Annotated in this window: 125 protein-coding genes, 2 pseudogenes, 1 riboswitch and 1 other annotated feature (1 of these 129 running past the window's edge); of the genes and pseudogenes, 11 read left to right on the top strand and 116 right to left on the bottom strand. The window is 48.0% G+C overall.

From position 1 onward, the window contains the following. From HII30_RS14495 to HII30_RS14380, 24 genes are all read right to left on the bottom strand, one after another. On the bottom strand, positions 1 to 489 hold the 5' portion of the coding sequence (locus HII30_RS14495; RefSeq protein ID WP_169505753.1) for a UbiA-like polyprenyltransferase. 384 nt of this gene lie to the left of the window's left edge; only the first 489 of its 873 coding nucleotides appear in the window; the start codon lies at positions 487 to 489; its stop codon lies off the left edge, out of view. Further along, on the bottom strand, positions 482 to 1,237 hold the full coding sequence (locus HII30_RS14490) for a demethylmenaquinone methyltransferase (protein WP_169505752.1): 756 nt from the start codon (positions 1,235 to 1,237) through the stop codon (positions 482 to 484). Before HII30_RS14490 ends, HII30_RS14495 begins: the two co-directional genes overlap by 8 nt. 11 nt (positions 1,238 to 1,248) lie before the next feature. Continuing rightward, entirely contained in the window at positions 1,249 to 2,121 is an 873-nt protein-coding gene (locus HII30_RS14485; protein ID WP_169505751.1) for a heptaprenyl diphosphate synthase component 1, read from the bottom strand. A gap of 100 nt (positions 2,122 to 2,221) precedes the next feature. Further along, positions 2,222 to 2,776, bottom strand: coding sequence for a hypothetical protein (locus HII30_RS14480; protein WP_169505750.1), 555 nt, complete (start codon positions 2,774 to 2,776; stop codon positions 2,222 to 2,224). Between the two features lie 87 nt (positions 2,777 to 2,863). Continuing rightward, the gene (gene mtrB / locus HII30_RS14475) at positions 2,864 to 3,088 is read right to left on the bottom strand and encodes a trp RNA-binding attenuation protein MtrB (protein ID WP_169505749.1); all 225 of its coding nucleotides are present in this window, start codon (positions 3,086 to 3,088) and stop codon (positions 2,864 to 2,866) included. An 84-nt stretch (positions 3,089 to 3,172) separates the two neighbouring features. Then, entirely contained in the window at positions 3,173 to 3,445 is a 273-nt protein-coding gene (locus HII30_RS14470; RefSeq protein WP_169505748.1) for an HU family DNA-binding protein, read from the bottom strand. A gap of 248 nt (positions 3,446 to 3,693) precedes the next feature. Then, a complete protein-coding gene (gene spoIVA, locus HII30_RS14465; RefSeq protein WP_169505747.1) occupies positions 3,694 to 5,172 on the bottom strand; it encodes a stage IV sporulation protein A in 1,479 nt (492 codons plus the stop codon). 389 nt (positions 5,173 to 5,561) lie between these two features. Continuing rightward, positions 5,562 to 6,317, bottom strand: a complete 756-nt coding sequence (locus HII30_RS14460) for a hypothetical protein (RefSeq protein ID WP_169505746.1) — start codon at positions 6,315 to 6,317, stop codon at positions 5,562 to 5,564. A 30-nt stretch (positions 6,318 to 6,347) separates the two neighbouring features. Further along, the gene (locus HII30_RS14455; protein ID WP_246246440.1) at positions 6,348 to 6,683 is read right to left on the bottom strand and encodes a 2Fe-2S iron-sulfur cluster-binding protein; all 336 of its coding nucleotides are present in this window, start codon (positions 6,681 to 6,683) and stop codon (positions 6,348 to 6,350) included. A 48-nt stretch (positions 6,684 to 6,731) separates the two neighbouring features. Then, positions 6,732 to 7,331 carry a hypothetical protein gene (locus HII30_RS14450; protein WP_246246438.1) on the bottom strand — a complete coding sequence of 200 codons (600 nt, stop codon included), beginning with the start codon at positions 7,329 to 7,331 and terminating at the stop codon, positions 6,732 to 6,734. 22 nt (positions 7,332 to 7,353) lie between these two features. Continuing rightward, complete coding sequence (locus HII30_RS14445) at positions 7,354 to 7,533, bottom strand: DUF2768 family protein (protein ID WP_169505745.1); 180 nt, start codon at positions 7,531 to 7,533, stop codon at positions 7,354 to 7,356. 136 nt (positions 7,534 to 7,669) lie between these two features. Further along, positions 7,670 to 7,945: a stage VI sporulation protein F gene (locus tag HII30_RS14440; RefSeq protein ID WP_169505744.1), complete on the bottom strand. Its 276-nt coding sequence runs from the start codon at positions 7,943 to 7,945 to the stop codon at positions 7,670 to 7,672. A 64-nt stretch (positions 7,946 to 8,009) separates the two neighbouring features. After that, positions 8,010 to 9,050: an NAD(P)H-dependent glycerol-3-phosphate dehydrogenase gene (locus HII30_RS14435; RefSeq protein ID WP_169505743.1), complete on the bottom strand. Its 1,041-nt coding sequence runs from the start codon at positions 9,048 to 9,050 to the stop codon at positions 8,010 to 8,012. Continuing rightward, the gene (gene plsY / locus HII30_RS14430; protein ID WP_169505742.1) at positions 9,043 to 9,666 is read right to left on the bottom strand and encodes a glycerol-3-phosphate 1-O-acyltransferase PlsY; all 624 of its coding nucleotides are present in this window, start codon (positions 9,664 to 9,666) and stop codon (positions 9,043 to 9,045) included. The genes HII30_RS14435 and plsY overlap by 8 nt, the downstream gene beginning before the upstream one ends. Before the next feature lie 11 nt (positions 9,667 to 9,677). Further along, positions 9,678 to 11,000, bottom strand: coding sequence for a ribosome biogenesis GTPase Der (gene der, locus HII30_RS14425; protein WP_169505741.1), 1,323 nt, complete (start codon positions 10,998 to 11,000; stop codon positions 9,678 to 9,680). A 199-nt stretch (positions 11,001 to 11,199) separates the two neighbouring features. Next, positions 11,200 to 12,420: a 30S ribosomal protein S1 gene (rpsA, locus tag HII30_RS14420; RefSeq protein ID WP_169505740.1), complete on the bottom strand. Its 1,221-nt coding sequence runs from the start codon at positions 12,418 to 12,420 to the stop codon at positions 11,200 to 11,202. Between the two features lie 118 nt (positions 12,421 to 12,538). Continuing rightward, the gene (locus HII30_RS14415; RefSeq protein WP_169505739.1) at positions 12,539 to 13,129 is read right to left on the bottom strand and encodes a lysophospholipid acyltransferase family protein; all 591 of its coding nucleotides are present in this window, start codon (positions 13,127 to 13,129) and stop codon (positions 12,539 to 12,541) included. A gap of 3 nt (positions 13,130 to 13,132) precedes the next feature. Beyond that, a complete protein-coding gene (gene cmk, locus HII30_RS14410; RefSeq protein ID WP_169505738.1) occupies positions 13,133 to 13,834 on the bottom strand; it encodes a (d)CMP kinase in 702 nt (233 codons plus the stop codon). A 152-nt stretch (positions 13,835 to 13,986) separates the two neighbouring features. Then, a complete protein-coding gene (locus HII30_RS14405) occupies positions 13,987 to 14,640 on the bottom strand; it encodes a flagellar brake protein (protein ID WP_169505737.1) in 654 nt (217 codons plus the stop codon). A gap of 139 nt (positions 14,641 to 14,779) precedes the next feature. After that, positions 14,780 to 16,132, bottom strand: coding sequence for a germination protein YpeB (ypeB, locus tag HII30_RS14400; RefSeq protein WP_169505736.1), 1,353 nt, complete (start codon positions 16,130 to 16,132; stop codon positions 14,780 to 14,782). A gap of 59 nt (positions 16,133 to 16,191) precedes the next feature. Beyond that, positions 16,192 to 16,341 carry a hypothetical protein gene (locus HII30_RS14395; RefSeq protein WP_169505638.1) on the bottom strand — a complete coding sequence of 50 codons (150 nt, stop codon included), beginning with the start codon at positions 16,339 to 16,341 and terminating at the stop codon, positions 16,192 to 16,194. Between the two features lie 73 nt (positions 16,342 to 16,414). Beyond that, on the bottom strand, positions 16,415 to 17,110 hold the full coding sequence (gene prsW, locus HII30_RS14390; protein ID WP_169505735.1) for a glutamic-type intramembrane protease PrsW: 696 nt from the start codon (positions 17,108 to 17,110) through the stop codon (positions 16,415 to 16,417). Between the two features lie 61 nt (positions 17,111 to 17,171). Beyond that, entirely contained in the window at positions 17,172 to 17,783 is a 612-nt protein-coding gene (locus tag HII30_RS14385) for a genetic competence negative regulator (protein ID WP_169505734.1), read from the bottom strand. 193 nt (positions 17,784 to 17,976) lie between these two features. Further along, complete coding sequence (locus tag HII30_RS14380; protein ID WP_169505733.1) at positions 17,977 to 18,354, bottom strand: hypothetical protein; 378 nt, start codon at positions 18,352 to 18,354, stop codon at positions 17,977 to 17,979. A gap of 94 nt (positions 18,355 to 18,448) precedes the next feature. On the opposite strand from HII30_RS14380, the gene HII30_RS14375 reads away from it, so the two are divergent. After that, the gene (locus tag HII30_RS14375) at positions 18,449 to 19,417 is read left to right on the top strand and encodes a polysaccharide deacetylase family protein (protein ID WP_169505732.1); all 969 of its coding nucleotides are present in this window, start codon (positions 18,449 to 18,451) and stop codon (positions 19,415 to 19,417) included. Positions 19,418 to 19,476: 59 nt separating this feature from the next. Here HII30_RS14375 and HII30_RS14370 read toward each other — a convergent pair whose 3' ends face one another. From HII30_RS14370 to HII30_RS14360, 3 genes are read right to left on the bottom strand one after another with little or no spacing between them, the layout of a single operon-like run. After that, positions 19,477 to 20,292 (bottom strand): metallophosphoesterase, encoded by an 816-nt coding sequence (locus tag HII30_RS14370; RefSeq protein WP_169505731.1) that lies wholly within the window; start codon positions 20,290 to 20,292, stop codon positions 19,477 to 19,479. After that, positions 20,292 to 20,672, bottom strand: coding sequence for a hypothetical protein (locus HII30_RS14365; protein ID WP_169505730.1), 381 nt, complete (start codon positions 20,670 to 20,672; stop codon positions 20,292 to 20,294). The genes HII30_RS14370 and HII30_RS14365 overlap by 1 nt, the downstream gene beginning before the upstream one ends. Before the next feature lie 2 nt (positions 20,673 to 20,674). After that, positions 20,675 to 21,259, bottom strand: coding sequence for a CPBP family intramembrane glutamic endopeptidase (locus tag HII30_RS14360; RefSeq protein WP_169505729.1), 585 nt, complete (start codon positions 21,257 to 21,259; stop codon positions 20,675 to 20,677). A 235-nt stretch (positions 21,260 to 21,494) separates the two neighbouring features. Next, positions 21,495 to 21,725 (top strand) — a binding site (T-box leader). 154 nt (positions 21,726 to 21,879) lie between these two features. On the opposite strand from HII30_RS14360, the gene serA reads away from it, so the two are divergent. After that, positions 21,880 to 23,472 carry a phosphoglycerate dehydrogenase gene (gene serA / locus HII30_RS14355; protein ID WP_169505728.1) on the top strand — a complete coding sequence of 531 codons (1,593 nt, stop codon included), beginning with the start codon at positions 21,880 to 21,882 and terminating at the stop codon, positions 23,470 to 23,472. Between the two features lie 74 nt (positions 23,473 to 23,546). Here serA and HII30_RS14350 read toward each other — a convergent pair whose 3' ends face one another. The 35 genes and pseudogenes from HII30_RS14350 to HII30_RS14180 all read right to left on the bottom strand — a co-directional run bounded on the left by HII30_RS14350 (position 23,547) and on the right by HII30_RS14180 (position 54,779). Continuing rightward, positions 23,547 to 24,971 carry an ATP-binding protein gene (locus HII30_RS14350; RefSeq protein ID WP_169505727.1) on the bottom strand — a complete coding sequence of 475 codons (1,425 nt, stop codon included), beginning with the start codon at positions 24,969 to 24,971 and terminating at the stop codon, positions 23,547 to 23,549. A gap of 1 nt (position 24,972) precedes the next feature. Further along, positions 24,973 to 25,689, bottom strand: a complete 717-nt coding sequence (locus HII30_RS14345; RefSeq protein WP_169505726.1) for a response regulator transcription factor — start codon at positions 25,687 to 25,689, stop codon at positions 24,973 to 24,975. Between the two features lie 104 nt (positions 25,690 to 25,793). Then, positions 25,794 to 27,047: a c-type cytochrome biogenesis protein CcsB gene (gene ccsB / locus HII30_RS14340; protein ID WP_169505725.1), complete on the bottom strand. Its 1,254-nt coding sequence runs from the start codon at positions 27,045 to 27,047 to the stop codon at positions 25,794 to 25,796. Next, the gene (gene resB / locus HII30_RS14335) at positions 27,044 to 28,735 is read right to left on the bottom strand and encodes a cytochrome c biogenesis protein ResB (protein WP_169505724.1); all 1,692 of its coding nucleotides are present in this window, start codon (positions 28,733 to 28,735) and stop codon (positions 27,044 to 27,046) included. The genes ccsB and resB overlap by 4 nt, the downstream gene beginning before the upstream one ends. Continuing rightward, a complete protein-coding gene (locus HII30_RS14330) occupies positions 28,732 to 29,262 on the bottom strand; it encodes a redoxin domain-containing protein (protein WP_169505723.1) in 531 nt (176 codons plus the stop codon). The genes resB and HII30_RS14330 overlap by 4 nt, the downstream gene beginning before the upstream one ends. A gap of 123 nt (positions 29,263 to 29,385) precedes the next feature. After that, entirely contained in the window at positions 29,386 to 30,150 is a 765-nt protein-coding gene (locus HII30_RS14325) for a pseudouridine synthase (RefSeq protein ID WP_169505722.1), read from the bottom strand. Positions 30,151 to 30,171: 21 nt separating this feature from the next. Further along, the gene (locus tag HII30_RS14320) at positions 30,172 to 30,519 is read right to left on the bottom strand and encodes an N-acetylmuramoyl-L-alanine amidase (protein ID WP_169505721.1); all 348 of its coding nucleotides are present in this window, start codon (positions 30,517 to 30,519) and stop codon (positions 30,172 to 30,174) included. A 98-nt stretch (positions 30,520 to 30,617) separates the two neighbouring features. After that, positions 30,618 to 31,151, bottom strand: a complete 534-nt coding sequence (locus tag HII30_RS14315; RefSeq protein ID WP_169505720.1) for a spore maturation protein — start codon at positions 31,149 to 31,151, stop codon at positions 30,618 to 30,620. After that, complete coding sequence (locus tag HII30_RS14310) at positions 31,145 to 31,801, bottom strand: nucleoside recognition domain-containing protein (protein WP_169505719.1); 657 nt, start codon at positions 31,799 to 31,801, stop codon at positions 31,145 to 31,147. The genes HII30_RS14315 and HII30_RS14310 overlap by 7 nt, the downstream gene beginning before the upstream one ends. Positions 31,802 to 31,861: 60 nt before the next feature. Continuing rightward, positions 31,862 to 33,091 (bottom strand): D-alanyl-D-alanine carboxypeptidase family protein, encoded by a 1,230-nt coding sequence (locus tag HII30_RS14305; protein WP_169505718.1) that lies wholly within the window; start codon positions 33,089 to 33,091, stop codon positions 31,862 to 31,864. Between the two features lie 147 nt (positions 33,092 to 33,238). After that, positions 33,239 to 33,703 carry a GerW family sporulation protein gene (gene ytfJ, locus HII30_RS14300; RefSeq protein ID WP_169505717.1) on the bottom strand — a complete coding sequence of 155 codons (465 nt, stop codon included), beginning with the start codon at positions 33,701 to 33,703 and terminating at the stop codon, positions 33,239 to 33,241. Between the two features lie 86 nt (positions 33,704 to 33,789). Next, positions 33,790 to 34,482 (bottom strand): DUF2953 domain-containing protein, encoded by a 693-nt coding sequence (locus tag HII30_RS14295; protein WP_169505716.1) that lies wholly within the window; start codon positions 34,480 to 34,482, stop codon positions 33,790 to 33,792. A gap of 124 nt (positions 34,483 to 34,606) precedes the next feature. Further along, a complete protein-coding gene (gene scpB / locus HII30_RS14290) occupies positions 34,607 to 35,212 on the bottom strand; it encodes an SMC-Scp complex subunit ScpB (protein WP_169505784.1) in 606 nt (201 codons plus the stop codon). Continuing rightward, entirely contained in the window at positions 35,181 to 35,972 is a 792-nt protein-coding gene (locus HII30_RS14285) for a segregation/condensation protein A (RefSeq protein ID WP_169505715.1), read from the bottom strand. Before HII30_RS14285 ends, scpB begins: the two co-directional genes overlap by 32 nt. 65 nt (positions 35,973 to 36,037) lie before the next feature. Then, the gene (ribH, locus tag HII30_RS14280) at positions 36,038 to 36,505 is read right to left on the bottom strand and encodes a 6,7-dimethyl-8-ribityllumazine synthase (RefSeq protein ID WP_169505714.1); all 468 of its coding nucleotides are present in this window, start codon (positions 36,503 to 36,505) and stop codon (positions 36,038 to 36,040) included. Between the two features lie 43 nt (positions 36,506 to 36,548). Continuing rightward, positions 36,549 to 37,790 carry a bifunctional 3,4-dihydroxy-2-butanone-4-phosphate synthase/GTP cyclohydrolase II gene (locus tag HII30_RS14275; protein ID WP_169505713.1) on the bottom strand — a complete coding sequence of 414 codons (1,242 nt, stop codon included), beginning with the start codon at positions 37,788 to 37,790 and terminating at the stop codon, positions 36,549 to 36,551. Positions 37,791 to 37,827: 37 nt separating this feature from the next. Beyond that, positions 37,828 to 38,481, bottom strand: a pseudogene (gene ribE / locus HII30_RS21660) (riboflavin synthase); the annotation flags it as partial. Positions 38,482 to 38,544: 63 nt separating this feature from the next. Next, a pseudogene (gene ribD / locus HII30_RS21655) lies at positions 38,545 to 39,639 on the bottom strand (bifunctional diaminohydroxyphosphoribosylaminopyrimidine deaminase/5-amino-6-(5-phosphoribosylamino)uracil reductase RibD); the annotation flags it as partial. 262 nt (positions 39,640 to 39,901) lie between these two features. Beyond that, a riboswitch (FMN riboswitch) is annotated at positions 39,902 to 40,061 on the bottom strand. A 23-nt stretch (positions 40,062 to 40,084) separates the two neighbouring features. Next, entirely contained in the window at positions 40,085 to 40,519 is a 435-nt protein-coding gene (locus HII30_RS14260; protein WP_169505712.1) for a peptidylprolyl isomerase, read from the bottom strand. 174 nt (positions 40,520 to 40,693) lie between these two features. After that, positions 40,694 to 42,025, bottom strand: coding sequence for a diaminopimelate decarboxylase (gene lysA / locus HII30_RS14255; RefSeq protein ID WP_169505711.1), 1,332 nt, complete (start codon positions 42,023 to 42,025; stop codon positions 40,694 to 40,696). A gap of 114 nt (positions 42,026 to 42,139) precedes the next feature. After that, a complete protein-coding gene (locus tag HII30_RS14250; RefSeq protein WP_169505710.1) occupies positions 42,140 to 43,777 on the bottom strand; it encodes a spore germination protein in 1,638 nt (545 codons plus the stop codon). A 30-nt stretch (positions 43,778 to 43,807) separates the two neighbouring features. Then, entirely contained in the window at positions 43,808 to 44,230 is a 423-nt protein-coding gene (locus HII30_RS14245) for a stage V sporulation protein AB (protein ID WP_169505709.1), read from the bottom strand. After that, positions 44,230 to 44,883, bottom strand: a complete 654-nt coding sequence (locus tag HII30_RS14240; RefSeq protein WP_169505708.1) for a stage V sporulation protein AA — start codon at positions 44,881 to 44,883, stop codon at positions 44,230 to 44,232. Before HII30_RS14240 ends, HII30_RS14245 begins: the two co-directional genes overlap by 1 nt. Positions 44,884 to 45,095: 212 nt before the next feature. Beyond that, positions 45,096 to 45,851, bottom strand: a complete 756-nt coding sequence (gene sigF, locus HII30_RS14235) for an RNA polymerase sporulation sigma factor SigF (protein ID WP_169505707.1) — start codon at positions 45,849 to 45,851, stop codon at positions 45,096 to 45,098. A gap of 11 nt (positions 45,852 to 45,862) precedes the next feature. Continuing rightward, positions 45,863 to 46,321, bottom strand: a complete 459-nt coding sequence (gene spoIIAB / locus HII30_RS14230; RefSeq protein ID WP_169505706.1) for an anti-sigma F factor — start codon at positions 46,319 to 46,321, stop codon at positions 45,863 to 45,865. Then, positions 46,318 to 46,671: an anti-sigma F factor antagonist gene (gene spoIIAA / locus HII30_RS14225; protein WP_169505705.1), complete on the bottom strand. Its 354-nt coding sequence runs from the start codon at positions 46,669 to 46,671 to the stop codon at positions 46,318 to 46,320. The genes spoIIAB and spoIIAA overlap by 4 nt, the downstream gene beginning before the upstream one ends. A gap of 88 nt (positions 46,672 to 46,759) precedes the next feature. Next, the gene (locus HII30_RS14220; RefSeq protein WP_169505704.1) at positions 46,760 to 47,941 is read right to left on the bottom strand and encodes a D-alanyl-D-alanine carboxypeptidase family protein; all 1,182 of its coding nucleotides are present in this window, start codon (positions 47,939 to 47,941) and stop codon (positions 46,760 to 46,762) included. A 194-nt stretch (positions 47,942 to 48,135) separates the two neighbouring features. Beyond that, positions 48,136 to 48,960 (bottom strand): purine-nucleoside phosphorylase, encoded by an 825-nt coding sequence (locus HII30_RS14215; protein ID WP_169505703.1) that lies wholly within the window; start codon positions 48,958 to 48,960, stop codon positions 48,136 to 48,138. A gap of 32 nt (positions 48,961 to 48,992) precedes the next feature. Beyond that, positions 48,993 to 50,174, bottom strand: a complete 1,182-nt coding sequence (gene deoB, locus HII30_RS14210; protein ID WP_169505702.1) for a phosphopentomutase — start codon at positions 50,172 to 50,174, stop codon at positions 48,993 to 48,995. 75 nt (positions 50,175 to 50,249) lie between these two features. Next, the gene (gene xerD / locus HII30_RS14205; protein ID WP_169505701.1) at positions 50,250 to 51,146 is read right to left on the bottom strand and encodes a site-specific tyrosine recombinase XerD; all 897 of its coding nucleotides are present in this window, start codon (positions 51,144 to 51,146) and stop codon (positions 50,250 to 50,252) included. 43 nt (positions 51,147 to 51,189) lie between these two features. Continuing rightward, positions 51,190 to 51,531, bottom strand: coding sequence for a DUF4227 family protein (locus HII30_RS14200; RefSeq protein ID WP_246246436.1), 342 nt, complete (start codon positions 51,529 to 51,531; stop codon positions 51,190 to 51,192). 158 nt (positions 51,532 to 51,689) lie between these two features. Beyond that, the gene (fur, locus tag HII30_RS14195) at positions 51,690 to 52,154 is read right to left on the bottom strand and encodes a ferric iron uptake transcriptional regulator (protein ID WP_169505700.1); all 465 of its coding nucleotides are present in this window, start codon (positions 52,152 to 52,154) and stop codon (positions 51,690 to 51,692) included. A gap of 92 nt (positions 52,155 to 52,246) precedes the next feature. Next, positions 52,247 to 52,885 (bottom strand): stage II sporulation protein M, encoded by a 639-nt coding sequence (gene spoIIM / locus HII30_RS14190; RefSeq protein ID WP_169505699.1) that lies wholly within the window; start codon positions 52,883 to 52,885, stop codon positions 52,247 to 52,249. 93 nt (positions 52,886 to 52,978) lie between these two features. Further along, a complete protein-coding gene (locus HII30_RS14185) occupies positions 52,979 to 54,199 on the bottom strand; it encodes an endonuclease Q family protein (protein WP_169505698.1) in 1,221 nt (406 codons plus the stop codon). A 1-nt stretch (position 54,200) separates the two neighbouring features. Next, positions 54,201 to 54,779 (bottom strand): NUDIX domain-containing protein, encoded by a 579-nt coding sequence (locus tag HII30_RS14180; RefSeq protein WP_169505697.1) that lies wholly within the window; start codon positions 54,777 to 54,779, stop codon positions 54,201 to 54,203. A 95-nt stretch (positions 54,780 to 54,874) separates the two neighbouring features. Here HII30_RS14180 and mciZ point away from each other — a divergent pair, with 95 nt between their 5' ends. Both mciZ and HII30_RS14170 read left to right on the top strand, forming a co-directional pair. After that, entirely contained in the window at positions 54,875 to 55,027 is a 153-nt protein-coding gene (mciZ, locus tag HII30_RS14175) for a Z-ring formation inhibitor MciZ (protein ID WP_169505696.1), read from the top strand. A 110-nt stretch (positions 55,028 to 55,137) separates the two neighbouring features. Further along, positions 55,138 to 56,328: a tetratricopeptide repeat protein gene (locus HII30_RS14170; RefSeq protein ID WP_169505695.1), complete on the top strand. Its 1,191-nt coding sequence runs from the start codon at positions 55,138 to 55,140 to the stop codon at positions 56,326 to 56,328. 67 nt (positions 56,329 to 56,395) lie between these two features. On the opposite strand, the gene HII30_RS14165 is transcribed toward HII30_RS14170, so the two are convergent. Continuing rightward, positions 56,396 to 57,532, bottom strand: a complete 1,137-nt coding sequence (locus HII30_RS14165; protein WP_169505694.1) for a M20/M25/M40 family metallo-hydrolase — start codon at positions 57,530 to 57,532, stop codon at positions 56,396 to 56,398. 105 nt (positions 57,533 to 57,637) lie between these two features. On the opposite strand from HII30_RS14165, the gene prli42 reads away from it, so the two are divergent. Beyond that, positions 57,638 to 57,739: a stressosome-associated protein Prli42 gene (prli42, locus tag HII30_RS14160; protein ID WP_169505693.1), complete on the top strand. Its 102-nt coding sequence runs from the start codon at positions 57,638 to 57,640 to the stop codon at positions 57,737 to 57,739. 16 nt (positions 57,740 to 57,755) lie between these two features. Here the strand turns inward: prli42 and lipB are convergent, their stop codons facing one another. The 5 genes from lipB to lpdA all read right to left on the bottom strand — a co-directional run bounded on the left by lipB (position 57,756) and on the right by lpdA (position 63,451). Continuing rightward, a complete protein-coding gene (gene lipB, locus HII30_RS14155) occupies positions 57,756 to 58,445 on the bottom strand; it encodes a lipoyl(octanoyl) transferase LipB (RefSeq protein WP_169505692.1) in 690 nt (229 codons plus the stop codon). Between the two features lie 38 nt (positions 58,446 to 58,483). Further along, positions 58,484 to 59,830, bottom strand: coding sequence for a dihydrolipoamide acetyltransferase family protein (locus HII30_RS14150; RefSeq protein ID WP_169505691.1), 1,347 nt, complete (start codon positions 59,828 to 59,830; stop codon positions 58,484 to 58,486). A 19-nt stretch (positions 59,831 to 59,849) separates the two neighbouring features. After that, positions 59,850 to 60,836 carry an alpha-ketoacid dehydrogenase subunit beta gene (locus tag HII30_RS14145; RefSeq protein WP_169505690.1) on the bottom strand — a complete coding sequence of 329 codons (987 nt, stop codon included), beginning with the start codon at positions 60,834 to 60,836 and terminating at the stop codon, positions 59,850 to 59,852. 2 nt (positions 60,837 to 60,838) lie between these two features. Beyond that, positions 60,839 to 61,864, bottom strand: coding sequence for a thiamine pyrophosphate-dependent dehydrogenase E1 component subunit alpha (locus HII30_RS14140; protein WP_169505689.1), 1,026 nt, complete (start codon positions 61,862 to 61,864; stop codon positions 60,839 to 60,841). A 165-nt stretch (positions 61,865 to 62,029) separates the two neighbouring features. Then, positions 62,030 to 63,451, bottom strand: a complete 1,422-nt coding sequence (lpdA, locus tag HII30_RS14135) for a dihydrolipoyl dehydrogenase (protein WP_169505688.1) — start codon at positions 63,449 to 63,451, stop codon at positions 62,030 to 62,032. A 157-nt stretch (positions 63,452 to 63,608) separates the two neighbouring features. On the opposite strand from lpdA, the gene HII30_RS14130 reads away from it, so the two are divergent. Next, positions 63,609 to 63,905, top strand: coding sequence for a DUF2627 family protein (locus HII30_RS14130; protein WP_169505687.1), 297 nt, complete (start codon positions 63,609 to 63,611; stop codon positions 63,903 to 63,905). 49 nt (positions 63,906 to 63,954) lie between these two features. Here HII30_RS14130 and HII30_RS14125 read toward each other — a convergent pair whose 3' ends face one another. The 32 genes from HII30_RS14125 to HII30_RS13970 form a co-directional block, all read right to left on the bottom strand. Next, entirely contained in the window at positions 63,955 to 64,164 is a 210-nt protein-coding gene (locus HII30_RS14125; RefSeq protein WP_169505686.1) for a hypothetical protein, read from the bottom strand. Between the two features lie 134 nt (positions 64,165 to 64,298). Continuing rightward, positions 64,299 to 65,105 carry a sporulation transcription factor Spo0A gene (spo0A, locus tag HII30_RS14120; RefSeq protein ID WP_169505685.1) on the bottom strand — a complete coding sequence of 269 codons (807 nt, stop codon included), beginning with the start codon at positions 65,103 to 65,105 and terminating at the stop codon, positions 64,299 to 64,301. A 196-nt stretch (positions 65,106 to 65,301) separates the two neighbouring features. Next, a complete protein-coding gene (gene spoIVB / locus HII30_RS14115; RefSeq protein WP_169505684.1) occupies positions 65,302 to 66,636 on the bottom strand; it encodes a SpoIVB peptidase in 1,335 nt (444 codons plus the stop codon). Between the two features lie 102 nt (positions 66,637 to 66,738). Further along, a complete protein-coding gene (gene recN / locus HII30_RS14110; RefSeq protein ID WP_169505683.1) occupies positions 66,739 to 68,478 on the bottom strand; it encodes a DNA repair protein RecN in 1,740 nt (579 codons plus the stop codon). Between the two features lie 30 nt (positions 68,479 to 68,508). Further along, the gene (gene ahrC / locus HII30_RS14105; protein ID WP_169505682.1) at positions 68,509 to 68,958 is read right to left on the bottom strand and encodes a transcriptional regulator AhrC/ArgR; all 450 of its coding nucleotides are present in this window, start codon (positions 68,956 to 68,958) and stop codon (positions 68,509 to 68,511) included. A 32-nt stretch (positions 68,959 to 68,990) separates the two neighbouring features. Continuing rightward, the gene (locus HII30_RS14100; RefSeq protein ID WP_169505681.1) at positions 68,991 to 69,470 is read right to left on the bottom strand and encodes a hypothetical protein; all 480 of its coding nucleotides are present in this window, start codon (positions 69,468 to 69,470) and stop codon (positions 68,991 to 68,993) included. 71 nt (positions 69,471 to 69,541) lie between these two features. Continuing rightward, positions 69,542 to 70,417, bottom strand: a complete 876-nt coding sequence (locus HII30_RS14095) for a TlyA family RNA methyltransferase (RefSeq protein ID WP_169505680.1) — start codon at positions 70,415 to 70,417, stop codon at positions 69,542 to 69,544. 21 nt (positions 70,418 to 70,438) lie between these two features. Then, positions 70,439 to 72,346: a 1-deoxy-D-xylulose-5-phosphate synthase gene (gene dxs / locus HII30_RS14090; RefSeq protein ID WP_169505679.1), complete on the bottom strand. Its 1,908-nt coding sequence runs from the start codon at positions 72,344 to 72,346 to the stop codon at positions 70,439 to 70,441. 128 nt (positions 72,347 to 72,474) lie between these two features. Beyond that, positions 72,475 to 73,398, bottom strand: coding sequence for a polyprenyl synthetase family protein (locus tag HII30_RS14085; RefSeq protein WP_211184597.1), 924 nt, complete (start codon positions 73,396 to 73,398; stop codon positions 72,475 to 72,477). Then, positions 73,373 to 73,630 (bottom strand): exodeoxyribonuclease VII small subunit, encoded by a 258-nt coding sequence (xseB, locus tag HII30_RS14080; RefSeq protein ID WP_169505678.1) that lies wholly within the window; start codon positions 73,628 to 73,630, stop codon positions 73,373 to 73,375. The genes HII30_RS14085 and xseB overlap by 26 nt, the downstream gene beginning before the upstream one ends. Further along, a complete protein-coding gene (gene xseA / locus HII30_RS14075) occupies positions 73,620 to 74,990 on the bottom strand; it encodes an exodeoxyribonuclease VII large subunit (protein WP_169505677.1) in 1,371 nt (456 codons plus the stop codon). The genes xseB and xseA overlap by 11 nt, the downstream gene beginning before the upstream one ends. 1 nt (position 74,991) lies before the next feature. Further along, positions 74,992 to 75,849, bottom strand: coding sequence for a bifunctional methylenetetrahydrofolate dehydrogenase/methenyltetrahydrofolate cyclohydrolase FolD (gene folD, locus HII30_RS14070; protein WP_169505676.1), 858 nt, complete (start codon positions 75,847 to 75,849; stop codon positions 74,992 to 74,994). A gap of 26 nt (positions 75,850 to 75,875) precedes the next feature. Beyond that, entirely contained in the window at positions 75,876 to 76,340 is a 465-nt protein-coding gene (nusB, locus tag HII30_RS14065) for a transcription antitermination factor NusB (protein WP_169505675.1), read from the bottom strand. A gap of 158 nt (positions 76,341 to 76,498) precedes the next feature. Continuing rightward, the gene (locus tag HII30_RS14060; protein WP_169505674.1) at positions 76,499 to 76,732 is read right to left on the bottom strand and encodes a DUF2273 domain-containing protein; all 234 of its coding nucleotides are present in this window, start codon (positions 76,730 to 76,732) and stop codon (positions 76,499 to 76,501) included. Between the two features lie 15 nt (positions 76,733 to 76,747). Next, positions 76,748 to 77,287, bottom strand: coding sequence for an alkaline shock response membrane anchor protein AmaP (gene amaP / locus HII30_RS14055; RefSeq protein ID WP_169505780.1), 540 nt, complete (start codon positions 77,285 to 77,287; stop codon positions 76,748 to 76,750). A gap of 67 nt (positions 77,288 to 77,354) precedes the next feature. After that, on the bottom strand, positions 77,355 to 77,774 hold the full coding sequence (locus HII30_RS14050) for an Asp23/Gls24 family envelope stress response protein (RefSeq protein WP_169505673.1): 420 nt from the start codon (positions 77,772 to 77,774) through the stop codon (positions 77,355 to 77,357). A 110-nt stretch (positions 77,775 to 77,884) separates the two neighbouring features. Then, the gene (gene accC, locus HII30_RS14045) at positions 77,885 to 79,228 is read right to left on the bottom strand and encodes an acetyl-CoA carboxylase biotin carboxylase subunit (protein ID WP_169505672.1); all 1,344 of its coding nucleotides are present in this window, start codon (positions 79,226 to 79,228) and stop codon (positions 77,885 to 77,887) included. Positions 79,229 to 79,281: 53 nt separating this feature from the next. Beyond that, positions 79,282 to 79,773, bottom strand: coding sequence for an acetyl-CoA carboxylase biotin carboxyl carrier protein (accB, locus tag HII30_RS14040; protein ID WP_169505671.1), 492 nt, complete (start codon positions 79,771 to 79,773; stop codon positions 79,282 to 79,284). A 174-nt stretch (positions 79,774 to 79,947) separates the two neighbouring features. Beyond that, positions 79,948 to 80,745, bottom strand: coding sequence for a SpoIIIAH-like family protein (locus tag HII30_RS14035; protein ID WP_169505670.1), 798 nt, complete (start codon positions 80,743 to 80,745; stop codon positions 79,948 to 79,950). 59 nt (positions 80,746 to 80,804) lie between these two features. Then, positions 80,805 to 81,443, bottom strand: a complete 639-nt coding sequence (gene spoIIIAG, locus HII30_RS14030; RefSeq protein WP_211184596.1) for a stage III sporulation protein AG — start codon at positions 81,441 to 81,443, stop codon at positions 80,805 to 80,807. A 29-nt stretch (positions 81,444 to 81,472) separates the two neighbouring features. After that, positions 81,473 to 82,198 (bottom strand): stage III sporulation protein AF, encoded by a 726-nt coding sequence (spoIIIAF, locus tag HII30_RS14025; RefSeq protein ID WP_169505668.1) that lies wholly within the window; start codon positions 82,196 to 82,198, stop codon positions 81,473 to 81,475. A gap of 27 nt (positions 82,199 to 82,225) precedes the next feature. Beyond that, on the bottom strand, positions 82,226 to 83,428 hold the full coding sequence (spoIIIAE, locus tag HII30_RS14020; RefSeq protein ID WP_169505667.1) for a stage III sporulation protein AE: 1,203 nt from the start codon (positions 83,426 to 83,428) through the stop codon (positions 82,226 to 82,228). 17 nt (positions 83,429 to 83,445) lie between these two features. Beyond that, the gene (gene spoIIIAD / locus HII30_RS14015; RefSeq protein WP_169505666.1) at positions 83,446 to 83,835 is read right to left on the bottom strand and encodes a stage III sporulation protein AD; all 390 of its coding nucleotides are present in this window, start codon (positions 83,833 to 83,835) and stop codon (positions 83,446 to 83,448) included. 10 nt (positions 83,836 to 83,845) lie between these two features. After that, positions 83,846 to 84,049: a stage III sporulation protein AC gene (gene spoIIIAC, locus HII30_RS14010; protein WP_169505665.1), complete on the bottom strand. Its 204-nt coding sequence runs from the start codon at positions 84,047 to 84,049 to the stop codon at positions 83,846 to 83,848. 14 nt (positions 84,050 to 84,063) lie between these two features. Continuing rightward, the gene (gene spoIIIAB / locus HII30_RS14005) at positions 84,064 to 84,582 is read right to left on the bottom strand and encodes a stage III sporulation protein SpoIIIAB (protein WP_169505664.1); all 519 of its coding nucleotides are present in this window, start codon (positions 84,580 to 84,582) and stop codon (positions 84,064 to 84,066) included. Continuing rightward, positions 84,583 to 85,569, bottom strand: a complete 987-nt coding sequence (gene spoIIIAA, locus HII30_RS14000; RefSeq protein ID WP_169505663.1) for a stage III sporulation protein AA — start codon at positions 85,567 to 85,569, stop codon at positions 84,583 to 84,585. An 86-nt stretch (positions 85,570 to 85,655) separates the two neighbouring features. Beyond that, positions 85,656 to 85,922: a YqhV family protein gene (locus tag HII30_RS13995; RefSeq protein WP_169505662.1), complete on the bottom strand. Its 267-nt coding sequence runs from the start codon at positions 85,920 to 85,922 to the stop codon at positions 85,656 to 85,658. A gap of 159 nt (positions 85,923 to 86,081) precedes the next feature. Then, positions 86,082 to 87,335, bottom strand: a complete 1,254-nt coding sequence (locus HII30_RS13990) for an aspartate kinase (protein ID WP_169505661.1) — start codon at positions 87,333 to 87,335, stop codon at positions 86,082 to 86,084. Positions 87,336 to 87,527: 192 nt separating this feature from the next. Then, positions 87,528 to 88,085, bottom strand: a complete 558-nt coding sequence (gene efp / locus HII30_RS13985; protein ID WP_169505660.1) for an elongation factor P — start codon at positions 88,083 to 88,085, stop codon at positions 87,528 to 87,530. 44 nt (positions 88,086 to 88,129) lie between these two features. Further along, complete coding sequence (locus HII30_RS13980; protein ID WP_169505659.1) at positions 88,130 to 89,200, bottom strand: M24 family metallopeptidase; 1,071 nt, start codon at positions 89,198 to 89,200, stop codon at positions 88,130 to 88,132. Between the two features lie 37 nt (positions 89,201 to 89,237). Then, positions 89,238 to 89,684 carry a type II 3-dehydroquinate dehydratase gene (aroQ, locus tag HII30_RS13975; RefSeq protein WP_169505658.1) on the bottom strand — a complete coding sequence of 149 codons (447 nt, stop codon included), beginning with the start codon at positions 89,682 to 89,684 and terminating at the stop codon, positions 89,238 to 89,240. Positions 89,685 to 89,761: 77 nt separating this feature from the next. Next, complete coding sequence (locus HII30_RS13970; RefSeq protein ID WP_169505657.1) at positions 89,762 to 90,259, bottom strand: YqhR family membrane protein; 498 nt, start codon at positions 90,257 to 90,259, stop codon at positions 89,762 to 89,764. Positions 90,260 to 90,452: 193 nt separating this feature from the next. Here HII30_RS13970 and HII30_RS13965 point away from each other — a divergent pair, with 193 nt between their 5' ends. Both HII30_RS13965 and HII30_RS13960 read left to right on the top strand, forming a co-directional pair. Then, the gene (locus HII30_RS13965; RefSeq protein WP_169505779.1) at positions 90,453 to 91,388 is read left to right on the top strand and encodes a DUF1385 domain-containing protein; all 936 of its coding nucleotides are present in this window, start codon (positions 90,453 to 90,455) and stop codon (positions 91,386 to 91,388) included. Positions 91,389 to 91,395: 7 nt separating this feature from the next. Continuing rightward, on the top strand, positions 91,396 to 91,731 hold the full coding sequence (locus HII30_RS13960; RefSeq protein WP_343045111.1) for a hypothetical protein: 336 nt from the start codon (positions 91,396 to 91,398) through the stop codon (positions 91,729 to 91,731). Between the two features lie 68 nt (positions 91,732 to 91,799). Here HII30_RS13960 and HII30_RS13955 read toward each other — a convergent pair whose 3' ends face one another. From HII30_RS13955 to mntR, 3 genes are all read right to left on the bottom strand, one after another. Continuing rightward, entirely contained in the window at positions 91,800 to 92,729 is a 930-nt protein-coding gene (locus tag HII30_RS13955) for a patatin-like phospholipase family protein (RefSeq protein ID WP_169505656.1), read from the bottom strand. Positions 92,730 to 92,806: 77 nt separating this feature from the next. Further along, positions 92,807 to 94,396: a family 10 glycosylhydrolase gene (locus HII30_RS13950; RefSeq protein ID WP_169505655.1), complete on the bottom strand. Its 1,590-nt coding sequence runs from the start codon at positions 94,394 to 94,396 to the stop codon at positions 92,807 to 92,809. 77 nt (positions 94,397 to 94,473) lie between these two features. Further along, complete coding sequence (gene mntR, locus HII30_RS13945; protein ID WP_169505654.1) at positions 94,474 to 94,899, bottom strand: transcriptional regulator MntR; 426 nt, start codon at positions 94,897 to 94,899, stop codon at positions 94,474 to 94,476. Positions 94,900 to 95,083: 184 nt separating this feature from the next. Here mntR and splB point away from each other — a divergent pair, with 184 nt between their 5' ends. Beyond that, the gene (gene splB / locus HII30_RS13940; protein ID WP_246246434.1) at positions 95,084 to 96,154 is read left to right on the top strand and encodes a spore photoproduct lyase; all 1,071 of its coding nucleotides are present in this window, start codon (positions 95,084 to 95,086) and stop codon (positions 96,152 to 96,154) included. Positions 96,155 to 96,163: 9 nt separating this feature from the next. Here splB and HII30_RS13935 read toward each other — a convergent pair whose 3' ends face one another. The 12 genes from HII30_RS13935 to adhE all read right to left on the bottom strand — a co-directional run bounded on the left by HII30_RS13935 (position 96,164) and on the right by adhE (position 113,416). Further along, a complete protein-coding gene (locus tag HII30_RS13935; protein WP_169505653.1) occupies positions 96,164 to 96,877 on the bottom strand; it encodes a cytochrome c biogenesis CcdA family protein in 714 nt (237 codons plus the stop codon). Between the two features lie 13 nt (positions 96,878 to 96,890). Next, the gene (locus HII30_RS13930) at positions 96,891 to 97,718 is read right to left on the bottom strand and encodes a metal ABC transporter permease (RefSeq protein ID WP_211184594.1); all 828 of its coding nucleotides are present in this window, start codon (positions 97,716 to 97,718) and stop codon (positions 96,891 to 96,893) included. After that, entirely contained in the window at positions 97,718 to 98,467 is a 750-nt protein-coding gene (locus tag HII30_RS13925) for a metal ABC transporter ATP-binding protein (RefSeq protein WP_169505651.1), read from the bottom strand. The genes HII30_RS13930 and HII30_RS13925 overlap by 1 nt, the downstream gene beginning before the upstream one ends. A 71-nt stretch (positions 98,468 to 98,538) precedes the next feature. Continuing rightward, a complete protein-coding gene (locus tag HII30_RS13920) occupies positions 98,539 to 99,717 on the bottom strand; it encodes a metal ABC transporter solute-binding protein, Zn/Mn family (RefSeq protein WP_169505650.1) in 1,179 nt (392 codons plus the stop codon). 201 nt (positions 99,718 to 99,918) lie between these two features. After that, the gene (metG, locus tag HII30_RS13915; protein ID WP_169505649.1) at positions 99,919 to 101,913 is read right to left on the bottom strand and encodes a methionine--tRNA ligase; all 1,995 of its coding nucleotides are present in this window, start codon (positions 101,911 to 101,913) and stop codon (positions 99,919 to 99,921) included. Between the two features lie 400 nt (positions 101,914 to 102,313). Beyond that, a complete protein-coding gene (gene yidD / locus HII30_RS13910) occupies positions 102,314 to 102,592 on the bottom strand; it encodes a membrane protein insertion efficiency factor YidD (RefSeq protein ID WP_169505648.1) in 279 nt (92 codons plus the stop codon). Beyond that, positions 102,589 to 103,017 (bottom strand): Fur family transcriptional regulator, encoded by a 429-nt coding sequence (locus tag HII30_RS13905; RefSeq protein ID WP_169505647.1) that lies wholly within the window; start codon positions 103,015 to 103,017, stop codon positions 102,589 to 102,591. The genes yidD and HII30_RS13905 overlap by 4 nt, the downstream gene beginning before the upstream one ends. 172 nt (positions 103,018 to 103,189) lie before the next feature. Next, positions 103,190 to 105,889 (bottom strand): copper amine oxidase N-terminal domain-containing protein, encoded by a 2,700-nt coding sequence (locus HII30_RS13900; RefSeq protein WP_169505646.1) that lies wholly within the window; start codon positions 105,887 to 105,889, stop codon positions 103,190 to 103,192. A gap of 185 nt (positions 105,890 to 106,074) precedes the next feature. Then, complete coding sequence (gene nagZ / locus HII30_RS13895) at positions 106,075 to 107,682, bottom strand: beta-N-acetylhexosaminidase (RefSeq protein ID WP_169505645.1); 1,608 nt, start codon at positions 107,680 to 107,682, stop codon at positions 106,075 to 106,077. Between the two features lie 59 nt (positions 107,683 to 107,741). After that, positions 107,742 to 108,491: a pyruvate formate-lyase-activating protein gene (gene pflA / locus HII30_RS13890; protein ID WP_169505644.1), complete on the bottom strand. Its 750-nt coding sequence runs from the start codon at positions 108,489 to 108,491 to the stop codon at positions 107,742 to 107,744. Between the two features lie 15 nt (positions 108,492 to 108,506). Beyond that, entirely contained in the window at positions 108,507 to 110,768 is a 2,262-nt protein-coding gene (pflB, locus tag HII30_RS13885; protein ID WP_169505643.1) for a formate C-acetyltransferase, read from the bottom strand. Positions 110,769 to 110,806: 38 nt separating this feature from the next. Then, entirely contained in the window at positions 110,807 to 113,416 is a 2,610-nt protein-coding gene (adhE, locus tag HII30_RS13880; protein WP_169505642.1) for a bifunctional acetaldehyde-CoA/alcohol dehydrogenase, read from the bottom strand. A gap of 203 nt (positions 113,417 to 113,619) precedes the next feature. On the opposite strand from adhE, the gene HII30_RS13875 reads away from it, so the two are divergent. Together HII30_RS13875 and HII30_RS13870 are read left to right on the top strand one after the other, a co-directional pair. Then, positions 113,620 to 114,339 carry a Crp/Fnr family transcriptional regulator gene (locus HII30_RS13875; RefSeq protein ID WP_169505641.1) on the top strand — a complete coding sequence of 240 codons (720 nt, stop codon included), beginning with the start codon at positions 113,620 to 113,622 and terminating at the stop codon, positions 114,337 to 114,339. A gap of 92 nt (positions 114,340 to 114,431) precedes the next feature. Then, positions 114,432 to 114,590, top strand: coding sequence for an asparagine synthase (locus HII30_RS13870; RefSeq protein ID WP_169505640.1), 159 nt, complete (start codon positions 114,432 to 114,434; stop codon positions 114,588 to 114,590). An 80-nt stretch (positions 114,591 to 114,670) separates the two neighbouring features. Here the strand turns inward: HII30_RS13870 and HII30_RS13865 are convergent, their stop codons facing one another. Continuing rightward, positions 114,671 to 115,201 carry a hypothetical protein gene (locus HII30_RS13865; RefSeq protein ID WP_169505639.1) on the bottom strand — a complete coding sequence of 177 codons (531 nt, stop codon included), beginning with the start codon at positions 115,199 to 115,201 and terminating at the stop codon, positions 114,671 to 114,673. Positions 115,202 to 115,343: the final 142 nt, after the last annotated feature.

Here is a 115,343-nt window from a genome sequence, read left to right as displayed (position 1 = left end):
CCAGTCCATCTGTCCGGTTACAGCGACCCAGCCTCCCAAAGGAGCCAGTGAGGTCGTTAAACCTAAAACGACATGACACAGCCAGGTAAACCGTTTAGTATACGAATATATAACTAGAAAAAAAACAGCGATCGGGAGCAACCGAAAGGCAAAAGGGTCTAATTCCGCCGCAGCCCAGAAAAACACGATAAAAGAAAGGATAACGAATATGATAACTTCACCTGGCTTTAGGAGCCCTGCTGGTATGGCACGTTTAGCTGTGCGAGGATTTCTGGCATCAATATATTGATCAGCAAGTCTGTTCAAACCAAATGCTGCACTTCGTGCGCCGAACATGGCAAGAAATATCCATGCGATTTCTGCCCAGGAAGGCAGCGCGCCGAAGACAACCGCTGAGCCCATCAAAGCGCCCATAACAGCGAAAGGCAGAGCAAACAGGGTATGCTCCACTTTAATCATTTCAAGATAAACGCCAATTTTCTTAAACATCATTCTTCTCCTTGATTCCAATATGTAAGGCAGCAATACCGCCAGTCAAGGGGAAAGCTTTGACGTTTGTTAATCCAATCTCACGAAAAACCCCAGCCAGTTCTTCCCTGCCCGGGAACAGCTTCAACGATTCCGGAAGCCACTTATACTGCTCGTATCGTTTCGCAACCAGTTTGCCCATAAGGGGAAGCATTTGCTGAAAGTAGAGATAGTACATCCCCTTGAAAGGCTGCCAGGTCGGTTTGGACAACTCCAGACATACAACCATGCCCCCTGGCTTCACTACACGCTTCATCTCTTGAAGAACCTGTGTGTAATCAGGAACGTTTCGCAAGCCGAAACCGATGGTAGCGTAATTAAATAGATTGCTATCATAAGGCAGGCTCATTGCATTTCCCTGCACCAGGGTGATCTGTTGGTGAAGCTTCTCCCTGTCCACTTTTTGCTGCCCTACCCCGAGCATATTCTCACTGAAATCCAGGCCGACTATGTGTCCAGTTTCACTTGCCTGCGCCATACTGATCGTCCAGTCGCAGGTTCCACAGCATAAGTCAATGGCCGTATCCCCTGGCTGCATGTTCATGGTCTTCATGGTGAACTTCCGCCATGCCTTGTGCTGCCTGAAGCTGAGCAGGTCATTCATCATGTCATACTTGCCTGCAATACTCTCAAACACCGAATGTACATATTGTTCCTTCGGTTCATTTCCGCCTTGTTCGACGGCTGGTTTGACTGTGTGATTTGGCACTTGTGTTCCCCCTATCCTTCTCTGACAGCCGGACGGCACTGATTTAAACGCTGAATAAATGGCTGTACCAGATGTCCAATGTGAGCGGCCCCCCCCTTGCCGCTCCAAGCTGTCACAGATGACTGTATACAATCAACCGATTGTCGAAGCTTGTCCAGCAGGCTCTCAACGGTTCTGTGTCTCCGGATTAAATCTTTCCAGTCTCTCGAATCCACAGTTTTTTTTGTCAGCATGCTTTTTTCTTCTTCCGATCCCTGCTCAAGAATACTCCAGTAACTGTAGCTCTCTGCTCCATGATTCGGTGTAGTTGATCGATCCAGTTCACGAAGAATCGTCTCGCAGCGTGTGAACTCCTGAAGCAGATGTTTCCATAGATCTCTTGAAGCTTCATCAATCATCGGAGTAAAAGAAAGAAACAGCTGCATGTTCAGCTGTACCATGTAACCCAGATATTCCTCGGACGGCAGGAGCATTTCCTTCATCCTGCTGTACAGTCGCATCTTCATTACATTGACTTCACTAACTGCCCTACTCAAGAGAGCGATGCTTTCGATATCACCGCTCCTTGCGAGCAGCTGGTAAAACCGGCTGCTGAAATAATCACCGGCCAATACTTTTAGCTGGCGGGAACGCATATGTTCCTCTTTTTGATGCTCTGCATTCGTATCAATACTCTCATGCGTGTCCAGCCCCATTTGGACCAAAGAAGCTGCCAGCGCGTATAGTTCCTCACGTTCCGGTTTGCTTCGTGCAGAGTGATACTGCATAAATATGTATAGTAAATGAACACGGGCATCCGGAAAATCAGGAAGCTCCGTATGGTTTTGAATCATATCATATTGAAAAAATTTCTGAGCCAGTTCGGGAACGCGGTACGGTTTCATTCTCAGCCTCCGTGCACTTGATGTTCTTCAGTCCAAATGTAGCTTAATCCAATATATTATAACACATCATATGGACGCGTACATGCCTGCGTATACTATTTTACCCTTGAACAGCATCCCTGAATTGTCTCTGCCACAGATTTGTCAGAGTCAGATGCAGACGACGAACCATTTCCTCACTGAATTGACCGGGTGCAAGCTCTGCAGCATCTCGTTGGAGTTCGGGTGACCATTCTCTTCGATGCATCGCTGCAGCAAGCAGAAGATGCTGCTGACCTGTCCACGCATCCTCCGCCATAAAACGGAGATAGAGCTGCTCCACATTAACCATTTTCTCAAAACTGAAGGAGAGCATTTCTGTCAACTGCCGATGCACCACATTTGGAGAGCCAGCAACATCAACAATTCTAACATCGACGGAGAGTACTCCCCGCCGGAGGTCCACCCGTTTTAGATCTTTATGGATCGGAAGGCGGCTCATTTCATCAACAATATTGGCCTCATTAAGAATGCCTCTGCTTTCCGGATTAAAGACCGCAGCTGAGAATGGTTCTGAAGCTCCATCTGTCGGGTAGGTCAGCACCAAACCCAAGCACAGCGTAAAAGATAGTAATCCAGGTAGTATTACACTTTTTAGCAGCCCGTGAACATTCATGGCCGTCCCTCCTTTTCCTTATTTTCATCCTGACAGTGACCACTCATACCTTAGTCTACAAATTAAAAAAGCAGGCTATGCCTGCTTTTAGATACCTGACTCCAAATTTCCGTGTTTGGTCATGACTTCGGCCTTCCCGCGTATCTTTACTGCAGAGGTATGATCTGTAAATTGAGCAATAATGATTTCACCCTTATCGAGCTTTTCGGTATGATGAAAGCGGGTATCCTGACCTCGGGTCAGCCCAATAACCTGAACCCCGTTCTCCAAAGCTTTAACGACAAAATAATCACCGTTGCGTGCATCTTCCATAGCTTCTACCTCCGTTCTTCTTGAAAAGAAAAGGCCGTGAACGAATTCACGGACCTTTGCTCTTTAGGTAATATGTAGAAATCTTTATTTGATTCCGTCTTTGAGCGCTTTACCAGGTTTAAATGCAGGAATTTTGCTCGAAGGGATTTCGATTTCTTCACCTGTCTGTGGATTGCGGCCTTTGCGTGCAGAACGCTCACGTACTTCAAAGTTACCAAAGCCAACGAGCTGGACTTTATCTCCGTTTTGCAGAGCTTCGGAAATCGCATCAAATACGGCATCAACCGCTTTGGTTGCATCCTTCTTGGAAAGCTCAGTGGACTCAGCTACTTGAGCAATCAGATCCGATTTATTCATTCTTTCACCTCCCTAAAGATATATATTTCCTTGCTATTCACTGTTTCCGTTTTACCGCAAAATATACGTACACCGGGCAGCTTCGCCCTTTGTTGCATTTAGGCGCGTGGCGCGGAACAAATTTATAGTAATACAGTCAAATCATAATTTCAAGCGTTTTGGCCTCATGATCCGGTGAAAACAGGAAAAACAACCGAAAACCGGGTGAATTGGACCGGTTTCGGCTGTCTTTAATGGTGTTAGAACGTCTATAGAATGATTGCAATCAATCCGCCAGATCCTTCATTAATGATCCGGCCCAGCGTTTCCTGGAGTTTATAGCGGGCATTATCTGGCATCATGGCTATTTTACCCTGAATGCCTTCACGCACAATGGAATGAAGGGATCTGCCAAAAATATCGGACTCCCAGATTTTAATCGGATCATTCTCAAAATCCTGCATGAGATAACGGACCAGCTCTTCGCTCTGCTTCTCTGTTCCGATGATCGGAGAGAATTCAGATTCAACATCCACACGAATCATATGAATGGATGGCGCCGTAGCTTTCAGACGGACACCGAATCTCGTTCCCTGGCGAATAAGCTCCGGCTCATCCAGTGCCATCTCAGCCAGTGATGGAGCAGCAATGCCATAGCCTGTGGTTTTGACCATTTCCAGTGCTTCCGCAAACCGGTCATACTCCCGTTTAGCATGTGAGAATTCCTGCATCAGCTGAAGAAGATGATCCTTTCCGCGGATCTCAACACCCACGACCTCCATCAAAATCCGGTCATACAGTTCATCCGGCGCGTACAAATCGATCTCCGCTACACCCTGCCCCATGTTCATACCACTTAATCCGGCACGATCGATGAAATCATAATCCATAAAGTGGCTGACTACCCGATCAACATCACGCAGTCTGCGAATATCTTTTACGGTATCTCGTACCGAATTTTCATAATTGCTGCGCAGCCAGTGATTCTCATTCAGAACCATAACCCAGCTGGGCAGATTCACATTCACTTCATGCACCGGGAATTCATATAATACTTCACGAAGCACACCGGTGACATCTTCCTCACTCATATTCGCTGCACTCAGCGTCATGACCGGGATATCGTATTTGGCTGCCAGCTCGCTGCGGAGCTGAAGTGCTTCCTCGCTTTTCGGCCGCGTAGAGTTGATGACCACCACAAAGGGTTTGCCAACCTCTTTCAGCTCTTCGATAACCCGTTCCTCGGCTTCTACATAAGAGCTTCTCGGTATTTCAGCAATCGACCCGTCTGTCGTCACAACGACTCCCAAGGTGGAATGCTCCTGGATTACTTTTCGGGTCCCGATCTCGGCCGCTTCCTGGAATGGAATAGGCTCCTCGAACCAAGGAGTGGAGATCATTCTCGGTCCATTTTCATCCTCGTACCCTTTGGCACCTTCCACAGCGTAGCCAACACAATCCACCAGCCGTACATTGACTTCCAGCCCTTCAGCAACCTTGATCTGCACCGCATTGTTTGGCACAAATTTAGGCTCGGTTGTCATAATTGTTTTGCCGGCGGCACTTTGAGGCAGCTCATCGACCGCCCGTACCCGGTCAGCTTCATTCGTTATATTCGGAAGCACGACCGTTTCCATGAACCGCTTGATGAAGGTTGATTTTCCTGTCCGGACCGCACCGACGACACCCAGGTATATGTCCCCTCCCGTTCGTTCAGCAATGTCCTTGAAAATGTCCACTTTTTCCAAAAGAGATCCCCTCCTCAAAATACTCCGAAGGAAAAATGCCTTTAAGAGCATCCGCTTCGTGTTCCATCTCACAGCCAAAGTCATTGCAGCAATTGAGCAGCCTTTACCATGCCGCCAGCCGTCCGCCGCCGGGTTCCGAGATTGACATGGAAACGGCAAAGCGGCGTAACTCGTACATGCATTTGGACTAGTATCATCATATGTACGGAGAAACAAAATATGCTGCAAAACCTCACCGTTTTTTAAGTTTTATTTATGTGTGTTCTCAAGGCGAGTGCCACCCAAGGTTTGCTTTGAGCCTCCTAGAACTATATGCTGGCCATGAAACCTTCATACCTCATTTCACAGCAAAAAAACCCGCTGCAGGAAGCGGGTCTGGCGGTTCAGCATTATTCACTTTGTTGAGCAACAGGCTGCTGATCCACCCACAGATAAGGTACGGATTTTACAGGCACAAAATAGGATTCTTCTTCCAGATAGGTTCTTAAATCCTGATCTGGCTTGGGATCTTCACCGTTTTTCTGTATTGCCTGCATAATGTCAAAGGCATAATCAACATATACCTTTCCGGTATCGTCCATCATAAGCGTGATTTCTTGTCCGGAGTAAAAACTTTTCAGCTGCAGTTTCTTCATATCTGTCTTCGCCACATCAACACTGAAAAATCCAGGGTGAAGCTCTACACCGGTTGGGAGCTCGCCGTCATGGTCGGATTTATAGCGGTTCACCGACAGCTGCACATCGTTCACTTTTTGGATCGTAAGCAAATCCATCACTTTGACGAGCGGATCTACTTCCTCATTGATAATTAAAAAATGTCCACTGCCGCCTTTTTCAAAGGCTGTCTTGGGAATCTCATCGATATACCCCATGTTTTTGAGCTTATCCAGATCCACTCTGTATTTCTCATAACGAGGAACTTCTTCCCCTGCAGTGATAATAGGAAGAATCGACTCTTCTTTATAAAAATCATTCACCGCATCCTGAATTCTCCGCACACTTTCTCTGTAGGAAACCTGATTTTCCTGCTGGTCCTCTTTCGGATACATACATCCGCTCAGGAAAAGCACAAGTATTAGAGACACCGTGAGTCCTTTATAAAATCGAAGTCTCCCTGCTGCTGATGAGGCTTGTCTATATTTCATAGGTATCAATCCTTTATCCTTTTTCATCGCTTAAATGAAATCCTCATTGTCGCGGTTTCTTGCCGCCTCAAGCTGCTTCCTAACAGCTGCCTTCAGCGGATCCTCTGGAATAAGCACAATTACATCATGTTGAACCATACTTTGACAAGATAACCGTGTACCCTTCTCCAGAAGAGACCCTAATTTACGTCTCTCGCCCTCTTTTGGAGGAAGAAGGTTCTTTTGCTGCTCCTCAGGCAAAGTAACTTTGCACATCAGACAGCCCATTTTCCCGCCGCAGCGTGTTGCAATATGAATTCCGGCTTTCCGTGCTGCCTCTAGTATACTAACACCGTGACGCACTGTAATTGTTTTGCCCTGCGGCATAAAAGTAACGTTGTGATTCAGGTGCAGTCCCTCCTTAACCATGTGGACTTAAGTGATTTCGTTCTCTATTCCGGTCAATCTCTTGATTTTAGCCTTATGTTCTTCACTCCATGTGAATAAGGAGAGCATATGCTTTAACAGTTCATGATGAGGTGCGGGATTCTGCCGTATGAGTTCAGCGATGGGTTCATACCGATCAGGTCGCCCCCGAAGTATATTAAATACGAACTCATGACTGAGCGGCATCAAGAAGATGGATGTTTTCTCAAGTTCATACTTTACAGCATGTCGGTACAGCAGTGATTTAATTTTCACCTCGTAATAACTTCCACCACTGGAAACCTTAAATCCGCCTACAAGCTCTGCTTCATATCCTTTCAGCTTATAGCGGCTTAGAAGCGAATCATACATTCCTTCTCGATCCCGCTGCGGGGAACGAATTACATCCACCGAAAGGCAGCTGTGCAGCAGCATCACATCTTCAGCATCCGCATATACGTCAATATCTCTCGGGAACCTGTCCAGTTTTACTCCCTGAAGCAGCAGCGAGCAGCTGCCGCCTAACAGCCAGGATGCTGAACCACGGTTCAAGCCGGCGGCTATTGTCTCTATAGCACTCGTCAAACCAGACATTTCATGATTATTCAAAGACCACACCTACTCTTCAGAGCTAAGTAATCGATGCAAGCCCGGCGATAAACCCGACAACCATCATCATAAATGCAACAAATGACAGCCCGAACCGGAGGGCTCCCTTCGTTTTACTACGGGCAAATGTTACGATAACGACGGACAGTGCCATAATCAGCAATGCGATCATGGAAAGCCACATCTTTTGCATGGGATCCAATTTGTGACTGCCCCCTATTCTTTCTTTAAATTTTCTGCTCTATTATATCATGTCTTCGGGATGACTCCTACTCTAACAAAGCAAAAGACCGAAGTTCTGAAGAACTTCGGCCTCCTGCTTAACAAGGATCACGTATTTACTTGTTCATCATCATTTTCATCAGCGCTTCCATATTACTTGGATTCATTCCGCTTTTTTTAACTGCGTTAACAATTTCCTTAATGGTCTCTTCGCTGACAGGTACATTTGCCATTGCAGATACTTGCTTGATCAGCTGACGGAGCTGGGCTTCATTCTGCAGCGTAGAAGGCTTGACCTGACCCGCCAGCTTTTTGACCGCTCCAGAAGAAATTTGCTTCCCGCTTTTTTTATTAATCGCACTCAGTACGTCTTTAGGAAAGTTATTGCTCATGTCCACCCCTCCTCCGGCAATCCTCATACCATCATATGAGAACACCTTTAAAAAGGTGATGGAGCTATGTATGCCACTGTTCCCAAGTTTGAAGAGGCATCGTTTCCATTTCTGTCTTCGGATTACGGCCCATTAGTGCCTCTACCGCATTCCGTGGATCACGCTGTTCAAACAGAACATGGTACAGTTGATTGGCGATCGGCATTTGCACACCGAATTTTTCAGAAAAAGCATAGGCAGCTTTTGTCGTGCGAATCCCTTCAACCACCATGCCCATCGAGGACAGTACTTCATCCAGCGGTTTACCTTCACCAAGCATAAAACCCGCCCGCCAGTTCCGACTGTGCTTGCTCGTTGCTGTTACGACAAGATCGCCTACACCGGCAAGACCGGCAAAAGTAAGGGGATTTGCACCCATTTCCACACCAATGCGCGAGATTTCTGCAAGCCCCCGGGTTAGCAGCGCAGCCTTCGCGTTGTCACCAAACCCAAGTCCATCTGACATCCCCGCACCCAAAGCGATGATGTTTTTCAAAGCACCTGCAAGCTCTACCCCAATCATATCCCGGTTTGTATATACTCTAAAATAAGCGTTCATGAACAAGTCCTGCGCTGTCTCTGCGGCCTTCTGATCTCCAGAAGCTACGACAACGGTCGTTGGACATTGCCTGATGACTTCTTCTGCATGACTAGGTCCCGATAAAACAACAATACTTGATTCATTTCTACTTATCTCTTCGGAAATAACAGTAGACATCCGTTTGAGTGACTCTGTCTCAAAACCCTTCGTGGCATGAATCACGATGCTGTCTTCTTCTATACAGGTTTTGAGTTGTCTGCATACCTCCCGCATTGCCGATGAGGGCGCTGCAATCAACACAGCTGCTGCTCCCGTAACCGCTTCCTTCATATCTGCCGTTGCTTTCAAGTGGGAGGACAATGCCATGCCGGGAAGATAGCGGCTGTTGGTATGCTGCTCATTGATTTCCAGTACCTGTTCCGGGCTGCGGCTCCAGATGTGAACATCCAGTTCATTAGCTGCAAGTACATTGGCGAGTGCGGTTCCCCAACTGCCGGCAACCAATACAGCGACCTTATCAGACAACGCGTTTCCCTCCTTTTTTACTTCCACCGGAACCCAGCTTATTCTCACGACCCTGAAGAATCTTGATAATATTGCTGCGGTGACGCCAGAATGCAAAAACTCCGATAATCAAGCTGGTCCAAAATACAGGCCATGCGTAACCCATAAAAATCAGAAACAGAGGTGTTAGAAACACAAAAATCAATGAGCCCAATGAAACATACCGGGTGAATACAATCGACAAAATCGCAATGATCCCGGCATACAACGCAGGCAGGAAGCACAGTGATGCAAGGACTCCAATCGCTGTCGCGATTCCTTTTCCACCGCGAAAACGGAAATACAATGGCCAATTGTGACCGACAATGGCAGCAATTCCACATAAGCCCGGAATCCATTCATTCCCGTCACTTACCCAGAATCCGATCCAGACGGCGGCAATACCTTTGATAACATCAAGTGCCAACACAAGAATGGCAGGACCGGTACCTAACACACGCAGGGTATTCGTAGCTCCGGCATTCCCGCTGCCGTGCTGCCTGATATCAATTCCTTTCAGCAGCTTAGCCAGCAGTACACTGAAACTTACCGAGCCCAGCAGGTAACATACAATGATAGCAACGATCTTCAGAATCAAGTCGTTCTCCCCTAACTCTCATCGGACTTTCTCCGTGTAAATATACGTATCGGAGTACCTTCAAAATTAAATGCTGCACGGATTTTATTTTCCAAGTAACGTTCATACGAGAAATGCATCAGCTCCGGGTCATTAACAAATACAACCATGGTCGGAGGTTTCACTGCCACTTGAGTTGCATAGTTGATGCGCAGTCTTCTTCCCTTGTCAGTTGGAGGCGGATTGATCGCTACCGCATCGGATACAACGTCGTTAAGAAGATGTGTTTGAATGCGAAGCGTGTGCTGTTCAGCCACATGTTTGACTACAGGCAGTAATTTCTGAAGACGCTGCTTCGTAAGCGCGGATAAAAAGACGATTGGAGCATAGGTCATAAACAAAAAGTGATCCCTGATCTTGTTCTGGAACTGCTGCATGGTCTTGTCGTCTTTTTCAACCATATCCCATTTATTCACTACAAAAAGCGAAGCCTTGCCTGCTTCATAAGCATAACCGGCAATGTGCTTGTCCTGCTCGATAATGCCTTCTTCACCATTAATCAGCACCAGCACAACATCAGCGCGTTCAATCGCTCGCATAGCCCGCATCACACTATATTTCTCTGTGTTCTCATACACTTTGCCGCGTTTGCGCATACCGGCTGTATCGATCAATACATACCGCTGTCCATCTTTCTCAAATGGTGTATCGATCGCATCGCGCGTCGTTCCAGCAACATCGCTGACAATAACACGTTCTTCTCCTAAAATCGCGTTTACAAGAGAAGATTTCCCGACATTAGGACGACCGATCAGAGCGACCCTGATGACATCTTCATCATACTCATCGTCTGTAAGCTCAGGCAGGCTCTCGACGACAGCATCCAGCAGATCTCCGACACCCGTTCCGTGGCTTCCCGATATCCCGATCGGATCACCAAACCCTAAGCTGTAGAACTCATAAATATCATCCGCTCTCTTCATATTATCCACCTTATTGATGGCTAAAATGACCGGTTTCCCGGAACGGAACAAGATTTGGGCAACCTCTTCGTCCGAATGGGTTACTCCGCTCTTCGCGTCACACATAAATACGATAACATCTGCTTCTTCAATGGCCAATTCTGCCTGCATACGGATGGATTTCAGTATCATATCATCACCGTCAATCTCAATACCCCCGGTATCGATAACACTGAACACCTTACCATTCCACTCTGCATTGCCGTAAATCCGGTCCCGGGTTATGCCCGGTTTATCTTCAACGATGGCCAGCCGGTCACCGATCAGCCGGTTAAAGATTGTTGATTTTCCGACATTCGGCCTCCCGACAATAGCCACAACGGGTCTTGCCATATTCTCTCCTCCTGTCACTTCTTCCGATAATCATCATAGCAAAAAACGTTACAATTGGCTAACCTTTCATATCCATTTCACCTGAATCTATTATACACGTTAAGACACTTCTCCATCCCGTACAAAAACAAACGGCGAACCCCGCAGGGTTCGCCGACGATGATGATCCTAATCGAATGGCCGTGTATAGTTCGTTAACTTACTTGAACTTGCTCAGCTTGTCACCGAAGCGCTCGCCAAGTGTAACGCTCATCCCTTGATTGTTCAGAGACACATTCGGGTTGTCCTTCAGGTCAATTTTAGGACCCTTGGATTGTCTTTCCGCTCTAGGAGAAGGTGAAGCTGGAGCTTCTTCAGTTTCTTTGATGCTCAAGCTTACACGCTTTTCTTCCAGATTCAGATCAAGAATTTTAACCTGAACTTCTTGACCTTCCTTCAGAACCTCCTGAGGCGTGCCGATGTGTTTATGTGAGATTTGGGAAATATGAACCAAACCTTCTACACCCGGAGCCAGTTCAACAAATGCACCGAAGTTTACGAGACGCTTAACTTCACCCGTTACGATATCTCCAGTGTTGAATTTGTCAGAAGCACTTTCCCAAGGACCTGGTTGAGCTGCTTTGATGCTCAGGCTGATTTTTCCTTTTTCAGGATCAACCTTCAGCACTTTCACTTTAACCTGCTCACCTTCAGATAGAGCATCAGCCGGTTTCTCAACATGGCTCCACGCAATTTCAGATACGTGAACCAGGCCGTCTACTCCGCCTACGTCCACGAATGCACCAAATTGAGTTAAACGCTGTACAGTACCCTCAAGAACTTGACCTTCTTGGAGTTCTGCCATCACTTTCAATTTGTTTTCTTCAAATTCTGCTTCCAGAACTTCTTTTTGGGAAAGAATAACTTTGTTATTCTCACGATCCAGTTCCTTCACTTTAACGCGAAGGGTGCGTCCCTTGTAGTCGCTGAAATCTTCTACGAAATGACGCTCTACCATGGAAGCCGGGATAAATCCGCGTGCACCCACGTCAGCAACCAGGCCGCCTTTAACGACGTCAGCTACTGTTACTTCGAACACATCCTGATCCTCAAAATGCTTTTCAAGCTCATCCCAAGAATTTTCTGTGTCGATTGCACGTTTGGACAGAACAAGGCTTTCTTTATCATCATTGATACTTACAACCTTGCATTCTACCTCCTGGCCAACCTGTACTGCATCACCAGCGTTGTCCAGCTGTACCGAGGAAAGCTCGCGAACAGGGATTACACCGTCATATTTATATCCAATGCTTACATAAGCTTGGTTATCCTCCAGTTTGACGATCGTCCCTGTCACAGTGTCCCCTTTTTTCAAGGATACGATTTGGTCCAGCTGATCCTGAGTTTCAGCTTGTTCTTGATTTCTTGTTTCTTCCGACATGTCAATAACCTCCTCAATTCAAAGCCCATTTATTTAAACCCGCAGATAGCGAAGTTCAAAACATCATTGTAGTATCTTTCCATTTAACATAAAAAAGTTATACATCATAGCCTTAAAGTCAGCTTAACGTGGGTTTGCCGGTCGCCTGCATCTCTTTGATGCGGCTCATAATGATGGCAGTAACCTGGTCAAGGGTTTCCGGAGCCTTGTTATCCTTAAATGCAGTCACATCAATAGGAGCACCATAAATAATTTTCGTCTTACGGAAAAGTTTATAATCTCCTACAATGGCCGCAGGCACCACAGCAGCATCACTCCGAAGAGCAAAGCTTGCAGCTCCCCTCTTTGCCGCCTCAGAATCAGAGTTCCGCGTACCTTCCGGGAAAATCCCCATGATTTCTCCGCCACGCAAAATTTTCAAGGAATTCTTGATGGAATCCTTGCTGACTCCTCCACGTTTTACAGGATAAGCTCCCAATTGAGTAATGAGCCACCCGAACAAAGGAATGGAAAACAACTCCGCCTTAGCCATGAATTTAACCTGACGTTTCACATGAATGCCAACAGAAATCGGATCTCTCAAGCTGATATGATTGGAACAGATCAGCACCCCGCCTTCTGAAGGAATATTCTGAACGCCGACAGATTCAAAGCGGTACAAAACCGTGAATAATGCTCGTACTACCGCTCTGCAAAACACATAAATCATACTTTACTTCTCCCCATCCATCTGAACTATACAATAAGCAGTAATATACTCGACAACCTCATCGATACTCATGTTCGTAGTATCCAAAGTCACAGCATCCTCCGCTTTCTTAAGCGGTGATACTTCCCGTTCTTCATCCAGCTTATCACGTCTGGCGATATCGGCTTCAAGCTGCTCGAGTGTAATTGGTTCTGCTTTGTCCAATTCATTAAATCGGCGGAGAGCACGTTCTCTTACACTGGCGGTCATGAAAATTTTAACCTCGGCATCAGGCAGTACGGTTGTCCCAATATCGCGTCCATCCATGACTACGCCTTTGGTCATTGCCATCTGGCGCTGCAAATGGACCAAATGCGTGCGCAGATCCTCAATTTGAGCATACCGAGAAACCTCAGCATTAACCTGCAAGGATCGAATGTACGGAGTGACATCTTCACCGTTAAGCATAACCATTTGACCGTTTTCATGGGGTTTTAATTCAATCACCATATTTTGCACCATTTGAAGCACTTTTACTGCATTTTCAGCAGAAATTCCTTCTTTTTGCATAAACCAGGTGACTGCACGGTACATGGCTCCGGTGTCGACATATATGTACTGGAGCCTGCTCGCAACTTTACGGGCTACTGTACTTTTTCCTGCCCCTGCGGGTCCGTCGATGGCAATATTTATTCTGTACTGTTCACCAGTCCCCTTCTTAAGCAACGGGGCATTCCTCCTCAAACATAAGCCTCAAGAAAAAAGCAGGCACAGCCTGCGACGTGAAAATTATACCACACTCCCGGAAGTGATGCAAAAAGGTTCGGTATTAAACGCCCTTCCAATCCTTTACATTCTATGAAGATCAGCTTTGTTTTCTAGCGGTTTCTGAAGTCAAACTGCCTTTCGAAGCAGTATCGAATAAGCTTTTGCCGTTCCATGTCTGAAATTTGACTGAGTTTAAGCATAATCATTGACCGTGTGCCATTTAATGCTTTCACTCTAACCACTTCCCCTTCAAAGGGTACATGTTCTAACGTTCCGTTCTTATAAGGAATCAACAGCCAGCAGGAAAGGGTTTCGCCTTCCGTTACCTCCTGATGCTCCTCTGCATAAAATGATACACCACCTCCGCCGACATCTTCCGTTTTCGTGACGAACTGACGGCCCGCTTTCGTCTGAACAGCTATTTCAAGATCTGCCTGCACACGAAGAAAGCTCCTGCGCTGAATTTTGGATATGGCTTCAGGCTCAGGCCTGCGAATTCGGATCTGGCGTATGACATCATCATGAAATCCGAGGACATAACTGTTGAAAAAGTTTTTCACTCCGCCTTCTGTAATAAAATGAAGGGACAGCTCATCACCCATGTGCAGCTTTTTCAAGCGGCCTGTGCCTTCTTCAAACGGCACCTCAATATACATAGCTTGTTCTTCCATTTCAGCAATTCTTGATTTATAAAGGACTTTCGACTCTTTTTCATCACCGCTGTCAATTTGAATGAATAAAACATCATTAATCTTAGGATACATGATCTTCCCTCCTGCTTATCAACTCTCCTATTATATCACGCCATTATAAGGCAATCTTTATAAATTTCCAATGCAAAAAAGAGGTGCCTTCCAGCAGTTAAGCCTGCTCGAAAAACACCCCGTATGTTAACGTTTTTTGTTAACTGACACCCGCTTGAGCATCTTTTACAACTTCAACCGTCTCCTCAAGCCCTGTATCTGCATTAATATACAGCTTGTACTGGGAGCCGTTAATTCTGCCTCCAATTTCATAACACAAGGTATCTTCATTGCGATCATTCTTAATTAAAGCCTTGCGGTTGTAGAGCTCTTTAAAATCCGGGTTCAGCGTCTTGCGGGCTTCCTCAATGCCGAGCTTGGCTTGTGGAATCTCGCGCTTATCCTGATGTTCATATACGAAGTCACTGGCTTGGAAACCAATCACATCACCATTGTCCAGAGCAGACCTTACCGTCATTTTTTCCGGATAGATCAGAACATCATCATGCTGGCGTACAAATGTGAAGTTCACCAGATTATTGTAAGGGTCGGCTGAGACAGCTGTCATATTCCGGTATCCCTTTTTCTCCAGGAAACGTTCAGCTTTCTCCATCGCTTGTTGTACCGTAACCTGCTTTCCTCCGACTTGGCGGGAGTCTGTGTAGGAGATAAGAAGCCCGCCTTTTCGCGTGAAATCCATGCTGATCGGTTCTTTGCCTTTGGCTTGAACGTTAGCGGTATACGATTCCCAATCGGTTCCTTGACCATTCGCGCTGACATCACACTTTGCATTTTGACCCAAATCCGCAAATTTCAAAGCTTTTCGAGAGATATCTTCCTCATTTACGGGCATGCCTGACAGCATCTTCACCGATCGTTTCTCATACATGCTGCTAACAGATGGACCCCAATCCAGTTCAGGGTAAGTCTCTACTCTTTTGTTCAGGGTTGAAAATCCATCCAGAATGGTCTGATCTGCAGGTTCCTGGCGATTAGCCATAGCCATATCTACATCCAGCCAGCGCAGTTTTTGAGTCAGCACGGCGTTCTGTACTTTTTTCAGATCCTCCGTAATCTCTCCTGAACTTTTATACAGCTGTTTCAAAGTCTTGAACTCTCCATCATTCAAAGGTTCCTTAGAAAGATCCCTGACCCCTGCCTTGTATGAAAAGTTGGCGATCCGGGAAAGAAACTCTTCTGTTTTCTCTGCAGGAAGCATGGAAAGCGGCAGCTGGTTGATTTCATTTTGTGCTTCACTTGTCATTCTCCACACATTCATCAGGCTTTTCCGGTGCATTCCTTGGGATGCTGCATTCACAGCCAGTGTATTCCCCAGCTCAGAATGGATGCGATCCATATGAAATGACAGGTCATGAAAAGCACGTTGATACTGATTTTCCGCATTAATCTGTACGGCATTTCGTTCTTGCTTGAGCTGGTTTCCCCACACGAGAGATCCAATCAAAAGGATTGAAACTACCGGGAAGAGGACCGCGGCGACACGTTTATACATCTGCAATCGATCTCCTTTCTTCTAATCACTGACGTTAGTTTGACTAGAAGAAAGTGGTCTTATACATCCTCTTCAATATCAAAGGAATTGCGGTTGTCACACACGCACTGCTTGAACCCGGTTTCTATAACCCCACGTTCTTTTCGGCCGCGGAGTACAAACCGTTCTCCACATTCCTTGCAGCGAATTTTCACCTTTACTCTCAGCATAAAAAAAGACACCTCCGCATGTCGTCTCCTGCAGCTCTGCAGGGTTCTATACCATGAAGTGTGTCCGGGTTATTTATGTTTTAACCTCTTCTTCCCGCTTAATCATACGAAAAGGAGAACGATTGTTGGCTCTTGTGATCTTTCCCATTCCCCCATACCAAAGCAGCACCATGAGCGGAATAATAAACCAGATCCACGAGTGGGTTAATACATTCAAGATTAAATCGTAGATTCCATGATACATCCAGGGCAGGAACAGGGACAGCAAAAGGAACTTCCTTCTGGTTTCATGTCCGCTAAATTTGGCCCGGCCGATATAATATCCCATAATCACTCCGAACATGGCATGACCGGATACCGGAAGCAGTGCACGAATCAGCATAGGACCGAACGCAGCCTGGCTGTACCATGCGTAGAGTATGTTTTCTACCGTAGCAAAGCCCAGCGAAATGGCCGTAGCATAGAGGATACTGTCATAGGGTTCGTCGAATTCAACATGATTATAAATAAGATGGTAAAGAACGAACCATTTCAGAACTTCTTCTACGCCTGCGGAGATGAGAAGAGACTCTACAACAGGTCCATCTCCCAGCCAAAGCATCATGCCCCTTTGCAGGATTAAAACTGGAATCACAATGAGAAAGCCCAGGAGGAACATTTTGATAACAACATGAAGCGGCTCCTGGTCATATTTATCTTTCAGATAAAAATAAGTCATGAGAGCAAGACCCGGCGCCAATGCTGACGCAATAACCGAAAACACCAGCACCGAATCCCCCCTCTTCTGTCAGGTCTCAAATCTGCTGCCTGATCATGCGAGATGCCGTCGATTATGAGTGAGCCGGAAAGTGATGACAAATCTGATTCACAGCCTCAGCAGCCATTACTTTGGTTCCGTACTCTTCCAATACTGCTTCACTGACCATAGCAGAATGCCCGAATTCCGCCATAACAGCGGCAATTGCATTCTGTTTCTCTGCCGTGAACTGTTCATGGTCAAACAACAGGTACCATTTATTCAAATAGCTGTAGAGAGTCCCGGCACCATCTGCCAACGACTTCAGCATGTGAGCGGCTTCCACTACAACTTCAAAATCATCAAAGGTATAAAGAATAGGTCCATTCTGCTCCAGCGTAACTTCCATTTCGTAAATTTCATCCGGCATCTCATCTTCCGTCAAACCGCCGAAATGATGTTCATATTTGCCTCGGGTCACAATGACAACCATTCCCTGGGATGGAAGAGCGAATACTTCAACCGCAAGCGGACCAGTCGCGTCAAAGCCAAGCTCGCTGTAAGCCTGGTCCATCATCTCTGTAAACAGGTCATACACTTTCGGTATTTCCTGCCACATCTCTTCCTTCTGGATTCCTCGATCACTCAGATCATCGAACGTGAGGAAAATCCGTATCTTATCTTGACTCAGGCGTTCTATTTTCATGACAGGATCCTCCTCTATATACAGGTAGTAATATTATGTTATGAAGGCAGAATTAAATCATTGATAAAAATGGTGTTATATATTGATTTTATCATTTAATACCCACAAATGCACGTAAATATGTACCTTCTCAAAAAAAGAATCATTCTCGGCTGACCGTCTCCGAAAATGATTCTAAAAGGTGTCAAATGGTTTACAAACCCGGTATGACTGTATGAGTTTCTTTAAGGATTTGTTCCACTTCGTTTTTAACATCCGGATTTTTGCGGATAAAGTCCTTCAGCATACTCAGGTCGGCAGCCTTCGAATGAGACGATGTCTGCATCCCATGCTGATTTCCCGAGGTATAACTGGCAGCACCTGTGACTGAACTGGGTGTGCCGCCACTCCGGCGGCTGCCTCCTTGTGCCGAATTCCCGGAAAGGTCTTTCACTTTTGCCTTAGCATTGCCGGCTAACTGGCTTAAATCCGTACTGCGCATCATGGACATCATGGATATGCCTCGTTTGGACATCATACGATATACAGCAGCTCCGACGATGGCCCCGTATATAAATGACGAAGTCTTCACCAAATCATTCCTCCTTATGTGGTAAACTCATGACTATTGTTCTCGAGCTGCCCTAAACTCATGCGGTATAAATACAGGAAAGTGAGATGGATTCATGGTTATTCGAAAAACAGCTGCCCTGCTATTGGCAGCAAGCCTTACACTGACAGCATGCAGTCAGAACGACAATCCTGCGCCATCTGAAGGTCAGTCTCCCGTACAAACAGACAGCAGCAGTGGTTCAGTCGACAAAGACGGAGAAAACGCAGCAGAGGCGCCTGGAGAGGATCAAGTGGAACCTGAAGTGAATACTTCAGATCCTGATCCAACAAAAGAAGAACCCTCCGAACCAATGGAGCAGAAACCTGAAGATGAAGAATCCAAGGACGATAAGACTCCTGCATCTACCAGCCCGCCTGATGATGATACGGCTCAAAACGAACCTGTGTACCGTTATTACATGAACAAGGTATACAATATCGTTCCAAGTGACAAGAATACGGACAACAAAGTGGTTCTCCTCACCTTTGATGATGGTCCCAAAGAAGAAGAAATGATTAATGAAATGATCGATATTTTAGACAAGCACGAAGCCAAGGCAATCTTTTTTGTGAATGGATACAGAGCAAAGCAAAATCCTGAACTGCTTAAACTGATTCACGAGCGGGATCAAATCATCGGCAATCACAGCTGGGACCATATTGATTTAAGAAAAGAGAATGAAGATGAAGTCAAGAAACAGATTCAAGATGTTCAGAACCTTGTGAAGGATATTACGGGCGAGACGCCTAGATTTTTCCGCCCACCGTTTGGTTCCGGTGGAGATACAGTGAAGCAAACGGCAGATGAACATGATTTGCTGTTTATGACATGGTCCAACGGCTCCCTGGATTGGGACGCCAGCACCAAGAACAAACCCGATGCGGTGATCAATAATGTGTTGGAGCAGCTGCATCCAGGCAGCAATATCCTGATGCATGAACTGCCTTGGACTGTTGATGCACTTGATCAACTGCTCACTCAATTGGAGAAAAAAGGCTATTCCTTTGTGAACCCGGAAGAAATCGAACCCGATATGAGATAATCGCAGCGCATCATGAGAACAATAAAAGACGTCTTGCAGCTTCCGTCTATGCGGAAGAATCAAGGCGTCTTTTTCAATGTAATCATATGCAGTTCGGCAGGACAACGATATCGTAATGGAATATGAGACGTTCCGAATCCACGGCTGATCAGAAGCTTGACTGGTTCATTCCGCCACCGGCTGCGAGGCAGGTCATACCATCCCGATCCGTATTTTTTATAAAACCCTTCCAGTTTAACTGCTCCCAATACAGGCAGGACAATCTGACCGCCATGGGTATGGCCGGTCAGGATCAGATCTGTAGGCAGCTTCTTTCTTCCCTGAATCCATATCGGATCGTGGACAAGGACAATATGAAAATCATGCTTTGAAGCACGCCCGGTAAAACGGCTGTACGGGTGAAATCTGGTCTGAGGCTGCATGTACCCTGTAAGTGCTATACTGCTGCGCCCGCGATTCAGAAATATGGTCTCATCGTTCAGAAGCCTTGCTCCAGTTTGATCCAGTATTGCCTTCACCTGAGAAGCGCCGGCTTTTAGATCATGATTTCCCAGCACAGCAAAGGTTGGCGTGTTTTTTGTCAAGAGAAGCAGGTTATGCTCTAACCGTTTTAGCGGAACTCCCTTTTCTGTAATATCCCCACCCAAGAAAACATAATCCGCTTCTTGGAGCAGCGGCCCGAGCTTTTTCTCGGTTAATTTTCGGCGATGAATATCCGTGAGCAGAAGGATGTTAACCCCTTCAAAAGCTTCAGGTATACTGCTCGATGAAACGATATCCCTGCTCACTTTGCAGCCTGTGGCTTCAACCCGCATCCATGCAAAGAATAGAAGCATAATGAATATTACCGCTAATCCCGAACCGATCCACAACATTAGAACATATCCTCCAAAGACGGTGCACCGATTAATCCCCACCACAATAAACCGGCCATCAGCATAATAAATAGAACAATTAATGAATTCACAAACCATTTACTCATTCTGACCCGCTGTGATGAATAGGTCCTGGATCTTGATGGTGTTGAGCGTTTGCTGCTTTCAGATGATGGAGCACGTGTTCCCTCTGATCCCCTTGTACGTGAACGGCTCATGCCGGATGACGCCGCAGGTTTCTTGGCTGGACGGGATGAGGTACTGCGTTTGGATTTTCCAGAAGATGGTGTTACAGCAGGTTCAGATGTTCTCTTCTGCTGTTTGCTCTTGCTGCCTTTGCGTCTTCGCTGATGTTTTTGTAATCTGCTTAATTCGCTCATTGTCATCCTTTCTTTCGAAAACGTATCACGAGACCGGAAATCAGATCAATAATAAAATGGCATAATATCGGCGCCCACAATGATCCTGATAGTATATAAATATAACCTAGACCATAACTGCTCAGGAAAACCCAGCCGGTAGGAACCCAGTGCCTTAGATACCGTATATGAATAAGTGCGAATAAAATACTGGTCCAATAAGGTCCGAAGGCAAACTGTATGGCACCTCTAAACAGAAGTTCCTCACAAACCGAAACGACAAGTGCAATGACAAATATATGCCAGACTGGCCTGTTGCTGAACAGCATTTCATTAATGCCGCCATCATCCATGCTATTCTCCGGTACAACACGGGAAATAACCAGATCCAGGACCAGCATAGTCAGTGCAAGCCCCAAACCCCAGAACACAAAATGATAATTTTCTGCGGGAGAGAGAAGGTCCAGCGGGTTCCGCTCCTGGAGAAAAATCCAAATCAATGCGATCAGCAGCGTCAACCCTTGCGTCAAATAGAGATTGATGAGTAGAAGCCGGTCTGTTAACTGATGAGCTTCTATTTTTTTGATTTTGATCTTGAATTTTTTCATGATAGCCTGCCTGTCTATTTTGGAATTAGAATAAAGAAAAGTATGAATGTAACAATACAGCATGTAACTTGATGACTGGGGTTTATTAGCACATGCGGGCATAAGCATCATAGCAAAAATCAGGTCTGCTGCACAAGGCGGCATCCATAACCATGGATGCCGCCTTGTGATTGTTTTCACGGTTAACCTATTGACACGCTGACAAGACCATGTTACATTATGAAAAAATTAAGAACCAAAACCGATGATGGAAACAAGGTGCTTGATACGCTCCTCAGAGAGCCGATGGTTGGTGAGAATCGGCGGGTGTTGGCTGCCTTGAGCGATCCTGAGATATTCCGCTGAAACATGAAGTAGGCGTAATCGGATGATATCCGTTACCAATCAAGGCCTTAATGAGGCCGCTTGAGGCTGCCTGAGACGGCAGTGAATAAGGGTGGTACCACGAATGACTCTCGTCCCTTACTACGGAAGTAGTATGGAGATCGGGAGTTTTTTAATATGGTTCATTCTTTGCTGCATTACCGCGTCGCCTTAACCAGGGTATAACGGACTGTGCTTACACGCAGCCCTTATTCTATATTGAATACAGTACAAGCGTTCAAGGAGGAAGAGAAACCATGTTTAAAGTTTTGGTATCGGATCCGATCAGCGATTTGGGTATTCAGCAGCTGATGGATGCAGCCGACGTGCAGGTAGACAAAAAGACGGGGCTCAGCGAAGATGAGCTCACTGCCATTATTGGGGAGTATGACGGACTTCTGGTCAGAAGCCAGACCCGGGTTACAGAAAAAATCATGAATGCTGGCTCCCGCTTAAAAGTTGTAGGACGTGCCGGCGTTGGTGTGGATAACATCGACCTGGAAGCAGCAACCAAACGAGGCGTTGTTGTTATTAATGCTCCTGATGGCAATACGATTACGACAGCAGAACACACTTTTGCCATGATGATCGCACTTGCCCGCCACATTCCGCAGGCATACGCCAAAACGGTCTCCGGTACATGGGACCGCAAGTCTTTTCTTGGAGTCGAACTCCGGAACAAAACCCTCGGCGTCATGGGTATGGGGCGTATCGGCAGCGAAGTAGCCAAACGTGCGAAGGCATTTGGTATGAGTATTCTAGCTTATGACCCTTTCCTTACCGAAGATCGTGCGGAGAAGCTGGAAGTTAAGCTCTCATCTGTTGATAACATTATCCGGAATGCTGATTTCATTACCGTTCATACACCTTTGACTCCGGAGACGAAGCATATGATTGCGAAGCCGCAGTTTGAAGTTATGAAAAAAGGAATGCGTATCGTGAACTGTGCGCGGGGCGGGATTATTGATGAGCTGGCTCTGGTTGAAGCGATTGATGAAGGCATTGTGGCAGGTGCAGCCTTTGACGTATTCGAACATGAACCTCCGGCAGCTGATCATCCATTCCTCACGCACCCGAAAGTGATTGTAACGCCTCACTTGGGAGCATCGACGGTGGAAGCCCAGGAGAATGTTGCAATTGACGTTTCGGAGCAGGTCCTTCATATCCTCCGGAACGAACCGTTCAAGAATGCGGTCAACTTCCCGCTTGTTGCTGCTAACGTAATGGGCAAGCTGCAGCCATACTTCCCGCTCGGTGAGAAGCTGGGCAGCGTGGCCGCTCAGATTACAGCACATGCTGTAAATGAAATTCATATCGACTATGCGGGCGAGCTTGCTGAAGTCGACACCCAGGCGCTGACACGTTACATTGTTAAAGGCGTGCTGGAACGTCACCTCGGCAATGAAGTCAACATTGTAAATGCCATGCACCTGGCAAAAATCCGGGATCTGCATGTCGTCGTATCGCAAACACCGAAAACCAAAGGGTTCACGAACCTGGTTACGGTAACGCTCAAAACCCAGAACGACGGCGAACATCTTGTGGCAGGTACTCTGCTTCATGGATATGGCGAGCGTATTGTACGCCTCGACAAGTTCCCTGTTGATATTGCACCACAGGGTCATCAGATTCTGATTTCGCACAATGATAAACCGGGTATTATCGGTCGTGTAGGTACACTACTGGGTGAGAACAATGTAAACATTGCATCCATGCAGGTAGGACGTAAAGTTGTAGGCGGTGAGGCCATTATGTTCCTTACGGTCGACAAGGATGTGCCGAAGGAAGTGCTTGTGAAGCTAACCGCTCTGAGCGATCTGAACACGGCTCAGGAAATTGTCCTCTCCTAATTTGTTCCACGTACAACAAGATTAAAAGATAGAATTCAACAAAAAACACCTCTGAGAAGAGGTGTTTTTTGTTATTATGCCGGAATTGCGAATATGAATGTCGTTCCTTCGCCTTCAACACTGCTCACTGTAATTTGGCCCTTATGGGACTCCACAATGTTCTTAACGATGGCCAGACCAATTCCCGTCCCTACGGTTTCTCCGCGAACCCGAGCTTTATCAGCCTTGTAGAACCGGTCAAAGACAAACGGAACATCATCAGGTGGAATGCCCGCCCCTTGATCCGAAACGGCAAACTGCACCGCTTCACTTGCACCCAGTGCAATCCGATCCACTGATATTTCAATTTGTTTACCTGAAGGAGTATGCCTGAAGGCATTATCGAGCAAGTTGGTCAGGACCTGTTCCAGCTTGTCTTCATCGGCAGCCTTTATGATCAGATCTGCATGGTTCCTTCGAAGCAGCAGCTCAATATCCTGTTCCTTTGCCCGAACCGAGAACTTGCGGTACACCCGATCACATAAATCACCAGCATCTACGCTCTGCAGAACCAGCTCGGCATGCCCGGCTTCCATCCGTGTCAGGTCCAGCAAGTCTTTAACCAGCCTTCCCATTCGGAGTGATTCCTCATGAATGACCTGAATCAGTTCACGGCTTTCTTCGGGAGAGGCCGCCATACCATCCAGCAGCGCCTCACTGTAACCCTGCATCATGGACAGCGGGGTGCGAATTTCATGAGAAACGTTTGCGATAAAATCCGTCCTCATCTTCTCAAGCTTTACCTGCTCCGTAATATCACGCAAAACCGCCACTGCACCACGATTAATATCATCCGAATACAAGGGAGCCATATGCGCTTCCCATACTCCGTGCTTGACATGCAGATCGGCCATCTGGTCCCTGCCGTCCTTCATCGTTTTATTAAAAAGTGCTGTCAGCGGTTCTGGTATCACTTCTGCAGCCCAGCCTCCGCCCTCCTGGCCGGTGTCCCATTTCAATCCCTGCCAGGTTTCCATCACTTGACGTCCAGGAGGATTGGCGAGAATGACATCCCCCTTGTTATCAAATGTAATCACCGCATCACTCATGCTGCGCAGAACGCTGGAGAGGTGCTCCTTTTCATGATTCAGGCTGCGAATCGTCGTCTCCAGCTCTGCAGCCATATGATTAAACGTATTCGCAAGCTCACCAATCTCGTCGCTGGTCACCAGATTAAGACGGGTATCGTATTTACCTTTTCGAATCGCATTGGCTGCTTCGATTAACTGCTGCATGGGCTGTGTAATTTTGGTAAGAAGAAACAAACCGAAAAATGTAGTCATGGCAAAACCAATAATGGAAACATACGTAAACAACCGTTTAATGTCTCCTGAATTGGAGCTGTTAAATACCGTATCAATATACGGAAGCAGAAACAGTCCCAGCGTCAGCAGGACACAGGCCACAAGCAGGGTGATGGTGATCCACAGCTTGCCGACAAGGCTTCTCCAAAAGTTCACGTTATTTCGGAACCTCCAGCTTATAGCCGACTCCCCACACCGTCATAATCATGGAGGCCGCCTCTGGCGACATTTTATTCAGCTTCTCACGCAGACGCTTTACGTGAGTATCCACAGTACGGAGATCACCAAAAAACTCATAGTTCCATACATCCTTTAAAAGTTCTTCTCTGGAAAAAACCTTGTCCGGAGAGGATGCCAAATAATGAAGGAGCTCGTATTCCTTCGGGGTAAGGTTGATCTCCTGACCGCCTGCCGTAACCCGGTGCGCATCATGCTCAATGACAAGATTCGGAAACACAATACTGTTGCTGGTATTGGTTTCTTTGGACAGGTATGCTGTGGCGGATGAGCGGCGCAGGATGGCCTTCACCCGGTAAATCACCTCACGAGGACTGAACGGTTTCACTACATAATCGTCTGCCCCAACTTCAAACCCCTGCACGCGGTTGATCTCTTCACCTTTTGCTGTAAGCATCAGGATTGGCGTCGACTTGACCTGACGCAGACGCGAACACACTTCCACGCCGTCCATTCCTGGGAGCATCACATCAAGCAGAATGAGTCCATAATCCTCGGTACTCGCTTTTCGAAGTGCCGTTTCACCATCCTCAGCCTCTTCGATTTCATAACCTTCCTTTTCCAAATACATTTTCAGCAACCGTCGAATACGTTCCTCATCATCCACTACCAGGATCCGGTTTCCATGATCACTCATCGGCAACAACCCCTTCATCTTCATATGGAAAATCAGAAGCAGTTCTTAAGCCTCAAGCTTAGAACCCTTCTGATTTGTTAACCACTTATTGTTTAAATGAACATTTAGTCCGTTCCTGCATAAGAATGCAGGCCGGCAATGATCAGATTGACACCCACCAGCGTAAACATCACGACGATGAAGCCAATCACGGTCAGCCAGGAAGAGTGTTTCCCCTGCCAGCCGCGGGACAAACGTAAATGCAGGTACACACTGTAAAACAGCCAGGTGATCAGTGCCCATATCTCTTTAGGGTCCCAGCCCCAGAAACGGCCCCAGGCAACCTCTGCCCAGATCATGGCAAATATTAATCCGCCCAGCGTAAAAATCGGAAATCCGATTGCAATGGCACGATAACTGATCTCATCCAGATCATCAGGATCCATTCTGCCTAATGCCGGCTGGATCATCTTGGCCAGTGGTCTGCGAATAATGGCTCTCAGCAGACCATAGAGGATCAATCCGCTGAATACAGACCAGAGTACAGTGTTCAGCTTGCGAGCAGCGTTGATTCCATGCATCCAGGAAGGGGCTTCAAAGAACGAATCCTGCATCCCAATGAAAGATTGTACGGATATCGCCTGACTGTCGTAAGGCGCCACAATTGGCGGCATGTCATAATCGACGGTGACCACTTGCTCCTGCTGTGTTTCTTCGTTCCACTTCATCTGGCTGAATTCAGCATGATACCCTCCGGCCCGGAAGCTGTACACAGAAACAATAAATCCAATCAGAACGACAATCATAAACATACAAAATTCCAGCCAGCGCTGTTCGCGCCGGGAGCTTTTGTCACTGCTGCCAAAGTTAACGGTCCGCAGCAAATGCATCAAACCCGCCACAAAACCGACGGCAAAGAAAGCATCACCCAAAGCGGCCATCGTTACATGAATACCAAGCCAGTATGATTTAAGCGACGGGATTAACGGCTGTACTTCCTGTGGAAATACGGCTGCATAGGCCATGATCAGAATGGCCAGCGGCAGTGCAAACAATCCCAACAAAGATTTCCGGTATAAGATATAAAGTACGATAAAGGCAATCATGATAGCCATGGATAAAAATGTCATGAACTCATACATATTGCTGACAGGCACATGGCCTGACCAAATCCATCTCGTAACAAAATAGGTTAACTGCGCAATCAATCCAATGACGGCTGTGTAAAAAGCGATTTTGCCCCACTTGGCCGTATGAGCCTCCGGTTCACGCTTTCGGAACCGCCTGCCCATGACAGCAACCCCGTAAAAAGTAAAGGCTAAACAGTATAAGAAAAAGGCAACGATAAAGGCGTCGCTGCTAAAATCAATTAAACTCATTCTTGGCTCCCCCCGTTATTGACCAGTGACTTCTCATCCACTTCCAGGTCCATCTGTTTGAGAATCGATGAAATTTCCTTCCGCAAACCGAACCAGTTCTTGTTCGTATGTGCGCCGAGCGTAAGCTTGCCATCGTCAACCCGGAGCCAAATACGGCGGTGCTGGAAATAGAAACCAAGAACCAGTCCAAGCATACCAATTCCCGCTCCGACCCACACAAACGGCATGGCTTTATCGATTCGGATATTGAGATATGTCGTGGATTGGGACAGTTCTACATCCTCCATGCTGCCTACTTCCAGATTAAAACGAAGTTCGCCTCCACCCAACTGCTTGTTCAGCGCATCCTGTTGAAAGCGCTCTTTATCAATTTGCTTAGGGAAATAGAAATACTGAACACCATCCTCAGGCAGATCCGGACCCTGGATCAAGAACAAAAATGCGGGAGCATTCTGACTGGAAGACATATTCGAAGGCTTGCCTTCAGCATTCAGTCCAAAATCGGAATATTTCTCTTTTAGAGTCATTGTGTATGGACCCACTTCATACGTTCTTTCCGGGTTTCTGATATTCAGTGTAAACTGGCCGAATTCTTCTCCGCTGTCAGCATGGACAAGGGTTGGAGAAACTGAAATAATGGTCGGCGTTAAATCATAGTCGAACTGATATGCCTTGAGCCCGTTATAGTTCAGCGGGTGGTTCACCTCGATCTGATGCCGCATCACTTCTTTGAGTTCTGGCTCCTGCCCCAGATCACAATTGGCTTCGCACTCATAAAGGATAGCCTGGGTTTCAAACTTCTCCGGCAGCACTTTCCCTTTGCCTTTAAATTCGTCTGGCAGATCCTCTTCACTATAGAACTGAACGGTAAAACCGTCATTTTCCAAATAGTAACTCGTGTCCGGAATCTGTTTAGGCTCTCCTTCCTGGAAACCCATATGGGTATCCATATGAAGTCCAGGCAGCCCTCTTGCCAGCACGGCCAGGAGAAACACGATCAGTCCAATGTGAAGGACATACGGTCCCCAGCGGCTAAAACGCTGCTTCTCAGCAAGCAGGGTGCCGCCATCCGTGCGGACACGGTAGCCTTTCTTCCGGATCAGTGGTGTGATCCGGTCAACCCACGCTGTGCCCTCATTGTTCACATCTGTTTGCAGTGTCACACGCTGGCGTGTCAGGAAAGACATATGCTTCGGCACACGCTGGCGGCTTAATGCTTTATAAAGCGGCAGCACACGATCCAGACTGCAGATCACCAATGATGCACCGATCATAACAAGCAGCAGTACGAACCACCAAGAGGTATATGTATGCGATAAGCCGAGCAGATAATAAATATGTCCCAGCTGCCCATACTCTTCCTTATAGTAAACCGATGGATCAATATTCAGAAATGTGCTTTCCTGTGGATATATGGAGCCCAGCATGGAGCCGATTGTAGTCATGATAATCAGATATATGGCCACCTTCACAGAAGAGAAGAAGTTCCATACCAGATCGATCACACCCGGGTTCTCTTTCTGAGAACGCCTTGCCACACCATCATATCGCATTTCCAAAATGTCCTGTGAAGCCGCTTCATCAGCCAGCGGCTTGCCACAGGCCTCACAGAGGACGGTGCCCACCGGATTTTGGTGTCCACATTCGCACTTGGTATTTACAATAAGTCCTTTTAACTCCTCACTCATGATCCGTTCACCAGCTGTTCAATTTGCTTATCCAAGGTTTCCAGATCAAGTTGACCAATGCGAATATGGTGTATCCTGCCGCTGCTGTCCACAAAAAACGTAGTCGGCATCGGTCCCACCCTGAAATCTGATACCGCGTCACGATTCGGATCCATCAACACCGGAAATTCCACGCCCATTTTCTGAGCAAAGTTCTCCACCGTCATTTTATCTTCACCGACATTAATGCCGATCACTTCTACGCCCTGATCTTTCCATTTTAGCCACTGTTCCTGCAGGGCTGGCATTTCACGGACACATGGCTCACAGTAGGTTCCCCAAAAATTAATTACCTTGGCCTGTCCGTCGAAATCATCCAGCGTGTGAACAGCTCCGTCCGAACCCAGAAGTTTGAACCCGGGAACCTGATCCCCTTCTTTCGGCACACCCTCTTTGCCCATGACGACGGTAACAATCGCATAGACACCCAGCATTAATATGGCCAGGAGGATAATAACTTGTACAGTTTTTCTAGATTTGCCCGTCATGATGCAGCATCCTTTCTATGACATCCCTCATAATGGTCCGCAGCAGGTGTGAACATCCTATGAACATTATAACGAAGTTTGTCATAAAATCGGGTACCCATTATGAAAATTATGTGTCAGGTTCTAGCGCTTTTTGCGGACTTGCCCTTCTGGTCTGGTGTTCTTTGCCGACAGCGCCATCATGCGCAGACCGTTGATTTCGTCAGGGGTCAGATGCCGGTAAACACCACGCTTCAGGTTCTGCAGCAGTAGATCACCATAGGAAATACGTTTCAACCGGATTACTGGATGAGAGATCGCATCAAACATTCTTCTCACTTGGCGGTTGCGTCCTTCATGAATCGTGATTGAAATGACTGCCTGCTTGTTGTCAGGATCCACATCCTTGTATTCTACCTCTGCCGGTGATGTCATTCCGTCATCCAGCATAACGCCCTGGCGCAGCTTGTCCAGTTCCGAACCATGCGGAACTCCCTTCACCGTAGCCAGATACGTTTTGGGTACATGGTACTTGGGATGGCTGAGCAGGTTGGCAAATTCACCATCGTTTGTAAGCAGCAAAAGCCCTTCCGTATCGTAATCCAGCCGCCCAATCGGATACACGCGTTCTTTGACGCCTTTTAAATAATCCGATACGATTTTGCGGCCTTCCGGATCGGAAGCGCTTGTAATGACACCCTTCGGTTTATTCAGCACAACATATACTTTCTTCTCATTCTTGATCGGCTTGCCCATGACGGTAATCATGTCTTCATCAGGATCCGCCTTCGTACCGAGCGCAGTTACGGTCTCTCCGTTCACCTGCACCTTTCCTCCCAGAATGAGTTCCTCGCACTTACGGCGGGATGCAATCCCGGCCTGTGCCATAATCTTCTGTAATCTTTCCATGTTCTTTAGGTCACCTCATCCCTAATGATACCCACCTGCAGGATAAATCACAAGCGCATTCCACGGGAAATTGGATCCAGGACATTGATCTCCATGCGGAAACAGATACAATGGCGAGATGGAGTACAGGCGGGAAAGCTCAATGATGATTTTGCTGGCTGCAAAAAGCTGTGTCTTTTGTTGAAGATCCATCAGTTCATAGCCCATATTAAAATCTCCTTCCAGACCTATAAAAATATACTCAGACTGGCGTAAAGTTGACAGCACCTCTACAGATCCGTCTTTTTTTATCATGAAATCCCAGTGCTCATGCTCATGCCCCTCTTCACTGCATGCCGTATGATGTATGACAAACCCTTCAAATTCCATGGAATCATCACTCCTGTTGATTTGGCATTGCATTAATGTATGACAAAGGAGCTTCCGAAGGTTTGGACTAATATCCCGCACAAAACAAAAAAGCCTGCTCATCCGAAGACAAACAGACATACGGCGATGGCCGCGACAAAACCGATCACATCGGAAAATAGTCCAACTTTGAGAGCATACCGCCCGTTGCGGATTCCTACAGCCCCAAAGTAAACGGTCAGAACATAAAGCGTTGTATCAGTACTTCCCTGAATGGTAGAGGCGATTCGTCCAATCATGGAATCCGGTCCGTACGTGTGGATCAGCTCTGTGGTATAAGCAAGGGAACCGGTTCCCGTTAGCGGCCTCAACATCCCTAAAGGCAAAATTTCACTTGGAACGCCAAGACCCTGCAAAAAAGGACCTGTCCATCCAACCAGAAATTCAAGCGCGCCTGATGCACGAAACACACTGATCGCCACCATCATACCTACAAGGTGAGGAATAATGGATATCGCAGTGGAAAATCCGTCTTTAGCACCATCCACAAACGATTCATACACCGGCACTCTTTTTGTATAGGCAAACAAAGGAATAAAGGCGATCAGCACCGGAATAGCCCATGTCGACAGGAGGTTTATCATTTCTAACAAGGAAGATCACCCTCTCCTCCGGTTTTGGTTTTTCCAAAAACGGATGACGGGCTCTGGGGCGGCTGTTTCGGTTTGACCGTAAACTTTCGGCACCACCTGTCAGCAGCAATGGCTGCCAAAGTTGCTACTGCCGTCGCAAGCAGCGTGGTTCCCACAATTTCTGCCGGATTGGATGAGTTATAATTCATCCGTATCGCAATAAGTGTCGTTGGAATCAGCGTAATGCTCGCCGTATTCAGCGCCAGCAGCGTACACATGGCCGGAGTGGCTGTCTCTTTATCCGGATTCAGTTTTTGCAGTTCCTGCATAGCCTTGATCCCCATCGGTGTGGCTGCATTGCCGAGTCCGAACAGATTTGCACTCATATTGGAAAGAATATAGCCCATGGCGGGGTGATTCTTCGGAACATCGGGAAACAAAAACCGAACGACAGGTCCCATCATCCTGGCCACTTTGGCGAGCAGGCCTGAATCTTCTGCCAGGCGCATTAACCCCAGCCAGAACACCAGCACACTGATCAAACCGAATGATACGGTGACACCGGTCTGCGCTCCGTCAAATGCTGCTTTTGTCACCTGATCGATATTTCCGTTTACTGCTGCGAATATAAACCCTGTTAATATCATTCCCATCCAGATGAAATTGATCATACCATCCCCCCGTTCTTGCAATTGCAATAGTGCTGTCTGCAGCCCGTAATCAAAGAGCCGTCAGGATGGGTCGCCAAACAATCGTTTCATTATCATTGCTGCGGCCTGCCCCAAGGAGAGTCTGTCTGCTGGCCTAGCTGCGGTCTCCCTGCTGTCTGCAGACGAATGTTCACCTCCGGGAAGAAGGCCTCCCTTGGCATATACAGGAACCCGGCCAAGAACACGATCGTTCAAGGTGATTTCAATGTATCCCCGCTTGCCAAAAGATAAATCCGGTACGGATATTTTGTGGAGCACCAGCTTTTTGACAACAGCAGCTTCTTCACTCGTATGCAGTGCGTACGAAAACTCTTTGCCAGTCATTAACGCCTGCCCCTGGATGCTTTGACCTTTTTGAATCATTGTCTTCAGCGGAAAATGTTCAAAACCATAATCCAAAAGATGAGCATGATCATTCCAGTCGTCACCGTCATTTAACGTTACTGCTGCAAGCTGCTGGCCATTACGGGTCGCTGAACTGACCAGACAGCGAAACGCTTTTTTGGTATAGCCGGTTTTCACACCATCTGCACCATCATATAAACGAAGCATTTTGTTTTTATTGCTCCATTTATAATCCCAGCTCTCATTCGGATTGGGTGCCGTTTTCTTTTCAGTCTTAACAATTTCACGAAATACGGGGTTCTGCAGCGCATATGCGGTAAGCCTGGCCATATCATTAGCCGTGGAATAATGGTCGTCATGATCCAAGCCGTGCGGATTCATAAAGTGGGAATGTTCCAGACCAAGCTCTTCCGCCTTTTTATTCATCAGCATGACAAATCCTTCTTCTGACCCTCCTACATGCTCAGCTATAGCAGAAGCCGCATCATTGCCGGAGCGGAGCATTAACCCGTACAGCAGATGCTCCAGCATCATTTCTTCGCCCAGCTTCAAAAACAGGGAAGAGCCCTCTTTTGCAAATGCATGTTTACTGACTTTCACCTGATCCTTCAATTTGCCGTGTTCGATCGCCACGATCGCCGTCATAATTTTTGTCAGGCTCGCAATTCGCATTCTTTTATCGCCTTCCTTGCTGTAAAGAAGCCGGCCTGAAGTAACGTCGATCAGTGCGGCCGCCTGGGCATGATTGGCTGGAGGTGCAGGCAAGGCAGCGTCAGGCGATGCCGCTGAAATCTGCGCTGCCGCATGTACGATATGGCTTTGTGGCACGATGGCTGTCCCTATACAGATCAGGGATGTCAATATGAGCAGGTACGGCCTCCAGGGCCGTTTGTTCAATCGCTTCATGGGTTTATCCTCCACTATCTGAAATCTTGTACAAGTATATGCAGCATTTGTCCGAGCTATGTCCGGGATTGATTCAGCAGTGTGCATAAAAAAACCCTCCGGATTTTAGCCGTGAGGGCAATTTTAGAAGATACACTTCTGAACAATTTAGTGGGAATTTTGATTTGTACTGCTGAAGTTGTCACTGCTGGTCTCGCGGCTGCCATTGTTTTGAAACATCGATTGAATTTGCTCCAGCAAATATGGAGTGGAGTCAATCAAGCGTTCGAACAGATGGGTCTGATTGTCCAGCGGCACGATGTGAACACCTTCTTTACCCACCACCAGAAAAGCGATCGGGCGAATCGAGACACCGCCGCCGCTGCCGCCGCCAAACGGCAGGCTGCGTTTGCTGCTTCCATGCTGGGCATCGTTTCCGCTGCTGCTGTAGTCGGAATTTGAATTGTAGTCGCTTCCGCCTGCAGCAAAGCCGAAGGCCACTTTACTGATTGGCAGGATAACTGTCCCATCCGGCGTGTTAACCGGATCACCCACAATGGTATTGACGTCAACCATGGCTTTGATGTTTTCCATGGCTGTTTGCATTAAGCCTTGAATCGGATGATCAGACATCGAGATTCCTCCTCTTTGGGTTATGAATGAAGACTTGCCACCGCTCTTGGTATTGTGTACGTAGACCCTGATTGATATGCATGGCACTAAACCTTGGACAGCATATGCTTCCATGTACGTAGTCCACCCTCAACTCTCCAAATACGGATCAACAGGCCGAATCCTGCGATCACAAGCCTCCAGACAGGCACACGGACAGTGCAATGAAAGGTGGTAGAAAAACTTGGCGGGCCGTTAAAATCCGGATAAATATGAATTTCCGGAGCACTTTTCAGTTTGAGATGAAAAGAAAGCCAGCCAAGAACGGTGTGCTTAAATCCCCAAAGTGTCCCTGAAGCTGTAGCGGTTTGAGCTGCATCATCCAGTGCAATATTGGATGACCACAAGACGGATGAGAGCTTGAATATTTTCATAGACTTCAGCAGCCATGTTTTGAAATCATCCGTTGCTTGAAGCAGTTTTTTGATGTCTTTCCATGAGAATCGACTGCCCTCCGATTCCTTGGTTTCCGATTCATCCCCTTCCGGCTGCCGGCGGCCAAAAAACGACTGTGGAAACTCCTCCTCCGAACTTCCATCCCCATCCTGTGCATCTCGAAACGGAACGGCAAAGCTCGGATTCCAAATTCCATACAAGGATTTGATATGAATCACGGCTTCCGTATTCCGGCCCGCCAGCATGATATGCGGGGTGATCGTGATGGTAGAGACTAATATCAGCACGCAAGCGATTAAAAGCAGCGCCAGCAAGGCGATTCCAATAATAATCCAGAATGTCATACCCAAACCTCCAAAGCATGTTAGGCAAGCTGTCTGGGTTAGTATGGCAATGTTGGCTTAAAGTGATACATTGCTGTTAAAACAAACAAAACCCGGGGTTATCCCCGGGCCTCATTCATCATAACTATTCATTTACATCATCAAAGGTCAGCTGCTGGTCATCCAGCTTGTTGAACAGAAGCTGGGTTTCCTCTTCAAGCGCATCTGCATCCGTCTCAAACTGGGAAGGTTCGGGCAGATCCTTGATGTGAGCCAATCCAAAATAGTCCAAAAAAGATTTCGTAGTACCGTACAGAATAGGTCTACCGATTGCTTCAGCACGCCCTACCTCGATGATCAGGCCTTTGTTGGTCAGCGTCTGTATCGCCCGCTCAGCCTTTACCCCCCGTATTTCCTCAATCTCTACACGAGTTATGGGCTGACGATAGGCAACAATGGCCAAGGTCTCCAGGGCAGCCTGTGAAAGCGATGATCTGGAGGGCGAATAAGCCAGCCTTTCAAAATAAGGAGCATGCTCTGCAAGCGTGGCGAGCTTGTAGCTGCCTGCGATCTGCATAATTTGTATCCCACGATGCTCGCTTTCGCAATCCCGTTTCATCTCATCCAGTGCATCCGAAATCAGCGCTGCAGGCTGCTCTGTAATTTCGGTCAGCTGCTTCATGGTCAGCCCTTCTTCTCCCGAAAGGAACAGCAGACCTTCAATAAGTGATTTCAGCCTCTGAAAATCCATCAAACTTGACTTCCCCTCTCCATTCCATCACGATGTCATCAAAAAGTTTCTCTTGAAAACACCAAATTTGTTTCATTTTCATCAATTCCAGGATCGCCAGGAACGTCACGACAATCTCATGCCTTACCATTTCTTCGTGCAGCAATTTCGAAAACAGCACTCTCCCGCCGGGACCTTCTGATTCCAAAATATGTACCACATCCCGGATCCGGTCTTTAACCGATATCTCATCCCGCTGAATCCGGGCATAAGAAGTCCTTTTGACGGCTTTGCTTAGCGCTTTATGAAAGGCAGCAATCAGATCAGCAGGCTGAAGTCCCTGCACAGGGTTTCCTTCCGCAACCGGCATATAAGGCGTGAGATCCTCCGGTTCTTTAGAATAAATCAGGCTCCGTTCCGATTCCCTCTCATGCAAATGCTCAGCAATCCCCTTATATTTACGATACTCGATCAAACGCTGAATAAGCTCCGCTCTCGGATCGACCTCATCATCCATATAAAAATCAAATTCATCCATCTCGATAACCGGAGGCTTGGGAAGCAGCAATTTGCTTTTGATCGACAGCAGCGTAGCTGCCATTACGAGAAATTCGCTGGTAATTTCAAGCTCAAGCTCTTTCATGTTCTGCAAATAAGCCATATACTGTTCGGTAATCTCACTGACGGGGATATCCTGGATATCAATTTCCGCTTGATCAATCAGATGCAGCAGCAGATCGAGCGGTCCTTCAAACGTCTCCAGCTTGTATAGTACGGTCACGCCAAATCCTCCCGCCGTAAAAATAAAATGCAGCGCCCGATAAAGGGCACTACATTAAATAAGCACTATTTTAGCTGTTTCGTCAAGTTCGCCATTTCAATTGCTGCCATCGCGGAATCCCAGCCTTTGTTCCCGGCCTTGGTTCCGGCACGCTCAATTGCCTGTTCGATGTTCTCTGTCGTTACGACACCGAAAATCGTCGGCACACCGGTTTTGAGGTTAATTGCCGACACGCCTTTGGCTACCTCATTGCACACATAGTCGTAATGTGTAGTTGAACCCCGGATGACGGTACCGAGTGTAATCACAGCATCGTATTTGCCGCTTTCCGCCATTTTTTGAGCAACTAGAGGAATTTCGAAAGCACCAGGCACCCAGGCAACATCGGTCTCATCATCTTTAACCCCGTGACGTTTCAACGCATCCAGAGCACCGCCCAGCAGTTTGGATGTAATAAATTCATTAAATCGTCCTACGACGATGCCGTAGCGAAGTCCTTCTGATACTAAGTTTCCTTCAAAATAATTAGCCATGATCATCAGCCTTCCTTTATATGGTTATATGGTTTCTTGGATATCAGCGATTCTGTTTCTCGTTCTGTTCAATATCATCAAAGGTCAGCAGATGTCCAAGCTTGCTCTGCTTCGTATGGAGATAACCACTGTTATCTTCATTTTCGGCCATTTGAATAGCCACTCTTTCCACAACCTCAAGTCCATAACCTTCCAACCCTTTAATTTTTCTGGGGTTGTTTGTCAATAAGCGAATTTTTGTGATTCCTAGATCCTTCAAGATCTGGGCACCAATCCCGTAATCCCGTAAATCAGGAGCAAAGCCGAGCTGTAGATTCGCATCTACTGTATCCAGCCCTTCCTCCTGCAGCTTGTATGCCTTCAGCTTGTTAATCAGACCGATCCCCCTGCCCTCTTGACGCATATACAGCAGCACACCATGGCCGGCTTCATGAATCTGACGAAGGGCCGCCTCGAACTGAGGTCCGCAGTCGCAGCGGTGTGAGTGAAATACATCGCCTGTCAAGCACTCGGAGTGCACGCGAACCAGAACGGGCTCATCACCATGTATTTCTCCTTTGACCAGGGCAACATGCTCTTTATTATCCACATCGTTGGTATAGGCGACAGCCTGGAACACGCCGAAGTCTGTGGGCATGCGTACAGACACTTCACGGTGAACAAGCTTCTCCTTGTCATTCCGATAATGGATCAAATCTTTGATACTGATCAGCTTGAGATTAAACTTGGTGGCAATTTCAGCAAGGTCGGGAAGCCGTGCCATGCTGCCATCTTCCTTGATCACTTCGCAGATGACGCCAGCGGGATATGAACCGCACATCCGGGCCAGGTCCACCGCTGCTTCTGTATGACCCGCTCTTCGGAGCACACCGCCGTCTTTGGCAATCAGAGGAAACATATGTCCCGGTCTGCGAAAATGAGCCGGTCCGCTTTCCGGATCCATAATTCCTTGAACCGTTACCGAACGTTCAAACGCCGAAATACCGGTCGTGGTTCTAACATGATCCACAGAAACCGTAAATGCCGTTCCATGATAGTCTGTATTCTGCACAACCATTGGCTTCAGATCCAGCTCTTCCGCTCTCTCGGCAGTAATGGGCAGACAGACTAGACCCCGGCCTTCTGTGATCATAAAGTTAATCACTTCAGGCGTTGCTTTTTCCGCCAGGGCAATAAAATCCCCTTCATTCTCGCGGTCTTCATCATCGACAACGATGATCACTTTGCCGTCTTTCAGATCCTGCAGTGCATCTTCAACACGACTGAACTCAAATTGCTCATCCACATCTGTCTCCTCCTTCTTTGATGGCCACAGCGGCTGTTTAAGAGAAACCGTGCTCAGCCAAGTACTCCATGCTAATGGAACTGCTTTTCGCTCTCTGACCGGCAGCCCGAGATCCGTATTGAAGCAGATGATCGACATATTTACCCAAAATATCATTTTCAATATTTACGGATTCCCCGGTCTTTTTTAAAGCCAGAACCGTTTCGGAAAGCGTATGTGGAATAATGGATACCGTAAAAGAAGCTTCCGTAGTACCAACCACCGTCAGGCTGATTCCATCCAGCGTCACCGAGCCCTGTGGAATGATATATTTAAACATTTCCGCATCATCAGGTGTAATTTCGTACACAATGGCATTTTGATCCGGGCGGATACGGGTGATGATTCCTGTCCCGTCCACGTGTCCCTGTACAATATGGCCGCCAAATCGCCCTCCGGCAGCCATTGCTCGTTCCAAATTCACCTTGCTTCCGGGCTGCAGTTCTTTCAAATTCGTATGCCTGTAGGTCTGAGGCATAACATCGACGGTAAACATGCCGTTCGCAATCGTTGTCGCTGTTAGACATACTCCGTTCACAGAGACACTGTCACCCAGCTTCAAATCGTCCATGATCCGGGAAGCGAGGATGCTCAGCACCATTGCTTCGCCTCTGCGTCCGATGACTCTCATTTCTCCGATTTCTTCAACCAGACCTGTAAACATGACCTCCCCCCCCTTGCACGAGTTTTCGTCAGACGGCCGCAGATCCTCCGTCCAAATCGGTTTACCCGAGATACAAATATTATCCTCCAGCTGCTCAATGGTAAGATCCTCCAGAAGAACAGCTTGGCTCATCTGCTCTACCCCGCTGAAGGTGAAACTGGAAGGAGCCCCTAGACCACCAACAATTTTAGGGGCAATAAAGAGAACAATCCGGTCCACGAGCCCGTTCTCCAGCATGGATCCGTTCAGGGTACCCCCACCTTCCAGAAGGATCGAACCGATTTCCCGTTCACCTAACTGAATCATGGCTTGATCAAGATCTACACGAGGGCCTGTTCCGCAGGTGAGGACTTCCACCCCTGATGCTTTTAAAGAGTCTGCTTTTTGTGAATCCCCCTGCTCCGTGGTCAAGATAATCACAGGCGAGAGTCCATCGTGAAGCAGGCGGCTCTCCAGCGGAATTCTGAGCTTGGAATCTACGATAATGCGTGTAGGATGAATGCCTTGTACAGGCAGGCGTGTCGTAAGCTGAGGATCATCAGCTATCAGTGTAGAAACGCCTACCATGATTCCTTGGTGACGATGCCTGAGCGTATGTACTCTTTCTCTGGCAGCTTCATTGGATATCCACTTGCTGTCACCGCTTTTAGAAGCGATTTTGCCATCCAGCGTACTGGCTGTTTTAAGCGTAATATAAGGTTTTCCTGTCGTGATGAACTTGATGAATGATTCATTTAAACGACGTGCACGATCTTCCATGAGGTGAACGTCCACTTGAATACCGGCTGCCCGCAGCATTTGTATTCCTTTGCCGGATACCTGTGGATTGGGATCCTCCATGGCCACAACCACACGCGCAACACGCTCGGCAATCAGCCTCTCACTGCATGGCGGCGTTTTACCGTAATGGCTGCACGGTTCCAGCGTAACGTAGACTGTACTTCCGGCGGCTTCTTCACCAGCCATGTTGAGCGCATGCACCTCAGCATGCGGTGTGCCCCGTTCCAAATGCGTGCCTACACCAGCAAGCTTCCCGTCTTTGACAATGACACAGCCGACCACAGGATTAATCCCGGTCTGTCCCTGTGCTCTTTCAGCCAAATCAAGGGCAAGCGACATATAGTATTCGTCATTAATAACCTTCAACCAGTAATCCCCCCGTCAAGTCTAGTATGATGCTCTGCCTCCTGTAGACGGCAAGCAAAAAGCCCTGTCTGGATACAGATCCAAACAGGGCATTAGGTACACGGGAGTGTGTTTATGAGATGACATATGATGCGTCAATTCAACATAAAGAAAAGCAGAGAAAGTGAAATACACTCTCAAAGCAAAACTTTGTGAAAATCAACACACATCAGAGTGGTTATCTCTGTAAGATGCGCAGGTCCCTTGCAGGTACCAGCACATTCTTCTCCTTCTCCCATCCAGACTATACTGTCGGTCCCGGATTTTCACCAGGTCCACCGGATCTACACGTGTAGTACCGGGTCACGGACTGAGTCATTCAGCCATTGACGGCTGATGACATCACCGCCGGTAGGGAATTTCACCCTGCCCCGAAGGAAATGTGCTATTTAATTGTATAGCGGACCTATTCTTCCCAGACTTTAACTTCTTTCATCTTGTCGCCTGGTTTCACATTGTTGACGAGCTCCATCCCGCTGGTGACTTTACCGAAAACGGTATGTACTCCGTCAAGATGCGGCTGTGGTGAGTACACGATGAAAAATTGGCTTCCACCCGTGTTACGGCCTGCGTGAGCCATCGACAATACGCCAGTCTCATGCTTTGTTGTGTTCGTTGCGGTCTCGCAGTCAATTGTGTATCCAGGACCGCCTGTTCCGTTCCCTGTCGGGCATCCGCCTTGAGCTACAAATCCCGGAATAACACGATGAAAGCTTAAACCGTTGTAAAAGCCGCTGTTCGCCAGTTTTTCAAAATTCGCAACGGTGTTAGGAGCTTCTTCGGGCAGAAATTGGATTTCTACAACCCCGCCGTTTTCCAGTTCAATGGTACCTTTTTTCATATTCCATTCACGTCCCTTTACTTTATATTTGCCGCAAGTGCGGCGAGTCAATATTCCCAAGTGTGGATCACGTAACCCATTGTATCTTATTATGAGATTCCTGTCCAAATGTCAAAGAAAAACAGGCCGCCGTCCTGTTGGTTCTGGCAGCCTGTTCCCTAAGCTTTATAGCTTTTACTTAAATACGGATTCCTTGGTGACCCGTTCAGGAACCACATCAAGGCGTACGATATCATTCAGGCTTTCACGACGGACAACCAGTTCGCTGCTGCCATCTTTAACAAACACAACCGCTGGCTTGCGAATCCGGTTATAGTTGCTGGCCATGGAATAGTTGTAAGCTCCTGTGCAGGATACAGCCAGCAGGTCTCCGGATTCAACCTTCGGCAGATCCAGATCCCAAATCAGCATATCGCCGCTCTCACAGCATTTACCTGCGATGGATACGGTCTCCTCGACCTTATCGTTAGCACGGTTTGCAAGGACCGCTTCATACTTGGATTCGTAAAGTGCAGGACGAGGATTGTCAGTCATTCCCCCATCTACTGCAACATACTTACGGACGCCAGGAATATTCTTGCTCGTTCCAACGGTGTATAACGTGGTTCCTGCATCCCCGACAATACTGCGGCCCGGCTCTACCCAAATCTCAGGAAGATTGTCACTGATTCCGGCAAAATGATTCTTCACGGCATCTGTAATGGCCTTCACGTACTGAGATACTTTCAAAGGAGTATCTCCCTCTGTATAACGGATACCAAATCCTCCGCCCAAATTCACAACTGTAAACGTAACACCCAGCTGCTCTTTAACCGAAGATGCAAATTCAGCAACCCGCTGAACCGCCATTTGGAAGCCTTCAACTTCGAAGATTTGGGAACCGATATGAGAATGCAGCCCAAGCAGCTGAAGATTAGCCTGCTCGGAAGCCAGTTTAATGGCGGTAAACGCAGATCCATTACCGATATCAAAGCCGAACTTGGAATCCGTCTGGCCTGTAGAAATATATTCATGGGTGTGTGCCTCTACTCCAGGGGTCACACGTAGCAGAATTTTCACATGAACCTGCTTCTCAGCTGCAATAGCCTGCAGAAGGTGAAGCTCGACTTCATTATCAACGACAAAGCAGCCGATTTTGGCATCAATCGCCATTTCAATCTCTTCAGGTGTCTTGTTGTTTCCATGGAAATGAATGCGCTCAGCCGGGAATCCTGCCTGCAGAGCGGTAAACAGCTCGCCATCAGAAACAACGTCAAGCGACATGCCTTCCTCTTCTGCGAGACGGCACATAGCCATCACACAAAATGCCTTACTGGCGTAAGCAACCTGGAAGTTAAGTTCAGAAGCTTTAAACGCTTCAATGTATTCACGGGCACGGTCTCTGACCGCCTGCTCGTCTACAATATAAAGAGGGGTTCCATACTGAGCTTTCAGCTCTGCTGTGTCACAGCCTCCGATTTCAAGATGACCCCGTTCATTGATTTTGCTAGTACCGTGTAAAAACATGCCTGCAATTCCTCCGATCAGTATTTAAAAAGTGATGTAATCGAATAATTGTACACAGTATAGCAGACAATGCCATCAAATAAAATGGATTTTTCGACACAACGTTTGTGTTAATCACGCTTCGTTTCCGTCCGGTTTCATCTCTGGTCCCATCTTGCTGTTATCTCTTGTTTTGTTTAGTGACGGTCTTTTTCTTGAGTACAGCAGCGGTTTGCGCAGAAGTACTTCACCCATAGACTTTGCACTAAATGGTATAAACGGCCACAGATAAGACGAGTTATAGGAACGGTGTGTAGCCAGCAGAAGAATAAGCAGCGTGGTCCCGATCACAAACCCCTTTACCCCAAACAGAGCGACCGCAATTAATAAAACCAGGCGGAAGGCCCGATTCGCCAGACCCAATTCATAACTCGGGGTTGCGAACATCCCGATCGCTGCAACAGCCATATAGAGCACGACCTCGTTCACGAAAAATCCGGTTTTTACCGCAATGTCTCCGATCAATATGGCTGCGATTAACCCCATTGCAGAGGACAAAGGGGTCGGTGTGTGAACCGCAGCAAGCCTCATTAAATCCACACCAAACTCGATGATCAGAAACTGCATAATAATGGGCAGCTTTGCATTTTCCTGAGGACCTAGAATCTCCAGCAGAGGCGGTTTAAGCTCCGGATGCACGACCAGCAGCATCCACAATGGCAGCAGAAACATGGATGCAAAAATGCCGCCGAAACGGATCCAGCGCAGATAGGTTCCCATAAACGGCGTCTGCCTGTTCTCCTCTGCATGCTGACACAGGTCAAAAAAAGTCGTCGGCATAATCATGACACTTGGTGATGTATCCACCATAACAACCACACGGCCTTCAAGGAGATGGGATGCCACAACGTCAGGCCGCTCTGAATATCGGACTAATGGATACGGATGCCATCCCCGATTGACAATGGCTTCCTCCAGCTGCTTGTCAGCGAGCGGCAGTCCTTCCAGGTCCAGCTTCTGTATTTTGTCCCGGATGGCTTCCACCTGAACTCTGTCGACAATATCGTCGATGAAAACAAGCCCGACATCGGTTTGTGTCCGGCGCCCCACCTTGATAATTTCGCAGTGCAAACCAGGGTCGCGCACTCTTCTTCGTACCAGATTAATATTCGTGAGCAGGGTTTCGGTAAACCCGTCTCGGGATCCGCGCACCACCCGTTCAATCTGTGGCTCATCCGGACTTCTTGAAGGATAGGTCCGTGTATCCAGAATGATGGCCCGGCCCTCTCCCTCAACGAATATTGCACTTTGTCCGGTCAACGATTCATTGATCGCCACACTCAGCTTGTTCGTCTCACTGACCTGTACATAAGGAATGTACTGGTTTTTGATGGCGTTTAAAGCGTGATTCTCTAAATCCTCTGGGCTAAGAAGTGTCAGGCGGTTTAATATCAGCGTGGTCACATCCGCATTGATCAGACCATTCACGAATAAAATGCCGGTTTCTTTACCTCCGATCACCATCTCCCGAAGAATGATATCGAACGACAGGTTCAGTCCCATAACCTCATCCAGCGTCTTTTTCAAATCTTTCATATTGGTCGGGATCTCATCTTTTCCCAGCCAATAGGCTACCGCTTCCGCTGTGTTGGCAGATGACTCTGCATATCTCTTCTTAAGATGTGCCTCTCGTTTTGCATCATTCATGACTTCGGTCGGCACAATCGGGATCTTTTCTCCATCGTTACCGGAATGATGTGTTTGGTCATCCATATGACTGCCCCCTCTTGTCCAGCATAATAATTATGGCCTGTAAATAAACCAGTCAAATAAAGAACCTGCCACTTTTCCTGCGACCATCGCCGTCAGCAGACCAAACAGATATCCTGTCAGCCTCAGGCGTTTTGCTAAAATTGGCAGTACATTCAGCACTTCGGTGAGTGCAGCTGCAAGCATACCGACAAAAATACCGCACAGCAGACCGATGAATGTGCTCACAACCCCGCCTAATGGCACTTTCCACATCCAGAAATCTGCCATCGTACCCATGAGTGAACCTGCAATCAGAGCCCCCTCGTACCAATGGACCCGATGATAAGTAAACGTTAACTGGGCAAGCCGGGGCACGATATCCAGCACGATAATAAGAGCTATAACACCGCCGCCTACGGCTATACCACCTGCCACCCCGAGCAGGATAGACAGCACATCCTGAAGCTGAAGCATTAACGTTTTTTTCCTGAAGGCAGTACGGGCTGAACCGGTGTTCCCAGCTTTCGGTATTCTTCGGCTACCACATACTGGTCCAGATTTTCTTGATAAAGAAACATTTCTACTTCCAGGGGTGTGGGTTCTTCATTCCATTTCTTTCGAAACAGGTGATTAAAAAACACAGTCATGCCAAAGCCGATCCCGAGCGAATACGCAATCTGGAACAGATACGGATGCTCATCACGCTCTCCAGTCACCATTTCAACGATGCGGATCTGAACTTCCAGCATATTCACATCGGCGTGAAAATTCATAATGGTCAGTGCAGATCCGAAAAACAGCAGCAGCCATACAAGCGGAAACCATATTAAAGACGGCTTGGTCGCACTGCTGGTCAACTCGACAAGAGTATGATGATGTCCCATGGGTTCAATATGGACCCCGGGAATCAGCTGGCGGATTCTAGGTATGATCTGAATGAGATCCAGCAGCAGGCGATTGCCATCCCGATCCTTCGGCTGAGCAAGCTGCAGGCTTTGAAGCGGTTTTTCCCATTCTGGATCACAAATAATAAACGCCACATCTCCTAGTAGAATGATCTTATCCCGGGGCAGCCGGATTCGGCTGCGGAGCTGCAGAAAGACCGTCGGAGCGGAATTCCTGTTCATCCGAAACACCCCTTTGCTGCTAAATTACTGTTAGTATGGGAAAAACATGAGGGTGTTACTCGAAAATAAATATCCATATACAGGAAGAGATTTTGAGGTATCAAGGCAATAGGGGCAATTCGTACGCGGAACGTTTCATTACATTAAATGGGGCCGTTCCCCAAGATCTAAGATCTTGGGGAACGGCCCCTGTGTGAAAAGATGCTTTAAACTTACTGGGCGATCTGATTACGGATATTCTGCAAAATTTTCTTCTCCAGCCTGGATACCTGCACCTGTGATATCCCGAGCCGGGTCGCGACCTCAGACTGGGTCTGGTCCCTGTAGTATCTGAGGTACACGATCAGACGTTCCCGCTCGGAAAGGCCTCCAATGGCTTCATTCAAAGCTAATTTGTCAAACCAACGCTCTTGGGACTCGTCTGCGATTTGATCCATCAAGGTGATCGGGTCTCCGTCATTCTCAAATACAGTCTCATGTATCGAGGTTGGCGGCTTGTTCGCTTCCTGGGCAAATACAACTTCCTCTGGCGTGACCCCAAGCTCTTCGGCCACTTCTTTAATAGTCGGGAGACGATCCAGGTATTTCGACAGCTCGTCCCTCTTCTTACGGACTTTATTAGCCATCTCTTTCAGAGAACGGCTTACTTTTAACGTACCATCATCACGTAGAAACCGCTGAATTTCACCGATAATCATCGGCACAGCATAGGTTGAGAATTTGACATCATAACTTAGATCGAACTTATCCACGGATTTCAAAAGCCCGATACAGCCGATCTGAAACAGATCCTCCGGCTCATATCCGCGATTCATAAACCGCTGTACAACCGACCATACCAGACGAATGTTACAATTCACCAGTGTATCTCTAGCTACATTATCACCGCTTTGGCTAAGTGCGATCAGACGTTTCACCTCAGCGTCATCCAAATAAGTCTGCGAAGCTTTCTTCACATCGGCATCCATGTGTCCAACCCCTAATTATACAAAGCTTTCTTGGATTCAATCCTTTTCTTCATTTTGATCGCGGTGCCGGTTCCCGGCTCACTGACGACATCAAATTCGTCCATGAAGTTTTCCATAATCGTAAAACCCATCCCCGAACGCTCCAGTTCAGGCTTGGACGTGTAAAGCGGCTGCTTGGCCATCTCCAGGTCCTCAATTCCGTGTCCTTTATCTTCAATGACAAGGGTAATGATGTCACCATCAATCGCAGCCTCAATACGGACAACGCCTGAGGGATCGCTGTCATAGCCGTGGATGATACTGTTGGTCACCGCTTCGGAGACGACAGTTTTCAAATCACTCAGCTCATCCATAGTCGGATCCAGCTGAGAGATAAAAGACGCCACAGCCACCCTGGCAAAGGATTCATTCTCCGACTTGGCGGCAAATTCCAGCATCATGAAATTATGCTGTGCTTGTCCCTGATTCATGACACAACCTCCAACCCCGAGAGTGCGGTGCCCTCGTTCTCATATATAGGCATAATTTTGAACAAACCTGACATTTCCAGAAGGCGGTATACAGCAGGTTTCACATCGCATACTGCCATTTTTCCGCCCTTTTGTTTTATGAACTTATAACGTCCCAGAATAACCCCGAGACCCGAACTGTCCATAAACTCCAGTTCTTTAAAACTTAAAATCAGATGCTCCGTCTGGCGCCGCTGGATGGCTTCATCCATCTGCATCCGAACGAGATCTGCGGTATGGTGATCCAGTTCACCGGACAATCTGACGATCAGCACATGGCGCTGATGCTCCATTTCAACATTCAGATTCATGCTTGTTCACTCTCCTCCCTGACTTGAACAAGAATTTCTACGTTGGGATTTCACTTTCCTGCTCCATGACAAAACTAGAAGAAAACTCCTAAGAATCTACATGAAACAGTTTTCCTGTCGTACGCTTGAATAATTTCCAGAACCCGGCCTTTGAGATGTCAGATGCCGATTTAAGTTCAAATTCTTTCACCAGGTGATCTCCTTGATAAACGGACAATTTGCCGATGACCTGACCTTGGGCAACAGGCGCCTTAATGCTCTCAGGCAGTGTAAGCTCATGTCTGAACTGGGACGAATCGCCGCCTTTTTTGACCAGAACGCGGTAATCCTGCTCTGCCTGCAGCTGCAGCTCCGGCTGAGAACCTTTTGAAATTTTCACCGTGCCCAGCATTTCACCCTTCTTGTAGACTGGATGCATGACGTATTGCGAAAAGGCGTAATCAAACATTTTCGAGATTTCTTCATTTCGGGTTTTCGTATCCGGTGCTCCCAGCACCACGGCTACAGTCCGGAGTCCGTCCCGCATGGCCGTTGCAGACAGGCAGAATTTCGCTTCCGAGGTATAGCCTGTTTTCAATCCATCGGCACCTGCATAGAAACGGACCAGTTTATTTGTATTGACCAGCCAGAACGGTTTCTCACTGTCTTTTCGCAAATAATCCTGATAAGCCCCTGTGTATTTTGTAATGCCATCATATTGAAGAAGTTCACGGCTCATCACAGCAATGTCATGCGCTGAGCTGTAATGGTTTTCTGCCGGAAGACCATTACAGTTCGCAAAATGGGTATCTTTCATGCCCAGCTCCTCCGCTTTGGCATTCATCATTTTTACAAAATCCTGTTCTGATCCTGCAATTTTCTCAGCCAGTGCCACGGAAGCATCATTTCCTGAGGCCATGGCAACACCTTTCAGCATTTCTTCGACTGTCATTTCCTCTCCGGGTTCCAGGAAAATTTGGGAGCCGCCCATGGACGCCGCATGCTCACTTGCTCTGACTTTATCACTCCATTTCAGCCTGCCATCCTTAATAGCCTCCATGGTCAGCAGCATGGTCATAATTTTCGTGATGCTGGCGGGAGGCAGCTTATCATGGCTATTCTTTTCATAAATGACAGTCCCGGTATCGGCATCCAGCAAAATGGCTGAACGTGCATTTGGAGCTAGCTCCGTATTATTCAATGCGCTCGATTTGGTTTCATCCGCATATCCGGCTGCAGCCGGCAGCAGCAAACAACATGCCAAAAATCCGGCTATTACTATTTTTTTCAATTCGTCCCCTCCTGACATTGGTTACAGCGAGACCGCAGGTTTGCGGCTTATGTTTCTCATTGTCGTCAGGATGGAACTAAATTATTCCAGATGATAGGGTTATCGTACAATAATTTTGCTAAAAGGTTATAAAAAAAGATCTGACCGGAAGCTTGGTAGCTCCAGCCAGATCCTATTGATTTATTTCAAATGGGTTACATTTCCGGTATGATTGCCATCACAAGTTCCAGGAACGTTTCACGTACCTTCTCGGCCGTTTCCATGACTTCTTCATGGGAAAGCGGCTGATCCAAAATGCCTGCTGCCATGTTGCTGATACAGGAAATGCCCAGCACTTCCAATCCGGCATGACGGGCCACAATTACCTCGGATACCGTAGACATGCCTACAGCATCTGCACCAAGTGTACGAAGCATGACGATTTCAGCTGGTGTTTCATACGTTGGGCCGAGCAGACCTGCATAAATGCCTTGCTGCAGAGAGATCCCTTTTTGCTTGGCCTTATCCAGTGCTAAACTCCGCAGTTTGCGGCTGTATGCCTGAGACATGTCCGGAAAGCGGACACCCAGCGATGAATCATTAGGACCGATCAGCGGATTTCGCCCTGTCATATTCAAATGATCTGTAATGAGCATCAGATTACCCGGCTCAAAGGAAGTGTTGACACCTCCGGCAGCGTTTGTTACGAGCAGACTCTTTACGCCGAGCTGTTTCATAACCCGGACCGGGAAAGCTGTCATTTCCGGACCATATCCTTCGTACATATGAAAACGGCCTTTCATCATGACAACCGGTCGTCCCTGTATGGACCCCAGCAGCAGTTCGCCTTCATGTCCTTCTACGGTCGAGACAGGAAAATGCGGGATATCGCTGTAAGGAATCGAAATGGTCTGCTCCATCAGTTCGGACAGCACACCCAAACCGGAACCCAGGATAAGACCTACTTCGGGCTTAACACCGCCTTTGTTTTCAATATAAGCTGCTGCTTCCTCAATCATTACTGCTTGTGTAGATATCATTTCAAGCATCTCTCCTTTAATTTGTAATCTATTTATTTGAGCTGTGACAAAAAGCTTTCTCCATGCTCAGGCGGCTTAGCACCGAAGTTATGGGCAATGGTAGCTCCTACATCTGCAAAAGTTTCTCTCAATCCCAAATGCCCGCTCTGCTGAAGTCCAGGACTGTACAGAAGCAGGGGAACATATTCGCGTGTATGATCAGTCCCTGTATGAACGGGATCATTGCCATGATCCGCAGAAATAATCAGCAAATCGTCCTCTTTCAAAGTCTCCATAATGCCCGGCAGCGCCCGGTCAAAATCAGCCAGTGCTTGTCCGTATCCTTCGGGATCCCGCCGATGGCCGTACAACGAATCAAAATCCACGAGATTTGTAAATAACAGTCCTTCAAAATCAGACTTCATCAGCCGTATCGTTTCCTGAATGCCATGTTCATTGCTTTTTGTCGGAAAGGACTGGGTCACACCTTCACCAGTGAAGATGTCATTAATTTTCCCCACGGCAATAACATCCAGATTATGATGCTCCAGCGCGTTCATCACCGTCGGTTCCGGAGGCTTAATCGCATAATCATGCCGGTTCGATGTGCGGACAAACTGTCCCGGGGCGCCGGTAAATGGCCGCGCAATGACCCGGCCCACGGAAAATTCCGGCTGAAGTGTCAGGCTGCGGGCCGTTTCACACGCTCTGTACAGCTCGTCCAGCGGGATGATATCCTCGTGTGCCGCGATCTGAAATACGCTGTCTGCTGAGGTGTATACAATCCATGCTCCGGTTTTCATCTGTTCTTCGCCAAATTCTTTAATAATCTCTGTCCCCGAAGCAGGCTTATTACCAAGCACTTTGCGGCCCGTAGCCTGCTCGAACTGTGCAATCAAAGCAGACGGAAAACCTTTCTCATAGGTGTTAAACGGTGTTTCCACTTTAAGGCCCATCAGTTCCCAGTGACCCGTCATCGTATCTTTGCCCACCGATACCTCCTGCATTTTGCCGTAATAGCCCCGCGGTGCATCTTCAGCCGGAACATTCGGCAGGGATTCTATATTTCCAAGTCCCAGCTTTTGCAGGTTCGGAAGGGAGAGCTCTGCATTGTGTTCCAAAATGTGACGCAAAGTATGAGCCCCGGTGTCACCGAATTGTGCTGCATCCGGAGCTTCGCCAATACCTACACTGTCAAGTACGATAAAGCAAATCCGACGATATGGTTGAGTCATTTCAATTCCCTCCTGAGCAGTTCTGTAATTACTGTGAATTAACGTCATTCCATAGCATGTCTATGCACGGACAGCTTACCTCTTATCCGCACGGGGATGGAAATTGTCGTACACGTCCTTCATACTCTTTTTGGCTGAATGGTACATCTGGGTCGTTGAGAGATCTGCATGACCAAGCATCTCCTGAACAGATCGCAGGTCAGCCCCGTTGTCCAGTAAATGAATAGCAAATGAATGACGCAGGGTGTGCGGTGTGAGGTCATCTTCAATCCCTGCCGTTTTGCCGTACTTTTTTATGATTTTCCAGAATCCCTGACGGGTGAGATGCTGTCCCCTGCTGTTGAGGAACAGCGATTTAACGGATACATCATCCTTCAGCAGCCGATCTCTCATATACTTGAGATAATGATCAACACTCTCGGCCGCCAAGCGGCTGATTGGCAGAATCCGCTCCCTGCCTGAACTTCCATTGCAGCGTATATAGCGCATATCCGTATTGACATCCTGGACCGTCAGATTGACAAGCTCAGATACCCGTATCCCTGCTGCATAGAGCAGCTCCAGCATTGCCTTATCTCTTGCCCCGTGCGGAGACCAGATATCGGGCGCAGCAAGAAGGGCTTCCACCTGTTCTACAGTAAGGGATTTCGGCGGTTTACGCTCCGGTTTGGGAGACTCCAGCATCACGGTAGGATCCTGGATGATGACTCCCTTTTGGACGAGGTACTGAAAAAACGACCGAAGAGAGACGATACATCTCATGATGGTAGATGATGCTCGCCCCTGCTGTTTCAGGTGTCCAATATACAAGCTCAGGACCGTGCGATTCACATCTTCCGGCGCTTTAAGACTTCGTTGTTCTGAAAATTCAATAAAACCCGCAATATCACTACGGTAGGACTCCAGTGTATTCCGGCTCCATGATTTCTCATCAGACATATGTGTTATATACGACTGCAAGTGTTCCTTCATAGGCTATTCTGCTCCTTACATCTGCTACCATATACAGTGTTGTTTATTCCCCGTACCAGTAGTAAAGCTTTAACCGCTCACCCGGTGAATACGGATTGTCCTGAAGGCCCTCCGGATAAAATGCTTTTACGGCATGGCCTGCCGGCACCCGGTACGGATCCGGAGGTGCAATCCAGCGTCCTGCCCATCCCAAAACTACATAAAAAACAAGTGTCAGAATGGCAAATACAACCGTGAACCTAAAAAATGCTGCAATATCCCGGATTGAAATAATCATATACTTCTTACCGCCTTTCGCTGCCGTCTTGTCCGTATAACAAGGTATGATCTGGCAGTATACGATATGACGGTGTAGAGACTTATCATTCTGTAAACGAAAAAGCATATTCTAAAACGCATCGGCTTTCATGATCAGCGTGACCTTGGTTCTGTTTACGACTTCTCACTTCTCAAAAAAAGCCCTCTCGGAAACTGCATTTCCGTAAGAGGGCTGTTCTAAGTGTGGTTGACCACTGTGCCAATCCTGCCGTACCAAAAATTCCATTAGGCTTCTGGATCATCCTGACTGCTTTTCTCCTTGCACCGGAAGCAAATCCCGTGAAAATCCAGCCGATGATCATGAACCGTAAAATTAAATTCTTGCTCCAGTCGTTCTTCAAGCGGTCCCAGCCAATCTTCCCGTATTTCATCCATGCTTCCGCATTGGGTACATATCAAATGATGATGATGATGCTTGGACGTATCTGTCCGTAAATCATAACGTGCGACACCGTCGCCAAAGTTAATCTTCTCCACCACATGCAGCTCGCTCAAGAGCTCCAGGGTACGGTACACGGTCGCCAGACCAATTTCCGGTGCTTTCTCTCTGACAAGCATAAACACGTCTTCCGCGCTGAGATGGTCATCCTCATTCTCTAACAATACGCTAACTGTGGCTTCCCTCTGGGGCGTTAATTTATAGCCATGGGATTGTAACTGCTGTTTGATTTTGTCGATCCGTGCTTCCATCGTTCCCCTCCCCCTTGGAAATCACTGCACGTAATTGTCACTTCCTTCATTATAGGGGGACTTTGCAAACAAAGTCAAACGCTTTTCAAGGTCTAAAATGATCCGTCAGGTAAAAGCATGGGCGCAACCCAGCGCATCAATTCCGGAGAAATCCAGGTTTCAAATGAAGCTACCACCAGCATCAGAACGGCCATGATACAGGTCGTTGTAAGATACGCAGTAAATGGCTGGGTTACCTTCCCCCCGCGCTGCGTTAACAGTCGATATCGAATGATGTACAGCGAGAATGCGATCCCTGCAACACTGCACATCATCAAAACCGGAATCCCCAGTACATTTTGAGGAGCCACGGAAACCAGAGCGAACAGCAATCCTTTCCACGAATACTGGCCGACCATATAGCCAACCGCGAATCCGATCAAGACCCCTTTCAGGAAATCCAGCACAAGAATGCCAGGGAGGCCGACAACAGACAATCCCAGCAGAAAAATCAATCCGATCCACTTTAGATGAAGGGAAGCCACGCTGCCAAAAGAGACAGGTGCCGCACCCTCACTGCCTTCGTGCAGATTCACAAAAAAATGATCCAGATAGCCTGCCAGATCCTGCTGCTGCTCCAGCGATAACGCGTTCACCATCAAAGCGCCGAACAAAACGCCAACGAGGAATAACACAGCGACAAAGACATACAAGGGCAGCTGATCTTTAAAGGTTTGTCGAAAAGGTAACATCGGGACAGGTTCTCCTTTCGGTGTCTCTATCCCTACTCTATGACGCTTCCCTATCTTTTTATGACAGAGACGAAGGTTTGCTGCCTTTCAACTTCATTCACTTTTCATCACTTTTCCATATGTTCCCCCGCCGCCGGATGACAGCTTTAGCGTACCGTTCCTCGCCAGCATGATGCTTCTTGCCAGCTTTTCACCCGCAATTTCGATTAACTGCTGCTCAGATGCTCTATGGAGAATCGCCATCTCCGTTCCAAATGCGTTCAGCAGCTTGTTCATCATCGCTTTACCCAGCCCCGGAATAAACTCCAGCGGAACCTGGTAGTGATAAGGTGGACGGTGGTCAGGTATAAACGGATCCTGACGATCAGATATTGAAATGATCCGGTCCAGTACACCTTGGACAGTCTTCAGACTTCCACAAAGTGGACACCGGTCAAGAGACGAAACCATAGTTTGCTCATCCAGAATTGTGCCGCAGCTGGAACAGAAGGTACGGTGGTACTTTCCAAGCCTTGGATTCAGTCCGAAATTGCCGGTCACACGCCGCCCTGCCTCCCTCTTCAAAGCCATAACAAACTCATCAAATGAAGGCTCCTTCATCAAAATCTGATTGTATTCCCGGCCTATCTTGCCCAGTGAGTGAGCATCCGAGTTCGTCAGAAAAGTGCAGTGATCCAGCTCGGACAAGAGACCAGCCATGGAAGAATCAGCACTCAGGCCCAGTTCCACAGCGTCGATCAGATCACGGTTCAAAACGTATTCCATCCGGTCAGTTACACTCCCGTACAATCCTTTGTGCGGAGTAAAAATATGCGCTGGTATCAGCACGCCGCCGCGGTCAGCAACCTCCCTCTGCAGCTCTTTCGGTTCGACATAAATGCGCTGCGAGCTAAGATTCACATTTTTCATATATCGTGACATCCAGGAGGTGAAATCCTGCATATCGCCCAGGGTCCGGAAATAAACGAGTACATGAGCCGCTCCCATTCCCTGTTCTTTAATTTCAATCTCGCTGCCGAGCAGAATGACTGTATTTTGATATGAGATGCCTCCGCCACTCACTTCCTGCATGGACCCCTGGTCCAGACATGACAAAATGTCTTGTTGAACCGAAGGAGAATGACAGTCGATGATGCCGATCATATCAATACCCTTTCTGAAAACAGCTTCCTTGGCAATATTCTCGAAAGTCAGATTACGGCTGCCGCTGATTTTAACAGGTTGTCCATCACCTGCCCGGCCAATATGAATATGCAGATCGCTATAAAATGAAAGCAAGTTGGTATCTGAACATAGTTCATCCCTGCTGCTCACGTTATATATTTCCCGTCAGCTTATAAATTTGCCATGCATAGACCGCCATAATGGTCTTGGCATCGCTAATACGCTCTTCATCCATCAGGCGATATGCTTCCTCCAGTGTGATCTCCGACATTTCCAGAAATTCATCTTCGTCCGGCTTCATGTCACCTACTGTAAGATCTTCCGCCAGATACAGATGAATCACTTCATCAGCAAATCCAGGAGAAGTATAGAAGGTCTGCAGCTTCCGGATTGAAGCGCACGTATATCCCGTTTCCTCCTCCAGCTCCCGCTTAGCTGCTTCCATCGGATCCTCGCCTTTTTCGAGCTTGCCTGCCGGAATTTCTACCTCGCAGCGTCCTAGGGGCTGTCTAAACTGGTCAACAACGAGCATTTTGTCTTGATGCAGAGCTAATACAGCAACCGCCCCCGGATGCCGGACGACTTCACGTGAAGCGGTTTTACCATCAGGTAACATAACGGTATCCAGCTGCAGGGAAATGATTTTCCCCTCAAAAATGGATTCTGAAGATATGGTGCTCTCATCAAGCAAAGGATTCACGCTGTGTCCGGAAATCGATTTATTATTCATGCCTTAAAGTCCTCCTTGGTATAAAAAAGTCATGCCTGTCCATGCTGTTGCATAGGGTGTATTATATCAAACTTTCGAAGAAAGAAGGAACGGACATGAAATGCTACCGTAACGAGAACTCCATACGTTGGGTCGGGCAGGCTTGGCAGATTAAAGCGATGCTGAAGCAGTGGCAGAAAGAGTGGGGGCCTGAAGTTTTAGTTCTGGATATTCTTCAAAAACAGAACAAGGATAAACACGAAAAATAAATCAAAAAAGTAGTACTTTAGACTTATTTTTCGACTTTTTTCTATTTTTTTCGTAATTTGACCATGACTAATACCCCGGTACGCGTGTTTTACATATGGGAGGTTGCCACATGAGAGAACTTATACAAATAAAACCCGAACATAATACGCCACCACCAACTCAGCCTTTCGAGCTCGGTCAATGGTATGAGAAGCGTGGCAGCTTTCATCAAGCGCTGTCCTGCTTCAAAGAAGCCGCACTTGATTGTATATCCACAGGATGCCTCAGTGTAGACCAAAACGCATCTGCCGAGAACTGGATTCATTACGGCCGGCTGCAGGGAAAGCTAAATCACTATGAAGAAGCATCCCAGGCATTCAGGCACGCTTTACAGTTCGACTCCAGTCTGGCTCAATTGGCGCTTCAGGAGTGGGCTTCACTGCTTCACCGAAGCGGGTGGTGTGATCATGATATTTTCCAGTATTTCACTGGGTCGAATATTATGCCTATGATTACATACGCTATGGCAGCTCAAGCTCTTTTTAGCATTGGGGCTTATAAGGAGTCTGCTTTGTGTTTTCATAATTCCGAGTATACCGATCCATGCATTAGGTTGATGCATGTTCGTTCTTTAATCTTCATTGAGCGCATGGACGAAGCATTTCTAATTCTAAGAGACTTGCATAAGCTTTCCGATGTTCCGTCCTGTGATATGAAATTTATCAAAAATGCGCTTTATCTTTGTGTATGGCGCAGGGATGGAAAAGCTCCTCTGCTTACTGATGGAATGCAGCATTCCTCAATTGCTGTGACAGCGATCGGTCTGGGCATGATTACTGAAGCAGAGCACCTGCTCTCCCAGGAAGGCAGAAGCGGTGAACTAGAATTAATCTCAATATTGTATCAGGAAGGCTATATTCAAACTGCACTGGATCGGTTGAAGCACATCCAATTATGCAGCTCGGAATTAACCTCTTCTGATGCAGCACGTCTACAAATGATGAAAGGCGAGAGCCTGTATGATCAGCATCGTTATCATGAAGCTGCTGAACATTTTAAAGTCCTCCGCCTGAAACGGCCTGATTTAATGGAAGCCCGTTATGGAGAAGCCGCATGCTGCCTGCAGCTTTCTCTGCTGTCGCTGTCCAGCCGGCTGGAAAAAATGTATCGTGTGGATAAAGTGAAAGAACAAATCACTGAATATATGAACTACGTTTACAGTGCGCTGCATATCGTTGAAAGCAGCGGATGGCACACTTCCTGGACCCCTGGCCAGCTTCGGCGGGATTCGGCGCCTCGGAGGCTTGCTCTGCTCAATTGAATCTTACAATGAACAAAACAGCAGCCTGTACCGACATCCGGCAGGCTGCTGTTTTGTTGTTCCCATGTTAATCTGTATCAGACTTCGTCCCTTGCTTTACGATTGCTACGACTATATTAGCGGCTTTAACCAGATTGTCGACATGGATGCGTTCCTTGGTGGTATGAATATTCTCATACCCTACGGCCAGGTTTACCGTTGGAACACCTAAACCGTTGAATACATTCGCATCGCTGCCTCCTCCTGAAGCAAACAGTTCGCTTTCCAAACCGAGTTCGGTAATGGCACGCTGTGCGAGTTGAACAACGGCGTCGTTTTCATTAAAACTGAATGCCGGATAAATAACTTCGCTCCGAAACTCGGATTGTGCCCCATATTCTCGGGTTGTCGTTTCTAAAGCTTCCCGCATATGACGAATTTGCTGTTCTACTTTTTCCTGAACGATGCTTCTGGCCTCTGCATCAATTTGAACATGGTCACAAACTACGTTTGTCGGCCCTCCGCCTTGAAATTTACCGATATTGGCTGTCGTTTCATGATCAATACGACCCAGCTTCATGTTGGAAATAGATTTGGCGGCAACTTGAATGGCACTGATTCCGTCTTCTGGATTTACGCCTGCATGTGCCGATTTTCCCTGGATCGTCATCGTGATTCTGGCTTGCGTGGGAGCTGCCACGGCAATGGAGCCTACCTTACCATTCGAATCCAGAGCAAATCCGAAATCTGCGTTCAACGCGTCCGGTTCAAGAGCTCTTGCTCCCATTAATCCGGATTCTTCACCTGCTGTAATGACAAACTGGATCTGTCCATGTGGAATCTTGTTTTCCTGAATGATTCGGATCGCTTCCAGTAACGCGGCGATGCCGGCTTTGTCATCAGATCCGAGTATCGTTGTACCATCACTGCGAATATAACCGTCATCACCAAGCTGTGGTTTGATACCTTTCCCTGGTGTCACCGTATCCATATGACAGGTAAAAAGAAGTTTAGCAGCTTTTTCTGCTCCTTCTGCATCCCATGTAATTATCAGATTACCAGCACCATGTCCGGTTTTTTCCTTGGAGTCATCTTCCAGGACCTGCAGTCCAAGGCTTCCGAATTTCTCTTTCAACACTCTGCTGATTTCCTCTTCATGCTTCGTTTCACTGTCCACCTGAACAAGTTCCATGAATTCAGCAACAATACGCTCTTGATTTACCACTGGACTTCCCTCCCCTTCACCAATAGGTTACAATGTTTTATAGAAGTTATAAAAACCTCTATCACTCCATTATCATCATTAAACCCAAATCAAAGGAGCAACACCATGCAGCGAAAAAAATGGTTCCGTGTCGTCATCTATCTCATGCTGGCAGCCATGATTGGCTCCACGCTGTTCATCGTTCTAGAACCGCTGCTTCTGCCTTAATTTTCAAACAGAATCATTACCACGCAGAAGGCAGTTCGGCTTCATAAGGAAAGACCCGGGTGAAGTAACTCAGAATCTCCCGGGCCGCTTCCTCGACTTCAATTTCTTTTTGCAAGCATTCTTCCAGTGTAGTGACACCATACTGCTGAATCCCACATGGCACAATCCCTGCAAATCCCTCATGCTTTACATTGTTCTTGATATTCAGTGCAAAACCGTGACTTGTGACAAAACCGCGGTGATGCCTGCATTTGTTAAATTTAACGCCGATTGCACATATTTTCAGATCCCCGACCCACACCCCGGTATATTCAGGTTTTCGTGTGCCTTGAATCCCGTAACTCCCCAGATAATCAATGATAACCTGTTCCAGACTGCGCAAATACCCATGCAGGTCCAGATTTTTACCGCCATCCAGCAGCAGAAGCGGGTACCCCACAAGCTGTCCTGGACCATGGTAGGTAATATCTCCTCCACGGTCAATCTGATACATCGTAATTCCCCGCTGCTTTAATTCTTCTTCACTGAGAAGCAGGTGTTCCGGATGACGCTGGGAGCCCATCGTATACGTAGGTGGGTGCTGGAGAAGCATCAGACTTTCCTGACGCTTCCCTGTATCAATATCAGACACCATTTCTTTTTGCAGATTCCACGCCTGATCATAGTCCATCGTCGGGAAGTACGAAACCTCCAGTGTGTTACTCATGTTAGCTTCCCACCTCATTCTTTTAAAGCTTTGCCATCTTAATACAACTTCGTATCCTGTGAATATCCTTCCAGATTGTCTTTCACACGCTGCAGAAAACGTCCGCAGATAACGCCGTCCAGGATCCGGTGATCCAGGGAGAGACAAAGATTGGCCATTGAACGAACTGCGATCATATCGTTAATGACGACAGGCTTTTTCACGATGGATTCAAATGTCAGGATAGCAGCCTGGGGATAATTAACGATCGGGTAAGAAAGAATAGATCCGAAAGATCCCGTATTATTGACGGTAAAGGTACCTCCCTGCATATCGTCAAGGGTAAGCTTGCCTTCACGGGTTTTGCGGGCCAGCTCTTCAATTTCGGTTGCCAGGCCGGCGATGTTCTTCTGGTCTGCTCTCTTGATCACCGGCGTCATGACGGAATCTTCTGTGCCGACGGCCAGTGAGATGTTGATATCCCTTTTAACGACAATTTTATCAACAGCCCAGAACGAATTCATAATTGGATAATCTTTAATCGCATTTACAACCGCCTTAAGCAGAAATGCCAGATAGGTCAGATTGACGCCTTCTTTGCGTTTAAAGTCCTCCTTAAGTTGGCTGCGGAGAAGCACCAGATTGGTTACATCGACCTCAATCATCGTCCAGGCATGCGGAATCTCAGTAACGCTCTGCCGCATATTTCGGGCAATCGTATTCCGGATCGGGGTGACATCGATATAATACTCAGATCTTCCTGTACCTGCACCTTCAACCTCAATCGTTGGAATTCTCGGCGACTCGGTTAGATGCAGTCCTGAATGGCGTACATTCGGGATCGACGTTCCCAGCGGCGGGCTCGGTTCGGAGGACACCTGCTGGTTTCTCCCTTCAAAAGGTGAAGCAGAAACGGCAGCTGGGCCAGCTTCTCCCCGCTGCTCCACGAACGCAAGAACATCCTTACGTGTTATTCTGCCTCCAAGTCCGGAACCTTTAATGTCGTTCAGATTCAAGTCATGCTGGGCAGCCAGCGACTGCACTGCTGGCGAGTATCGTGTTCTCATGGATACATCTTTTCCCGTTGTAGCTTGGGAGACAGATCCTATATCCTGAGCTTTCTCCACTGCAGGTGATAATTCCGCTTCATGAGATTCAGCATCAATAAGGCAGATGATATCACCGACACTTACGGTCACCCCTTCTGCAGCGAGAATTTCTCCCATTACTCCATCCAGTGTAGATGGAATCTCGGCATTGACTTTGTCTGTCAGCACTTCACAAATCGGTTCGTACTGCTCAATCCGGTCTCCCGGTTTTTTGAGCCATTTGCCAATCGTAGCGGATACCAGTGACTCAGCCAGCTGCGGCATCGCAACTTCCGTCCAATGATTATTACTAGGCATGCTCACAACTCCCTGTATCTTAATAAAGCGCCAATTGACGCATGGATTCTTTAACTTTGTCCTTGTTCAGCATATAAAATTTTTCCATAGGCGGACTGATCGGCATGGCTGGAACATCCGGCGCGCACAGACGCATGATAGGTGCATCAAGATCATATAAACATTCCTCTGCAATGATGGCCGATACCTCGGCGCCCACTCCACCTGTTTTGTTATCTTCATGTATAATCATCACTTTGCCTGTCGTTTTGACTGCTTCCAGAATGGCTTCCCGGTCCAGAGGCTGAAGGGTTCTTAAATCAAGCACATGTGCTGTAATCCCTTCTTCACGTTCCAGCTCCTCAGCGGCCTGAAGCACAAAATGCAGCGGCTGGCTGTAACCGATAACGGTAATATCCTGTCCTTCTCGAAGCAAATTGGCTACTCCAATAGGAACAGTATAGTCTTCTTCCGGCACTTCACCTTTAATGAGTTTATAGCATTTCTTATTCTCGAAAAACAGAACCGGATCAGGGTCCCGAACCGCCGCTTTCAGAAGTCCTTTTGCATCATAAGCTGTAAAAGGTGCGACAATTTTCAAGCCCGGTGTACCAAAAAAGATGGATTCGGGACATTGGGAGTGATACAACCCGCCAAAGATCCCTCCGCCGATCGGTGCACGAATGACGATGGGACAGCTCCAATCATTATTCGAACGGTAACGGATCTTGGCCGCCTCACTGATAATCTGGTTGGTTGCTGGCAGCATAAAATCGGAATATTGCATTTCCGCGATGGGCTTCATTCCGTGCATCGCTGCACCGATGGCAACACCGGCAATTGCAGACTCGGCCAAAGGTGTATCCATGACGCGCATTTCGCCGAATTCATCGATCAGTCCCTTGGTGGTCGTAAATACACCGCCTTTAACGCCAACATCTTCTCCAAGTACAAACACAGACTCATCACGCGCCAATTCTTCTTTCATCGCAAGCCGGATGGCATCAATATACTCCATTACGGGCATGTTCAGTTTCCCCCTTCGTTCTCGGCGTAGACATGCCGAAGCGTATCTTCCGGCTTCGGAAACGGAGCACGGTCAGCATACTCAGTTGCTTCTTTTATCTCGAGGTTCAATTGGGCAATTAAGTCCTCATCCTGCTGTTCATTCCATAAACCGCAATCGATAAGATATTGCTTAAATGTTATTAAACCGTCTTTCTTCCAGTTCTCTTCCACTTCTTCTTTACTGCGGTACGCCAAATCATTATCGGAAGTGGAATGCGGCGATAGGCGGTACATCATGGCCTCAATCAGAGTCGGCCCCTCACCGGAAACGGCCCGTTCACGAGCCTCTTTTACCGCAGCGTAAACAGCAAGTACATCATTGCCATCCACCCGGATACCCGGAAAACCGTAGCCCAGTGCCCGGTCGCTTACCTGTCCGGCAATCTGTTTGTGCAGCGGGACGGAAATCGCATACTGATTGTTCTCACACATCATAATAACCGGAAGTTTATGTACCCCGGCGAAGTTGGCTCCCTCGTGGAAATCTCCCTGATTGCTCGAACCTTCACCAAAGGTAACAAAGGAAACAAAATCTTTTTTCTGCATTTTGGCCGCAAGTGCAAAACCTACGGCATGGGGAACCTGTGTAGTCACCGGACTGGAGCCGGTCACAATGCGAAGCCGCTTGCTGCCAAAATGTCCAGGCATCTGACGTCCCCCGCTGTTAGGATCCTCTGCCTTAGCAAAAGCAGATAGCATCAGTTCTCGCGGTGTCATTCCTACAGCCATAACAAAAGCATAGTCCCGGTAATAGGGAAGAAAATAGTCTTGTTCCCGGTCCAGAGCGAAAGCTGCTCCAACTTGTGCGGCCTCCTGCCCGATGCCAGATACATGAAAATTAATTTTTCCGGCACGCTGCAGCAGCAGATTCCGCTCATCGTACTTTCGGGCGAGCATCATATATTTATACATGTCCAGCACTTGTCCGTCACTTAATCCCAGCTGCTCATGTCTGTTCTTCTGACTAATTATCTCTTGTTCCTGCATGGAGATTCCTCCTTTAGCTTCTAACCGAACCGTTAACGTTATCACTTACAGCGACAATGTTTTATCTAGTATTAAAACCTGGTACTAAGACTTGGTTAAGTTTATTATAATCCCTTTTGGGATAAAAGGAAATGAAGGATTAGGCCTGACACCGATTATGGAAAGCTAAATTCCAAGCGCCCGTGAGTCCAGAGCAAGCATAGCTTCACCTAAAACTTCTGATAAAGTAGGGTGGGCATAAACCATGGACCCTACTTCCCATGAAGCCGCATCAAGCACCTGGGCCAGAACGGCTTCCCCAATTAACTCAGTAACATGGGCACCGACCATATGTACACCCAGGATGTCATCCGTGTCCTTATCCGCGATCACCTTAACAAATCCTTCAGCCGCTCCTTGTACCAATGCTTTACCGTTGGCCTGGAAAGGAAATTTGCCGGTTTTGATATTAAACCCTTGTTCTTGGGCCTGATTCTCGGTCAAGCCTACACTTGCTGCCTCAGGGCGGGTATACACACATCTTGGAATCCACTCTTTTCGATATGCATGAAGTGTTTCCCCACATATATGATGAACAGCCGTTATGGCCTCATGAGCTGCAGCGTGAGCTAACTGATATCCTCCGACCACATCCCCGATTGCGTATATATGCGGCTCTGTCGTTTGCATGTGTCCGTTGATGACAATACTTTCATTTTGAACACGAACATCCGTATTTTCAAGACCGATATTGTCTGTGTTACCTGACCTTCCGACAGATACAAGGATTTTTTCTGCAGTCAGGATCTTCTGGCTGCCGCCCTGCTCGACGGTAATTTCAGGAACGCCACTGTCTGTTTTGTATGAGTCTGTCATGACATTCACACCCGTCATTACGACAACGCCCCTGGCGCTGAGGTGTTTCTTTAATTCCATTCCCGTGTCCTCATCTTCGGCCGGAAGCAGTCTGCCTGCCGTCTCCACAATTGTGACCGTGACCCCAAAATCGTTCAGCATCGATGCCCATTCGACACCAATTACCCCGCCGCCAATAATGATTACAGATTCGGGAAGCTTGTCCAATTGCAGAGCATGATCACTGTTCAGTACATAGGATCCGTCTGTTTCCAGGCCAGGCAGCATACGTGGACGAGATCCTGTTGCAATAATCAGGTTCGAAGGTACAACCGTCTCCATTTCTCCATCCGGCAGCTCCACAGCGACTGCTCCGCTCTGCGGTGAGAAGATGGAGGGACCAATTACTCGTCCTGTGCCATGAACGACTTTGATTTTATGTTTACGCATCAAATATTGAACACCCTGATGCAGCTTGGCCACGATATCATTTTTTCTATTGAGCACTTTGCTGAACGAAAGGCGGATGCCTTCGGTTTCAATTCCGTAAGCTTCACTATTCTTCATCTCGGCGAACATCTCGGCACTGCGCAGCAAAGACTTGCTCGGGATACAACCGCGATGAAGACAAGTCCCTCCAAGCTTGTCCTGCTCGATAAGTACAACATCCTTACCCAGCTGGGCAGCCCTGATGGCCGCCGTGTAACCGCCGGTTCCCCCTCCAAGTATTGCTATATCACATGTTATCGTCATGAACATTCACCCCTGTGTTATGTACTTACATCCCTCATTATTTTACTCCCTTTTAACCGAATTACAAATTCAGGACGGTTTCAAATGGACAGCCCTCCTGGAACAAGGTATGATAGTGTGGACTATATAGACCATACTAAGTAAGGCAGGTTATGTTATGAGATTGATGATTTCCCGCTTTATTGCCATTATCATCTTAATCATTCCAGGTTTTATGGCGATGAAGGGCTTCTTGATGATGAAGGATGCTGTTTTTCTATATATTGCTGTGCATGGTGACGACGAGGCTGTCAATAAAACCTTCCAGTGGCTCACTTTCGGCGGTGGTTTGCTTCTTTTCGTGCTCGGGGTCAGTTTTCTGGGCGGATGGGTTCTGTTCCGTGACCGGAAACGAAATTATGTCGGTCCCCGCTTTAAAGAGAAAAGACCGAAGAAAGATAACCTTTCAGTATAATAAAAAGAGGAAACACCGGCAGATTCATTCTCCGGTGTTTTTTTGTGACTCATTCATACAATGCATCTTTCAGTTTCGTGGACATCCGATCCTGTTTTGTGGATTTCAAAGCGGCTCTGCGAAGATTTTTGTTCTGAAGCGTCAGCCGTTCTACTTCATTCAGTAAATGCTGCATGATTTCCCTCGCTTCCGGAGTCAGTTTCTGATCTTGTTCCAGTTCTGCTATACGCTGCTTCCACTCTGATTCGTGCTCGCTCATGATGAATTCAACTTCCCTTCGGTCCCATAATGAAATACGCCACTTCTCAAGTGAGACAAGGTTGCAGGCCCCATCCAGACAAGAAGTGACGTACGTTTACTTTCTTTGATGCAAACTCAAAGCCCCTAACCCTTTCAAGAAACCTTGTGCTCGATTCTGAGCTTATCCGCTACCATAGCGATAAATTCGCTGTTCGTCGGTTTGGATTTACTGATGTTAATCGTATAACCGAACAGATGGCTGATGCTGTCAATGTTGCCGCGGGTCCAGGCTACCTCAATAGCATGACGGATCGCGCGTTCCACACGAGATGGTGTGGTTTTAAACTTTTCTGCAATGGCAGGGTACAGCGTTTTGGTAATCGCCCCTAAAATCTCGATATTGTTGTATACCATCGTAATCGCTTCACGAAGATATTGATAGCCTTTAATATGAGCGGGTACCCCAATCTCATGAATGATGGAAGTGATGTTAGCATCCAGATTTTTACCTTTACCCATCGGTACGACATTCGACTTGGAAGCGGCAAATGAAGAGGAACCGCTGGAGAGGCTGCCTGAAGTACCCACAAGCTGCCTGATGCGGCTCGCCAGCACTTCCATGTCGAACGGTTTCAAAATGTAATAGGAGGCTCCCAGCTGCACGGCACGCTGTGTTATATTTTCCTGACCAAAGGCAGTCAGCATGATGACTTTCGGCTGTGGTGACAAATTCATGTCCCGCAGACGCTCCAGAACACCCAGCCCGTCAAGATGAGGCATGATGATATCAAGTATGAGGACATCAGGAACTTTTCCTGTCTGCTCGATCATATTTAGAACTTCATCTCCATTATAAGCGATTCCGCTTACCACCATATCCGGTTGATCTGTAATATATTCTCCTAGCAAATTTGTGAACTCACGGTTGTCATCAGCCAGTAACACTTCGATTTTTTGCAATTGCTGCTCCTCCTTTATCTACAAAACGAATAATATGTTCACTCATTTTCTCTAGATAAAGTTTTCGACATACTGATTTAAAATCCTTCTGTCGAAATTTATTTTTCTTTATTTTTTTTCAATGATGATTTATAATGAATATTTTATTTCAAATTGCATTCTAATTCGCGATCAATCGACAAAAAATCTTAAGGCACTAACTCGCCTTAAGATTTTTCTGTGAATGAGTTCCTGCCGGCAGTACACCGGAATCCTGCAGCATCCATTCGATGAAGCAGCCATAGCCGGACTTGGGATCATTAACAAATACATGGGTCACAGCACCGATCAATTTTCCATTCTGTACAATCGGACTGCCGCTCATTCCTTGAACAATGCCGCCGGTTTTCTTAATCAGCCTTGGATCTGTAATTCGAATGACCATTCCTTTTGTGGCTGGTTCATCCTGTCTGGACACATGAATAATTTCAACCTTGAACCTTTCCACATCCTGACCTTCAACGACGGTAAGAATCTCAGCAGGCCCGGTTTTCACTTCGCCGGATAAACCGACAGGAATAGGCTCAGGATAAAGACTGAAATCAGGTTTATTTTCCATTTTGCCAAAGATCCCGAAATGCGTATTCTTTTCTACATTCCCTAAAATTCGGCTGTCTTTCAGAAAATGGGCTCTTTTCTCCCCAGGTTCTCCTTCTTCGCTGCGGGAAATGGACGTCACGTTGGACTGCAGAATCTGTCCGCTTCCCACTTCAATCGGAGTCTGTGTATTCATATCCGTGATGACATGACCGAGTGCACCATACACCTTTTGATGAGGCGCATAAAACGTCAGTGTTCCTACTCCAGCGGCCGAATCCCGGATATACAAACCAAGACGCCAGGTCTGATCCTGATCATCAAAAGCCGGAACGAGCTTCGTTTTCAGCATTTTCCCATCTCTTTTGAAGGTGATATCAAGCGGCTTGCCTGATGTTCCCGCCTTCTCTACAATGCTTGGTACATTTGTGATATCGTTGAGCGCTGCTCCATTCATGGATATCAGTAAATCACCAAGCTTTAAACCTGCAGCTTCACCAGGAGAAGATTTATCACCATCAGCTGCATGAACTAAATGGTGACCGACGACCAAAATTCCTGCGGATTTCACTTTTACACCGATGGTTTGTCCGCCTGGATAAACCTTAAGTTCCGGCATCACATCGACATGAACCTTCTTGAGAGGAATGGTACCGAATAATTTCAGTGTAACCTCAGCTTTGCCAGTCTGACGGGGAGTAAGCTGAATCGGCTGACGAAGTGAAACTTGCTGTGCCGTTTTCGAGGAACCATTCACCTGAACGATATCAGGGCGGTCCACAGAGGCCAGTGCCTCCGCCGGAATCGCAAGCTGAAGCTTCCCCTGTTGACCGCTGAACAGCCTAATTTGATTCGGCATGTGGGACAAAGATTGAACAGGTTCAGCAGTTGCAGCGAAGCAAAGAAAAAAAGCAAGAATAAAGCCGAGCATTTTTCTCCTGAGGTTAGGGTTCAATGGCTGTCACGCTCCCTTTTTCTTCTTTCGCTTGACGAAAAGGTTGGTCGCCAATTGCGTACCTTTAAGTTAACCCTGCCCCCATCCTTTTATAACTGTCAATCATTGACCCGAAGCTTGTCTTGAAGCTTTTTGCGCCTGTGCCAGATTCAGCATTTCCTGGGCATGATGCAGCGTTTTTTGCGTGATTTCAACCCCGCCCAGCATCCGTGCCAGTTCTTTCACCCGCCCGTTCTCACTGAGAGGCTCCACCTGTGTCATGGTTCTTCCTTCATCCAGCTTTTTCTCGATCAGGTACTGATGATCTGCCATACAGGCCACCTGGGGAAGATGAGTAATGGAGAAAACCTGACAGCTCTTTGCCAGAACAAACAGCTTCTCCGCAATGGATTGGGCGGCACGGCCGCTGACGCCGGTGTCCACTTCATCAAAGATAAGTACTGGTATCTGATCATGACGTGCAAAAATACTTTTCATGGCCAGCATAATTCTGGACATTTCGCCGCCTGAAGCGATTTTAGCTAACGGTCTTAAAGGTTCTCCCGGATTTGGCGAGATCATGAATTCCACAGCATCGATGCCTTGTTTACCAAGCCTTATACGCTTTCCCTTGTATTCCACCCCGGACGGGTCCTCAGTCAGCCCTACCTTGACCTCCATAGACGTCCGGTCCATTTGCAGATCCTTCAATTCCTGCTCCACCTGGACAGCAAGATCCCGTGCACACTGCTGTCTCGCCCCACTAAGCTCCTCTGCGGCGTGTATAAGATCCTGCAGCAGAAGATCACGCTCAACGCGCAGCTTCTCAATGTGCTCATCTTTATTTTCCAAAAGATCGGTTTCCTGCTCAATGGTTTTATAGTATTCCAGAATCTGCTCCACATTATCCCCATATTTTCGGCGAAGACTGGAGATGATCGTTAATCGCTGATCAATCTCATCCAGTCGATCCGGATTAAATTCGATGCCATCCCGGTAGTCCCTCAGTTGAAATACTGCATCCTCCAGCTGATAATATGCGGATTGCAGCTGCTCCACCAGCGGCTTAAGATCTTTCTCATCATAGGCCGATACATCATCCAGCCGAGTCAGAGCCCTGCTGATGGATTCAAGTCCTGATGCACCGAACAGAATATCGTAAGCGCCGCTGACGGAATCCATCATTTTCTCACTGTGCGCAAGCTTTAACCTCTCTTCAGCCAGCCCTTCGTCTTCCCCGGTTTTAAGACCTGCAGCAGCAATCTCCTCCAGCTGATAACGGTACATATCCAGCATCTGATAAGCCTTTTGGCTGGTTTCCAAAATGTCGTTCAGCTCTTTTTCGACCTTTACGAATCTGGCGTATTGCTCCTGATACTTTTGTTTTCTGGGCTGAATAGCAGAATAACCGTACGTATCCAAAAGATGAAGATGCCGATCAGGCCGCAGCAGGCTCTGATGTTCATGCTGGCCATGAATATTGATCAGCTGCTCGCCAACTTCTCTCAGCATACTCAAATTCACCAGCTGGCCATTAATCCGTGAGGTGCTTTTGCCTTGAGAATTGAGTTCTCTGCGAATGAGCAAATGCTCCTCCGGAGTGCCTTCAATTCCAAGCCTTTCAAGCGTTTCCCATACCGGATGATTATGATCTAAATCAAATAGCGCTTCAATTTCCGCTTTATCGCAGCCGTAACGAATTAAATCAGCGGAGCCTCTACCACCTGCTGTAAGACCCAGCGCATCAATAATAATGGATTTACCCGCACCGGTCTCCCCTGTCAGAACATGAAATCCTGGATAAAACTGAACGTCAACCGCTTCAACCACGGCCAAATTCCGGATAGATAATGTAACTAACATGCAACCGCACCTTTCGACACTGGACTTTATCTAAGATATATACCCCATGATTTGTGACACGACATGATCGCTGTCATCATCCGTCCGGCAGATCAGTAGAATCGTGTCATCTCCGCAGATTGTCCCCATAATCTGTGACCATTCCATGTTATCGAGCAGCACGGCCACCGAGTTGGCAGTTCCCGGCAGGCACTTCATAACGACGAGATTTCCGGTTTTATCGATATGCACGAAATTATCTACCAAGGCTCTTTTCAGCTTTTGTACAGGGTTATAACGCTGATCGGTCGGCATGGAGTATTTATACCGGCCGTCATCCATGGGCACCTTGATGAGAAGCAATTCCTTAATATCACGGGATACCGTTGCCTGGGTAACCTGATACCCTTCATTCCGCAGGGCCTCCACCAGCTCATCCTGGGTTTCGATCTCACGATGGGTGATAATATCCCGAATCTTGATATGGCGTTGTCCTTTCATGATTCAAAAGCCTCCTGATCTATCCGCTGTTATTAAATGTCGCTGTTCCATTCCTCATCACACCATTCCATCGAGATCCTCCGGACAGCATGCTCTTGCTGATCCACGTAAAGCAGTCCGGCGCAATCCGGGTACATGAGCAGGAATGGCATCAAACGGTCTCTCACTGTGCTGCCGTTCCAGTCCATAGGCATCCTGTCTCTAGACAGTTTGACCAAATACAGTTCACCATGATCGTTTGAAGCCACATAATCTACAAAAAGCCGGCTGTGTACGGAGCGTTCTCCGATATCGAAGGCCAGGTTTATTTTGACTTTCCCCCCTACCACTTCATACCCTTCCTGCTCTATTAATGCGATCGCTGGATGATCGGGGATGAGTTCATTGATGGGAACTGCCGGAAGTATCGATGTACCCGGAGACATCAGCCACCGGTTGATGCGCCAAACCAGCAATAACAGACCCATAATCCCGATAACAACCATGAGAACGGTGTCCAAGCGTTCATTCATACGGCTTCACCTCAACAGGATTTATTCGAGGATAGCGTATTTATCTCCTTTTTTTTAGCAAAAGAAACCCATCATTTCGATGAGTTTCCCGTAAATGTATGAGCCGCCTGCTTCACCGTGACGTCGATCAACTGGCCCAACAGATCGGGAGTGGATGCTTCGGTCGTCCCCGGTGCTTCCGGAAGAAGTTCCTGCTCATCTGGGATGACCTCCCAATGAGCCAAAAATTCAATATTTCCCTCTCCGCCGGTTATCGGTGAAAAGGTTAGTCCTTTCAGTCTGAAACCCAGTTCACGGGCAAAGGTCAGCACCTGATGCAGCACTTCACGGTGGACTTTGGGATCCCTCACCACACCCGACTTGCCTACTTTATCACGGCCTGCTTCAAACTGTGGTTTAATCAGCGCAGCCACATCGCCCGGTTTCGAGAGGAGCGGCTTCAATGCCGGAAGAATAATTCGCAAAGAGATAAAGGATACATCAATACTGGCAAAGTCAGGTGCAGGGCCTTTCAAATCATCCGTTGTCGTATATCTGAAGTTCGTACGTTCCATGACACAGACACGGCTGTCATTACGTAATGACCAGTCCAGCTGGTTGTATCCAACATCGATCGCATATACATATTCTGCTCCGTGCTGAAGTGCGCAATCCGTAAAACCGCCTGTGGATGAGCCGATGTCCAGCATCACGCGTCCGTTCAAATCAATACCGAAGGACTGAAGTGCTTTTTCCAGTTTCAAGCCTCCGCGGCTCACATAAGGATGAAGAGATCCCTTTACCCGGATTTCCGACGTGCGGGGGATTTTCATACCAGGCTTCTCAATCCGTTCTGTGCCGGCATACACGAGACCGGCCATAATTGCTGCCTTGGCCTTTTCCCGACTGTCGTAGTATCCCTGCTCTACGAGCAGGATGTCGATCCGTTCTTTTTGTATAGATTCCATTCTTGTCTCCTACGTCTCATTCTAGGACGGAAAGCTGCGCTTGCTCAAATTGCCCGAAGCAGGAGAGATCAAATCCCGCACTCGTGTGCATACCGCTTCGGCTGTCAACCCTACTTCCGCCCGCTGTTCCTTAATGCTGCCGTGCTCGATGAACCGGTCTTCGATACCCATCAGCGAAACGACGACATCATGAGTTCCCTGTTCTGCATAATATTCCAGTACGGCACTGCCCAAACTGCCGGCCTGGGAGGATTCTTCCAGTACAATCATGGCTGTACCGGATGAAGCCAGGTGATCCAGCATGGCGCTGTCCAGCGGCTTCAAGAATCTCGCATTCACAATCTGCACCTGTATTCCTTCACGCTTGAGCATGGCCTCCGCTTCTTCAGCTACCTCGACCATTGGCCCACATGCCAAAATTGCACAGCCTTCACCCGAGGTTAACTTCTCCCAGGTTCCGATTGGGATACATTCCAGTCTCTCATCCAACGCGACTCCGGTACCGTTAATTCTAGGGTAGCGGTATGCGATTGGTCCATCATTGTACTGGAGTGCCGTATACATCATGTGACGAAGCTCGTTTTCATCTTTGGGCATCATCAAGACGATGTTAGGGATATGGCGCATAAATGCGATATCATACACACCCTGATGTGTCTCACCGTCCGCACCGACAAACCCTGCACGGTCAATCGCAAACATAACATTGGCATTATGACGGCAGATATCATGCACAATCTGGTCATACGCTCGCTGCATAAATGTTGAATATACGGCGAATACCGGCTTCATGCCTTCCATAGCCAAAGCCGCACACATGGTGGCTGCATGCTGTTCGGCAATGCCGACATCAATCATGCGATGCGGGAACTCCTTGCTGAATGGAATCAGACCTGAACCACCGGGCATAGCTGGTGTAACGGCAACGATCCGATCATCCTGTTTCCCAAGGTCCACTAGGGTTTGACCGAACACTTCCGTATACATCGGATTACCTACAGATTTGAGCACCTGCCCCGATTCGATCTTGTACGGGGAAATGCCATGCCACTTATGGGAATCATTTTCCGCAGGGTGATATCCTTTGCCTTTGGTCGTCACGGCATGAATGAGCACCGGACCATCCACATTATCAGCTAATGTGAGGGTATCGATCAGTTTGTTCAGATCATGTCCGTCTACAGGACCCAGATACGTAAATCCAAGCTCTTCAAACAGAATACCCGGCACCATCATGTATTTGAGGCTGTCTTTCATCTTCTCTGCCGTCTTGGCGAGCCTGTCGCCAATTGCCGGTATTTTCTTCAGAAGACTCTCTACCTCATCCTTCGCGCGCAAATAATGGCGGTCTGAACGAATTTTGCTCAAATAATTATGCATGGCTCCCACATTCGGAGCGATGGACATTTCATTATCATTGAGGATGACCACAAGCTTCTTCTTCTCATGTCCGATATGATTAAGGGCTTCAAAAGCCATTCCGCCGGTCAGCGCACCATCACCAATCATGGCAATCACTCGGTTGTCTTCACCCTTCAAATCACGGGCCAGGGCCATTCCCATAGCTGCAGACAGCGAGGTGCTGCTGTGACCAGCTTCCCAGACATCATGCTCGCTTTCTGTTCGTTTAATGAATCCGCACAGCCCTTTATGCTTGCGGAGGGTGTCAAATTTATCCATACGACTGGTCAATATTTTATGCACATACGTCTGATGACCCACATCGTAAATCATTTTGTCACGGGGACTGTCGAAGCAGTAGTGCAAGGCCAGCGTGAGTTCAACCACTCCCAAATTGGATGCAAGATGTCCGCCGGTAACAGATAATTTTTCAATAAGAAACTGACGGATTTCCACCGCAAGTTCTTCGAGTTCCTGAACCGACAGATTTTTTAATTGTTCCGGTTGTTGTATTGTTGGAAGCAGCACGAAGAATCTCCCCGCTTTCCTTGTTTAAGTTTATGTTGTTCATGTTCAGTCACACCATGATCTAAACGCTGCTTTAGGTGGACATTAGACATTATATCACAAAAAAACCGCTTGCATGTAATTCAGGCTCAGTGATCTCTAGACATGAGGAAATCAGCAATTTCCAGAAGCCGTTTAGGATCTTTAAGGCCGGCAGCCATGATGGTCTCTTTTGCTTCCTCAGTCAGCTGCTGCACTTTTTCCCTGGAAGCCTCCAGGCCGATAAAATATGGATAAGTCACCTTTTGCTGCTTAATATCACTCTGCGTCTTTTTACCCAGCTTGGCTTCATCCCCGATAATATCAAGAATATCGTCCTGGATTTGGAAGGCCAGTCCCAGATGATGTCCGAAGGTTTCTAGTGCCTGGAGCTGGTTCTCATCCAGTCCGGCAATTCGGCCGCCAGCAACCAGAGAAAATATAATAAGGTCACTGGTCTTGTGAAGATGGATATACTCCAGCTGTTCCAGACTGGTGAGGCCTTGCTCCCCTTCCATATCTGCCGCCTGCCCGCCAACCATCCCCCTCGGCCCGGCATACATCGCCAGATCTTCAACGACAGCCAGAACCCGCTCGGCGGGAATGCCGTGGAGTCTGCTGGATTGAACCACTCTGAAGAACGAATGCGTCAGCAGGGCATCTCCTGCCAGAATCGCTGTGGCTTCTCCATACACTTTATGATTGGTCGGTTTACCACGGCGAAAATCATCATTGTCCATAGCGGGCAGATCATCATGAATTAAGGAATAGGTGTGGACCATCTCTACCGCACACGCTACTGGAAGCGCCGCCTCCAGAGATCCTCCCCCCGCTTCACAGGCTGCTGTAACCAACAGAGGGCGCAGCCTTTTGCCGCCGGCCATCAGCGAATAGTTCATGGATTCTCTTAACGTTTCGGGCACTTCCCATTCTTCTGGAAAAAGATCAGACAGCTGTTGTGTTAACCGGCTGCCGATTTCTTGCATATATAATTCCAGCGTGAGCCGGCTACTCAAGTGACTCACCCGTTTCATCCAGGGATGCTCCGAAAGGACGCCGCTTTAATTCTGCGCCTTCTTCGACGACCATTTCGATTTTTTGCTCCACCTGCTCCAGTTTTAGGCTGCACAGTTGAGAAAGTTTCATGCCCTTTTGAAATAAATCGATCGCTTTTTCGAGCGGCACATCGCCGTCTTCCAGCTGTCCTACGATCTGCTCAAGCTGTTCCATCGCTTCTTCAAAACTCATTTCCGGTTCATTCGACAATATCTTTCTCCTCCTTCATTCCCCATACCTGGCACTGTAATCGTCCGTCGCTGACTTTCACATGAATTAAATCACCTGGCTGTACATCACCCAAGCTCTTGATCAATTTCTGCTCCTGCTCATCATAGACCAGGCTGTAGCCGCGTGACATCACTTTGAGTGGGCTCAATGCATCCAGATGTCTCATTTCTGACTGAAGGTGATGCAGCTTGGAACGCATCATTGACTGCATGGCAGCTGTTAATTGACGATGGGCCGTTTCCCTGCGCTTGCCGGCTGCTTCTGCCTGCACCTTGGGATTATAGCGAACCAGGCCTTGCTTTAATCCAACCAAGCGTTCACGGCTCCATCTGGCCTTGCTCTGCAGATTCCCCTGCAGCCGCACTTTCAGCAGATCGAGACGCTCGGCATGCCGAAGCAGATATCTCCTCGGATATACTAGAACCGTTGAACGCTTTAGAGAGGCCAGTTTCTCCTGGCTCCGTCGAAGCCGCTGCTGAAGTCCTGTCTGTAGCTGACGTTCACGGTCAAGCAGCTTGCCCTTGATTTCGGAGCGGCTGGGAACGGCTTGTTCAGCCGCAGCCGTCGGTGTTGCAGCCCGGAGATCTGCTGTGAAATCTGCAATGGTGAAATCTGTTTCATGACCAACTGCTGAAATCACGGGAATATCCGATTCATAAATTGCCCTGGCAACCGGCTCCTCGTTAAACGCCCACAGCTCTTCCAGCGATCCGCCTCCCCTGCCCACAATAAGTACATCGGCTTCGTTTAGGCGGTTCATGGTTTTGATGCCTTTTACAATTGATGCAGCTGCACCTTTACCTTGAACGAGAACGGGATACAGCAGCACCTTCACCTGCGGGAAGCGGCGGCGGATCGTAATCAGGATATCCCGGACTGCCGCACCTGTAGGAGAGGTCACCACTCCTACGGTTGCAGGAAATAAAGGTATTGGGCGTTTGCGCTCACTGGCAAACAAACCTTCCATCTCCAGCTTTTTCTTTAACTGCTCAAAAGCCAGGTACAGACTGCCAATGCCGTCCGGCTGCATATGTGATGCATAGAATTGATATTGGCCGTCGCGTTCATACACCGAAACATTCCCTCTGGCGATGACCTTCGAGCCTTCTTTCGGCATGAAAGGAAGCTTCTGATTGTGAGCAGCAAACATAATGGATTTGATACGGCTGCCCTCATCTTTAAGCGTGAAATACATGTGACCGCTGGAATGGTGGGTGAAATTCGAAATCTCCCCGCGTATCCACACATCCGAAAGCCGCGGATCGCCATCCATTTTCATTCGGATATATCGGTTCAGATCCTTGACGGACAGAACTTTATCCTGCTCGGAAGGCTTCATCCTAGTGAAGTCCGTTCAAACGCTTGGCGGCCAGAAGCGTATTCTGCATCAGCATCGTAATGGTCATCGGTCCTACTCCGCCTGGTACCGGTGTAATATAGCCGGCCACTTCTTTTGCAAGATCATAGTCCACATCTCCCGCCAGCTTGCCGTTATCCAGTCGATTCATTCCGACATCAATTACGACTGCGCCCGGCTTGACATAAGTGTCGTCAATCATGTTGGCACGGCCGATGGCTACGATAAGAATATCTGCCTGTCTGGCCACTTCCGCCATATTTGAAGTACGGGAATGACACATGGTTACTGTCGCATGCTCACGCTGAAGAAGCAGGGAGACCGGTTTGCCCACAATATTGGATCTTCCGATCACGACAGCATGCTTGCCTGCAATCGTTAATCCGGACCGCTTAATCATCTCAATTACGCCAGCCGGTGTACACGGCAGCAGGCTGTCGTCCCCGATCACAAGATTCCCTACGTTTACAGGATGGAAACCGTCAACGTCTTTTTCTACAGCGATTGCATTGATGACGGATTTTTCATCGATATGTTTCGGAAGGGGAAGCTGAACGAGAATGCCGTGGATATTGCGGTCCTGGTTCAGCTTGTCCACTAAAGATAACAAATCAGCTTGACTGGTAGATCCCTGGAGACGGTGAACCTCTGAATAAAAACCCAGGGTCTGACAAGCTTTTTCCTTATTGCGCACATAAACCTGAGAAGCAGCATCGTCCCCGACCAGCACAACGGCAAGACCAGGCCGAACCCCTTTTGAAGCCAGCTCCTGTACTTCCTCTGAAATACTTGTCCGAATTTCTTCCGATATCAGCTTTCCGCTAATGACGCTTGCAGTCATGTCAACCTCTCCCTTATCTATTAAATTTATTCGACAGCGCTTTTCAGCTGGGATTTCACCGCATCCAGCTGCTGCAGCATTTTCCCGAGTACACCATTGACAAATTTTCCCGATTCATCGGTGCCAAAATGTTTGGCCAGCTCAATGGCTTCATTCACAGCTACCTTGCCCGGCACATCCTCACGATACGCCAGTTCATAAGCGGCCAGACGCAGAATCTGACGATCTACCCGCGACAGACGGCCTACCTGCCATCCTTTCAGGTAATCGGCAAGAACTGCATCAATTTTCCCACGCTCGGCCCAGCATCCATTCACGAGCTGAAGGACAATTTCCTGCACTTTGACCTCGTCACCGATGACCCGTTCCGTTTCATTCTCCTCTGCCGCTTCCGCAAGCAGCATCGTCACTGCTTCCCGGCTGTCTACATTGTTCATTTCCATCTGGTATAAACTCTGAACGGCAATTTCCCTTATGACTCTTCTTTTCATGTGTTTCCTCCTGCTTGGACCTGTTGAAATCCGATTTGGTGTATATCATAGTATATCCTCATAATAAAAAAACCCTTAGAGCTGCTTTAACTCCGCAAACGTGCGAGAGGACAGCAATAGTCTCGGCATTTTTCCGGAGAAAAGCATATCACAGGGTTTCATTTAAACGGCCGCCAGCGATCACTCAGCCAGCTTCCCCATTCCTGCCAATGGAACAGGGAACCCTGCCTGAGATCTCTTCGTTTTCCGAAGGTGTAGCCGATAAATACCACTAATGCAAAGAACAGCATATCCCAAAAACCGGATATTAAATAGATCAGACCGCAGACCAAGCCGCTGGTGACACCGAATATTCGTCCGCCGTGACTTTCCCATATCGCTTTCCAAGACATCCGGGAAGCTCACCTCTATTCTACGCGGCTCTTAAAGCTTGGCGCCTGAACCACGTTCGCTATATATACAGATACGCCGGAAACCGGAATGCCCGTTGTTTCTTCCACAAAGTCATGCACCTGCTTCTGTACCTCAGTGGTAAGACCGGGAATGGATTCTTCTCCATCTACAACTGCACGGATCGCAATGTCCAGCCCCGCTTGAGAAACCTTGATTCGCGATTTCAAATCACGAACACCGCGAACCCTTGAAGCAGCTTTGAGACACAGATTTTCAATCGTTTCGACTGAAATCTGAATATCACCGTATTCTGTACGCTGATCAATCGAATTCGTCGTCGCACGTTCACGCCGAATCGAAAGGTAAAAGAAGCGAAGGCTCAGCAGCAGGAGAATGGATGCCGCAATAATCCCCCCTAAAAAGAGAGCCTGTTCCTGCGCACTCGTCAAGTCGTATGGAATAGCGCCGCTCAGAAGGAGGATGGCAACGATACATATTACGCCGATGCTCAAGCTGTAAATAAAGAGCATAAGTCTGTCCAGGATTTTAGCCATCACCAACAAAGCCTCCTAAAAATTAGATGAAACCCTCGACAAATTTGTCGGGGGTTCATGTTCTTTCTTATTTCACACGCTGAACCAGATCCGGATCTTCATTCTTTTCCGTGGATTTCATGAAATGAACATCATGAATGTGAACGTTGACTTCCACTACATTCAGTCCCGTCATATTCTCAATCGAACGTTTGACATTACGCTGGATCTCGCTCGCCACTTCCGGCAAACGATGGCCATATTCCACGATGACCGAAACATCGACAGCCGCTTCACGCTGCCCGACTTCTACGGAAACGCCTTTAGATAAATTTTTGCGTCCCAGTAGTTCGGCAATACCTCCAGCGAAACCGCCGCTCATTCCTGCAACGCCCTTAACTTCGATCGTTGCCAGACCGGCAATGACCTCAATCACTTCTGGAGCGATCTGGATCTGTCCGATTTCAGTCCGCTCGAATTCCGTCGGCGTCTGCAAAGAATCTACCATTGTCCCAACACACCTTTCAAGATAAGTTTTCAGACCACATTAAGGCATGCGTTTTTTAATACACATATAATATCATCTGCCCAGATCAATGACAAACAATACCCCTCGGTCTATACCTCGTGTTCTTCTAAAAACTTGATATCAAAGTCTCCTTTAATAAAAACAGGGTGGTTCAGGAGCTTCTGGTGAAACGGAATGGTCGTATAAATGCCCTCAATATCAAACTCCAGCAGAGCCCGTTTCATTTTGGCAATCGCCTCTTCACGGGTCGGTGCCCATACGATCAGTTTTGCAATCATAGAATCATAAAAAGGTGAGATCGTATAGCCGGGATAAGCAGCACTGTCGACACGCACGCCAGGACCGCCCGGAGGCAGATAAAACTGGATCGTGCCGGGTGCCGGCATAAATCCTTTGTCGGGATTCTCTGCATTGATCCGGCATTCGATGGACCAGCCGTTGATGACCACATCCTCCTGAGAGAAGGAAAGCGGATTGCCTTCAGCTACCGAAACCATTTCCTTGATTAAATCCACACCGGTAACCATTTCGGTCACCGGATGCTCGACCTGAATCCGGGTATTCATTTCCATGAAATAAAACTGGTCGTCTGATCCCAGCAAGAATTCCAGCGTTCCGGCTCCGGAATACTGAACAGCCTTTGCTGCTCTGACTGCTGCAGCTCCCATGCGTTCCCGCACATCACTGGACAGTACTGGACAAGGCGCTTCTTCCACCAGTTTCTGTCTGCGGCGCTGCACGGAACAATCCCGCTCACCCAGATGAACGGCATTGCCAAACGTATCTGCAATGATCTGGATTTCCACATGCTTCATGCCAGTCAGATATTTCTCAAGATATACACCAGCATTGCCGAAGGCTTTCTGCGCCTCCTGCTGAGCTTGTGTAATTTGCTTCACAAGGGATTCCTCATCATCGGCAATACGAATACCTTTGCCTCCGCCGCCGGCAGTTGCCTTGATAATAACGGGATATCCGATATCACGGGCAATCATGATGGCTTCATTCATATCCTCTACCAGACCGTCAGAACCCGGGATCACGGGGACTCCGGCATCTTTCATCGTCTGTTTGGCGACTGCCTTGTCACCCATGCGGTTAATGGCATCCGCTGACGGACCGATAAACGTAATATTGCATGATTCACAAATTTCCGCAAAATCGGCATTCTCAGCCAGAAATCCATATCCCGGATGAATTGCGTCGCATTCTGTAAGAGAAGCCACGCTCATAATGTTAGTAATATTCAAGTAGCTGTCTTTGGACAATGTTGGACCGATGCAATACGCTTCATCCGCAAGTTTCACATGCAGGGAATCATGATCCGGCTCTGAATAGACAGCTACGGTAGAAATCCCCATCTCACGGCAGGCACGGATGATCCGTACAGCGATTTCGCCTCGGTTCGCGATCAGCACTTTTTGAAAACTCATGCAGTTTACCTCCTTCGGACTCATTGGCTTTACGTTCTCAGTGAACATGGATTTCAATCCGGTTTCACCAGGAACAGCGGTTGTCCGAATTCCACCAGCTGCCCGTTCTGGGCAAGCACTTCCACAATTTCGCCTTTGATTTCGGCTTCCAGTTCATTCATCAGCTTCATGGCTTCGATAATACATACGGTCGACTTCACATCCACCTTATCTCCCTTGCTGACATATGGAGCCGCTTCCGGAGACGGGGAACTGTAGAATGTTCCAACCATCGGTGAAACAATCTTATGTAATGAGCTTGTTGTATCCACTGCGGCAGGCTGATCCTGGCCTGGAGTACTCTGGGGCGGTGCCTGGGGTGCTGCCTGAACCACAGCTTGCGGCGGTGCGGCGTAAGCCTGCGGTGCTGCCTGATAGCTGATAACTTCAGGGTTTCCCGGCTTCTTAATAGACAAGCGGGTGCCTTCATTCTCGATTTCCAGTTCCTGTACGGATGTTTGATCCACAAGTTCAATCAATTCTTTAATTTCGTTTAAATTAAACATTCTCGACGCTCACTCCTTCAATATCTGGGAAGCTATGCTTATGACAGTCTGTCAATAACTTAGAGTATTATATCATAAACCAAAGAAATGGAAAGAGTCCAAGAGATTCCCCCGGACTCTTTCATCATTTTCGCTTAAGGAGCGGCCGTGTCCACGGATACGGTCTATTACGTATTAAGGAGCGACATACTGAACACTGACCTTGTCCTGGGAAACCTTGAGTTCTTTCATGATCATGCTGACAATACCTGCTGCATTTTTGGCATCCAGCTTTTCACTAAGTACAACCACATTGTAACGGTCGTTTTCTTCTTTTACCACAGCGTTCTCATACTGCTGCTGCAGCTGCTCCTCAATCGCGTACAGGATAGACTCCTTTTCTTCCAAGGTCTTCATCTGTTCGGTGACTTTGGCTGTTTCATCCGGAGTGGTTTCCTGGTTATCAAGTTTTGCCATCAGTTCTTCATAGAGCTTCATGTTCTTGTTCGCGCGATCCAGCTGGTAGGATTCAAGCTTTGCGGAGGCTGAGCCTGCCTGCACAGCTGCCACTTCCTCCAAAATTTCTTTCTCAGTTTTTGCCGTTTCTTTATCTGTATTAACTGCAGCTTCTGACTCGCTGACTTTCGGTTCCTCCACAGGCTTATCCGTAGCAGCAGCGCTGTTAGTTTTGGATTCCGGCTTCGAAGTGTCTGATCCGGCTGCATCGCCATCAGGACTGCTTTCATTGGCAGCCGGAGCTCCATTGGCCTCGCCTGCGTCACCATCTGTCCCTTCTTCAACCACTTCATCAATGATGATTTCATTGTTCGCAGTTTCTGTGCCGCTGTTAGACTGCTGTCCGATCGATGTCGTTCCCTCGGCAACCGGAGGTGCAGCAGGACCGGCGTCCTCTGTGAACAGATAATATGCTGAAAGAATGACCATAAGACTTAACATGGAAACCAACCAGATGGTTTGTCTTTTGTTATTCATACGAGATATTTCCTCCTTTAATTAGGCGGCTGTTCGCGATCGGTTCGCGGCCTCGGACTCTATTCCTGCTTGCGGGGCACGACGGAAATTTTGTAATTGGGTACATTCAACCCTTTTTGAACCGCATCGACAATCAGACCTTTAACCACCTCGTTCTCTGCTCCCTTGGCAACGACGAGAACGCCCCGAACCTGCGGTTTGATCCGCTTTGTAATAATTGGTTTCTGCTCACCTGCAGACTCATAGGTTACAATCTGCCCGTCACGCGTATAACTGGTCACATGACGTTTGCCCCCATTATTATCATTCTCTTCGGTGAGTTCCTGTGTATCCTTCATATTGCGCTGCACAATGATTTCTTCTGTTGATTCTACGGTGACCAGTACATCCACGGCTCCCACTCCAACAATTTGCTCCAGCATAACCTTTGTTCTGGCTTCAAACTCCTGTTCAATGCTGCCGAATTCACTCCCTCCGCCGACCGGAGCAGAGATAGCTGAAGACGTCTCTGTGCTGTCCGGCGGCTCCCTTCCAATATTCTCGTTATCCAGCTTTTTCACATGGACAAACGAGTTGAACAGCATAATGGCTACACCCAGCAGTCCCAAAATGATCAGCCAGCGCAGGGTCTGCACCTTCTTGGCTCCGCCGCTTCCGCCGCCCAGCCACTGCTCAAGCCGATTGATCCATTTTCCCATCATGACCACCCTTTCTATCCATTTTTGGTTCAGGTTTTAAATTGTTCTGCGGCGCTTACAGATATCTGCTCGTCTGTCAGTCGCCAGTTTGCTCCCAAAAGAGCCTTCACAGCTCTCGCTTGCTCCACAAATTCCGGGTCATCTTCTTCTGCCGGCTTTTCTTTCAGAACAGGTTCCTCCCCTGTCCTTGTCTCTGTGATGCTGACCTGGATTTTCTCGATCTGGACAGGATCCACGGGTTTGGCCCCGTCCTGATCCTCCGGGTCTGCCTTTTGGTGACCATCTGCAGCTGCCCGCGGCTTTAATTTCACCTTTACCGATTCAACAGCGGCTCCTCCCTGTCCGGAAGAAGCAGGGTCCCCCTGAAATTTCAAAGCAACGGTTACACTTTCGGGCTCCTCCCCTGTCTCTGCAGCAATCTGATGCTTCATCTCCAGAGCCGCTTGCTCTGCTGCCCACTGCAGGCTCTGCTTCTGCTGCATGTCATGAATGACCTCCGCTTGAGCCAAGATCTTCTCCAGGCTGCTGCCGGGTGGAATTCCTTTCTCGATCGCTTCCAGCCTCTCTGCCAGCTGCGGCTCAGGAGCTTCATAAAACAGCCCAATGATCGGCTTGAGCAGGGCGAGCAAAATGAGGAGACTTAACACTAGCCTGGCATAGCGTTCCATCGATTTGCCTGGCAGAAGCAGCTCTACGAAGGCTGCAAACATAACTACGACGATGACACTTTTGAGCCATTCGGTCAGCCATTCCATCGTCTTGTCCCCTCCCTCGGAGTGAAGTTATCGCATCATGACCGTGATGTTTGCGGCAGAGAGCAAAATCGTAATCGCCAGAAAGAACATCATGCTCACGGCTGCCAGTGCGGCAAATACATAGAGCATGGTTTTTCCGATGGCCTGAAGGCATGCTGCAATCGGACTGTCGCCAAGTGGCTGCATGACAGCCGCCGCGACATTATATATCAAGGCGAGGGACAAAATTTTGATCGCCGGGAATGCACATAGAAACAAAATGATGATGACGCCTGCAAGGCCAATCGAGTTTTTGACCAGCAGTGAGGCTGAAATCACCGTATCGGTCGCATCGGCAAACATTTTGCCTACCACCGGTACAAAATTGCCGGTTACGTATTTCGCTGTCCGAATGGCCACACCATCCGTGACCGAACTTGTCACACCCTGGACCGAAATGACACCCAGAAAAACGGTAAGCAGGACGCCCAGCACACCCATACCAATGCCCCTGAGCAGATTGCCAAGCTGTGTCAGCTTGTACTTTTCGGAGAGTGAACTGACCAGATGAAGCAGTGCTGAGAAGAACAGCAGTGGAAAGACGATTGTACTGATTAATGTTCCCACCGTATGAACCATGAAGATAATCAGCGGATGCGCAATCGACACGGTAACCACATTGCCCATGGATGCCAGAAGTGCGAAGAGCAGTGGCAGCATTGCCATCATGAAGTTAATCATTTGATCTATAGCGCCTTTGGCATAACCGATGGCAACATGAAAGCTGTTCACAGCAATGACAAGGATCACCATATAGCAGATCGTATAGGCTACCCGGCTGACTGTACTTTTTTCAAAAGCAGTATGCAGATTTTCCAGGATCAGACTCATAATGCTCAGCATCACAATCGTAACCAGCAGCTTGCCGTTAAAAAGCACCTCATGCCAGACGTAGCCTCCGATGCTTCCGAGTACATTTTTGAGGCTTAGTCCCTCACCTCCTGGCAGCAGCATATCCATAAAGGACGGTGTTTTACCATCCGGAAAAAAGCCCCCGTAATCCTTCATCAGCGCATTCCAGTACTGTTCGACCTGATCTACAGGCAGTTCCTTTGTCTGCTCCTCCACCCAGGCGTCGGATGGGGTTTCTGCCGAGGCCGCTGCTGCCGTGCCGGTAAAGAAGGTGAACAGCGGTGTGAGGATCAGCAGCAGCCGAAGCAAAGCGCCAAGGACTGCCCGTTGTCTCTTCATGTTCATTCCCCGCTTTCTCAGGCCGGCAGCAGCTTCAGTACGGTCTCGATGATAATGCCGATGATTGGAACCGCAAGAACCAGAATGAGAATTTTACCAGCCATTTCGATTTTGGAAGCGATCGATTCCTGGCCTGCATCTCTGACAATTTGGGCCCCCATTTCTGCAATGTAGGCGATCCCGATAATCTTTAACACGGTTTTCAAGTAGACCGTCTGCACACCGGAATTTTCGGCCAGATCCTCCAGCATCGTAATGACACTGCCTATTTTCCCGATGAGCATCATGAAGATCAGGACACTGGTTGTGAGGGCCAGCAGAAAAGCAAACAAGGGTTTCTGTTCTTTAATGATCAGGATGAGCACCGTTGCGATGAGACCGAGACCGACAATTTGTATAATCTCCATGAAGCTCTACCTACTGAAAGAGAAATATCGTTTTGATTTCCTGGAGCAGATCATCCAGCAGCCGAACCACCATAAACAGTACGACTACAAATCCGATCAACGTGACCCAGTGCGCCATATCTTCTTTTCCCATCTGCTTCAGTACCGTGTGGATCATGGCAACAATAATTCCGATCCCGGCAATCTGGAAAATGGCGTTCACTTCAATGTTCATTTGCTGGCACCTCGCTAAAAGATCAAAATGACGATCAATGCACTGATGAGCAGGCCCAGGCTTTTACTCATCTTTTCATATTTGGCCTGGTCTTCCCTGGCCGCCGCTTCCTCATGCTTCAGCTGACTGGCGGCGAGTGCAATATGCTTCATCTGGTCCTGCCTGTCGCTGGTGCCAAGCACAATACTCAACTGCCGTACCACTTCCCGCTCAGCTGATTTCATGCTTGTCTGTTTCCAATAGGAGTCAAGTGCATAGGCAAAACTTTCCTCTACACTCCAGCCCTGACCCGGTTTCATGCCATCAGCGGCACATTTCAGCAGGGATGACAGCGGATCTTTCATCGCTTTACCGATTCGCTCCAGTGCTTGAGGGAGCGGAGTAAAGCCATAACTGATCTCGGTTTCCAGCCGCTGCAGTGCCTGGATCAGCTCACGAATCTGCCGCGGTCTTGTAGCAAACTGCTGGGCCTGATACAGGCCTGCAAGTCCCCCGGACAGCAATATGATTGCTGCGCCTATCCAGTTAAGCAATCATGTCACCGCCCCTCCAGCCATGGATGTCTGCAGTGTGCGGTGGCTTCCATCATGAAGGCGGAACAAGCTGCCTTCCGAGGACCGGGAAAGAACCGCATACCGCTCAAACATCCTTTTTTCGATCAGCATATCGAGGCCCTGCCTCTCCTTGATATCCTGAAGCGAAGCGCCGTGAGCTGTAGCAATGACACTGATTCCGGCGTGGAGCGCTTCATATACAGCTTCCGCATCTTCACTCCGGCCAATCTCGTCCACAATCAGCACATCAGGGGACATGGAGCGAATCATCATCATCATGCCTTCAGCCTTGGGGCAGCCGTCCAGAATGTCTGTCCGCGGCCCAACCTCGAAGCTGGGTACACCTTGAATACAGCCGGCAATCTCAGACCTTTCATCAATGATTCCGACCTTCAGTCCCCTGCAGCTCTGTGATGATGACCCGGGCTCACCCTGACTGATCAGCCTTGCGAGATCACGAAGCATGGTTGTTTTGCCATGCTGAGGAGGGGATAAGATCAATGTGTGCAGAACCCTCTTGCGCTTATAGTCCATCAGAAACGGCAGCAGCTTGTCGGCAGCTCCGCGCACCTCTCTGGCGATGCGCAGATTAAATCCGCTGATGTCCCGTAGGTGCTCCACTTTACCCCCACTCAGTACGGTTCTTCCCGTCAAGCCGACCCGATGTCCTCCGGCTATGGTGATGAACCCTTTGCGCAGCTCTTCCTCCAGCGTGTAAAGGGAATGGTTGCTGATCATATCAAGCAGTCTCAGCGTATCTTCTCTAGCCGGCTTGTACGCATCATCTGGCACACAGGTGAAGCCTCCGCAAGGTTTCAGGAACTGAAATTGCCCCCCGTAATTAATCTCGAGCGGCCTTCCCTCCCGGATTCGGATTTCTTCCAACCTCTCTAATATGGGTCCTGGCACACGGAGCAGCAGCGATTTTAAATGATCCGGAAATAATTCCAGCAGGCGTTTGTTCATATGCGTTCCTCCAGATGATCCTGTTTTCGCTTCTTGGTCTTTATCCCATATGTATGCTTGTACTTTGTCTTTATGCCTGGAATCTATCATTTTTTTAAAATCCCGAATAAGAGAAAGGCCGCTCCACACATAATCCAGCCGATTTTTCCCCAGGACAGTTTATCTGCCATGCCGACGAGTCCGATCGTCGTGGTTAATATCAATACCATCGGTCCCACAAAAGCCAGAGCGGAATTGACAGCCAGGGCCTTGTCCACCTGGTTTAACCGCAGCATTATGATCGCCGCCAAAATTTCGACACTGCCGGAAAACAGCCTGAGGGAAGCCATACCGGTCACAAACTTGTCCAGCATGTATATCCTCCTTTTTACTTGATATCCTAAACTATGCGAAACCCTCTCTGTTTATCTCTATTTTTTTGAAAAGAACTTCATAGAACACAAAAAAGCAGACCCGGATTCTATCGAACCGGATCTGCTAGCTTGTTTGGTATACATTTCATTTTATGTTGATTAGCGGCGGACCTGAGGTCCCCCGACTGAAGCTTGCTGATTGGTATCCAGGCCATACGCCGTATGAAGCGCCTGAACAACACCCTCTAAATTGCTGCCTTCAATAACACAGGATACTTTGATTTCAGACGTACTGACCATTTTAATGCTGACATCCTGCTTGGAAATCACATCGAACATTTGAGCGGCCACGCCGGGATGGCTGACCATTCCTGCTCCAACGATCGATACTTTAACCAGATTCACTTCTGAAGTGACTTCGCGGAACGGCACCTCGGTACGGATCCCTTCAATAACGGACAGGGCACGCTGTGATTCGTGACGCGCAATAGTAAACGAGAAGTCTGCCTCCCCGTTCTGAACCCCGCTCTGTACGATAATATCTACATCGATACCCTCTTGTGCCAGCGCACCAAACACTCGTGCCAGAACACCCGGATAATCGGATACGCCTAAAATACTGATTCGGGCCACATTTTTATCAAAAGCGATCCCGCTTACTACTGCACCTTGTTCCATGCTGGCTTCCTCCTTAACCACTGTACCTTCGTTATAGTTAAAACTGGATCTTACGACGAGCTTGACGTTGTTATGCTTGGCATACTCAACAGCGCGCGGGTGCAGTACCGCTGCTCCCAGGTTCGCCAGTTCCAGCATTTCGTCATAAGAAATTTCATTCAGCTTGCGCGCACATTTCACCACACGCGGATCTGTCGAATAAATTCCGTCCACGTCGGTATAGATTTCGCAGACATCGGCCTGAATGGCGGCTGCCAACGCTACGGCTGTTGTATCTGAGCCGCCTCTGCCAAGGGTGGTGATTTCACCTTCTTCTGTCATCCCCTGAAATCCAGCAACAATAACAATTTTCCCCTCTTCAAGCGCCTTGTTCACACGAATCGGTGAAATGTCGTTAATTCTCGCTTTGCCATGAACGGCTTCCGTTCGGAAACCGGCCTGCCATCCAGTATAGGACACCGCCTCACGGCCCAGATTATGAATGCTCATAGCCAGCAGGGACATGGAAATCTGTTCTCCTGTTGTCATCAGCATATCCATCTCCCGTGCGGGCGGGTTTTCGTTCAACAATTTGGATTGATCTATTAAATCGTCGGTCGTATCTCCCATTGCGGAAACAACAACCACGCATTGGTGACCCTCATCCTGCTTCTCAACAACTCTTCGAGCGACACGCTGCATGCGCTCCGTATCTCCTACAGAACTGCCCCCGAATTTCATGACGTACAGTGACAACCTGCCTTCACTCCCTACTTTTTCAGTATGTATCGATGGTTTCTCACTTTAAATCAGTATAATACGAAAGTGCTCGGTTGCGTCAAGCAATTTCACTTCTGTAACCAAATGTTCAATCATCACTCTATCACAGAGCATGAAGAAGAGCCGCCTTCCGCGAAATTCGCAGAAAGACGGCTGATGAGCTAAAGACTATGCCCGCGAAATGTATTTTCCTTCACGGGTGTCGATCAGCAGTACATCGTCTTCGTTAATGAACAGAGGCACTTGTACACTTAGACCGGTTTCGACTTTTGCGCTCTTGGTCGCGCCTGTTGCCGTATTGCCTTTGATTCCGGGCTCGGTCTCAACGACTTTCAATTCCACACTGTTCGGCAGGTTGATACCCAGAATTTCACCCTGGTAGCTGATGATGTTTACATTCATGTTCTCTCTCAAGAAGTTCAGTTCCCATTCCAGTTGTTCGCTGGTCAGGCTGAATTGGTCGTAGGTTTCATTGTCCATGAATACATGTTCCTGGCCGCTGGCATACAGGTACTGCACACCGCGGTTCTCGATCATAGCACGGCCGATGGTTTCACCCGCACGGAACGTCTTCTCAACCGTGTTGCCGTTGCGGAGATTCTTCAGCTTGGAACGGACAAATGCAGCGCCTTTACCCGGCTTTACATGCTGAAATTCGATTACTGTAAAAATATCGCCATCTACCTCAACGGTCAGGCCTGTTTTAAAATCGTTAACTGAAATCACAAAAATCCCTCCTGGTATGAACTTCAACTCTATTCTATTGAGAACTACAGCACGGTATATTCTTTGGAAGAAGCCGTTAAGATATGAATACCCGTTTCTGTAATAACAATATCATCTTCGATGCGGACACCGCCAAGACCCGGCAAATATATGCCCGGTTCTACGGTAACTACCATGCCTGGCTGAAGAACATCATCACTCAGCTTGGATAATCTGGGAGATTCATGAACTTCCATGCCGAGACCATGCCCCGTGCTGTGTCCGAAATATTCACCGTACCCGTACCGGGTGATGATATCACGGGCCAAAGCGTCCGCTTGTCGTCCGGTCATGCCGGGTTTGATCTGATCCAGTGTGTGAAGCTGGGCTTCAAGCACAATGTCGTAAATCTCTTTAAGCTTCGGGTCTGGTGTACCAACGGCAACCGTTCTGGTCAAATCAGAGCAGTAGCCATTCAGGAGTGCCCCGAAATCAAAGGTAATCAGTTCGTTGATGCCGATGAGCTTGTCACTCGCTACGCCATGGGGCAGTGCAGATCTTTCCCCTGAAGCGACAATCGTCTCGAATGAGGATGAAGCAGCGCCTCGCTGGCGCATAAACATCTCCATCTGCAGATCGATGTCCCGCTCGGACTTGCCGCTTTCGATGATGCTTAAAACGAATTGAAACGTCTCGTCTGCCAGATCAGCAGCCTGCTGCATCTGTTTTAATTCTTCACTGTCTTTAATCATTCGCAGCTGCTCTACGATAGCTCCAGCCGGAACAAGTGTCACTGGCTTCAACTGCTCGCTGTAAGCTGAGTATACAGCGTATGTAACATGATCCTGCTCAAATCCGAGAGACGTTATGCCTTCGGATGACAACAGCTCTTTCACAGTATCCATTACTTTGGCACCGTGCTCGATCACGTTGAATCCGGCAGCCTGCTGGGGAGCCTGCGTCATATATCTGAAATCGGTCAGCAGGTACGAATGTTCAGAAGTAACAAGTACATATCCGGCGGACCCTGTGAATCCGGTCAAATACCGGCGATTGACGGGACTTGCCACCAGCAGGGCCTGCAAACCTTTTTGCTCCATTACGTTCCGAAGCCGTGTTACCCTATGATTAGCCATGATCGTACCACGCTCCTTCTTTTGTTTCTGTTACAAGCTATGAAGCACTGTTATCAACAATATCCAGTAAAGCGTCCAGACCAAGCTTGTAGCTGCCGGCCCCAAATCCGCAGATTTGTCCTGCACATACAGGTGCAATTACCGAAATATGGCGGAAAGCTTCTCTGGCATGAATATTGGATAAATGCACCTCGACAGTCGGAATGCTTACAGAACTGATGGCATCCCGCAGTGCATAGCTGTAATGCGTGAATGCGCCCGGATTGAGCAAAATTCCATCAGCCTGTCCCATGGCCTCATGAATCCGGTCGATCAGTGCTCCTTCATGATTCGATTGGAAGAAGGTAATGCCGATTCCTGCGCTTACTGCCTGACTGCGCAAAGAGCCTTCAATACTTTGCAGGGATACCGAGCCGTACACGCCTGGCTCGCGGGTTCCGAGCAGATTTAGATTAGGTCCGTTGATGACCCAGATAGACTTCATAAGGTTTCCCACCTTTTCGTCAAATAACCAAAAGCTATTTTACCATAGGCAGGCTCTACTTGAGAAGTTTTTTTAACTTAGCCCATTACTTCCTTCTTGTCCCTCAGCTTTTCATCCGTGTATTCTTCCGCGGTTGTATATCCGATAAATAACCCCCACAGCAAAAACAGGCAAAATTCAGAAATGTTCGTGTCCCAAGACATTTTTTTGACCGGAAGACTCCAGTGAAACATCGGGTTCAGCGCAATGAACAGCAGCGCCCACCATACAATACCATAGGCAATTCCCGGCCAGGGCCCTTTCACCTTGCGGAACAGCAGCACATAAATAAGAGAAGCAATAACAGAAAGTGCAATAAAAGAGAGCCATCCCGCCAGCTGTCCTGCCGTTGTCATCAGAAATGCATGCTTGAAAAAAGGCTCAAGCAAAAATCCGGGAAGCACAGTTGTAAAATGAAGCAGATAAAAGACCCACCGGATGCCTCCCCATATAAAGCCTGCATAAAATCCCAGCTCGAGTGCGAATGTAAACCGGTTGGTATAGATACGCTCTGACTTGCTTTGCAGCGGATTCATCAATACGCTCACCCCTTCATAAAACTTAAAAATTATTATGCTCATATTCTAAAAGCCTAATCCAACTAGAATTTAACTTCATTATTCGATACAATAGATTTATAAGAACGTATTTCAAGACAGGAAGGTGAATTGTTTGTCCCAAAAGCCCGCTCAGGTCAGCTACGGAGGCCAAGCCGTCATCGAAGGGGTCATGTTCGGAGGCAGGCATGTCAACGTAACAGCTGTCCGGAGAAAAAACAATGAAATCAAGTTTCTCGAAGTGCCGCGGGAGGATAAGTCTCTGGTTCTGAAGCTGCGTAAAATCCCGCTGCTCCGCGGCATCATTAGTCTCATAGATTCAACCATTAAAGGCTCCAAGCACCTGAATTTCTCTGCAGACAATTATGCAGACGATACGCTCGAACCCGAAGAACGGGAGAAGCAGAAAGAGAAAGAAGAGGACGGCTGGAGCCTCAGCATGATTATCGGTGTTGCCGCTGTGAGTGTGCTCTCCTTTATATTCGGCAAGCTGTTATTCACACTCGTTCCGGTATTTGTTGAAGATTTCCTGTTTGGCAATATCATTGATAATTATGTCATTCGGAATCTGATCGAAGGCGTTATCAAGTTGATTCTGCTGCTCATCTACCTCTGGGCGATCTCTCAGACTCCTGTGATCAAGCGCCTGTTTCAATATCATGGTGCCGAGCATAAAGTCATCAGCGCATTTGAAGCCGGAGAGGATCTGACCGTCAAGAACGTACAGAAATACACTCGACTTCATTACCGCTGCGGCAGCAGCTTTATGATGCTGACGATTGTTCTGGGGGTTGTCGTGTATTCAGTAGTCCCTTGGGACACCTTGACGGAGAGAGTCATTCAGCGTATTGTTCTTCTCCCTGTCGTGCTGGGTATTTCATTTGAGTTCCTGAAACTGACTAACTCCTTGAGAGATGTTCCGGTTCTTCGCTATATGGGTTACCCTGGTTTGTGGCTGCAGCTGCTGACCACGAAGGAACCTTCGGATGATCAAGTAGAGGTGTCTATTGCATCCTTTAACCGGATGCGGGAACTGGATGCTCAATATGAACAAGCAGCGGCAGCAAAGCCGTTAGCAGGAAGTGTACTTGACCCAGCGAAAGGATGAGTAATCCATGTACAGGCTGAGAACACAGATCATCATTTTTTGGACATTCGTTGCACTTGCAGCATTAGGAATCATCCTCAACTTATCGGATTCACGATTTTATATTCCTGTGATTATTGTGGCTGTCGTATTTCTGCTCTACAAGTTTCCGCCAGGGCGTCTGAAGCTTCGGCGCAAAATCAAACCATCCAAAAAAACGCAGGCCAAATGGAAGTCTATGCAGAGTAGTACAAGGAAATCCGCCAGTCCGAATTCACCTCGAAAGAAGCAGTATCCTTTCCAGGTTATTGAGGGCCAGAAGGGCAAGCATGATCCGTCCGATGATGTTCCCAAATATCATTGAGGTCATTCATAAACGCAATCATAAAAAAAGGTGGTATCGAGGGAAATTCCCGGGATACCACCTTCTTATTATTCATGTTTGTCAGGCCGCCAGTCCTGAAAAAAACGCTTCCCGGCAATCAGACCGGACTGATATAATTCCATACTCTCTGTGTCTGATAAATTAAAATGAGTGGTGCTGATGCCAAGTGTAGGTATTTTAATCGTCCGGTTCCGGTTCTCTTTCTCGATATAACGTTCGTCATGCGCAGACAGCATCGTCTCAAACATTGCCGTCAGCATACTGAAGGGCCCGTTGATCCGGTGCGATTCTCCGCTGTTCTTCCCCACCATTTGAAAACCGACGACAGGCAGCGCTTTCTCCTTGCCCTTCAGTTTGCGGTCAAACAGCCATAACGGAAAATTGCTTAGCAAACCTCCGTCGACAATGTATACAAATTGCTCTTGAAACGATTTGCCTCTGGCCTGTTCCCCCATTAACCGCAGAATAACGGGATCAAAGAAATATGGGATGCTGCAGCTCATTCGAACTGCTTTTGCTACGGGGAATGTAGATGGATTAATGCCGTAATTTTTCAGATCGTCCGGGAGCACAAGCAGTTTGCCGTTTGTAATATCCGAAGCGACAATGTACAGCTTACCGTCAGGCAGATCCGAGAACGTGAAAATCCCTTTTGCGAGCAAAAGCTTGCGGATCCAGTGCTCAAGAGCCTCTCCGGAATACAATCCTTTTTTCAGCAAAACTCTCAGCGGAGGGCCCACGAACCGGGTATTGAATATGGGCGCACGAACAAGCAGCCGCTGGAATGGGGTTTCCTCGATAATCCGTTTCATTTCATCCGCTTTGTATCCTGCAGCAAGAACCGCTGCCACAATGGATCCTGACGATGTGCCTGCCATTCGGTTAAAGCCGACACCTGCCAACTCTGCGGCTTTTACAGCCCCGGCCAGCGAAATTCCCTTCACACCCCCGCCTTCAAAAACCGCATTGATCTGCATAGAAAAACCCCCGCTCACATGGTCTATTGACTATGTATGAGAACGGGGGAATATTCATTCCTGAAGGACACGCACGTTTAGGAAGTATAATATAATTTCAACTGATTCAGCAGTCCTAAAGGATTTCCTGTCAAATGTTTGGCTCTAAAGAAAATACTGCCCTCGATATCCGGGTACTTTTCGTTGTATCGAAGCTGATTGATGATTTCCACAGCAGACTGCCAGTTTTTATCCTGATTCTTATCTCCGACCTTGTAGGCAGCATGGCCGATCAGAAGATCCACACCGGTTCCTCTGACTTCCTTCGCCCACCAGTCCACCAGCTTGTCATAATCTGCAGCACTGTAATCCATACTCCAGTAAATTTGAGGAACGATGTAATCAATCCAGCCGTTTTGAATCCAAGTGCGGGTATCGGCATACATGCTGTCATAGGCGGTTACGCCAGCTTTCGAATCCGATCCGGTAGGATCTGCTGACTGATTACGCCAAACACCGAAAGGACTAACGCCATAATAAATATTCGGCTTTGTCCGGTTGATGCTTTCCCCAAGCTCTTTTACAAAGGTGTTAATGTTGCCTCTGCGCCAGTCTCCTACGCTTTTGTATGAACCATCATTATAAAGTCGGTACGACGTTGTATCCGGTATGGATGTGTGGGATGGATAGAAATAGTCATCCAGATGGATACCGTCGACATCGTAACCATTCGCTACTTCCATAATGGTATCTATAATATGCTGCCTGGCGGCCGGATTACCTGGGTCGATCATCAGCTGTTTGTTCACGCTTAAGATCCAGTCCGGGTGGGCTCTGGCAACATGGTTCGGAGCAAGTGACGCGGTAGACAGTTCCGTGTTGGCACGGAACGGATTAAACCAGGCATGAAACTCCATCCCTCTGCGATGGGTTTCTTCCACCATAAATGCCGTAGGATCGTAACCCGGGTCTTTCCCCTGCGTTCCTGTCAGCACCTTGGACCATGGTACCAGTGCTGAGGTATACAGGGCATCGCCTGAAGGTCTCAGCTGTACGAATACCGCATTTATTCCTGCATCCTGCAGCTGATCCAGCATCGTGGTAAAGTCTGATTGCTGCCGGTCAATGCTGCTCTTGTTTGCAGGCCAGTCCAGGTTGTACACAGTAGAAATCCAGGCTCCGCGAACTTCATTGCGATCCGGCGCTGGCTGCTGCGGAGTTCCCGGTACAACAGGTCCCGGAATGATCCAGCCGCTGGTGAGATCAATCACTTTCTCGCGCTGATTCCATACGACGGTAAGGCCAAGATTTTCGCTGATGAATCGAAGCGGCACCATCACCCGGCCGTTCTTGATTTGTACCGAAGCACTTAAAGGCTGTGGTTTACCATTCACTAACGCCGTATTTTTACCCGACGTTAAAGACAGGGTGTATCCTGGCTGTGAAATCGTGGCCGTCTTTGATTGCTGATTCCACTGGATCGAGGCTCCAAGCCCCTGACTGATGACCCGGGTAGGCACCATCGTTACATTTACTTTGGGAAGTATGTAAGGCGAGACATCGCTGCTCAGCTTCCCTCCGTCCAGAAAAATCTGTATGGCAGCGCTTTGCGCTTTAGCGGCGGGGACGACGGACGGCAGGCAGAACAACGTTAACATCAGCACCAGCATCCATTTACGAAATCTCATGTTGAACCTCCGGCTTTCTTAGATTTGCAGGTAATTAAACTAAAAAAGCATCTGTCGACAGCGGACAGATGCACTTTCTACGATTCGCTGACCAATTCATTATGAATGTCGCGCAGTTCTTTCAATCGAATATCGTCTCTCTTGAAATATTCAACAAGGGTCTCAATACAGGTTATGGAATCCCAGCTTAAATGATGCTCAATTCCTTCAACATCGCCGTAGATGTTTTCTTCCTGCACACCAATCATACCCAGAAACTGCTCCAGCAGCTGGTGGCGAGCCATTAATCGTTTTCCCATCTTCTTGCCCTTGCTTGTCAGCACCAGTCCGCGGTACTTCTCATAAATCAGATATTCATCTTTATCAAGCTTCTGAATCATTTTCGTGACGGACGAGGGGTGAACCTCCAAGCCTTCGGCAATATCCGAAACGCGCGCATAGCCTTTTTCTTCGATCAGCTTGTAGATGCGCTCCAAATAATCCTCCATGCTGGGTGTCGGCATCTTTAATTCCCTCTTTTCTCATAATTGCGTAACACTTGTCTTCTGTTTTACCTGCAACTGTAATGATACATGTTATCAAGAGCAGTTGGCAAGTCCCGGTAAACCCTGCTGCGTGATATTAACAGGTGTTGCATTCATTGCAGTGGAGAACCTAAATACACTCAGGTGAAAGGAAGGTGCCATTTTGACGGAAAATACATTGGTGATTCCCAAGAAAACACTTAGAGCTACAAAACCGTTTATTCCCGACCTCGTTTATTTTGAGCCTGATGCCTTGGAATACCCCAAGGGCAGGAAGATCATGGAGTTTGTTAAGGCTAAGAACATTGAATACCGGATGACCACTTCCCATAATCGAATCACGAATCTGCCTGGTGAGACAGAACAGGAAAAATACCGGATGGCCAAAAGAACACTGGTTGTCGGATTGCGAAAAACACTGAAGTTCGATCAGTCCAAGCCTTCGGCTGATTATGCGATCCCGATCTCCACCGGCTGCATGGGGCATTGTCACTACTGTTATCTTCAGACTACGTTAGGTGCCAAGCCTTATATCCGGGTGTACGTAAATACAGAAGATATTTTCGGAGCCGCAAAGTCCTATATCGAGGAACGGGCCCCTGAAATCACTACATTTGAAGCAGCCTGTACTTCTGATCCCGTAGGTATTGAACATATTACGGGCTCCCTTCAGGATCTGATCACATTTATGGCTGGAGAAGAATTTGGCAGACTGCGGTTTGTCACCAAATTTCATCATGTCGACCCTTTGCTGGAACTGAAGCACAATAACCATACTCGTATCCGTTTCAGCATCAATGCCGATTATGTCATCCGCCAGTTTGAGCCTGCCACCTCCAGATTTGAGGAACGGATTGAAGCGGCTGCTAAAATCGCTCATGCCGGTTATCCGCTCGGTTTCATCATTGCCCCTATTATCTGGCATGACGGCTGGGAACAAGGTTATGCCGAGCTGCTGGAGCGTCTGTCTGCCGCCCTCCCCTCTTCAGCTGCAGAAGGACTGACCTTTGAGATGATCCAGCATCGTTTTACCAAAACAGCCAAGACCGTTATCGAGCAGCGATATCCGAAAACCAAACTGGAAATGGATATTGAGAAAAGAAAGCAGAAATGGGGACGCTGGGGACAATATAAGTATGTCTATCCCGACGAACAGCAAACCGCCCTGAGACAATTTATCACAGAGCGGATTTTCGAGCATTTTCCCAAGTCTTCTATAGATTATTTCACTTAGTCATTCATCTTAGAAACGAAGCCAGTCCGGCGTGATGCTCTGCAGCCAGATTGTAATCCGGAACATCTGATTGGTGAAGAGCAGAATGCCCATGATGATCATCAGAACCCCGCCAGTTTTCATCAGAACATTCGAATATTTCAAAATCCACCGAGTGGAGCCAATAAAGAACGCGAGAATGAAAAAGGGAACCGCAAAGCCAAGTGAATAAGAAGTGATCAGCGGAAACCATGTGCTTGGATCTGTAGCAGCCATAGCAATGATCGCCATCAGGATTGGACCTACACAAGGCGACCAGCCTGCAGCAAAACCAATACCAAACAAGAATGTACCTATGTATCCGGTTGGCTTGGATTTAAAATCAAATTTGCGGTCTTTCATTAAAAACTTCGGTTGAAACCATCCGACGAGCATCAGACCCATCAGGATAATCAGCAGTGCAGACAATTGACGGATAAGATCCTGATATTCAATAAAAAGTTCACCAAAAAGTCCTGCACCCCAGCCGAGCGAATAATAGACGGAGGAGAAGCCGAGAATGAACGCCAGTGTGTGCGTCATCGTACGCATGCGGACGTCCTTGCGGTTTTGCTCCGTCTTGAGCTCGTTTACCGACATCCCTGTAATAATGGACAAATATGAAGGATATAACGGAAGACAACAGGGTGAAATAAAAGACGCCAAACCGGCTGCAAAAGCTATGCCGACATTGATATCAGCCATGTACACATCCCCCTTAAGTCGTAAGGCCCTTCTTGCCGATGAGTGTCAGAATTAAAAATGAAATCAGCAGTAATACGATCGTAGCGCCCGGCGCGAGATTGAAGAAGCCTGCCATCATCAGACCCCCGACCACGGCGATTTCTGATAATACCACCGACAGCACAATGGCAGAACGGAAGCTCTTAGCCAGGAGCAGGCTGATGGCTACCGGTATTGTCAGCAGTGCGGATACAAGCAGAGCACCCACGATTTTGATCGCCGTACTGACGACAAGGGCTGTCAATACGGTAATGATCATATTCATCCATTTTACGGGCAGTCCGCTCACGCTGGCAGCATCTTCTTCAAAACTGAGCAGGAACAGCTCTTTAAAGAACAGGGAGATGACTGTAATAACGATGATCGTCACCCCGCCTACCATGTATAAGTCATTCACATCCAGGGTGTAAATACTCCCGAACAAATAGCTCATGACATCATTATTATAGCCCATGCCCAGTGTGAAGAAGAGCGATGCCAGGGCGACTCCGCCGGACATAATAATCGCAATCGACAGCTCGGCATAACTTTTATAGGCTTTCCGAAGCTTCTCAATTGCAAATGAGGCAAGCACAGCAAAAACCAGCCCTGCCGCCAGCGGATATACCTCGATCAGAAATCCAAGGGCGACCCCGGCAATCGTAACATGCGAAAGGGTATCCCCGATCATCGACAGCCGCCGCAGCACGAGGAAAATTCCGATCAGCGGAGCGGTAATGCCAATCAGCAAACCTCCCAGCAGTGCACGCTGAAAAAAGTCACTCGACAATATATCTAGCAATCCAAACGTCTCCTTCAACATTAAACAAGTGTATGCTGTAAATCCTGTTCTACGCAATCCTGAGCTTCATGAGAATGGCGCACAAAAAACTGAATTTTACCATTTTGATCCACCGGTTTCTGCCCCAGATAGCCCTGGACCATGTCCAGATCATGTGTCACCATCAAAAAGGTCATATCATGATGGGCGTGCATATGGGTGATGAGTTCGAAAAAGCTTGCCTGCGTCTCGGCATCAATCCCGATGGTCGGCTCGTCCAGTACGAGCAGGTCAGGACGGTTAATGAGCGCACGCGCCAAAAACACACGCTGCTGCTGACCGCCGGACAGCTGTCCGATCCGTTTGTCTGCAATGTTCTGAATGCGCATGACCTCCAGCGCGTCATCGCATTTCTGCTGCTGCTGTCTGGTAATTCGGCGAAAAAGGTTCTTTCGGTTGTACAAGCCGGACATGATGACCTCACGTACCGTAGCCGGAAACAGCGGGTTGAAGCTGTTCTTCTGAGGCACATAACCGATCCGCTCCCAGTCACGGAAGCGGCGAATGGGCTCTCCAAATAATTCAATACTTCCCTCTGCTGCCGGAAGAAGACCGACAATCAAGCGAAGAAGCGTTGTCTTTCCAGCTCCGTTTGACCCGACGATGCCTATAAAGTCCCGCTCTTTCGCCGTAAAATTTAATCCCTGTATGACCTGCTGGTCTCTGTAGGAAAATGAGATATTTTTAAGTTGTATTATCGGTTGATGGCAATCCTGTGCTGCCGGCATCATACCATGGCCGCCTTTCCTTAAATAACGTATAAAGCCGGGGATGAAGGAAATCTACCCCGGCAGTCCTCTTATTATTGTAATGCCTTCTGAAGATTTTGCAAATTTTTCTCCATGAGAGTGAAATAATTTTCTCCGCTTTGTTCCTGCTGTTTGGTAAGGCCTTCCACCGGGTTGAGTACGAGTGTTTCCACCCCGGTTTCGGAAGCCAAAGTTCTCGCTAATTGATCGGATACCAGCTCTTCAAAGAAAATATAGCGGATATTGTTCTCTTTTACCGTCTTCGCAAGTTTCACGATATCCTGTGCTCTGGGCTCGGCATCCGGGGACAATCCCATGATCGCATGCTGCTTCAGGTTGTAGTCTCTTGCGAGATATCCAAACGCCTGATGAGATACTACAATCTCGCGGTCTTTAATCCCGGATAGTCCGCTTTCGAATTGGTTATCCAGGTTTACTAGCTTCTCTTTTAATGCCTCATACCTTTGTTGATATCCGTCTGCATGTTCAGGATCGGCTTCTACCATGCTTTTATAAATATTGTCAGCCATAATGATCGCGGATTTTGGACTCACCCAAGTATGCGGGTCAACATATTTGCTGTCATTGGTCGCTGCTTGAGCAGGCTCTGTCTCCACAGGTTCCTCATTCGTCGCGGCTTCATCGCTGTGGTCATGATCGTGAGCCTCCTCCTCTGCCGCTTCTCCGCTGTGGTCATGGTCATGTTCCTCTTCGGCTGCAGCTTCTCCGCTATGGTCATGGTCGTGTTCCTTTTCGGCTGCAGTTTCTCCACTATGGTCATGGTCATGTTCCTCAGTCGATGGTGATTCTTCGGCGGGCTCCCCATGACTGTGACCATGTCCGTGACCGTCATCACCTTCAGCATTAATCAGCGAAACCCCTTTACTTAGCTCAACTGGTTTGACTTCACTGTTTTTGTCGAGCCCTTTTAAAAACCCGGGAACCCATCCTTCCATACCGGCTCCATTATACAGAAAAAGCTGGGCTTTCGAGGTTTGGACAATATCCTGGCTTTTCGGTGTCCAGTCGTGAGCCTCCACGCCAGTGGGCAGCAGATTAATGACATTGGCATCCTCTCCGCCGATCTCTTTTGCAAATTCATAGATTGGATAAAAGGTCGTAATGACATTTATTTTATCTTCTGCAATGGCTCCTTTACTGCTTCCACAAGCAGATAACACCAGCACCATTGAAATCAGCAGGGCGGCATACTTACTCTTTCTTAAGTTCATTTTCTCTCTCCACTCCATTCCCAATTAACAAATCGTAATCATTACTAATAGATATTTATTATAAGAGTGCCTTCTGATGTTGTCAACTAAATCGTAATGATTATTATTTGGTAGGTTCCAGGAACTACAAAGCCCCCCTAGGTCAGACACATTCATGAAAAGTGTCTGACCTAGGGGGGCCCGTTAGATCTTTTACTTGTGCTATTTCACAAGAGCTCCGTTTGGCATGGAATCCGGCACGGTTGCAAGGGTGAGCTGTTCTCCCTGGGAGGCTGCCAGAATCATGCCCTGAGACATTTCACCTCTCAGCTTCACAGGTTTCAAATTGGTGACACAGATCACTTTCTTGCCGACCAGCTCTTCGGGAGTGTAATGTTTCGCAATACCCGAGACGACCTGGCGTTGTTCGAAGCCGAGATCCAGCTGCAGCTTTAACAGCTTATCTGCCTTTTTCACCGGCTCGCATGAAAGAACCTGGGCGACACGAAGTTCCACTTTGGCAAAATCATCAATGCCGATTTCCTCTTTCAGCTCCACCGGCTCTTCTCCACCCGCTTCAGGGCCCGCTGCGGTTGGTTCTGAAACCGCCGTCTCTTCCCCGGGCTTCGTACCGCCAGTCATAGCCGCTGCGATGTAGGCGACCTCCTGCTCCACATCCAGACGTGGAAAGATCGGCTCCCCTTTCTGAAGCTTGGTGCCTGCCGGAATGCTGCCCAGCAGTCTTCCGCTGTCCCAATTGGTCAAGGAAACCTGACCCTGTAAACCAAGTTGTTCCCAGATTTTCTGCGGAGTACGGGTCAGGAATGGCTGGAGCAGAATCGAGGCAATACGAAGACTTTCAACCAGGTGGCTCATCACCGAAGCCAGCTCTCTTCTTCTGCTCTCATCCTTAGCCAGTGTCCATGGCTGAGTTTCATCAATGTACTTGTTGCTGCGGCTGACAAACTGTCCGATGGCTGTCAACGCCACAGAAAACTCCAGCTGCTCCATAGCTTCTTCCACGCGTTCATAAACAGCTGCAGCGGCCTCTTCCAGTGTTTCATCAAATGGAGTAACGCCTTTTTCATACCCGGGAACCTCGCCGTCAAAATATTTATCTACCATCGCGACGGTGCGGTTAAGCAGATTTCCGAGATCATTAGCCAGATCAGAGTTCACACGCTCCACAAAGCTTTCCGGTGTAAATGTACCGTCTGCACCAAATGGAACTTCACGCAGCAAATAATAGCGCAAAGCATCCAGCCCATAGCGGTCGATCATCGTGATCGGATCCACGACATTGCCCTTGGATTTGGACATTTTGCCGTCTTTCATGAGCAGCCAACCGTGTGCAAAAACCTTCTTCGGCAGCGGCAGATCCAGTGCCATGAGAACGATAGGCCAGTATATGGTATGGAAACGTACAATCTCTTTGCTCATCAAATGCACGTCTGCCGGCCAATACTTGTCGAACAGGGATGAATCGTCAGACCCGTATCCAAGAGCTGTAATATAGTTGAGCAGCGCATCGATCCATACATAAATGACATGTTTCGGATCGCTTTTCACCTTAACTCCCCACTCATAAGTGGTACGGGATACAGCCAGGTCTTCCAATCCTGGTTTAATAAAGTTGTTGATCATTTCATTTTTACGGGATACCGGCTGGATAAAATCAGGGTTCTCCTCGTAATACTGAAGCAGTCGATCGACATACTTGCTCATCCGGAAGAAATAACTTTCCTCCTTGACGAGCTCTACAGGACGCCCGCAGTCTGGACATTTCCCGTCTGTAAGCTGCCGCTCCAGGAAGAAGGATTCACAAGGTGTACAGTACCATCCTTCGTATTCCCCCTTATAAATATCACCCTGCTTAAGAAGCCGTTCAAATACTTCCTGGACTACTGTGGTATGACGAACTTCGGTCGTCCGAATAAAATCTTCATTTGAGATATCCAGCTTCTTCCACAAATCTTTAATACCGGCAACGATGTCATCTACGAACTGCTGTGGTGATTTCCCGGCTTCTGCAGCTTTTCGTTCGATTTTCTGTCCGTGCTCATCGGTTCCTGTCAAATACCGCACATCATATCCGCGAAGCCGCTTGTAGCGGGCAATGGCATCTCCAGCTACCGTTGTATAGGCATGGCCAATGTGCAGCTTGTCGCTGGGATAATATATCGGTGTAGTCAAGTAAAAGGTTTTTTTGTCAGACATATCAGGATCTCCGTCCTTTTCTAAATGTATTGTACTGCATGGCTGAATCCGATAGACAAAACAGCGGCAGACGTCAAAAAACCCCCGTCCCTATGGGACGAGAGCTGATATCTCACGTGTTACCACCCAAATTCCCCGGACTCTTCACAGAGTCAGGCTCATCGACCTGCTTCCAGGCCTCCATTAACGCTGGAATCACGCCATCCCCTTACGATTGCCGATCTAGCTTAGCACCCGCTCGGAAACAGTTCCTCCAAGACCATCTTCCGCAAGTCACTCAGACCGGTTCTCAGCTGCCCCGGCTCTCTGAACAGAGTGTTCATACGTACTTATCTTTTCCTCGGAAATAACAGTTATGAATACTATCTTCTCCCAATATAATCAACGATCATACAGGATGTCAAGAATCTCCGGATGTTCGTGCTGTTTCATTCATCGTACCAGGATCATTACGGGGCGGGACAAGATCGACCCCCCCTGGATTAAATGGATGGCATCTTGCAATACGCCTTGCGGCTAGCCATGATCCCTTTAGCGCACCATGTACTTCTATGGCCTCAAGGGCATATGCAGAACAGGTGGGATAGAAGCGGCAGGTTGCCGGTTTCAATGGAGATATGACTTTACGATATACATGGATGGGTGCATTAAGTACCCTGGATGGCAAGGACTTGGTCATGAAGAGCTGTCTTCCTTGGCGCAGTCTCTGCAGTAACCAAACACCTCGAATTTGTGCTGCACCACCTGAAAATCTTCTGGCGCATCCGTCAGGTTCATGGGACAAAAGGTTATGGGATACGTCTTCTGGCATTGCAGACAAATCATATGGTGATGATGATGTTCTTCACTGCACCGGGCCCGAAATTTGATTCCCTCTTCAAATACTACTTGTTCTAATGCTCCGAGCTCATACAACACCCTCAGATTGCGGTATACCGTATCAAAACTCAATCCGCTGTATTTCTTGCCCATATGATCATAGACATCCTTAGCAGTGAGATATCCGTTATGTTCCCCAAACAATTTGGCGAGCGTTTTGCGCTGATCGGTGATGCGCAGTCCATGTTCGGACATCGTGCCGATGATCTCTTCCGTCGTCAGCATACGCAGCAGCCTCCTGAAGTTCAATTGATGTTCACTTCTTTTATAATGCCTGAAAAAAAACACTTCGTCAACGAAGCACACCGGGTATAAAGAAACCCCTATCCCTCTTCCAGTACAGGAATAAGGATAGGGGCAGCCGATACGTGGATAACTGTGTCTGTACTTGGATCTGTTACTGTCTCTCTTCAGGCATTGGGCTCAGCACAATACTTACAGGTAAGCTGCTTCCTGGTGCAGCCGTAAACCACATGTCCACGGATTGTTCATAATCGCCGGTGCGGAACAACACGCTGCTCTCGTGTGGTGCAGAAACCCAGGAGGAGGATGGCACTCCAATGATATTGCCGTTAACCATCATGGATCCCATAAATCTTCCACCCCTCGGGTTAAAGGTGATGAGCGTGTTGGGAGCTACCCGATTCAATTGAATGCGATATACCATACCGAAGTTGCCGGAGTTGGAAATCGGGTAACCCGTAATACCATCATGTCCTGTCAAGTACGGATCCAGGTTTTTGTCTCCGAGTGCAATTCGGGCAGGGGTAAGGCCTACCAGCTCATTGGACTCCAAAATCCGGGTCGAGTTGTTATACGTACCGCGGTTGTGAATGCCGTCCGCCGGAAGCAGCGGTAATGACGGAAGCTTTGCGATTGGATCTTCATGCTCGCCAACCATGACGATATCATACCGGATCGGCGAATCAGTATACAAATCTGCAAACAAGGATACGCTCTGGCGCTCTTTCACGGGCAGGGCGCTGATTTCGGTCAGGATCAAGCGGCTTTCGCCGGGACGGAGTGTGATCGTATGATCACTGCTGCTGCTCTGCATGGATCTCATATAACGCTCCACGGATAATTTACCTGCTGCATTCGGAAATTCACTTGGACCGCCCATGCCGACATACTCGGTCGTGAGCGCTGCAGTCGTACTGTTAATATTCGTAGCTACAACATACATTTTCACTCGTTTACCTGTACCATTCAGATGATGGATCATAAAGCGCGTGGCTCCAACACCTGTCTCCTGATAGACAACCCCTTCTCGGTTGACGGTCTCCGGACTATTGCTGCGGATCAGGGTCCGCGGCTCGGATGTTGTCGTAAGCGGTACGATTGGCATTGCTGGCACTTTGGAGCCATCGATGAAGAACTTTTCTCCAACTTCCGCATAGAGTTGATAGAATTCTTCACGCGTGTACAAGGTTTCACCGGTAATAATGACGGTTTTTTCAAACGTGTCGGTTGCTCCGTGCTTATCTGTAACGGTTAATGTTATTGTAGCAGGCCCTGGAGTAAAGAATGCTTTTGCATTGTTGCTCCAGTCTCTGTCCACAATGGCATTCTCATCGTCCGTACTTTGGTCGGTATACGTGATGATCTCGCCCATTTTGTATTGTTCCTTATTGGTAGTGAATTGAGCTGTTGGTGGATCATTCGGTGTTACCACTTCAATATTCAGAATGAATGGATCACTCCATTCTCCGCTGGAATCCTGTACGGAGTAAGAAACGGTATGAATGCCTGTCTCAAAGAACACATCTTCGCGGCCTTCCCAATATTCATTCACAATAGGCAGCCCTGCAGGAGAATATGCGTTGGTCTTGTAGTTCACCACCGTTTGACCGGCAAAAACCTCGCTATTAGTCACCGTAAAAGAGGCCACTGGCTTGGTGCTTAAAGAAAGGATAACTCTCTTGTTCAGCTGGTCTACCCGGTATGGAATACCTAGTGCCTGGGTGATCGATGTCAAAGGTACCATAAACGTTCCTGTATCTTGATACGCAGGACCTTTCATGGTAGTACGTGCACCGTTTACAGTGTATATACTGCTGCCTGTTTTAAAACGGATTTCGTCATTTCCTCGTGTAATAACGGTTTCTTTTGTGCTGCTGTCATATCTCAGATTAAAACCGACCCGATCGACTAGCGAACGGATAGCCACATAGGAAACCCCCTGTTTGACCGCCATCGGCTTGGCAGCTGTATAGGGCTTGCCATTATGAATCATTTGTGCGCTGTTCATCATCAGAACGAGACCAGGTTCCACAGGGATTGGTGCGGGAGGCTGAACAGGCTCACTGCCGCCAGAGCCGCCGCTGTTACCTCCTCCGGCATTTTCCATTGCGGCCAGATTCAAAATGACTTTTTTCTCCGGCTGATTGACTTGATACGGAATGCCCAGAGCCGCCGTGATGGACGTAAGCGGAACCATGAACGTTCCCTTGTATGTATATGCAGGGCCCTTCATGGATCGGGATTCACCATTAACCTTGTATGCACTGCTGTTCATCGTAAATCGCAGTTCATTCCCGTCTTTGAGAATGATCGTTTCTTTTGTGGCGTTGTCATACCGCAGGGTTAGTCCTGCGCGCTCCACCATGGCACGAATAGAAATATAGGAAACGCCGCTCTTGACCGCCATCGGCTGTGCAGCTTTATATAAATCGCCGTTATGATACATATCGGCACTGTTCATGAGCAGAACCAGTTCATTGGGTTCGGTTGAGTATACCTCTGAAGACGCGCTTTCCTGAGCTGACGGCGCTGTCTGTGCTGACGGTGTCTGCGTTTGTGGCTCCGTCGTTTCTTCCTGCTGTATTTGGACATCATCATTCTGTTCGTTGTTTTGCTCTTCCGGCTGAACCGGTTCCTCAGCAGTTGTGTCAGCTTGTGCAGCCTCTGGTGTTGAATTAAGGCTCTCGGGAGCCGCTTCGACAGCTTCCACAGCTTCCACAGCTTCGCTTTCAACGGACCGCTGATTAACTTCTTCCTGTTCCAAGACAGCAGAAGACTGGGCACTTACAGGAATCATGGTAAAAACCTGAGCCGCAGCAAGTACTGTAACGATCGATATTCTTTTAAATTTCATGTTTTACTCCTTCACTCCTGATGTTTTTTATCTCTATTGATACGACCAATCTACCAACTTCACACAGTCTATTAGACGTCAATCCCTTAGAAAAGTTGCTCTTTTGCTGTCGAAAAGCAAAAAACCCCCGGTTTCCTGTTAAATTACAAGGAATAACCGAGAGGTTTCTTTCAATTAAATTCAGCCTATTTTTCAGAAATATTAAGTGTGACCGGAAGCTTGCCTTCAGCAGCAGCCGCCCCGATGAGAACATCGGCTAACACATCCATAAATACAGGGGTATTTTCATAGCAGCACAGATAGGCAGGCACTTCTGGCACTTCGTTTAGATCATATGGATTTCTGGTAGAAACTACGATCAGCTTCTCCGGGGATTGACTGTTCAGACCCTGGACAAGTCTGCGCTGGCCTTCACTTAACCGGCTTTCGGATGTATAAGTAACCGCAATAACCTGAGAAAATGAGCGAGCTTTCTGTATCGCAGACTGCAGCCCTTCATCTGATAGCGATGTACTTACGACCAGTTCCTCCGTTTGGGGCATTCTTTTCTTCAATGAATCTCCCAGTGTGTACATATGACTCCATGCCTCATCTACCTGAGTTGTGATTCCCGTTTCCGGCCAGATGACCAGCAGATCTTTGGTGGAATCCAAAGGAAGCTGTCCTTTGTTTTTCACCAATGTGATGGCTTTGCCTGCGATCTCTTTCAGCAGTGTTTCTTTTTCTGTTGCTGTGGTGACAGTTTCGAGTTGACCGCGGCCGGCTCCTTCCGACAACCTGCGCTGCTTAAGTTCCAGAATACGCTTCAGCGATTCTTCAATCCGCGCTTCTGTAATTCTTCCCGATCTCACAGCCTGGACAACCGCTTCGATGGCAGCAATCTGCTCGTCCCTGGTGTGACTGATCAGGATGCAGTCTGCTCCAGCCAGCACCGCCCGCACTGCTCCCTCGGCAACCCCATATTCTTTGGCAATGGCGTGCATCTCGAGACAATCGGTCAGGATCAAGCCTTCAAAACCAAGCTCTTCCCTTAACAGCCCGCTTAGAACCGCTCGGGACAGGGTAGCTGGCGTTCCATCCGGTTCAATGGCCGGAAAGCCGACATGGGCGGTCATAATGGCATCTACACCTTCTCGGATGGCCTCCTTGAAAGGGACAAGTTCAATCCCTTCCAGTCGTTCACGACCATGCGGTACAGAAGCCAGACCCAGATGGGAGTCCACACTCGTATCTCCATGCCCCGGAAAATGTTTAGCTGCAGCCGAAACCCCTGCTTGTTGATAACCGCGAATGGCAGCTGTCCCCAGCTCTGCTACTGCAGCAGGGTCTTCTCCAAAAGACCTAACGCCGATGACTGGATTAAACGGGTTGTTGTTCACGTCAAGGCATGGGGCCAGGTTCAGGTTAATCCCAAGACTCCGCAGCTCCTCACCGCTGATTTTAGCAGCTTGATAGCAGTATTCGGGACTTCCGGCAGCACCGAGTGCCATATTTCCAGGGATGCGGCTCATGCCCTGCTGATCGATCCTGGCGACCATACCGCCCTCCTGGTCAATCGATATGAGAAGCGGCGGCTGGCCCGCTGATCCAGCCAGGGATTGAAGGGAAGATGACAAAGCAGCAACCTGCTCTAAATCACGTACATTACGCCGGAAATAAACGATGCCGCCGATATGATATTCACGGACCAGAGCTTCCGCGTGCTCATTCACCGTAAGTGCATCAAAACCGCACATAAATAATTGCCCTACCTTTTGTTCCAGTGATGCATGGTCCCAAGTCTTTGATGTCATGAAGTGATAACCTGCCTTTACATTGAAGTTTGGTTCTGATTCCATTCTCCACCAGAACCTTACCAAACGTCAATTGGCTTTAAGGACAACCGGCTGCCTTTATGGATCAGGCTATAGGCACGCTGTATTTCTTCTTCTGACGGAGAGTCCACATCTTTTAAAGGATAAGCTCTGCCCAGCGCCTCCCACTTGTGTATGCCCAACTGATGAAAGGGAAGAATCTCGAATTTTTCGACACAAGCAAGAGTACAAACATACTGACCGAGAGCTACAAGATCATCTTCCTCATGATGAATGCCTGGCACGTATACATGCCTGATCCAGACAGGACGCTGATGGTCAGACAGCCAGCGGGCTAATCTCAAGGTTCGTTCATTGGATTTGCCTGTCAGCAAAATATGCTTTTTCTCATCAATATGCTTTAGATCCAGCAGAACGAGATCACTGTTCAGCAGCAGTTCCCTGATTTTATCCGGGTCATTAAAGCCGTTTGTATCCAGCGCGGTATGAAGATTCCAGCGGCGTTTAACTTCTTGAAACAGGCGTGTAACAAAAGCATGCTGAAGCGTCGGTTCGCCGCCGGACACCGTCAGCCCTCCTCCGGATGAGCGGTAGTAAGGCAGGTACGGCTCGATCTCGGCCAGAACATCTTCGACACTCATCTCTATTCCTTCATTCAGTCCCCAGGTATCCGGATTGTGGCAGTACTTACATTTCAGCAGACATCCCTGCATGAACAGGACAAAGCGGATTCCCGGACCATCTACCGTTCCGAAGGTTTCCATGGAATGCACATGACCTTTTAGCATAAGAAGTCACCCTTTCTACATCGAACCATGAAACGTGCGGTTCATAACGTCAAGCTGCTGTTCCCGGGTCAGCTTAATGAAGTTTACGGCATAACCTGATACACGGATCGTAAGCTGCGGATATTTCTCGGGATGCTCCATCGCGTCCATTAGCTGTTCCCGGTGAAACACATTGACATTCAAATGATGTCCTCGGCTGCCAAAGTACCCGTCCAGCATCGATACCAGATTACGGATTCGTGCTGGCTCCTCCTTGCCTAAAGCTTTCGGTACGATAGAAAAGGTGTTGGAAATGCCGTCCAGGCTATGCTCATAAGGAAGTTTTGCCACCGAGGTCAAGGATGCCAAGGCTCCTTTCTGATCCCGTCCGTGCATCGGGTTAGCGCCTGGAGCGAACGGCTCGCCGGCTTTGCGGCCATCTGGTGTGGTTCCGGTTTTCTTGCCGTAAACGACGTTTGACGTAATCGTCAGTACGGATTGTGTCGGCACAGCACCTCGATAAGCTTTATGCTTTCGAAGCATGCCCATGAACGTTTCCACAAGCTCCACAGCAATCTGGTCAACACGATCATCGTTGTTGCCATAGCAGGGATAATCGCCATCGATCTCGAAATCAACCGCAATACCGCTCTTTGTGCGAACCGGCTTTACCCTTGCATATTTGATAGCGCTGAGCGAGTCTGCCGCCACGGACAAACCGGCAATGCCGCAGGCCATAGTACGAATGACATCCCGGTCATGAAGAGCCATCTCCAGGCGTTCATAGGCGTATTTGTCATGCATGTAGTGAATGACGTTCAGTGTATTCATATACAGCTTCGCCAGCCACTCCATCATTGGACTGAAGCGATGCATAACCTCATCATAGTTCAGTTCATCGTCTGTAATAGCCGGATATTCAGGACCGACCTGATCGCCGGAAACTTCATCCCTGCCGCCGTTAATAGCATACAGCAAGGCTTTCGCCAGATTGGCGCGTGCCCCGAAAAACTGCATCTGCTTGCCGATTTTCATAGCGGATACACAGCAGGCAATCCCGTAATCCTCCCCGTAGATTGGTCGCATCAGATCATCATTTTCATATTGAATGGAGCTCGTTTCGATGGAAACCTTGGCACAATACTGCTTGAAGTTTTCCGGCAGCTTTTCGGACCAAAGCACCGTCAGGTTCGGCTCCGGCGCAGGTCCGAGATTGTAGAGCGTGTGCAGAAATCGGAAGCTGTTCTTCGTCACCCTTGTCTTTCCGTCCAGCGACATCCCGCCGATGGATTCTGTCACCCAGGTCGGATCACCGCTGAACAGCTCGTTATAATCCGGCGTGCGCAGAAATTTGACAATCCGAAGTTTCATAACAAAATGGTCGACCAACTCCTGTGCCGCTTCTTCCGTCAAGGTCCCTTCCTTCAGATCCCGCTGGATATAGATGTCCAGGAAGGAGGATACCCGGCCAAGGGACATGGCTGCTCCGTTCTGTTCTTTGATCGCTGCAAGGTAAGCAAAGTACAGCCACTGAAAGGCTTCCTTCGCGTTATCAGCAGGTTTTGAGATATCATATCCATGCTCAGCTGCCATCGTCTTCAGCTCACGGAGTGCAGCAATCTGTTCTGCGATTTCTTCCCGAAGACGAATGATTTCCTCATCCATGTTATCCACTTCCAGGCTGGACAGTTCCCTCTCTTTGTCCTGTATTAGAAAATCCACACCATACAGAGCCGCACGCCGGTAATCTCCGATGATTCGGCCCCTGCCGTAAGCATCCGGCAGGCCTGTAATAATACCAGCTCGCCGGGCTGCCTTCATCTCAGACGTATAAACATCAAACACGCCCTGGTTATGCGTTTTCCGGATATGAGTAAACATATCAATCACGCTCTGCGGAATCTGAAATCCATAAGCCTGACAAGCATCGACCATCATCCGGATCCCGCCAAAAGGCTGAATGGAGCGCTTGAACGGCTCATCAGTCTGCACCCCGACAATCTGCTCCAGTTCCTGTTTCAGATAACCCGGCCTGTGGGACAGGATACTCGACGGGGTTTTGACATCTACGTCCAGCACCCCGCCCGCTTCCCTCTCCTTCCGGGTCAGATCTGACACGATATCCCACAGTTTCTGTGTAGACGCTGTCGGTGGTGAAAGGAACGCAGCCGTTCCTTCATATGGTGTCATGTTCAATGCAATGAAGTGATTCACATCTACCGATCGGGACCATTTTCCCGGCTTGAAGCTTCTCCAGCCCGGGTTCTGATTTTGAACATCTGTCTTCATAAGTGACATTTCTCATCCCTCCAAGTGTTCGCTTATTGATGGCTCTGTTAAAAACGGCCATAAAATGCGTTTCGGTACACCTCTGCAAGCTCGGTTACGAGAGGAAGCTTTGGATTCGCCGTCGTGCACTGATCCTCAAACGCCCGGTCGGCCAGTTCATCAACCCGTTGTTCGAAGTCGGCAGGGTCGACCCCAAGCTGCTGAAAAGATTCTTCAATGCCGAGTTTTTGGTTCAGCTCACGAATACCCTGGATAAGGCTGTTGACACCTTCCTCTGTATTACGTGCCGGCAGTCCGAGAATACGGGCGATTTCCGCATATTTTTGGTCTGCCACGAAGTGAGTATATTTCGGCCAGGCGGCATATTTGGTCGGTTTCTTGGCATTGTAACGGATGACATGCGGCATCAGGATGGCATTGGTGCGCCCGTGAGCGGTATGGTATTGTCCGCCCCACTTATGTGCAAGACTATGATTGATGCCCAGAAACGCATTCGCGAAAGCCATCCCGGCAAGTGTGGAGGCATTGTGCATTTTCTCACGGGCCAGTGGATCCCCGGTCAGCGCCGATTGCTCCAGATACTGGAACACAAGCTGAATCGCCTTGATGGCCAAGCCATCGGTATAAACGCTTGCCATCACCGAGACATAGGCCTCGATGGCATGGGTCAATACGTCCATTCCGGTATCGGCCACAGCGGTTTTCGGCAGACTGTATACAAATTCCGGATCAATAATGGCGACATCCGGAGTGAGCTCATAATCCGCCAGCGGGTATTTGGTATGGCCCTGCAGCTTGTCGGTAATAACCGCAAAAGAGGTCACTTCCGAACCTGTACCCGAGGTTGTGGGGATCGCTACAAACTTCGCTTTTTGGCCCAGTTTAGGGTATTTGTATATCCGTTTCCGAATGTCCATGAATTTCTGCTTCAAATGGTTAAAGTCCGTGTCCGGGTATTCATAGAACAGCCACATCGCTTTGGCCGCATCCATGGGGGAGCCTCCGCCCAGTGCGATAATGCAGTCAGGCTGGAACCTTCTCATCATCTCTGCGCCGCGGTCCACCGTGGTAGTCGACGGGTCCGGTTCCACCTCGGAGAACACTTCTATCGCTACCGGTGTCTGGCGTTGACGGAGATAGTGCATCACCCGCTCCACATAGCCGAGTTTGACCATCATTGGGTCGGTAACAATGGCCACACGTGCGATGTCCGGCATTTTGGCCAAGTACTGTGTTGACCCTTTTTCAAAATAAATCTTGTTCGGCACCTTAAACCACTGCATATTCACGGTTCGGCGATTCACCCTTTTCACATTGATCAGGTTCACAGCAGTTACGTTAGACGATGTCGCATTACGGCCATAAGAACCGCAGCCCAGTGTCAGTGACGGCAGATTCGTGTTATAAATATCCCCAATTCCGCCCTGCGAGGATGGCTGGTTCACCAGAATACGGCAGGTCTGCATGACTTCCGAAAATTTATTGATGATATCCTCATTATGAGAATGGATGACGGACGAATGCCCCATCCCCCCGAACTGAACCACTTCGGCAGCCCGCTGAATGCCCTGCTCCGGATTTTTGACAACATAGCAGGCCAGGATCGGGCTCAGCTTTTCTGCAGATAATGGATATTTAGGACCCACACCGTCCAGCTGGGCAACTAATATTTTCGTACCATCCGGCACCTCAATGCCGCAATCCTTGGCAATCTTCATCGCAGGCTGACCTACAATCGCGGGATTCACTGCACAGGTATCCAGGGATATCGCACCTGCAGACAGTCGCCCAGCTTCTTCCTCGTTCAGGAAATAGCAGCCGCCTGCTATCATTTTTTTCTTCACCTTGTCGAAAATAGCTTCTTCAATAATCACTGCCTGCTCGGAAGCACAGATCATCCCGTGATCAAACGTCTTGGAGAGAATGAGATCATGGACTGCCTGATCCACATCAGCTGTTTTCTCTATAAAACAGGGTACATTGCCTGGACCCACACCCAACGCAGGCTTGCCGCAGCTGTATGCAGCCTTGACCATAGCTGAACCGCCGGTGGCCAGTATACAAGCGATGTCCGAATGGTTCATCAGCGCCTTGGTTTTATCCATAGCCGGTTCTTCAATCCACTGAATGCAGTACTTTGGCGCGCCATGGGCTGCAGCTGCTTCGAGCAGGATCTTCGCCGCCTCCCTGCTGCAGGATTGTGCGGACGGATGAAATCCGAATATGATCGGATTTTTCGTCTTAATTGCAATAAGTGCCTTGAAAATTGTAGTGGACGTCGGATTCGTAACCGGAGTTATTCCCATAATGATGCCTACGGGTTCGGCTATTTTTTGATAATTGTCATACGGGTTGTCTTCGATGACCCCTACGGTTTTGTCATATTTAATGCTGTTGTGAATGTATTCAGTGGCAAACATGTTTTTGATGATTTTGTCCTCATACACCCCCCGTCCAGTCTCCTGAACGGCCAGCTTGGCCAGCGCCATGTGGTTTTCCAGCCCGGCTAAAGCCATAGCCTGCACAATCTTGTCTATAGTGTTCTGATCCAGAGATTGAAACTCTTTAACCGCTGTATTCGCCCTGTCCATCAGGGTCTGCACATATTCTTCCGCTGTTTGCCGTTTCACCTGAGCGGCTTCATGTTTGATCGCCATCTCTCTCATCCTCCTGCAAACTGTGATTATTTCTCTTTACAAGTTGAGGATAGCACAGGAGAGTCATTATTATTGTGAAATAAGTCACAATTATGAAAAATTCCGATTTTCACCAATTTTCCATGGATCATCCTCTTTGCCTGCTGACAAGTGAAATTTTTCACTATATAATAAAATCAAAGTTATCTTATGGAGGGATCGGCATGATCAAGGCAGAGCAGCCCACTTTTGTCCCAGGTAATACCCGGTGTTTTACAGAATTGAATCGGAATCGTTTGCTGGGAACCACGGTTTACCGGGTCGCTCCGAAAGGCTCCCTCCTGTTCTGGGAAGGAGATCTGTCCGACAAGCTCTTCTATATCAAGAACGGCCGGGTAAAGTTGACTAAATCTACGGAGGAAGGCAAGGAATTGGTGCTGTACATGTATCAAGCAGGTGATCTTATTGGTCATGCCGATCTGTTTACCCGGACGAGACACAGCTTTTCCGCCGAGGTTCTGGAGAAAAGCGAGATCGGTGTCATTGATTACAAAAGCCTTGAAGAACTCATCTGCCAGCATGGTGATTTCGCCATTGACTTTATGAAATGGATGGGTGTCCATCACCGTATTACCCAGACCAAATTCAGGGATTTGATGATGTATGGCAAACCGGGGGCTTTAAGCTCAACGCTGATTCGTTTGGCGAATACTTATGGGGAAGTCCAGGAAAACGGATGGATTTTGATTACCAAAAAAATGACTCACACCGACTTGGCCAACATGATTGGCGCAACCCGGGAAAGCGTGAACCGGATGCTGCGTGATTTGCGCAAACAGGATGTGCTGGACATGACGGCAGGCAAAATGATGATCAAGGATCTTTCCCATCTGCAGCACATGTGCCGCTGCGAGCTTTGTCCGGTTGAAATTTGCCGCATTTGAGGATGCACCTATTTCGTAAGCCGCTGTATAAAAAAATTGAAAACGACCACAATAGACTTGTCTTGCCAAACCATACTAAGGGAGTGTTCTGCATGCGTGAAGGTTTGATTCCTGCTGTTCTCGGAACCGTAGTATCTGCTTCCGGCGCCGCTATGCTGTACAGCAAGTATAAGCTTGCTGCCACCGGTATTTTGGGCTTCGGACTCGCCCATATCGTGCTGGGTGCGATTGACCTTGTGGAACACCGGTAGGTGTGTTTGGAGGATGTAAAGAAGGGACTGACCTCAAGATCTCAGATCTTAAGGGCAGTCCCTTTTGCTGTTGGCTGTAGTCAGTTGGTTACATGTCCATTATATTTCCACATGTCATCCACTTTGATAAAATCTATGTAGATCGCGATATTTCCTTCTTTATAAACTCTAGCCAAGAAGACCTGGAATTTATCTTCTGCTTCTTCTTGTTGAACATATCCCCTATATTGAAGTTCATTCATTCTGATACTTATAAAATTCATTTCTCCATATTTAGCGGTTATTATTTTATCGCTATCTTCAGAGAATTTAACATTAGGACCCATTATAGAATTTAAGTAATCAATATTTTTATCATTCATAGCTCCAATCAATTTGAATGATTCATTCAAAATTTCTTTGGCTATGTCATGTTCCTGTAACTTAGCTTCAAGTTCGTTCAACTTCAGTTTAAGTTCTTCATTTTCTTTCTGCAGGGATTCTTTATCCTGATCGGTAACTATAGGGTCTTGGTTTGTATTGGTTATGTTCATTTGCTCGGGTCTGTCATTAGTACAACCAACAAGGGATACTGAAGCGATGAAACTCAATATAATTAAATACTTTTTCATCTGATTCCTCCTTTAGAAGGTTATTGTACCATATTTTGGGCGAACTTTTAATACAAGACAGATTGTAATATGAAGTGCGACACCTAAAAAGAAATAGCCCATGGGAACGATTCGTGTAGAATGAAGTTACCACACACCATTC

The organism is Paenibacillus lemnae (assembly GCF_012933385.1).
GTDB classification, from domain to species: Bacteria; Bacillota; Bacilli; order Paenibacillales; family Paenibacillaceae; genus Paenibacillus_AQ; species Paenibacillus_AQ lemnae.
Note: the sequence above shows the minus strand (reverse complement) of the source record. Positions and strands in the feature narration are given on the sequence as shown.

Bases quoted from the DNA above. Each gene is read 5' to 3' on its own strand.
- HII30_RS13875 (WP_169505641.1), top strand. From the start codon at position 113,620: ATGATCAAGGCAGAGCAGCCCACTTTTGTCCCAGGTAATACCCGGTGT.
- HII30_RS14140 (WP_169505689.1), bottom strand. From the start codon at position 61,864: ATGCAGGAACAAGAGATAATTAGTCAGAAGAACAGACATGAGCAGCTG.
- adhE (WP_169505642.1), bottom strand. From the start codon at position 113,416: ATGGCGATCAAACATGAAGCCGCTCAGGTGAAACGGCAAACAGCGGAA.
- aroQ (WP_169505658.1), bottom strand. From the start codon at position 89,684: ATGAAGTCTATCTGGGTCATCAACGGACCTAATCTAAATCTGCTCGGA.
- spoIIIAG (WP_211184596.1), bottom strand. From the start codon at position 81,443: ATGGGAAAATGGATCAATCGGCTTGAGCAGTGGCTGGGCGGCGGAAGC.
- HII30_RS13870 (WP_169505640.1), top strand. From the start codon at position 114,432: ATGCGTGAAGGTTTGATTCCTGCTGTTCTCGGAACCGTAGTATCTGCT.
- HII30_RS14415 (WP_169505739.1), bottom strand. From the start codon at position 13,129: ATGATTTATGTGTTTTGCAGAGCGGTAGTACGAGCATTATTCACGGTT.
- HII30_RS13905 (WP_169505647.1), bottom strand. From the start codon at position 103,017: ATGCTGACGACGGAAGAGATCATCGGCACGATGTCCGAACATGGACTG.
- lipB (WP_169505692.1), bottom strand. From the start codon at position 58,445: ATGAGTAACACACTGGAGGTTTCGTACTTCCCGACGATGGACTATGAT.
- spoIIIAF (WP_169505668.1), bottom strand. From the start codon at position 82,198: ATGGAATGGCTGACCGAATGGCTCAAAAGTGTCATCGTCGTAGTTATG.
- spoIIM (WP_169505699.1), bottom strand. From the start codon at position 52,885: ATGTTACCTTTTCGACAAACCTTTAAAGATCAGCTGCCCTTGTATGTC.
- HII30_RS13970 (WP_169505657.1), bottom strand. From the start codon at position 90,259: ATGAATCCGCTGCAAAGCAAGTCAGAGCGTATCTATACCAACCGGTTT.
- HII30_RS14375 (WP_169505732.1), top strand. From the start codon at position 18,449: ATGGTTATTCGAAAAACAGCTGCCCTGCTATTGGCAGCAAGCCTTACA.
- HII30_RS14085 (WP_211184597.1), bottom strand. From the start codon at position 73,398: ATGAAACGGGTGAGTCACTTGAGTAGCCGGCTCACGCTGGAATTATAT.
- HII30_RS14295 (WP_169505716.1), bottom strand. From the start codon at position 34,482: ATGACATTCTGGATTATTATTGGAATCGCCTTGCTGGCGCTGCTTTTA.
- mtrB (WP_169505749.1), bottom strand. From the start codon at position 3,088: ATGGAAGATGCACGCAACGGTGATTATTTTGTCGTTAAAGCTTTGGAG.
- rpsA (WP_169505740.1), bottom strand. From the start codon at position 12,420: ATGTCGGAAGAAACAAGAAATCAAGAACAAGCTGAAACTCAGGATCAG.
- HII30_RS14460 (WP_169505746.1), bottom strand. From the start codon at position 6,317: ATGAAATATAGACAAGCCTCATCAGCAGCAGGGAGACTTCGATTTTAT.
- prli42 (WP_169505693.1), top strand. From the start codon at position 57,638: ATGCAGCGAAAAAAATGGTTCCGTGTCGTCATCTATCTCATGCTGGCA.
- HII30_RS14330 (WP_169505723.1), bottom strand. From the start codon at position 29,262: ATGACGGGCAAATCTAGAAAAACTGTACAAGTTATTATCCTCCTGGCC.
- HII30_RS14170 (WP_169505695.1), top strand. From the start codon at position 55,138: ATGAGAGAACTTATACAAATAAAACCCGAACATAATACGCCACCACCA.
- amaP (WP_169505780.1), bottom strand. From the start codon at position 77,287: ATGGCTAAAATCCTGGACAGACTTATGCTCTTTATTTACAGCTTGAGC.
- HII30_RS13995 (WP_169505662.1), bottom strand. From the start codon at position 85,922: ATGCTGGACAAGTTTGTGACCGGTATGGCTTCCCTCAGGCTGTTTTCC.
- deoB (WP_169505702.1), bottom strand. From the start codon at position 50,174: ATGACTCAACCATATCGTCGGATTTGCTTTATCGTACTTGACAGTGTA.
- HII30_RS13980 (WP_169505659.1), bottom strand. From the start codon at position 89,200: ATGGCTAATCATAGGGTAACACGGCTTCGGAACGTAATGGAGCAAAAA.
- xseA (WP_169505677.1), bottom strand. From the start codon at position 74,990: ATGAAGCCTTCCGAGCAGGATAAAGTTCTGTCCGTCAAGGATCTGAAC.
- fur (WP_169505700.1), bottom strand. From the start codon at position 52,154: ATGGAAGCACGGATCGACAAAATCAAACAGCAGTTACAATCCCATGGC.
- HII30_RS14130 (WP_169505687.1), top strand. From the start codon at position 63,609: ATGAGATTGATGATTTCCCGCTTTATTGCCATTATCATCTTAATCATT.
- HII30_RS14145 (WP_169505690.1), bottom strand. From the start codon at position 60,836: ATGCCCGTAATGGAGTATATTGATGCCATCCGGCTTGCGATGAAAGAA.
- metG (WP_169505649.1), bottom strand. From the start codon at position 101,913: ATGTCTGACAAAAAAACCTTTTACTTGACTACACCGATATATTATCCC.
- HII30_RS14440 (WP_169505744.1), bottom strand. From the start codon at position 7,945: ATGAGCAATAACTTTCCTAAAGACGTACTGAGTGCGATTAATAAAAAA.
- ahrC (WP_169505682.1), bottom strand. From the start codon at position 68,958: ATGAAAGGACAACGCCATATCAAGATTCGGGATATTATCACCCATCGT.
- HII30_RS14250 (WP_169505710.1), bottom strand. From the start codon at position 43,777: ATGGATGACCAAACACATCATTCCGGTAACGATGGAGAAAAGATCCCG.
- ytfJ (WP_169505717.1), bottom strand. From the start codon at position 33,703: ATGTCTGATCATCCGATTCAAGGCTTAATGCAAACAGCCATGGAAAAC.
- HII30_RS14310 (WP_169505719.1), bottom strand. From the start codon at position 31,801: ATGATCAATTTCATCTGGATGGGAATGATATTAACAGGGTTTATATTC.
- mntR (WP_169505654.1), bottom strand. From the start codon at position 94,899: ATGCCGACACCCAGCATGGAGGATTATTTGGAGCGCATCTACAAGCTG.
- HII30_RS14470 (WP_169505748.1), bottom strand. From the start codon at position 3,445: ATGAATAAATCGGATCTGATTGCTCAAGTAGCTGAGTCCACTGAGCTT.
- HII30_RS13865 (WP_169505639.1), bottom strand. From the start codon at position 115,201: ATGAAAAAGTATTTAATTATATTGAGTTTCATCGCTTCAGTATCCCTT.
- accC (WP_169505672.1), bottom strand. From the start codon at position 79,228: ATGAGTTTTCAAAAAGTGCTGATCGCGAACCGAGGCGAAATCGCTGTA.
- accB (WP_169505671.1), bottom strand. From the start codon at position 79,773: ATGTTTAATTTAAACGAAATTAAAGAATTGATTGAACTTGTGGATCAA.
- HII30_RS14455 (WP_246246440.1), bottom strand. From the start codon at position 6,683: ATGCCGCAGGGCAAAACAATTACAGTGCGTCACGGTGTTAGTATACTA.
- HII30_RS14385 (WP_169505734.1), bottom strand. From the start codon at position 17,783: ATGAAAATAGAACGCCTGAGTCAAGATAAGATACGGATTTTCCTCACG.
- HII30_RS13935 (WP_169505653.1), bottom strand. From the start codon at position 96,877: ATGGCTGATATCAATGTCGGCATAGCTTTTGCAGCCGGTTTGGCGTCT.
- HII30_RS14360 (WP_169505729.1), bottom strand. From the start codon at position 21,259: ATGAAAAAATTCAAGATCAAAATCAAAAAAATAGAAGCTCATCAGTTA.
- ccsB (WP_169505725.1), bottom strand. From the start codon at position 27,047: ATGAGTTTAATTGATTTTAGCAGCGACGCCTTTATCGTTGCCTTTTTC.
- HII30_RS14245 (WP_169505709.1), bottom strand. From the start codon at position 44,230: ATGCTTCAGCTTCAGGATGTGCTGTCTATCCTGCTCGGGGTGGCAGGT.
- HII30_RS14035 (WP_169505670.1), bottom strand. From the start codon at position 80,745: ATGAATAACAAAAGACAAACCATCTGGTTGGTTTCCATGTTAAGTCTT.
- HII30_RS14260 (WP_169505712.1), bottom strand. From the start codon at position 40,519: ATGAAAAAAGGTACCATTGAACTGGAAAACGGCGGGGTTGTAGAAATC.
- spoIIIAE (WP_169505667.1), bottom strand. From the start codon at position 83,428: ATGAAGAGACAACGGGCAGTCCTTGGCGCTTTGCTTCGGCTGCTGCTG.
- nagZ (WP_169505645.1), bottom strand. From the start codon at position 107,682: ATGACATCAAAGACTTGGGACCATGCATCACTGGAACAAAAGGTAGGG.
- HII30_RS14100 (WP_169505681.1), bottom strand. From the start codon at position 69,470: ATGAATGAACGCTTGGACACCGTTCTCATGGTTGTTATCGGGATTATG.
- HII30_RS14050 (WP_169505673.1), bottom strand. From the start codon at position 77,774: ATGGTAGATTCTTTGCAGACGCCGACGGAATTCGAGCGGACTGAAATC.
- xerD (WP_169505701.1), bottom strand. From the start codon at position 51,146: ATGAAGGAACACTTGCAGTCGTATATAACACATATGTCTGATGAGAAA.
- HII30_RS13955 (WP_169505656.1), bottom strand. From the start codon at position 92,729: ATGCAGATCAATGCGGTTTTTGAAGGCGGGGGTGTGAAGGGAATTTCG.
- spoIIAA (WP_169505705.1), bottom strand. From the start codon at position 46,671: ATGAATCTGAATGTTGAAATGGAGCATCAGCGCCATGTGCTGATCGTC.
- spoIIIAC (WP_169505665.1), bottom strand. From the start codon at position 84,049: ATGAACATTGAAGTGAACGCCATTTTCCAGATTGCCGGGATCGGAATT.
- resB (WP_169505724.1), bottom strand. From the start codon at position 28,735: ATGAGTGAGGAGTTAAAAGGACTTATTGTAAATACCAAGTGCGAATGT.
- mciZ (WP_169505696.1), top strand. From the start codon at position 54,875: ATGAAATGCTACCGTAACGAGAACTCCATACGTTGGGTCGGGCAGGCT.
- HII30_RS14180 (WP_169505697.1), bottom strand. From the start codon at position 54,779: ATGAATAATAAATCGATTTCCGGACACAGCGTGAATCCTTTGCTTGAT.
- HII30_RS13900 (WP_169505646.1), bottom strand. From the start codon at position 105,889: ATGAAATTTAAAAGAATATCGATCGTTACAGTACTTGCTGCGGCTCAG.
- HII30_RS13965 (WP_169505779.1), top strand. From the start codon at position 90,453: ATGTTCGGAGGCAGGCATGTCAACGTAACAGCTGTCCGGAGAAAAAAC.
- HII30_RS14305 (WP_169505718.1), bottom strand. From the start codon at position 33,091: ATGAAGCGATTGAACAAACGGCCCTGGAGGCCGTACCTGCTCATATTG.
- HII30_RS14345 (WP_169505726.1), bottom strand. From the start codon at position 25,689: ATGAGTGATCATGGAAACCGGATCCTGGTAGTGGATGATGAGGAACGT.
- HII30_RS14480 (WP_169505750.1), bottom strand. From the start codon at position 2,776: ATGAATGTTCACGGGCTGCTAAAAAGTGTAATACTACCTGGATTACTA.
- HII30_RS13920 (WP_169505650.1), bottom strand. From the start codon at position 99,717: ATGAACTTAAGAAAGAGTAAGTATGCCGCCCTGCTGATTTCAATGGTG.
- der (WP_169505741.1), bottom strand. From the start codon at position 11,000: ATGGCAAGACCCGTTGTGGCTATTGTCGGGAGGCCGAATGTCGGAAAA.
- HII30_RS14485 (WP_169505751.1), bottom strand. From the start codon at position 2,121: ATGAAACCGTACCGCGTTCCCGAACTGGCTCAGAAATTTTTTCAATAT.
- HII30_RS14365 (WP_169505730.1), bottom strand. From the start codon at position 20,672: ATGAGCGAATTAAGCAGATTACAAAAACATCAGCGAAGACGCAAAGGC.
- scpB (WP_169505784.1), bottom strand. From the start codon at position 35,212: ATGGATTTTCAGAGGCTGAAATCACTTATTGAAGGTCTGCTGTTCCTT.
- spoIIIAA (WP_169505663.1), bottom strand. From the start codon at position 85,569: ATGAACAAACGCCTGCTGGAATTATTTCCGGATCATTTAAAATCGCTG.
- pflB (WP_169505643.1), bottom strand. From the start codon at position 110,768: ATGTCACTTATGAAGACAGATGTTCAAAATCAGAACCCGGGCTGGAGA.
- HII30_RS13950 (WP_169505655.1), bottom strand. From the start codon at position 94,396: ATGAGATTTCGTAAATGGATGCTGGTGCTGATGTTAACGTTGTTCTGC.
- nusB (WP_169505675.1), bottom strand. From the start codon at position 76,340: ATGAAAAGAAGAGTCATAAGGGAAATTGCCGTTCAGAGTTTATACCAG.
- spoIIAB (WP_169505706.1), bottom strand. From the start codon at position 46,321: ATGAATCAGGGACAAGCACAGCATAATTTCATGATGCTGGAATTTGCC.
- HII30_RS13960 (WP_343045111.1), top strand. From the start codon at position 91,396: ATGTACAGGCTGAGAACACAGATCATCATTTTTTGGACATTCGTTGCA.
- HII30_RS14320 (WP_169505721.1), bottom strand. From the start codon at position 30,519: ATGGAATTTGAAGGGTTTGTCATACATCATACGGCATGCAGTGAAGAG.
- folD (WP_169505676.1), bottom strand. From the start codon at position 75,849: ATGACTGCAAGCGTCATTAGCGGAAAGCTGATATCGGAAGAAATTCGG.
- HII30_RS14215 (WP_169505703.1), bottom strand. From the start codon at position 48,960: ATGATATCTACACAAGCAGTAATGATTGAGGAAGCAGCAGCTTATATT.
- ypeB (WP_169505736.1), bottom strand. From the start codon at position 16,132: ATGTATAAACGTGTCGCCGCGGTCCTCTTCCCGGTAGTTTCAATCCTT.
- HII30_RS14240 (WP_169505708.1), bottom strand. From the start codon at position 44,883: ATGAACAGGAATTCCGCTCCGACGGTCTTTCTGCAGCTCCGCAGCCGA.
- HII30_RS14125 (WP_169505686.1), bottom strand. From the start codon at position 64,164: ATGAGCGAGCACGAATCAGAGTGGAAGCAGCGTATAGCAGAACTGGAA.
- yidD (WP_169505648.1), bottom strand. From the start codon at position 102,592: ATGACCAAGTCCTTGCCATCCAGGGTACTTAATGCACCCATCCATGTA.
- spoIIIAD (WP_169505666.1), bottom strand. From the start codon at position 83,835: ATGGAGATTATACAAATTGTCGGTCTCGGTCTCATCGCAACGGTGCTC.
- pflA (WP_169505644.1), bottom strand. From the start codon at position 108,491: ATGCTAAAAGGTCATGTGCATTCCATGGAAACCTTCGGAACGGTAGAT.
- HII30_RS14150 (WP_169505691.1), bottom strand. From the start codon at position 59,830: ATGCCTAGTAATAATCATTGGACGGAAGTTGCGATGCCGCAGCTGGCT.
- HII30_RS13925 (WP_169505651.1), bottom strand. From the start codon at position 98,467: ATGATGCCGGCAGCACAGGATTGCCATCAACCGATAATACAACTTAAA.
- HII30_RS14325 (WP_169505722.1), bottom strand. From the start codon at position 30,150: ATGGAAAGATTACAGAAGATTATGGCACAGGCCGGGATTGCATCCCGC.
- recN (WP_169505683.1), bottom strand. From the start codon at position 68,478: ATGTTAGTTACATTATCTATCCGGAATTTGGCCGTGGTTGAAGCGGTT.
- serA (WP_169505728.1), top strand. From the start codon at position 21,880: ATGTTTAAAGTTTTGGTATCGGATCCGATCAGCGATTTGGGTATTCAG.
- HII30_RS14395 (WP_169505638.1), bottom strand. From the start codon at position 16,341: ATGCTGAGAGTAAAGGTGAAAATTCGCTGCAAGGAATGTGGAGAACGG.
- sigF (WP_169505707.1), bottom strand. From the start codon at position 45,851: ATGGATGCCGATGTGAAGAAAGCTTCGCAGACTTATTTGGATGACGCT.
- HII30_RS13930 (WP_211184594.1), bottom strand. From the start codon at position 97,718: ATGTTGAAGGAGACGTTTGGATTGCTAGATATATTGTCGAGTGACTTT.
- HII30_RS14060 (WP_169505674.1), bottom strand. From the start codon at position 76,732: ATGTCTTGGAAAGCGATATGGGAAAGTCACGGCGGACGAATATTCGGT.
- lysA (WP_169505711.1), bottom strand. From the start codon at position 42,025: ATGTTTTTACACGGTACTAGCAAAATCAATGAACGGGGTCATCTTGAA.
- HII30_RS14405 (WP_169505737.1), bottom strand. From the start codon at position 14,640: ATGTATCCTAAGATTAATGATGTTTTATTCATTCAAATTGACAGCGGT.
- HII30_RS14095 (WP_169505680.1), bottom strand. From the start codon at position 70,417: ATGGAATCTATACAAAAAGAACGGATCGACATCCTGCTCGTAGAGCAG.
- lpdA (WP_169505688.1), bottom strand. From the start codon at position 63,451: ATGACGATAACATGTGATATAGCAATACTTGGAGGGGGAACCGGCGGT.
- HII30_RS14200 (WP_246246436.1), bottom strand. From the start codon at position 51,531: ATGCTTTTTCGTTTACAGAATGATAAGTCTCTACACCGTCATATCGTA.
- HII30_RS14370 (WP_169505731.1), bottom strand. From the start codon at position 20,292: ATGTTGTGGATCGGTTCGGGATTAGCGGTAATATTCATTATGCTTCTA.
- ribH (WP_169505714.1), bottom strand. From the start codon at position 36,505: ATGGCTAATTATTTTGAAGGAAACTTAGTATCAGAAGGACTTCGCTAC.